The sequence below is a fragment of the Candidatus Acidiferrales bacterium genome, from assembly GCA_035934015.1.
GTDB lineage: Bacteria > Acidobacteriota > Terriglobia > Acidiferrales > UBA7541 > DAHUXN01.
The window spans coordinates 57,672-173,014 of sequence record DASYYH010000003.1; the positions used below are offsets into that span (position 1 = coordinate 57,672).

At 59.5% G+C, this 115,343-nt stretch carries 96 protein-coding genes (2 of these 96 cut by a window edge); 33 read left to right on the top strand and 63 right to left on the bottom strand.

The features are described 5' to 3' along the window. From VGR81_00570 to VGR81_00660, 19 genes are all read right to left on the bottom strand, one after another. Nucleotides 1–1,797, bottom strand: partial view of an ABC transporter permease gene (locus VGR81_00570; GenBank protein ID HEV2287425.1) — the 5' portion only. It extends 1,134 nt beyond the left edge of the window; only the first 1,797 of its 2,931 coding nucleotides appear in the window; it begins with the start codon at nucleotides 1,795–1,797; the stop codon falls past the left edge of the window. A gap of 276 nt (nucleotides 1,798–2,073) precedes the next feature. Further along, nucleotides 2,074–4,584 carry an ABC transporter permease gene (locus tag VGR81_00575; protein HEV2287426.1) on the bottom strand — a complete coding sequence of 837 codons (2,511 nt, stop codon included), beginning with the start codon at nucleotides 4,582–4,584 and terminating at the stop codon, nucleotides 2,074–2,076. A 362-nt stretch (nucleotides 4,585–4,946) separates the two neighbouring features. After that, complete coding sequence (locus VGR81_00580) at nucleotides 4,947–5,786, bottom strand: hypothetical protein (protein ID HEV2287427.1); 840 nt, start codon at nucleotides 5,784–5,786, stop codon at nucleotides 4,947–4,949. Between the two features lie 91 nt (nucleotides 5,787–5,877). Then, nucleotides 5,878–8,358 (bottom strand): M56 family metallopeptidase, encoded by a 2,481-nt coding sequence (locus VGR81_00585; GenBank protein ID HEV2287428.1) that lies wholly within the window; start codon nucleotides 8,356–8,358, stop codon nucleotides 5,878–5,880. Beyond that, the gene (locus tag VGR81_00590) at nucleotides 8,355–8,756 is read right to left on the bottom strand and encodes a BlaI/MecI/CopY family transcriptional regulator (GenBank protein ID HEV2287429.1); all 402 of its coding nucleotides are present in this window, start codon (nucleotides 8,754–8,756) and stop codon (nucleotides 8,355–8,357) included. The genes VGR81_00585 and VGR81_00590 overlap by 4 nt, the downstream gene beginning before the upstream one ends. Nucleotides 8,757–8,815: 59 nt before the next feature. After that, complete coding sequence (locus VGR81_00595) at nucleotides 8,816–9,832, bottom strand: DUF2268 domain-containing putative Zn-dependent protease (protein ID HEV2287430.1); 1,017 nt, start codon at nucleotides 9,830–9,832, stop codon at nucleotides 8,816–8,818. Between the two features lie 102 nt (nucleotides 9,833–9,934). After that, nucleotides 9,935–10,393 (bottom strand): recombinase family protein, encoded by a 459-nt coding sequence (locus VGR81_00600; GenBank protein HEV2287431.1) that lies wholly within the window; start codon nucleotides 10,391–10,393, stop codon nucleotides 9,935–9,937. A 53-nt stretch (nucleotides 10,394–10,446) separates the two neighbouring features. Beyond that, entirely contained in the window at nucleotides 10,447–12,891 is a 2,445-nt protein-coding gene (locus tag VGR81_00605) for an ABC transporter permease (GenBank protein ID HEV2287432.1), read from the bottom strand. Between the two features lie 313 nt (nucleotides 12,892–13,204). After that, the gene (locus VGR81_00610; protein ID HEV2287433.1) at nucleotides 13,205–15,871 is read right to left on the bottom strand and encodes an ABC transporter permease; all 2,667 of its coding nucleotides are present in this window, start codon (nucleotides 15,869–15,871) and stop codon (nucleotides 13,205–13,207) included. Nucleotides 15,872–16,060: 189 nt separating this feature from the next. Next, nucleotides 16,061–18,520, bottom strand: a complete 2,460-nt coding sequence (locus VGR81_00615; GenBank protein HEV2287434.1) for an ABC transporter permease — start codon at nucleotides 18,518–18,520, stop codon at nucleotides 16,061–16,063. Between the two features lie 72 nt (nucleotides 18,521–18,592). Continuing rightward, nucleotides 18,593–21,082: an ABC transporter permease gene (locus VGR81_00620; protein HEV2287435.1), complete on the bottom strand. Its 2,490-nt coding sequence runs from the start codon at nucleotides 21,080–21,082 to the stop codon at nucleotides 18,593–18,595. Between the two features lie 21 nt (nucleotides 21,083–21,103). After that, nucleotides 21,104–23,566, bottom strand: a complete 2,463-nt coding sequence (locus tag VGR81_00625) for an ABC transporter permease (GenBank protein HEV2287436.1) — start codon at nucleotides 23,564–23,566, stop codon at nucleotides 21,104–21,106. A 135-nt stretch (nucleotides 23,567–23,701) separates the two neighbouring features. Then, a complete protein-coding gene (locus VGR81_00630) occupies nucleotides 23,702–26,164 on the bottom strand; it encodes an ABC transporter permease (GenBank protein HEV2287437.1) in 2,463 nt (820 codons plus the stop codon). Between the two features lie 15 nt (nucleotides 26,165–26,179). Next, nucleotides 26,180–28,636, bottom strand: coding sequence for an ABC transporter permease (locus VGR81_00635; protein ID HEV2287438.1), 2,457 nt, complete (start codon nucleotides 28,634–28,636; stop codon nucleotides 26,180–26,182). A gap of 104 nt (nucleotides 28,637–28,740) precedes the next feature. Then, nucleotides 28,741–31,137, bottom strand: coding sequence for a transferrin receptor-like dimerization domain-containing protein (locus tag VGR81_00640; protein ID HEV2287439.1), 2,397 nt, complete (start codon nucleotides 31,135–31,137; stop codon nucleotides 28,741–28,743). 559 nt (nucleotides 31,138–31,696) lie between these two features. Beyond that, nucleotides 31,697–34,330, bottom strand: coding sequence for an ABC transporter permease (locus VGR81_00645; GenBank protein ID HEV2287440.1), 2,634 nt, complete (start codon nucleotides 34,328–34,330; stop codon nucleotides 31,697–31,699). After that, entirely contained in the window at nucleotides 34,327–34,689 is a 363-nt protein-coding gene (locus VGR81_00650) for a PadR family transcriptional regulator (protein ID HEV2287441.1), read from the bottom strand. The genes VGR81_00645 and VGR81_00650 overlap by 4 nt, the downstream gene beginning before the upstream one ends. A 166-nt stretch (nucleotides 34,690–34,855) precedes the next feature. Continuing rightward, nucleotides 34,856–37,486 carry an ABC transporter permease gene (locus tag VGR81_00655; protein HEV2287442.1) on the bottom strand — a complete coding sequence of 877 codons (2,631 nt, stop codon included), beginning with the start codon at nucleotides 37,484–37,486 and terminating at the stop codon, nucleotides 34,856–34,858. 74 nt (nucleotides 37,487–37,560) lie between these two features. Beyond that, complete coding sequence (locus VGR81_00660) at nucleotides 37,561–40,002, bottom strand: ABC transporter permease (protein HEV2287443.1); 2,442 nt, start codon at nucleotides 40,000–40,002, stop codon at nucleotides 37,561–37,563. 174 nt (nucleotides 40,003–40,176) lie between these two features. Between VGR81_00660 and VGR81_00665 the strand changes: the two genes are divergently transcribed. The 3 genes from VGR81_00665 to VGR81_00675 all read left to right on the top strand — a co-directional run bounded on the left by VGR81_00665 (nucleotide 40,177) and on the right by VGR81_00675 (nucleotide 45,612). Continuing rightward, a complete protein-coding gene (locus VGR81_00665) occupies nucleotides 40,177–42,222 on the top strand; it encodes a serine hydrolase domain-containing protein (protein HEV2287444.1) in 2,046 nt (681 codons plus the stop codon). Nucleotides 42,223–42,407: 185 nt separating this feature from the next. After that, entirely contained in the window at nucleotides 42,408–44,810 is a 2,403-nt protein-coding gene (locus VGR81_00670) for an ATP-binding protein (GenBank protein ID HEV2287445.1), read from the top strand. Between the two features lie 106 nt (nucleotides 44,811–44,916). Then, a complete protein-coding gene (locus VGR81_00675) occupies nucleotides 44,917–45,612 on the top strand; it encodes a hypothetical protein (protein HEV2287446.1) in 696 nt (231 codons plus the stop codon). 98 nt (nucleotides 45,613–45,710) lie between these two features. Here the strand turns inward: VGR81_00675 and VGR81_00680 are convergent, their stop codons facing one another. Next, a complete protein-coding gene (locus VGR81_00680) occupies nucleotides 45,711–46,466 on the bottom strand; it encodes an FkbM family methyltransferase (GenBank protein ID HEV2287447.1) in 756 nt (251 codons plus the stop codon). Nucleotides 46,467–46,688: 222 nt separating this feature from the next. On the opposite strand from VGR81_00680, the gene VGR81_00685 reads away from it, so the two are divergent. Next, the gene (locus tag VGR81_00685) at nucleotides 46,689–47,210 is read left to right on the top strand and encodes a DinB family protein (protein ID HEV2287448.1); all 522 of its coding nucleotides are present in this window, start codon (nucleotides 46,689–46,691) and stop codon (nucleotides 47,208–47,210) included. A 31-nt stretch (nucleotides 47,211–47,241) separates the two neighbouring features. On the opposite strand, the gene VGR81_00690 is transcribed toward VGR81_00685, so the two are convergent. Beyond that, nucleotides 47,242–48,570 carry a hypothetical protein gene (locus tag VGR81_00690; GenBank protein HEV2287449.1) on the bottom strand — a complete coding sequence of 443 codons (1,329 nt, stop codon included), beginning with the start codon at nucleotides 48,568–48,570 and terminating at the stop codon, nucleotides 47,242–47,244. 334 nt (nucleotides 48,571–48,904) lie between these two features. Between VGR81_00690 and VGR81_00695 the strand changes: the two genes are divergently transcribed. The 5 genes from VGR81_00695 (at nucleotide 48,905) to VGR81_00715 (ending at nucleotide 52,917) form a co-directional block, all read left to right on the top strand. Continuing rightward, nucleotides 48,905–49,246, top strand: coding sequence for a hypothetical protein (locus VGR81_00695; protein HEV2287450.1), 342 nt, complete (start codon nucleotides 48,905–48,907; stop codon nucleotides 49,244–49,246). A gap of 332 nt (nucleotides 49,247–49,578) precedes the next feature. After that, nucleotides 49,579–49,959, top strand: coding sequence for a hypothetical protein (locus VGR81_00700; GenBank protein HEV2287451.1), 381 nt, complete (start codon nucleotides 49,579–49,581; stop codon nucleotides 49,957–49,959). 232 nt (nucleotides 49,960–50,191) lie between these two features. Next, on the top strand, nucleotides 50,192–50,938 hold the full coding sequence (locus tag VGR81_00705; GenBank protein ID HEV2287452.1) for a toast rack family protein: 747 nt from the start codon (nucleotides 50,192–50,194) through the stop codon (nucleotides 50,936–50,938). A gap of 273 nt (nucleotides 50,939–51,211) precedes the next feature. After that, a complete protein-coding gene (locus tag VGR81_00710) occupies nucleotides 51,212–51,739 on the top strand; it encodes a hypothetical protein (GenBank protein ID HEV2287453.1) in 528 nt (175 codons plus the stop codon). A 242-nt stretch (nucleotides 51,740–51,981) separates the two neighbouring features. Then, complete coding sequence (locus tag VGR81_00715) at nucleotides 51,982–52,917, top strand: prolipoprotein diacylglyceryl transferase (protein ID HEV2287454.1); 936 nt, start codon at nucleotides 51,982–51,984, stop codon at nucleotides 52,915–52,917. Between the two features lie 36 nt (nucleotides 52,918–52,953). Here VGR81_00715 and VGR81_00720 read toward each other — a convergent pair whose 3' ends face one another. After that, nucleotides 52,954–54,687, bottom strand: coding sequence for a VWA domain-containing protein (locus VGR81_00720; protein HEV2287455.1), 1,734 nt, complete (start codon nucleotides 54,685–54,687; stop codon nucleotides 52,954–52,956). 642 nt (nucleotides 54,688–55,329) lie between these two features. Between VGR81_00720 and VGR81_00725 the strand changes: the two genes are divergently transcribed. The 3 genes from VGR81_00725 (at nucleotide 55,330) to VGR81_00735 (ending at nucleotide 60,860) form a co-directional block, all read left to right on the top strand. Next, entirely contained in the window at nucleotides 55,330–55,860 is a 531-nt protein-coding gene (locus VGR81_00725; protein HEV2287456.1) for a DinB family protein, read from the top strand. A 238-nt stretch (nucleotides 55,861–56,098) separates the two neighbouring features. Then, nucleotides 56,099–58,363 (top strand): prolyl oligopeptidase family serine peptidase, encoded by a 2,265-nt coding sequence (locus tag VGR81_00730; GenBank protein HEV2287457.1) that lies wholly within the window; start codon nucleotides 56,099–56,101, stop codon nucleotides 58,361–58,363. A 514-nt stretch (nucleotides 58,364–58,877) separates the two neighbouring features. Beyond that, on the top strand, nucleotides 58,878–60,860 hold the full coding sequence (locus tag VGR81_00735) for a DUF2339 domain-containing protein (protein ID HEV2287458.1): 1,983 nt from the start codon (nucleotides 58,878–58,880) through the stop codon (nucleotides 60,858–60,860). Between the two features lie 22 nt (nucleotides 60,861–60,882). On the opposite strand, the gene VGR81_00740 is transcribed toward VGR81_00735, so the two are convergent. The 6 genes from VGR81_00740 to VGR81_00765 form a co-directional block, all read right to left on the bottom strand. Continuing rightward, nucleotides 60,883–61,410: a TlpA disulfide reductase family protein gene (locus VGR81_00740; protein HEV2287459.1), complete on the bottom strand. Its 528-nt coding sequence runs from the start codon at nucleotides 61,408–61,410 to the stop codon at nucleotides 60,883–60,885. Continuing rightward, nucleotides 61,411–61,812 carry a heavy metal-associated domain-containing protein gene (locus tag VGR81_00745; GenBank protein HEV2287460.1) on the bottom strand — a complete coding sequence of 134 codons (402 nt, stop codon included), beginning with the start codon at nucleotides 61,810–61,812 and terminating at the stop codon, nucleotides 61,411–61,413. Nucleotides 61,813–61,957: 145 nt separating this feature from the next. Further along, the gene (locus tag VGR81_00750) at nucleotides 61,958–62,890 is read right to left on the bottom strand and encodes a hypothetical protein (GenBank protein HEV2287461.1); all 933 of its coding nucleotides are present in this window, start codon (nucleotides 62,888–62,890) and stop codon (nucleotides 61,958–61,960) included. A gap of 71 nt (nucleotides 62,891–62,961) precedes the next feature. Continuing rightward, nucleotides 62,962–63,312: a hypothetical protein gene (locus VGR81_00755; GenBank protein ID HEV2287462.1), complete on the bottom strand. Its 351-nt coding sequence runs from the start codon at nucleotides 63,310–63,312 to the stop codon at nucleotides 62,962–62,964. A 445-nt stretch (nucleotides 63,313–63,757) separates the two neighbouring features. After that, on the bottom strand, nucleotides 63,758–63,955 hold the full coding sequence (locus VGR81_00760; GenBank protein HEV2287463.1) for a hypothetical protein: 198 nt from the start codon (nucleotides 63,953–63,955) through the stop codon (nucleotides 63,758–63,760). A gap of 975 nt (nucleotides 63,956–64,930) precedes the next feature. Next, entirely contained in the window at nucleotides 64,931–65,566 is a 636-nt protein-coding gene (locus VGR81_00765; GenBank protein ID HEV2287464.1) for a PEP-CTERM sorting domain-containing protein, read from the bottom strand. A gap of 471 nt (nucleotides 65,567–66,037) precedes the next feature. On the opposite strand from VGR81_00765, the gene VGR81_00770 reads away from it, so the two are divergent. Both VGR81_00770 and VGR81_00775 read left to right on the top strand, forming a co-directional pair. Beyond that, entirely contained in the window at nucleotides 66,038–66,244 is a 207-nt protein-coding gene (locus tag VGR81_00770; protein ID HEV2287465.1) for a cold shock domain-containing protein, read from the top strand. Nucleotides 66,245–66,474: 230 nt separating this feature from the next. Next, complete coding sequence (locus tag VGR81_00775) at nucleotides 66,475–66,717, top strand: hypothetical protein (protein ID HEV2287466.1); 243 nt, start codon at nucleotides 66,475–66,477, stop codon at nucleotides 66,715–66,717. A gap of 215 nt (nucleotides 66,718–66,932) precedes the next feature. Here the strand turns inward: VGR81_00775 and VGR81_00780 are convergent, their stop codons facing one another. Beyond that, the gene (locus VGR81_00780; protein ID HEV2287467.1) at nucleotides 66,933–67,682 is read right to left on the bottom strand and encodes a PEP-CTERM sorting domain-containing protein; all 750 of its coding nucleotides are present in this window, start codon (nucleotides 67,680–67,682) and stop codon (nucleotides 66,933–66,935) included. Between the two features lie 928 nt (nucleotides 67,683–68,610). On the opposite strand from VGR81_00780, the gene VGR81_00785 reads away from it, so the two are divergent. The 3 genes from VGR81_00785 to VGR81_00795 all read left to right on the top strand — a co-directional run bounded on the left by VGR81_00785 (nucleotide 68,611) and on the right by VGR81_00795 (nucleotide 72,490). Continuing rightward, nucleotides 68,611–69,651 carry a response regulator gene (locus tag VGR81_00785; protein HEV2287468.1) on the top strand — a complete coding sequence of 347 codons (1,041 nt, stop codon included), beginning with the start codon at nucleotides 68,611–68,613 and terminating at the stop codon, nucleotides 69,649–69,651. A 47-nt stretch (nucleotides 69,652–69,698) separates the two neighbouring features. Beyond that, nucleotides 69,699–70,058, top strand: a complete 360-nt coding sequence (locus tag VGR81_00790; protein HEV2287469.1) for a PilZ domain-containing protein — start codon at nucleotides 69,699–69,701, stop codon at nucleotides 70,056–70,058. Nucleotides 70,059–70,396: 338 nt separating this feature from the next. After that, nucleotides 70,397–72,490 carry a hypothetical protein gene (locus VGR81_00795; protein ID HEV2287470.1) on the top strand — a complete coding sequence of 698 codons (2,094 nt, stop codon included), beginning with the start codon at nucleotides 70,397–70,399 and terminating at the stop codon, nucleotides 72,488–72,490. A gap of 294 nt (nucleotides 72,491–72,784) precedes the next feature. Here VGR81_00795 and VGR81_00800 read toward each other — a convergent pair whose 3' ends face one another. Then, nucleotides 72,785–74,077, bottom strand: coding sequence for an MFS transporter (locus tag VGR81_00800; protein ID HEV2287471.1), 1,293 nt, complete (start codon nucleotides 74,075–74,077; stop codon nucleotides 72,785–72,787). A gap of 589 nt (nucleotides 74,078–74,666) precedes the next feature. Between VGR81_00800 and VGR81_00805 the strand changes: the two genes are divergently transcribed. The 4 genes from VGR81_00805 (at nucleotide 74,667) to VGR81_00820 (ending at nucleotide 77,047) form a co-directional block, all read left to right on the top strand. Then, nucleotides 74,667–75,719, top strand: a complete 1,053-nt coding sequence (locus VGR81_00805; GenBank protein HEV2287472.1) for a class I SAM-dependent methyltransferase — start codon at nucleotides 74,667–74,669, stop codon at nucleotides 75,717–75,719. A 60-nt stretch (nucleotides 75,720–75,779) separates the two neighbouring features. After that, nucleotides 75,780–76,067, top strand: coding sequence for a hypothetical protein (locus VGR81_00810; GenBank protein HEV2287473.1), 288 nt, complete (start codon nucleotides 75,780–75,782; stop codon nucleotides 76,065–76,067). Beyond that, on the top strand, nucleotides 76,067–76,420 hold the full coding sequence (locus VGR81_00815) for an STAS domain-containing protein (protein ID HEV2287474.1): 354 nt from the start codon (nucleotides 76,067–76,069) through the stop codon (nucleotides 76,418–76,420). The genes VGR81_00810 and VGR81_00815 overlap by 1 nt, the downstream gene beginning before the upstream one ends. 111 nt (nucleotides 76,421–76,531) lie before the next feature. Continuing rightward, a complete protein-coding gene (locus VGR81_00820) occupies nucleotides 76,532–77,047 on the top strand; it encodes a VOC family protein (protein HEV2287475.1) in 516 nt (171 codons plus the stop codon). Nucleotides 77,048–77,278: 231 nt separating this feature from the next. Here the strand turns inward: VGR81_00820 and VGR81_00825 are convergent, their stop codons facing one another. After that, the gene (locus tag VGR81_00825; GenBank protein ID HEV2287476.1) at nucleotides 77,279–78,004 is read right to left on the bottom strand and encodes a hypothetical protein; all 726 of its coding nucleotides are present in this window, start codon (nucleotides 78,002–78,004) and stop codon (nucleotides 77,279–77,281) included. Next, nucleotides 77,997–78,329, bottom strand: coding sequence for a helix-turn-helix transcriptional regulator (locus tag VGR81_00830; GenBank protein HEV2287477.1), 333 nt, complete (start codon nucleotides 78,327–78,329; stop codon nucleotides 77,997–77,999). Before VGR81_00830 ends, VGR81_00825 begins: the two co-directional genes overlap by 8 nt. A gap of 175 nt (nucleotides 78,330–78,504) precedes the next feature. Between VGR81_00830 and VGR81_00835 the strand changes: the two genes are divergently transcribed. Next, nucleotides 78,505–78,810 carry a zinc ribbon domain-containing protein gene (locus tag VGR81_00835; GenBank protein HEV2287478.1) on the top strand — a complete coding sequence of 102 codons (306 nt, stop codon included), beginning with the start codon at nucleotides 78,505–78,507 and terminating at the stop codon, nucleotides 78,808–78,810. Between the two features lie 108 nt (nucleotides 78,811–78,918). Here VGR81_00835 and VGR81_00840 read toward each other — a convergent pair whose 3' ends face one another. The 10 genes from VGR81_00840 to VGR81_00885 form a co-directional block, all read right to left on the bottom strand. Further along, nucleotides 78,919–81,381, bottom strand: a complete 2,463-nt coding sequence (locus tag VGR81_00840; protein ID HEV2287479.1) for an ADOP family duplicated permease — start codon at nucleotides 81,379–81,381, stop codon at nucleotides 78,919–78,921. 27 nt (nucleotides 81,382–81,408) lie between these two features. Continuing rightward, nucleotides 81,409–81,738 (bottom strand): MoaD/ThiS family protein, encoded by a 330-nt coding sequence (locus VGR81_00845; GenBank protein ID HEV2287480.1) that lies wholly within the window; start codon nucleotides 81,736–81,738, stop codon nucleotides 81,409–81,411. A gap of 4 nt (nucleotides 81,739–81,742) precedes the next feature. Continuing rightward, complete coding sequence (locus VGR81_00850) at nucleotides 81,743–82,165, bottom strand: VOC family protein (protein ID HEV2287481.1); 423 nt, start codon at nucleotides 82,163–82,165, stop codon at nucleotides 81,743–81,745. 37 nt (nucleotides 82,166–82,202) lie between these two features. Beyond that, on the bottom strand, nucleotides 82,203–82,835 hold the full coding sequence (locus VGR81_00855; protein ID HEV2287482.1) for a hypothetical protein: 633 nt from the start codon (nucleotides 82,833–82,835) through the stop codon (nucleotides 82,203–82,205). A gap of 220 nt (nucleotides 82,836–83,055) precedes the next feature. Continuing rightward, entirely contained in the window at nucleotides 83,056–84,243 is a 1,188-nt protein-coding gene (locus VGR81_00860) for a hypothetical protein (protein HEV2287483.1), read from the bottom strand. Between the two features lie 109 nt (nucleotides 84,244–84,352). Next, nucleotides 84,353–85,066 (bottom strand): hypothetical protein, encoded by a 714-nt coding sequence (locus VGR81_00865; GenBank protein ID HEV2287484.1) that lies wholly within the window; start codon nucleotides 85,064–85,066, stop codon nucleotides 84,353–84,355. Next, on the bottom strand, nucleotides 85,063–85,719 hold the full coding sequence (locus VGR81_00870; GenBank protein HEV2287485.1) for a hypothetical protein: 657 nt from the start codon (nucleotides 85,717–85,719) through the stop codon (nucleotides 85,063–85,065). Before VGR81_00870 ends, VGR81_00865 begins: the two co-directional genes overlap by 4 nt. A 177-nt stretch (nucleotides 85,720–85,896) precedes the next feature. Beyond that, nucleotides 85,897–86,310, bottom strand: a complete 414-nt coding sequence (locus VGR81_00875) for a hypothetical protein (GenBank protein HEV2287486.1) — start codon at nucleotides 86,308–86,310, stop codon at nucleotides 85,897–85,899. Between the two features lie 278 nt (nucleotides 86,311–86,588). Further along, nucleotides 86,589–87,245, bottom strand: coding sequence for a helix-turn-helix domain-containing protein (locus VGR81_00880; protein HEV2287487.1), 657 nt, complete (start codon nucleotides 87,243–87,245; stop codon nucleotides 86,589–86,591). A 172-nt stretch (nucleotides 87,246–87,417) separates the two neighbouring features. Continuing rightward, nucleotides 87,418–87,966 (bottom strand): outer membrane beta-barrel protein, encoded by a 549-nt coding sequence (locus tag VGR81_00885; protein ID HEV2287488.1) that lies wholly within the window; start codon nucleotides 87,964–87,966, stop codon nucleotides 87,418–87,420. Nucleotides 87,967–88,291: 325 nt separating this feature from the next. Here VGR81_00885 and VGR81_00890 point away from each other — a divergent pair, with 325 nt between their 5' ends. The 4 genes from VGR81_00890 (at nucleotide 88,292) to VGR81_00905 (ending at nucleotide 90,790) form a co-directional block, all read left to right on the top strand. Further along, nucleotides 88,292–88,831, top strand: a complete 540-nt coding sequence (locus tag VGR81_00890) for a cytochrome c (protein HEV2287489.1) — start codon at nucleotides 88,292–88,294, stop codon at nucleotides 88,829–88,831. A 20-nt stretch (nucleotides 88,832–88,851) separates the two neighbouring features. Further along, nucleotides 88,852–89,085, top strand: coding sequence for a hypothetical protein (locus tag VGR81_00895; GenBank protein HEV2287490.1), 234 nt, complete (start codon nucleotides 88,852–88,854; stop codon nucleotides 89,083–89,085). Between the two features lie 14 nt (nucleotides 89,086–89,099). Then, the gene (locus VGR81_00900) at nucleotides 89,100–89,222 is read left to right on the top strand and encodes a hypothetical protein (GenBank protein HEV2287491.1); all 123 of its coding nucleotides are present in this window, start codon (nucleotides 89,100–89,102) and stop codon (nucleotides 89,220–89,222) included. A 68-nt stretch (nucleotides 89,223–89,290) separates the two neighbouring features. Next, the gene (locus tag VGR81_00905; protein ID HEV2287492.1) at nucleotides 89,291–90,790 is read left to right on the top strand and encodes a M48 family metalloprotease; all 1,500 of its coding nucleotides are present in this window, start codon (nucleotides 89,291–89,293) and stop codon (nucleotides 90,788–90,790) included. Nucleotides 90,791–90,818: 28 nt separating this feature from the next. Here VGR81_00905 and VGR81_00910 read toward each other — a convergent pair whose 3' ends face one another. The 4 genes from VGR81_00910 to VGR81_00925 all read right to left on the bottom strand — a co-directional run bounded on the left by VGR81_00910 (nucleotide 90,819) and on the right by VGR81_00925 (nucleotide 94,724). Beyond that, nucleotides 90,819–92,231 (bottom strand): APC family permease, encoded by a 1,413-nt coding sequence (locus tag VGR81_00910; GenBank protein ID HEV2287493.1) that lies wholly within the window; start codon nucleotides 92,229–92,231, stop codon nucleotides 90,819–90,821. A gap of 177 nt (nucleotides 92,232–92,408) precedes the next feature. Next, a complete protein-coding gene (locus VGR81_00915; GenBank protein HEV2287494.1) occupies nucleotides 92,409–92,600 on the bottom strand; it encodes a DUF1059 domain-containing protein in 192 nt (63 codons plus the stop codon). A 92-nt stretch (nucleotides 92,601–92,692) separates the two neighbouring features. Further along, on the bottom strand, nucleotides 92,693–93,985 hold the full coding sequence (locus VGR81_00920) for a glycosyltransferase family 39 protein (protein HEV2287495.1): 1,293 nt from the start codon (nucleotides 93,983–93,985) through the stop codon (nucleotides 92,693–92,695). A gap of 271 nt (nucleotides 93,986–94,256) precedes the next feature. Continuing rightward, nucleotides 94,257–94,724, bottom strand: coding sequence for a DUF1761 family protein (locus VGR81_00925; protein ID HEV2287496.1), 468 nt, complete (start codon nucleotides 94,722–94,724; stop codon nucleotides 94,257–94,259). 296 nt (nucleotides 94,725–95,020) lie between these two features. Between VGR81_00925 and VGR81_00930 the strand changes: the two genes are divergently transcribed. Further along, a complete protein-coding gene (locus VGR81_00930) occupies nucleotides 95,021–95,470 on the top strand; it encodes a DsrE family protein (protein ID HEV2287497.1) in 450 nt (149 codons plus the stop codon). A gap of 41 nt (nucleotides 95,471–95,511) precedes the next feature. On the opposite strand, the gene VGR81_00935 is transcribed toward VGR81_00930, so the two are convergent. Continuing rightward, the gene (locus VGR81_00935; protein HEV2287498.1) at nucleotides 95,512–96,702 is read right to left on the bottom strand and encodes a potassium channel family protein; all 1,191 of its coding nucleotides are present in this window, start codon (nucleotides 96,700–96,702) and stop codon (nucleotides 95,512–95,514) included. Nucleotides 96,703–96,895: 193 nt separating this feature from the next. Here VGR81_00935 and VGR81_00940 point away from each other — a divergent pair, with 193 nt between their 5' ends. Both VGR81_00940 and VGR81_00945 read left to right on the top strand, forming a co-directional pair. Continuing rightward, nucleotides 96,896–97,612: an outer membrane beta-barrel protein gene (locus VGR81_00940; GenBank protein ID HEV2287499.1), complete on the top strand. Its 717-nt coding sequence runs from the start codon at nucleotides 96,896–96,898 to the stop codon at nucleotides 97,610–97,612. A gap of 228 nt (nucleotides 97,613–97,840) precedes the next feature. Further along, nucleotides 97,841–98,122, top strand: coding sequence for a hypothetical protein (locus tag VGR81_00945; GenBank protein HEV2287500.1), 282 nt, complete (start codon nucleotides 97,841–97,843; stop codon nucleotides 98,120–98,122). Nucleotides 98,123–98,247: 125 nt separating this feature from the next. Here VGR81_00945 and VGR81_00950 read toward each other — a convergent pair whose 3' ends face one another. From VGR81_00950 to VGR81_00960, 3 genes are all read right to left on the bottom strand, one after another. After that, on the bottom strand, nucleotides 98,248–98,640 hold the full coding sequence (locus VGR81_00950; GenBank protein ID HEV2287501.1) for a hypothetical protein: 393 nt from the start codon (nucleotides 98,638–98,640) through the stop codon (nucleotides 98,248–98,250). A gap of 63 nt (nucleotides 98,641–98,703) precedes the next feature. Further along, nucleotides 98,704–99,042, bottom strand: coding sequence for a hypothetical protein (locus VGR81_00955; protein HEV2287502.1), 339 nt, complete (start codon nucleotides 99,040–99,042; stop codon nucleotides 98,704–98,706). 37 nt (nucleotides 99,043–99,079) lie between these two features. After that, nucleotides 99,080–99,841, bottom strand: a complete 762-nt coding sequence (locus VGR81_00960) for a hypothetical protein (protein ID HEV2287503.1) — start codon at nucleotides 99,839–99,841, stop codon at nucleotides 99,080–99,082. Between the two features lie 93 nt (nucleotides 99,842–99,934). Between VGR81_00960 and VGR81_00965 the strand changes: the two genes are divergently transcribed. From VGR81_00965 to VGR81_00975, 3 genes are all read left to right on the top strand, one after another. After that, nucleotides 99,935–100,327, top strand: a complete 393-nt coding sequence (locus VGR81_00965) for a hypothetical protein (GenBank protein HEV2287504.1) — start codon at nucleotides 99,935–99,937, stop codon at nucleotides 100,325–100,327. Between the two features lie 136 nt (nucleotides 100,328–100,463). Continuing rightward, the gene (locus tag VGR81_00970) at nucleotides 100,464–100,910 is read left to right on the top strand and encodes a hypothetical protein (protein ID HEV2287505.1); all 447 of its coding nucleotides are present in this window, start codon (nucleotides 100,464–100,466) and stop codon (nucleotides 100,908–100,910) included. 449 nt (nucleotides 100,911–101,359) lie between these two features. Beyond that, the gene (locus VGR81_00975; protein ID HEV2287506.1) at nucleotides 101,360–102,778 is read left to right on the top strand and encodes an aspartate ammonia-lyase; all 1,419 of its coding nucleotides are present in this window, start codon (nucleotides 101,360–101,362) and stop codon (nucleotides 102,776–102,778) included. 196 nt (nucleotides 102,779–102,974) lie between these two features. On the opposite strand, the gene VGR81_00980 is transcribed toward VGR81_00975, so the two are convergent. Further along, nucleotides 102,975–103,916: a hypothetical protein gene (locus VGR81_00980; GenBank protein HEV2287507.1), complete on the bottom strand. Its 942-nt coding sequence runs from the start codon at nucleotides 103,914–103,916 to the stop codon at nucleotides 102,975–102,977. Between the two features lie 328 nt (nucleotides 103,917–104,244). Here VGR81_00980 and VGR81_00985 point away from each other — a divergent pair, with 328 nt between their 5' ends. Next, complete coding sequence (locus tag VGR81_00985; protein HEV2287508.1) at nucleotides 104,245–104,718, top strand: SgcJ/EcaC family oxidoreductase; 474 nt, start codon at nucleotides 104,245–104,247, stop codon at nucleotides 104,716–104,718. A gap of 54 nt (nucleotides 104,719–104,772) precedes the next feature. On the opposite strand, the gene VGR81_00990 is transcribed toward VGR81_00985, so the two are convergent. The 12 genes from VGR81_00990 to VGR81_01045 all read right to left on the bottom strand — a co-directional run. Continuing rightward, a complete protein-coding gene (locus VGR81_00990; GenBank protein ID HEV2287509.1) occupies nucleotides 104,773–106,227 on the bottom strand; it encodes a CapA family protein in 1,455 nt (484 codons plus the stop codon). A gap of 159 nt (nucleotides 106,228–106,386) precedes the next feature. After that, nucleotides 106,387–107,208, bottom strand: a complete 822-nt coding sequence (locus VGR81_00995; GenBank protein HEV2287510.1) for an isocitrate lyase/phosphoenolpyruvate mutase family protein — start codon at nucleotides 107,206–107,208, stop codon at nucleotides 106,387–106,389. Between the two features lie 129 nt (nucleotides 107,209–107,337). Further along, nucleotides 107,338–107,739: a DUF1801 domain-containing protein gene (locus VGR81_01000; GenBank protein HEV2287511.1), complete on the bottom strand. Its 402-nt coding sequence runs from the start codon at nucleotides 107,737–107,739 to the stop codon at nucleotides 107,338–107,340. A 65-nt stretch (nucleotides 107,740–107,804) separates the two neighbouring features. After that, nucleotides 107,805–109,442 carry an NAD+ synthase gene (locus VGR81_01005; GenBank protein HEV2287512.1) on the bottom strand — a complete coding sequence of 546 codons (1,638 nt, stop codon included), beginning with the start codon at nucleotides 109,440–109,442 and terminating at the stop codon, nucleotides 107,805–107,807. Between the two features lie 243 nt (nucleotides 109,443–109,685). Further along, nucleotides 109,686–109,985 (bottom strand): hypothetical protein, encoded by a 300-nt coding sequence (locus VGR81_01010; GenBank protein HEV2287513.1) that lies wholly within the window; start codon nucleotides 109,983–109,985, stop codon nucleotides 109,686–109,688. A gap of 88 nt (nucleotides 109,986–110,073) precedes the next feature. Further along, nucleotides 110,074–110,400 carry an iron-sulfur cluster assembly accessory protein gene (locus VGR81_01015; protein HEV2287514.1) on the bottom strand — a complete coding sequence of 109 codons (327 nt, stop codon included), beginning with the start codon at nucleotides 110,398–110,400 and terminating at the stop codon, nucleotides 110,074–110,076. Nucleotides 110,401–110,709: 309 nt separating this feature from the next. After that, nucleotides 110,710–111,969, bottom strand: a complete 1,260-nt coding sequence (locus VGR81_01020) for a hypothetical protein (GenBank protein ID HEV2287515.1) — start codon at nucleotides 111,967–111,969, stop codon at nucleotides 110,710–110,712. A 159-nt stretch (nucleotides 111,970–112,128) separates the two neighbouring features. Continuing rightward, a complete protein-coding gene (locus tag VGR81_01025; GenBank protein HEV2287516.1) occupies nucleotides 112,129–113,040 on the bottom strand; it encodes a HEAT repeat domain-containing protein in 912 nt (303 codons plus the stop codon). Between the two features lie 9 nt (nucleotides 113,041–113,049). Beyond that, complete coding sequence (locus VGR81_01030; protein HEV2287517.1) at nucleotides 113,050–113,493, bottom strand: DUF420 domain-containing protein; 444 nt, start codon at nucleotides 113,491–113,493, stop codon at nucleotides 113,050–113,052. A gap of 15 nt (nucleotides 113,494–113,508) precedes the next feature. After that, nucleotides 113,509–113,718 (bottom strand): hypothetical protein, encoded by a 210-nt coding sequence (locus tag VGR81_01035; GenBank protein ID HEV2287518.1) that lies wholly within the window; start codon nucleotides 113,716–113,718, stop codon nucleotides 113,509–113,511. A gap of 213 nt (nucleotides 113,719–113,931) precedes the next feature. Continuing rightward, nucleotides 113,932–114,846, bottom strand: a complete 915-nt coding sequence (gene cyoE / locus VGR81_01040; protein ID HEV2287519.1) for a heme o synthase — start codon at nucleotides 114,844–114,846, stop codon at nucleotides 113,932–113,934. 7 nt (nucleotides 114,847–114,853) lie between these two features. After that, nucleotides 114,854–115,343: the 3' portion of a COX15/CtaA family protein gene (locus VGR81_01045; protein HEV2287520.1), read on the bottom strand. The gene runs 425 nt beyond the window's last position; the window shows 490 of its 915 coding nt (coding positions 426–915); its start codon lies off the right edge, out of view; the stop codon is at nucleotides 114,854–114,856.

Sequence of the window (115,343 nt, forward strand, 5' to 3'; positions counted from 1 at the left end):
TCCCGCGCCCACAAGCACGACAATCGCCAGCGCCACTTGCGCCACCACGAGTCCATTGCCCAGCCTGAAAATGCCGAACCATCTCCCGCCGCCCGCGTGTCCCGCGCCGGCCGAGCCGCCTTCGCCTTCCTTGAGCGCCGGAGTCAAATCCACGCGCGCGCTGCGCAGCGATGGCGCGATGCCAAACAAAATTCCCGTCAGCAGAGATACCGCAATCGTGAATCCAAGCACGCGCGTGTCCACGCCAAGCGCAAACGTGAGCGGCCGCGTCTGATTGCTCGAAACGAAAGACACAATCGCGTGCGCGCCCCAGTACGCGAAACAGATTCCGAGAATTCCGCCGAGCGCCGAAAGCAGTACGCTTTCCGTCAGAAGCTGCCGGATGACGCGCATGCGTCCCGCGCCCAGCGCCAGTCGCACGGCGATTTCTTTTTGCCGCGCCGCCGCGCGCGCCAGCATCAGCCCGGCGACGTTCGCGCACGCGATCAGCAAAATGATTCCCACGGCCAGCATCAACACGTAAAGCGGATCGGAAAATCGGCCGCGATCGCCGGTAAGGCCGCTCTGCGCGGGCACAAGCGCGATTCGCGGATCATCCGAAGGATTCGATAGCGTGTGCGGGCCGTTGTTTGCGGATTGCGCCGCGTTCGCACCTTGCGGGCCGCCCGCGGGAGCTCCTGGCTGCGGTCCGCCGATGATGACCGGTTTATTCCCCGCCGATTTCGGCATCGGCAACGGACCGCCGCCGATTTCGCGATGAAAAAATGGCCCACCACCCTTTCCCGAAGGCATAGCCCCAGCTGGAGGCGCGCCCGCGCCGATGGGCCTGTTGCCGCCGCCCGGAGACGGCCCTCCGCCCATCATGACCACCATTCCTCCGCCACCCGAAGCTGGCCGCCCGCCTGGCCCCCTTCCCATCGCGCCGCCATTGAAAAGCGGCACCGCGCCGTGAATCATTTCGTTGTAGAAAAGATTGCTTACCGCCGTTTGCGTCTGCGCGACAGGAGTGCCCGGTTTCATGCGCCCGATAATCGTCAGCCACCACGAGGCAACGTCGTCCTGCCGCTTGGCCATCCCCAGCCGGTCGATGATCTGCTGGCGCGGATCGATGCGGTCGCCCATGTCGAGCGGCAGCCAGATGTCGTAGTCTGAGCCCGGCGTGATGCCGGTGAACCGCGCCTCGGCCACACCGATAATCGTGAACGGAATGTTGTTCAGCTCAATCGTGCGGCCGACGACGTCGCGCGAGCCGCCAAATGCGCTCTGCCAGTAGCCGTAATTCAGCACGGCGACCGGCGCTGCATCCTGCCGGTCATCGCTCCGTTCAAAAAGGCGGCCCACGGCGGTTTTCACGCCCATCGTCTTGAAAAAATCGCCAGAGACAAGCTGGCCACTGATGACCGTCGCCGGACCGTTGCCGGTCAAATCGAGGCGGCCAGAGTTGGCAAACGCTGCGACGCTCGAAAACGCGCCGGACGTTTCGACCTTGCGAAAAAACGGCTCGGAAAGCGAGCAGCCGGAGGGATTCTTCGCGCCGAACCCCATTTCCGACGCGCAATCCCCGAACGCCATCATCGAATGGATATCCGGCGGATTCCGCGCGCTCCACTGCAGCAACACCAACTGCGAAGGGTTTTCCACCGGCAGCGCGCGCAGCATCACCGCGTCAATCAGGCTGAAAATCGCAGTGTTCGCGCCGATGCCCAGCGCCAGCGTCAAAATCGCCACAACGGCGAAGCCCGGCGACTTCACGAGCATGCGGAATCCGTAGCGAATGTCCTGCAGGAGCTTGTTCATGGCGTGTTGTCCCCCTCTGGCTGAGCCATCTTACGCGGTACAGACGAACGATGCGACAAATGGGAAGCAGGAGCGTGCCGCAGGGTTGCAAGCCCCGCGCGGAAATTTTCGCGCCCCGCCGCAATGCACGATGCCTATTCGGGCCCACTCCTGCGACTTTGTGAAGCGCAGAATTCGGCTCGACTGTAAGGGCAAGAACGATGCCCATTGGATGTGCAGCCGCTTGTCACTCATCACTTGCCACTTATCATTCATCACTTGTCACTCGTCACTGCCTTATTCGTACCGCAGCGCGACCATCGGATCGAGCCGCGACGCGCGTCGCGCCGGAATGAAGCTCGCCGCGAATCCGATCGCCGCAAGCAGAACGACCGCAGCCGCCAGCGTCAGCGGGTCGCGCGCCTTCAGCCCGAAGAGCAGCGAACTCGCCGCCTTGCTGCCCGCCAGCGTCAGCCCCACGCCCACGACGACGCCAATCGCAATCAGCACGCCGACTTCGCCCAAAATCATGCGAATCACGCCTCCGCGCTGCGCGCCGAGCGCCATGCGTATGCCGATTTCGTTTGTCCGCTGCGCGACCGTGTAGGAAATCACGCCGTACAATCCAATCGCCGCCAGCAGCACCGCGAGCACGCCGAAAAATCCGCACAGCGTGGCCATCAGCTCATCCTGCGTGAGCGTGTTGCGAATCTGCGTGGTCAACATCTTGAACTGAATATCAATCACCGGGTTGACTCCCACGATGGCATCCTTGACGGCGTTGGGCAGTCCGGTCATACCGCCGCGCGAACGAATCAGGAAGGTCGCGCCGGAGTCGATAAATGGCGGCTCGAGCTGCGCGAACGGAAAATACATCACCGCGCTGATGGTCTCGTGCATGTCGTCATAGACGGAGTCCTTCACCACGCCGACAACCTGATAGATGCGCGGAGGCTTCCCCGGATCGTTCCACACGCGAAAGGTCTGGCCAATCGGGTTTGGCGCAGCGGTCAGAAACTTTTTCGCAAATGTCTGATTCACGATGGCCACTTTCGGCGAGGTGGCTGTGTCGTCATCGTTGAAATCGCGGCCCGCAACGATGGGAATTTTCAGCGTCGCGAAATAGCCCGGGCTGTCGAAATCTTCATACGAAACCATGCCTTCGTGATGATTCCCGTCTTTGTCGAGAATCCAGTCGTTGCTTTGGTTGCCGCTCATCGGTGAGCGCATCGACGCTCCCGCTGCCGCAACGCCCGGAACGGCGCGGATATGTTCGATCAGATTGCGAACATACTGCGTCCGCTGGGCGTCCGCAATGTTGGCGCGCGTGTAATCAACGTTGGCAACGAGCACGCCGTTTTGCTGAAAGCCCGGATCGCGGGTCATCAGGTTGCGCAAGCTGCGCGCGAAGAGCAGCGCTCCGGCCAGCAGCACGAGCGAGAGCGCCACCTGCGACGCCACCAGCACGCGCTGCAAACGGAAGCGCTCGCGCCCGGCAGTCATCCCGCGCCCGCCCGTCTTCAAGACCGAGCCCGGCAGCACGCGTCCTGCGCGCAAAGCAGGCGCCAGCCCAAAAAGCACGGTCGTCAGAATGGCCAGCCCCGCCGCAAATCCGAGCACGCGCCAATCCGTCGGCATGTCGAGAAAAACCGGATTACCCGGCGTGCTGATGAACGCGATCAGAAAATGACTCAGGCCCGACGCCAGAAATCCTCCGAGAATCGCGCCGGAAAAAGCCAGCACCGCGCTTTCCGAAAGCATCTGCCGAATCAATCGTGAGCGCGACGCTCCCAAAGCCAGCCGCACGGCGACTTCGCGTTCGCGGCCGCTGGCCCGCGCCAGCAGCAGATTCGCCAGATTTGCGCACGCAATCAGCAAAACCAATCCCGATAGCCCAAGAAGCAAAAACAGCGGCTCGGAGGAATCGCGCCGCATCTGCGAAAATCCGTTGGCCGCGGGTTGCGCTTCGATCTTGTAGGCAAGATAGTGCTTCACGCCGTCCGGGTCATATTGCGGCGGAATGGTTTCCTGCAACGATGCCGGCGTAATCACCGCAAGCTGTGCAGCCGCGCGCTTCAAATCCCAGCCCGGCTTGAGCCTGCCGATGATGGAAAGCCACCAGTCCTCGCGCGTCCGCGGGCCCGTGATTCGGCTGAATTCGCTGCGCAGAATCGGCTCGGCGCAAACCGTGAGCGCCACATCGAAGCGGTCGCCAACGGAGACACCATAAAAGCTAGGAGGCGTGACGCCAAGGATGGGAAACGAGTGCCCGTCCAGCGTCAGCATCTTGCCGATGACCGACGCGTCCCCGCCATACCGCTTCTGCCAGAATTCATAGCTGATGTCGGCCGCGCCCGAACATCCCGCAGGATCCTCCGCCGGTGAAATCAGCCGTCCGAGAACGGGCTCGATGCCCAGCACGCGGAAAAACTCACCGGAAACCCAAAGCACATGCGCGTTGTCCACTTCCCCGCCGTTGGCGAGGTTGTCCTGCTCCTGGCTCCACGCGGCGATTGACGAAAACGCTTCTTGTCTCTCCTCGACCTGCTGCCACAACGGATATGTGAAATTGGCATAAGCCCCATTGAAACTCCCCGAACCCCAGTGATTCATATTCAAGTGGACGATGGTGAGTGTATCGGGGTCTTTCACCGGCAGAGTGCGCAGCCGCACGGCGTCGATAAGTTGGAATATGGCAGCGTTCGCGCCGACGCCCAGCGCCAGCGTAAAAATTGCCACCGCCGCAAACGCCGGCGACTTCGCCAGCATGCGCAAGCCGTAGCGGAGATCCTGCAGCAGGTTCCCCATCGGTTCCCCCTTCTTCAGCTAATCTGCTACGCCGTAAACTACGGGAGACTTTCTATTCCAGCTTGAACACACACGCCCCACAATATCCAGACGCGCGAATTGAATTTTGGATAGCAGCCCTGCCGCAAACAATTCAGGAATGCAAAGCGCTTCCCCGCGCAGCGGTTCAGTTGGGCCAGCGACGAAGCTCATGATCAGTTACGAGAATCGCAGCGTTTTTTGTTCGCCGCTTTCCCGTCACTGGTCACCGTCCACTTGCTTGCCGTGAGCCCGTCCGCCGTGGCGGACGCAGGCGAAGGGATACCGTCTTTCGCTTTGCTTGCTCGTCGTTGTCCTCTGTCCACTGACCACTGATCTCTGTTTTATTCCGGCTTGGCCGTTCCATTAGCGACGGCCTGATCGAGCAAGGTTTTCAATTGTTGTGCCACTTGCTCAGAGGCTTGCCCTTCGCGCTCGCCGAGTTCGGACTGCTGATTTCCCAGCTCCGATTGCTGATCGCCCAGTGCGGATTGCTGGTCGCCGATTTTGGATTGGGCATCGCCCGCCTGCGATTGCAGGTCGCCGATGCGGCTCTGCAAATCGCCGAGTTCAGACTGCAAATCGCCCAGTTGATCTTGCGTGCCGCCCTGCGCGCTCAGCCGCTTCGCATCCGCTTCGACCTTGGCGAAATCCGCGCTCATATCCGGAACCGGCACTTTCACGTCGCGCTGGTGCCGCCCAAGGTCCCGCTGTTTTTCGCCTAGCGCGCGTTGCTGGTCGCCGAGGGCCCGCTGCTTTGTCGCCAGATCCTCGACCGGCGCAAAGAGCGCCCGCGCCCGCTTCACCGTGGCCGGATCCCTGATCTCATACGTTTTGCCGTTCTGCCGGAACGTGAGCTTCGTCGGCGAAATTTTCACATACATCGAAGACGGTGTGCTCTCCGACCCGTCCCAGGCTTCGCAGAGATCGTCGCCGACGGCAATGCCGATGCCCATGCCATGTCCCGTTCCCGCGCCGGCGTCAGTGCTCACATTCCGGTCGTTGCTAGTCATCGCATAGCAGCTCTGGCCGCTTCCGGAGACCCTCAGCCGCATCCCGCCTTCGTTGTTCGTAAGGAGCGTGATGGTGTCGTTATCGTAATTTGCCTTCGACTGCGCGCGAACGAATAGCGGTGCAACGTTCGCAACAAAAATCAGCGCGGCGCTCGCCGCAGTCCATCGCATTGCACTTCGCATCGAAATTTGATTCATCGTTTTGCTCCTTCGCTCACCCTGTTTTTTCTGTTCACGGGCCACTCACCGCTGACCACTGTATTCATTCAGGCTTGGCAATTCCCTTCGCAATCGCGTCGCCGAACATGTCGCGCAATTGCCGCGACGCCTTGCGCGCTATTTCCCCTTGCTGCTGTCCAATTTCGCCCTGCTTCCGTCCGAGCTCGCCCTGCTGGCGTCCAAGCTCTCCCTGCTGCCGGCCAATCTCCGATTGCTGCACGCCGGCATCCGACTGGAAGCGGCCAACCTCGCTCTGCAAGCGGCCGAGTTCGGATTGAATGCGGCCCAGGTCGCTTTGCGTCCCGCCATTTGCGCGCAGAGCGTCCAATTCCGCCTTCACGCGCTGCAGCTCCGGCGAAATATCCGGCACTTTGACTTTCACGGCGTCCATTTTTTCGCCCAGCGCGTCTTGTTGCTTGCTCAATGCATCCTGCTGGCGGCTCAATTCGTCTTCCTGCTTCGAAAGCTCATCTTCCGGAGCAAAAAGCGCCTTGGCCTGCGCGATGAACGCCGGATCGGTGATGACATACGATTTCTCGTCGCGCTCGAACCAGATCAGATCCTTGCCGAGCTTTTGGCGCAGCGCGCGCGCATGCTGCAGATCCTCGTCGTCGCCGGACATCTCCACGGCGCTATCCTTGCCGCTCAGAATGACGTAGCGTCCGCCGCCAGAGTTATAATCGCCTCGAATCTTATAATTGCCGCCGTAGCTCTGCTGCCGCTCGGCTTCCGCGATTTCGCGATCCGCCTCGGCCAGCGCTTCTCTGGCCTCCCGCATTTGGGAAGACATCCGCGCGTCAATAATTTTCGCGGCTTTTTCAGCGGCACGCTGCGCCGCGCGGATCTGCGCCGAATTGGAACCGAGCTGCGCTTGCGCCGCTTTCAGCGCTTCTTCTGTGGCGCGCATTTGCTCGGCGATATCCTGATCGCTCGCCTGCGGTGCAAGCGCCGCGAAGGGATCTGCGCTGGGCGCCGGAGGCATAGGCGCGAGAGCAGGGCTTGGCATCGCGCTCATCGCTGGTGGCGCGAGCGGGAACGATGGCTGCGCCATTGGCGCAGGCGCTGCAACTCCCGCAGATGGCGCGGGCGGCATCGGTCCTGGATTTTCAACGCCCTCCTCTGGACCTGGCGTCGCTGGAGCAGGCGCAAGCGCCGGCGCTGCCACTCCGCCATTGGGAGCCTTCGCCAATACCGGCGCAACCGGTGGCGCAACGCTCTTCGGCGGAACGGGCGTTTTGTCCTGCGCATGCGTGATGAACGGATGCGCCGCACCCGCGACAAAAATCAACGGCGCAGCCACCGCCGCGACGAAAACCAGCAGCCATTTTTTCATGGAGTTCGCTCCGTTCCAGGAAAGAATCCGGTCCACGCGCCGGGCCGCACCCAGCCCATTGGCCATGGACACGCCTTGCCAGTAAATGCGCCCGCTTTCGGCTTCCCGTTGCGCGAAAAATTCCAGCAGCGTTTCGGCGTAACTCGCGCGATCCGCGCCGCCCGCCAGCGCCGCTTCGTCGCTCGCTTCTTCGGCCAGTTCCGCGATTTGCCGGTTGATCCACCAGCTCAGCGGGCTGAACCAGAAAATCACGCGATGGACGAGCGCCAGTCGCAGCGTCAGCGCATCGCGCCGCGCCACGTGCGAAACTTCATGCGCCAGCACGGCGTCGAGCTTCGCGTCGTCCCATTCGCGCCAGTCCACGGGCAATAAAATCACCGGGCGCAGCACGCCAATCGTCGCCGGCACGGCCAGAGCTTCCGACTCCGTGAGCCGAGGCGTCTTTTCCAGTCCGCCGAAGCACGCGCGATACCGCAAAATCCGCAGCGCGCGCGAATCGGCAATCGCCGCCGCGCCTCGCGCCAGCCGCCCGCTGAAATAGAGGCCCAGCAGCAATTGCAAAAGCAGAACGAACGCGCCGGTACCGTACGCCGCCAGAAGAATCGTCATCCATGGAATCGTCCTGGGCGGTGCAGGCCCTTTCGCCGCGTGCGCAGATACTGGATGTGAAATGATCGCCACTGCTAAAAATGCCGGCGCGGATTTTTGTGCCGCATTGTTTCCAAATCGCTGCGTCGGCGCAGGCTTGGAAGAGGTCGCCGCGGCATTTTTGAACCAATCCTCGCCGCTTGGCTGCAAGGCATTCGCGCTGCCGCGAATCGCAATTGCCGTGCTGTTCGTCAGCGCGATCAGAGTCGTCGAAGAAGCCGCCGTCACATGCTGCGCCGTTCGCGCAGGTCCGCGGTCGAAGCTCGTCTCGAAGCTCCGCGCGAATTTCTGCGCCGCTTGTTCGGCCCGCGCTGCACCCGGCAGCGTGAACGGCAATCGCGGCAACAGCGCGCCAAGGAACGGCATCGCCAGCGCCACATAGAGCACCAACGTCCACACAAACAGCCGCAGCGAAACGCGCTTCACGCGAAACGCCGCCAGCGCCGCCGCAGCCAGGCATCCAATCCCCAGCGAACGCACCGCCGGCTCCGCGAGGTTCACCAGGAAGCCCGAAGACGCCCCAACCAGCGAATTTGCCATCATGGCTTCCCTTCCTTTCGCGTGGCGATCTTGCGCGCCAGTTGCTCGAGTTGATTGCGGTCGAGCACTTCGTTGTCAACCATTCCGATCACCAGTTGCTCCGCCGAGCCGCCGCAGAATCGGTCAATGATGTTTTTCACCGCGCGCACCGCGACGTTCTGCCGCCCTTCCGCCGCGCGATAAACGAACGTCCGCCCACTGACTTCGTGCTGCACGTAGCCCTTCTGCTCCAGCCGCCGCAGCACCGTGCGAATGGTGGATTCTTTCATCGGCCGCGTCGCCGCCAGCGCTTCGCGGCATTGCTCGGAAGTGCACGGGCCGCTCGTCCAGACGTAATCCATCACTGCTTGTTCGACGTCGCCGAGGTTCTTTGGTTTGGCGAGTTTTTTCGGGGTCGTCACGTTGTGTTAATCCATGTAGCGTTACAACGTGTAACAGACACCCAGTTTTGTGTCAAGCCCTATTTTTTGAGGTTTCGGCTGGCGCTCGCCTGCGCGAATTTGTCCGCGTAGTGCGAGTCGCGCAGCAGCGCGGAAAAATCGCTGACGGTCAGGATGTCGCGCAGGGCTTGGCGCTTGTCCGTGGCGCGATCGTAATACGCCTCGCAGATGCGATAGCCCATGAAATAGCCGAGGTCTGCGGGACGGTCCTTGCTCTTATCGCCCTGATAGAGCCAGTGCGAAAAGTCCGTGCCGTTCATTTCCCCTCTGAATTCCTGCCACAGCTCCCCCTCATGTGCGTTGCCATAGGCGTAGATATTCTGGTTGATGCTCTGCCCCGAAATCATCTTGCCGACAAAATCCGCGCTGCCTTCGATGATGCTGGCAGCGATCAGCGTCTTAGGGTTGTTCGTTGTCTGCTGGTAATGAATCAGTTCGTGCGCGACGATTCCCGGCAACTGGTCCGGCGGGCCAAGCACAGCCTTCAGCCAGTTATCCATCTCACCCATATCCGTAGTCGCCGTCTTGGCGTGCATTTCAAGGCCGATCAGCAAGCCGCTCGCGCCCGTGGTGCCGCCGGAATTCATCCTCCCAACAAGGAAGTACACATCCGGAAAAACCGCGTCGCCGTAAAGTTCCTTAAGCTTGCGGAAGCTCGCGCGCATCGCCGGCTCCATCGGCGCAATCTGCGGAGTCACGTCCTGCAGCCCAGCGTAATACTTCGGATGCATGTCGATGGCACGCACAAGATTGGCCGCCGATTTGATGCGCGCGTCTATAAAGTCCTTCAGCCCCGGGCTGCCCTTGTCGAGATATTCGCGCTGATAAATCGCGGCCTTCTCCTCGTCGGTCGTCGCGTGCGAAGCGAGCGCATAAGCGTGCAAAAAGTTGCCGAGGTCCGACGTGACAAATTTCGCCGCGTCCGGATTCTGGTTCAGCTTCGCGCCTGCACCCGCATCCTGCGCACGGCCCGTCGGGGACACGGCGAAAATTGCCATCGCGAGCGCCGCCACGGCATATTCTCTTAGGGCTTTCATCTTCTCTCCGCGGCGCGCCACAGATTGCATGACGTGGCTCCGAATCCCCTCGTTCCCGGGCGGCTGCCGCTCGCGCTCGTCACTTTTCACTTGTCACTGCCTTCAAGAATTCCATGCCACGCGCCCGAGTTCCCGTCGGCGCTCCAGCCACGCCTCGCCGTTGAAAATCTGCGGCGTCTCTTCGATCAAGCGCGGGAACACATTGAAGATCGTGAGCGGCGTCCACGGCTTCCCTTCCCGTGTCAGCGAGCCCGAGCGATTCAGCTCTTCGGCCATGCGCTGCAAAGAAATATCCTGGACGATCAGCTCCATCATCGTGTTCAGCGCGCGCATCTCGACGGGATCTTCTTCGAGGTGCGCGCAGTCCGGCGCAACGCGAAATCCGAAAGGCACTTCGCGCAGCCCGCGCGGTGCCACGCGCTCGCTCACGGGCTCTTCTTGCGCAGACTCGCGTTCCCATTCGAGCGCCGTCAGCCGCCATCCCGTCGCATACTTCCGCTGCATATCTTCGAGGTCGAGTTTCCCTTGAATCAGTTCCCGCACGCGTTCAATCCTGGCCATCGTCTTCTCCTTTCGTTTCTCTCATCACTTGTCACTCGTCACTTGTCACTGCTTCACTCGTATCTCAGCGCCACCATCGGATCCACTTTCATCGCCCGCCGCGCCGGGATGTAGCACGCCGCGAGCGCCACGCCGCACAGCAGAATCGCCACGCCCGCGAACGTCAGCGGATCCGTCGCGCTCACGCCAAAAAGCATCCGCGACATCAGCCGCGTCAGTGCCAGCGCACCAACGAGGCCGATTCCGACGCCCGCCAGCGCCATGCGCGCGCCGTGGCCCAGAATCAGCCGCAGCACATCGCCGCTTTGCGCACCCAGCGCGACGCGAACGCCGATTTCGTGCGTGCGCTGCCCGACGAGATACGAAATCACGCCATAAATCCCCACGCACGAAAGCGCCAGCGCCAGTGCCGCAAAAATTCCCAGCAGAATCATCGAAAATCGCTGCGCGGCATACGACCGAGCCACAACAGCGTCCATCGTCGAGACGTTGTAAATCACTTCGCGCGGATCCATCTCCTCGACCGCGCTCCGCACCGGCCCCATCGCCTGCCCCGGATCGCCATTCGTGCGCAGCACCACGACCACGCCGGTCGCAACCAGCCGCATGATCTTGTCGGGAAGCTGCATGAAGGGATAGAAAAACTCCGCTTCGAGCGCCGACTTCGGGTCCGCGCCGAGCCCCCACTGCTTCACGTGCCTCACGACGCCGACGATTTCCGCCTGTACGCCAAACGTCGCCATGTTGATGTGCTTGCCGATCGGATTTTCGCCGGGAAAAAATTCACGCGCGAAGACATCGTCAACGACGATGGCAATCGGCGCATGTTCGTCGTCCTGCGCCGTGATGAACCGCCCGCGTTCGAGCGTGATGCCCATGGCTTTCTGGAAGCCGGGCCCAGCCAGAGTGAAGAGCGACTGATGCATGTCGTTGAGTTCTGCTGGCTTCGGCTGGCCCTCGATCCAGAAAAATTCCGAGGAGTCGTGCTGCATCGGCCGCGAACCCAGCGTCGCGGACACAGCTTCCACGCCTGGAATCGCCATCATTTTGTCGTCGAATTGGCGCAATCGCGCGCGCGTTTCGGCGGTTGTCGTCGTGGGCGAAGCAGGCAGCGACAGGCTGAACGTAATCGCGTGGCTCGGATCGAATCCCGGATTGACGTGCCACAGCGCCGCAAGGCTGCGAATCATCAGTCCTGCGCCCACAAGAAGAATCAGCGCCATGGCCAGTTCGCCGACCACAAAAACTCCCTGCAGCCGGTGGCGTGCGCCGCTCGAACCGCGCCCGCTTTCTTTCAAAACTTCCTGCAAATCCGCGCGCGCAGCTTTCAGCGCCGGCGCGAGTCCGAAAAAGATTCCAGCGAAAAGCGACAGCAGCAGCGTGAAGAAGAGCACGCGTGCATCGAGAGAAATCTCGTTCGCGCGCGGCAGCGTTCCCGGCAGCGCGCCCAGCACCGCTCTCGTTCCCCAGTAAGCGATCAAAAGCCCCAGCGCGCCGCCCAGTCCGGCCACCAAGCTGCTCTCTGTCAGGAGCTGGCGAACAATTCGCCCATTGCTCGCGCCCAGCGCCGCGCGAATGGCAAACTCGCGCGACCGTCCCGTCGCCCGCGCCAGCAGCAGATTGGCCACGTTGACGCACGCAATCAGCAGCACGAAGCCCACCGCACCGAGCAGCACCAGCAGAAACGGCCGCACATTCCCGACCATGTCCTGCTTCATCGAAACGACTACCGCGCCGACTCCTTTGTCCGCATCCGGATAAGCCACTTCGAGATTGTGCGCCACGGTCGAGAGGTCGGCTTGCCCTTCGGAAACGGTCACGCCGGCCTTCAATCGGCCAATCATCCCGGAGCTGAAAACGATGCGGCGGTCGCGCAGCATCGGATCGCTCCACTGCCCGACGGGTATGTAGACGTCGCGGTCAGTTCCGTAGAAAGTGAAGCTCGGAGGAATCACGCCGATAATCGTGTACGAAGCGCCGTTCAGCACGATCGATTTGCCGATAATATCTGGCGAAGAGGCGAATCGCCGCTGCCACAGCCCGCCGCCGAGAATCACCACTGGCGCTGCGCCAAGCTGATCATCCTCGGGGCGAAACGCGCGGCCCAGAATCGGATTCACGCCGAGCGTCGAAAAAAAACCGGCAGAAATCTGATAGCCGCTCAGGCGTTCCGCCATCCCTGCGCCGGTGTAGTTGTAATCTTCGTTGTGATAAAACGCGATGGATGAGAACGAATGATTCTCGCGCTGCCAATCCAGAAAATTTGGATAAGCAATGGAAACATGGTCATATCCCGGAGCTTTTCCATAGAGCGTCGCAAGCTCCTCCGAATGCGGATACGGCAGCGGATTGAGGAGCACGCCATTGACCACGGAAAATAGAGCGGTATTCGAGCCGATGCCCAGCGCCAGCGTCAGCACCGCAATCGCCGTGAACCCCGGCGACTTCCCCAGCATGCGCATCGCGTACCGAATATCCTGCAACAGCGTGTTCATCATTCGACCCCAACCAGTTTTGTATTCATCATCGCATTTCGGTATCGCGCATCGCTTGCTCGCCTTGCTTTCGGCGCCTTGGCGAAGCTAGCGAGCGGCCGCTGCCTCCGCCACTCGCAAGGTTTTTGTAGGGGCGAGGCTTGCCTCGCCCGGGCGGGTCTAAAGACCCGCCCCTACAAAATCACTCGCCACGCAAGCATTGGAGCTATTTTCATCCTTCACCGCACCGAACCCGTGATTTTAGCGCAGACAGTTCACCACCATCGCTCTTGCAGTCGCTTGCTGACCACTGGCCACTAACCACTGACCACTTTTTTCACTCGTATCTCAGCGCCACCATCGGATCCACTTTCATCGCCCGTCGCGCCGGAATGTAGCACGCTGCCAGCGCCACAGCCGTCAGCAGCACGGCAACACCAATCATCGTCGCCGGATCGTCGGCGTGAATGTCGTAGAGCATCGTTTGCAAATAGCGCGTCACGCCCAGCGCCACGCCAACTCCCACCGCCGCTCCCACAATCGCCAGCGCGATTCCCTGCCCCACCACGAGTCGCAGCACATCACCCTGCTGCGCGCCCAGCGCCATGCGAATCCCGATTTCGCGCGTGCGCCGCGAAACTTCATACGACAGCAGCCCGTACAATCCGATGCACGCCAACACCAGCGCCAGCACGCCGAAAAACCCCGAGAGCTGCGCAATCATCCGCTCGCTCAGGAGCAGTTGGTCGATCAGTTCCGTCTGTGTGTGCACCTCGAACACCGGCAGGTTGCTGTCCATCTGGCTCACAGCGCCGCGAATCGCCGCAGTCATCGCCGTGGGATTCGTCCGCGTGCGCACCTCGAAACTCACTCCCGATCCGCTCGCCGGAGAATAGACCATTGGCGCGACCGGTGTCCGCAGACTGTCATACTTCGCGCTGTTCACCACGCCGACAATCACGTATCCGGCGCTGGCCCAATCTCCCGTCGCGGGATTGGCTTCGCGCTCGCCGAAGTGCAGTCCTAGCGGATTCGTCTTCGCCAAATATTTTGTGACGAACATCTTGTTCACAATCACCGGCACCGGTGCCTCATGTCCTGCCGCCGCGTTGTTTGCTGCGCCCGGCGAACTCGGGGCTGCTAGTCCCGCTTCCGCCGCCCCTGCCGCTGCAACTCGTACGTCTTCCAGTTCCCGCGCCACTTCCGCCTGAGCGAAATCGGCCGAATTGAAATTACGTCCCGAAAGTAGCCGCATCTGCATCGTCGCGAAAAAATTCAACCCCACCGCGAAGCGATCGACGTCCACTGTCTGTCCCTTGGGCGTTCCGGGAAGATTGACATCCTGACTCCAAGAGTCGCCGCTCAAAAGCGTGCTGCTCGAATAGCTGACTCCTTCGACTCCCGGCAGCGCCGCAATGCGCTCCTGCAAATTGGCGTAGAACGAATCGATTTGCGGCGTTTTGTATCCGATGAGCGTCGGGTTCAGGGCGAACGTCAGCAAATTCTGCGTGTCGAATCCCGGATCCACGCTCTTCAGATTTCGCAGCGTGCGCACCAAAAGTCCTGCGCCAACGAGCACCACCACTGCCAGTGCGACTTGCGTCACGACGAGTCCGTTTCCGAGGCTAAGCCAACGCCCGCCCGCGCGTCCTTCCGCCGCCGAACTTCGCGCGCCTTCTTTCAGCGCCGGCGTCAAATCCACGCGCGTCCCGCGAAATGCAGGCGCAAGCCCAAAGACAATTCCCGTCAGCACTGACGCCGCAATTGTGAACGCCAGCACGCGTCCGTCAATTCCCACGTTGAATCCAAACGCGCGATCCGAACCGCTGGTGAAAAATGAAATCACCGCCTGCGTGCCCCACAGCGCAAATAAAATTCCCAATCCGCCGCCAACCACGGAAAGAAGAATGCTCTCGGTCAGCAACTGGCGAATGATTCTCCCGCGTCCCGCGCCCAGCGCCAGACGCACGGCCATCTCTTTTTGCCGCGCCGTGGCGCGCGAAAGCAGCAATCCTGCCACGTTCGCGCAAGCAATCAGCAGCACGATGCCCACGGCCATCATCAGCACGTACAGGAGCAAAGCAAGATCCGTCGTTCCGCCCGTCAGCGCCTCTTGCGCTGGCAGTGCCGCGACCGTGGGATCATCCGCTGGCTTCGAGAGCGGCTTCGCACCGTGCAGCATTTCATTGCGGAAAAGCGTCGAGACCTGAGCCTGCGCTTGCATGCGCGTGACGCCCGGCTTCAGGCGCCCGATAATCACCAGCCACCAACTGTAAATATCCGTCGGCCGATCCTTTACATACGGCGCCGGACTTAATTGCGGCAGCGTGGAAAACGGAATCCACGCGTCCTTAACATTCCCCGGACTCAGGCTGTCGAATCGCGGGTCGGCCACACCGATAACCGTAAACGGGACGTTGTTCAGCCGAATGGTTTTACCGATCGCCGAAAGCGAGCCGCCGAATTCCGTCTGCCAGTAGCCGTAATTCAGCACCACGACTGGTGGTGCCGAGACCGAATCATCGCCCGGCGCAATCAGCCGACCCGCTGCCGCGCGCACGCCCAGCAACGAAAAATATTCGCCGGAGACAGCTTCCGACCTGAGCACGCTCGCCGTCCCGTTGCCACTGACGTCCAATTGGCCGCCAGCTGCGAAAGCGGCGACGCTCGAAAAGCCGTCCACATGCGCGGCGACGTCGTGAAAAAATGGCTCGGAGAACGAGCAGCTCGACGACGGGCCATTGCTCTCGCGGTGCTGCGTGCAATCGCCGTAACTGCTGCTGCTGTGCATCCCCGGCGAGTTCCGCGCGCTCCATTTCAACACCACGACGTGCTGCGCGTCCTGAATCGGCAGCGACCGCATCAGGATGCCGCTGATCATGCTGAAAATCGCCGTGTTCGCGCCGATGCCCAGCGCCAGCGTGAGCACGGCAATCACCGTAAACGCCGGCGACTTCGCCAGCACGCGTATCCCGTAGCGCAAATCCTGAATCAGCGTGTTCATGTGTCCATCTCCTGTGAAGCTCAATCGAAATAACACGCAAAATGTTGCGATTAGAAATTGGCCCAAGCTTTATTTACAAGCACTTACGAGCAATTCTAATTTCGACCCTGTGGCGATTAGAGATTAGAGATTTCGTTTTTTGTTCGCTCCATCGTGCTCTGACTTACCCTAAGGAGACCGAAACGCGATCTACTCGTGCCGCAGCGCCACCATCGGATCCACCCTCATCGCCCTCCGCGCCGGCAAGTAGCACGCCGTGAGGGTCACCGCTGCCAGCAATGCGGCTACGCCTCCCCAAATCGCGGGATCCACTGCGCTCACTCCCACCAGAAAATTCCCTACCACGCGCGACGCAGCCAGCGAGCCAAGCAGGCCCACTCCCAGGCCGCAAATGACCAAAATAATTCCCTGCCGGAAAATCAGTTTGCGAATTGCTGCCGGCTGCGCTCCCAGCGCCATGCGGATTCCGATCTCATGCGTGCGCTGGCTCGCTGCGTACGACACCACGCCGTAGACTCCCACAAGCACCAGCGCGAGGCCGAGCAGCCCAAGTGCCGCGGCCAGCGCCGCTCCCAAACGGAAAATCAGAAATCCCTGCCCGGACCCCAGCGCATCGTCCATGGTTTGCACGTCGAAGACCGGCAGCGCGGGCGCAAGGCTTTGAATTTCCTTCTGCGCTTCCGCGGCCATGCTCCCCATTCCACTGGCCGTGCGGATTTGCAGCGTTTGAAAGGAATCGTAATTCTGAGCCAGCGGAACGTATATGTAGGGCTCATCGTGTTCAAAGAGCGATGCATAGCGTGCGTCTTTGACGAGTCCAACGATGTGGTATGTCTTCGGCGGCTTATCGGTCGTGGAGAACGTCATGCCGATGGCGTCCTCATGCGGCCAGAAACGCTTGGCCATGGCCTCGTTCACAATGGCCACGCGCTCCGCCTTTTCATCATCCGAGTCTGCAAACGCTCGCCCGCGCACCAAAGGCATGCGCATGGTGGCGAAGTATTCCGGCGAAACGATGTTGTTGCTCACCGCCGGCGCTGGCTGGCCCGCAGGCGGCGTGTAACCGGGCACGTTGATCGTCATTGATGTGTACGTCGCGCCCATCGGCACGGAAAACGCCAGGCTCGCCGATTCGACTCCCGGCAGCGCGCGCGTGCGGTCGAGAAGCTGCTTATAGAACTGCTTCCCTTGCGCTTCGCTGTATCCGACTTCATTCGGGTCCATGGTCAGGTTCAGGACGCCGTGCGGCTCGAATCCCAGGTTCATCTTTTGCTCTTCCTGCAAGCTGCGCGTGAAAAGCCCGGCGACAATCAGCAGCATCAGCGAGCCCGCAATCTCCGCCACCACGAGCACGCTGCGCAATTTCTGGTGCGCGCCCGCGACGCTGCGCCCGCCTTCATGCAGCACTTCATTCAAATCGCTGCGCGCCGCGCGCACCGCCGGCACGATGCCGACGATGACGCCCGTCAACGCCGCCGCGGCAAAGGCAAACGTGAAGACGCGCCAGTCGAATCCGAAATTCAGCAGAATTGGCAGGTCCATGTGAAAATTGATCGAGCTGATCATCGCGCTGCCCCACATGCCCATCACGATTCCCGCGCCGCCGCCGAGAAGCGCCAAGATCAGGCTTTCCGTCAGCAGTTGGCGGATCAACCGCCAGCGCGTCCCGCCGAGCGCCGCGCGAATGGCCATTTCGCGGTGCCGCACCGTGGCGCGCACGAGCAGCAGATTCGCCACGTTGAAGCACGCCAGCAGCAGCACCATCGCCGCCAGCGCCAGAAAGAGCGCCGAAACAGCAATGATGGGATTGTTCGGCAGCGGCGCGGGCCTCGCGAGCAATTCCGGGAACACGCTCAGCTTCAAATCCTTCTCGTCCTGCGGATGTTCCTCCGCAAGCCGCCGCGCAATGACGTTTATCGCTGTTTGCGCCTGCGCCACGCTCACGCCCGCCTTCAGCCGCCCATCTACGAGGAACTCCTTCGCGTTTCGATCCGTCATGAAATCGGTTTTGAGATCGCCCTCAATCGTGGACATGCTGATGGGCAAATATGCCTGCATGTCCGCGATGGAATTCAGTCCATGAAACGATTCCGGCGCGACTCCCACCACCGTGAACGCATGGCCATCCACCGACACGCTTTCTCCCACTACATTCCGGTCGCTCCCGAAGCGGGTTCTCCAGTAGTCGTACCCAAGAACAATCACCGCGTCGGCGCCAACCGTTTGTCCCTCCGAAGGCAAAATGAGCCGGCCGAGAAAGGGCTTTACGCCGAGCACGGTGAAAAAATTCCCGGTCACAAAACTCGTCAGCACATGGTCCGCATGGCCGTTGACGCTCAATCCATCAAGCCCGACTCGATACACCAGCATGTCCGAAAATGTGCTGGCGCCCTGCTGGCGCAGGTCCTGGTATTCCGGATAGGAGAGAAACTGCGACATGATTTCATTCTTCTGCTGGCGCGCGAGAACTGTGATTTGCGCGGGGTCTTTCACCGGCAGCGGCCGGAGCAAAAAGCTATTCACAACGCTGAAAATCGCCGTGTTTGCGCCGATGCCCAGGGACAGCGTGAAAATGGCGATGACCGCAAACGCCGGCGATTTCTTCATCACGCGCAGCGCGTATTTGATGTCCTGAATCAGAGTCGTCATTTGTTCCCTCTCAATCGTAGGGGCGCGGCCTGCCTCGCCCGGGCGGGTCTAAAGAGTCGCCCCTGCAAAAGCTCACTCATAACGCAGCGCCACCATGGGATCGACCCGCATCGCGCGCCGCGCCGGTATATAGCACGCCAGCATCGCCACAAACGTCAGCAGAACAGCCACCGCCGCGTACGTCGCTGGATCCGCAGCCGACACGCCAAAAAGCGTCGCGGCAATCAATTGCGTCAGCCCGAGCGCCGCGATTGCGCCCAGCGCGACGCCCGCCGCAATCAGCTTCGCGCCGTGCCCCATCACCATCCTCAACACGTCGCGCTGCTGCGCGCCCAGCGCCATGCGAATGCCGATTTCATGCGCCCGCTGAGTCACCAGATAAGACATCACGCCGTACAATCCCACCGCCGCGAGCAGCAGCGCCAGCGCCGCAAAACAACCCAGCAAAAACGTTTGCAGCGTATTACTCTGCATATTTTCCGCGATGAGTTCATTCATGGTGCGAATGTGAAAGATCGCTAGCGAGCCGTCCAGTTCATTCACTTGCCGCCGCACCGAACCGAGCACGCTCGCCGGCGCAACCGCTGTCTTCAGCGACACGAAGCCGCCAAAATGCGGAAATTGGAGATCTTCCGCGAGAGGGCTGTATGCCTCTGGCGAAGCCTTCTCGCTGATTGCCCCCTGCTTTTCATCGCCCACGACGCCAATCACGATGGATGGCACTCCGCCCTCAGGATCCGTATACCATTTCCCGATGGGATCCTGTCCTGGCCAGAATGTTTGGGCCATCGTTTCGTTGATTACCACGCGGAAGCTTAAATCCGGCGGGACTTGCACCTTGGTCGTGTCTTTTACGTTTTTGTAAAGCGCATCAACCTTCGCCGCAACCTCGGCTCCGTTCTGTTCGTCCTGCTCCGTGAAGGTGCGGCCTTCGCGGAGCGGAATCCGGAACACACTGAAATAATCCGGCGTGACCCAGTTGTGTTCGACCAACGTCTGCGCCAGCGCCGGATTCGTATTTCCAGCGGCCTTAATGTATCCGTTATCCTGGCCTTGCAGCGCGATTTCATTGGAGATCGCCGCTTCCTTCACGCCGGGAATCTGCTGAACGCGCGTCATCAGCTCCTTGCAAAATGTCGCGCGCGCATCGGGCGTGCTGTATTTGGCGTCCGGCAAATTCAGGCGGAAGGTCAGCACATTTTTGGGATTCACGCCGATATTTGCCGAGCGCATCTTCGCGAAGCTGCGCAGCAGGAGTCCCGCGCCAACCAGCAGCGCCAGCGACACGGCAATCTCCGCGACGATCAGCGTATTGCGCAACGCTCGCCCGCTGCTCGTGGCGCTGACCACGGCGTTGGCGCTGGATTTCAGCTCCTCGCTCAAATTCAAGCCGGAATTCTGCAGCGCCGGCGCCAGGCCGAACAAAATCCCCACGAGCAGGCTCACGCCAATCGTGAAGAGCAGCACAGTCACGTCCAACTGTACTGGATTGACGCGCGGGATCGGCAGCGTCTCCGCCGATTGCAAAAACGCGACGCCCCACGACGCGCCAAGAAGACCGACCACGGCTCCAAACAGAGAGAGCAGCACACTCTCGGTCAGCATTTGTTGCGCCAGACGCCAGCGGCTCGCGCCCATCGCCGCACGCACAGCCATTTCTCGCTGCCGGCTCGTCGAACGCGCCAGTAAAAGATTTGCCACGTTTGCGCACGCCACAAGCAGCACCAGGGCCACGGCGCCAAGCAGGATCAGCAATTCGCTGCGCGAGTTGCCGACCAGCCGCTCCTTCAGCGGCAAGACGATCGAATGCTCGATGTCGTCGGCAGTTCTGTATTGCTTGCTGATGCGCGTGGAAACGGCCAGCAATTCGGCGCGAGCCTGCTCAATGCTTACGTCCGGTTTGATTCGTGCAATGGCGCTGGCCCAGTGTGAGCCGCGTCTGTGCATCAGTTGTGAGTTCATGTCCGTCGGCGTCCAAATGTCCGTCGCCGCGGGATAATTGAACCACTGTGGCATCACGCCAATCACCGTATAGGGCTGATCGTTCAGATTGATCGTCTTGCCTACCGCCGCGAGCTGCCCGCCGAAGTGCCGCTGCCAGAAGCCATAGCTCAAAATGGCGACATTGTTTTTACCCGCCGCATCTTCGCCCGCGGCAAAAGTTCGTCCCATCAGCGGCGAAACGCCGAGAGTCGCAAAGAAATTAGCCTGCGTCGCACACACTGTCGCCGATTCCGGCGTGCCTTCCCCGCTGGCGCTCAAACCCTGCGGATAACCGAAGAGACTCATCGAAGCGAAGCTCTTGCTCTGCGCCTGCCAGTCGAGATAATCCGGCCCGTCGAGCGGAAAGTTGCCGGGTGCGTTTTCCGTTTCGCGCAGCGCTACGAGCTGCGCCGGATTCTTGAATGGCAGCGGCTCGAGCAGCACGGAATTGATCACCGAAAAAATCGCCGTGTTCGCGCCGATGCCCAGCGCCAGCGTCAGCACGGCAATCGTCGTGAATCCCGGCGATTTCGCCAGCATGCGCATCGCGTAACGAATATCTTGCAGTAGCATGTTCATCTCTCGGCTCCCTTCACTGCCTTACTCGTACCGCAGCGCAATCATGGGATCCACATTCATGGCCCGACGCGCCGGGATGTAACACGCCGCGAGGGCCACGAACGTCAGCACGACGGCGACGGCCGCAAACGTGAGCGGGTCCGTCGCGCTAACGCCATAAAGGATTCTGGCCATCAGCCGCGTCAGCGCCGCAGACGCCGCAAGGCCAAAGGCCACGCCGATCACCGCCAGTAACGCCGCCTGCCCCATCACGATCTTCAGCACGTCGCCTCGCTGCGCGCCGAGCGCCACGCGAATTCCGATTTCATGCGTTCGCTGGCCGACGATGTAGGAAATCACGCCGTAAATTCCAATGCTCGAGAGCACCAGCGCCAGCGCGGCAAACACGGCGAGCAGAATCATCGCGAACCGCCGCGAGGCCAGCGACCGCGAAATGATGTTGTCCATCGTGTCAGGCTGGTAAAAAACAGCTTTGCTGTTGAAGTCATGCACCGCACTGCGCACCGCGCCAGTGAAACCCTCGGGCGCGCCGGCGGTGCGCACCAGGAATCCACTCGAGGTGAAGAATGCCTGCATCAACTGGTCGGGAAGCTGCAGCGTCGAGGTGTACATCTGCGCTTGAACGGGCGCGCCTGCGTTTTCGTCGAGGCCGAATTGCTTGGCGTGCGCGACGACGCCGACGATTTCCAGTTGCTTGTAAACCAGGTCGAAGTCCAGCCGCTTGCCGATGGGGTCCTGATTGCCGAAATACTTGCGCGCGAGATTCTCGTCGATGACGCAAACGCCGGGGGAATTCCCCGTGTCCTGAGGGCCGATGAAGCGGCCCCGCAGCAGCGGGATTTTCATCACTTTCAAATAGTCCGGGCCGACGCTGTACCACAGCGCATCCGGCATGCTGTTTTCGTTGACGGGCTTGGGTGTGCCGTCAACCCAAAACGGCAAATCGTTTTCCGCGGACATGGGAACCGCGCCGTTCATCAGAGAAACCGCCTCGACGCCGGGGATCGCGGCAATTTTGTCCGTGACCTGAAGGAGACCGGCGCGAAGCTCGGCGGCGCTGGCTCCGGCGAGCGTAGAAGGAAAGCCGACGTCGAAGCTCAGCACGTTGTGCGGATCAAATCCGGGATTGACGCTCCAGAGGCCCTCCAGCGTGCGAATCGTCAGTCCCGCGCCAACCAGCAGCACAACCGCCAGCGCCATTTCCACCACAACAAAAATTCCCTGCGTGCGGTAGCGCGCACCGCTTCCGCCGCGGCCACCTTCCTTCAGCGTTTCGTGCAAATCGGGACGCGAAGTCTTCAGCGCGGGCGCAAGTCCAAAGAGGATCCCTGCGAGCAGCGACACGGCGAGCGTAAACAGAAGCACGCGCGGATCGATGCGCACATCATTCGCACGCGGCAGCGTGCTCGGCAGAATCGAAAGGCCGGCGCTGGTTCCCCACGCAGCCAGCAGCAGGCCGAGCGCGCCGCCGCAGAGCGCGATGAGCATGCTCTCCGTGAGCAGTTGCCGGACGATGCGTCCTTGGTTCGCTCCCAGCGCCGCGCGAATCGCAAACTCCCGCGCGCGCCCCGTCGAGCGCGCCAGCAGCAGATTCGCCACGTTCACGCACGCAATCAGCAGCACAAATCCCACCGCCGCCAGCAGCACCAGCAGAAACGGCTGTATGTCCTGAACCATTTTCTGCTTCACGGGCGTGACGCCGATGCCGCGATCTTTGTCCGCATCCGGATACGTTGCCGCCAGACTGCTGGCCACTCCGGCCATGTCCGAGCGCGCTTGCGTGAGAGTGACTCCGTCCTTAATCCGGCCCACGGCGTAAATTCCGGGATGGATTTTGCGGTTGGCGAAGAGCGGATTCTTGACCGCGCTGAGCGGCACGTATACGTCGCCAGGGCTGAAATTTATATTCCGGCAGCAGAAATAGAAATTCGAGGGGAGGACGCCGACGATGGTGTAGTCAGTGCTGTCGAGATTCATGGTTTTGCCGATGACGTCGCGCGAAGAAGCGAACTTGGATTTCCAGAATGGCGCGCTGAGAATCACGACGGGCGCGGCGCCAGCCTGGTCTTCCGCTGGAGTGAAATCGCGGCCGAGGGCCGGAGCAACGCCGAGGGTTGAAAAAAAGTTGTAAGCCACTTGCGTGGCCGAGACGCGCTCCGCGTCGCTCTGCCGCGTCCAGTTCAAGCTCTGAAAAGACTTGTAGCCGGCGAGCGAAGAGAAAGAGTGATTGTCGTGGATCCAGTCGGACAAGTCAGGATAGGAAATGGAGCCCTCGCCAAAGTCGGGAGCGGTGCTATCGACCGTGACAATCTGGTCGGGATGCGGATACGGCAGCGGATTCAGCAGCACGCCATTCACCACGCTGAAGAGCGCGGTGTTCGCGCCAATCCCCAGCGCCAGCGTCAGAATCGCAATCGCCGCGAATCCGCGCGATTTCGTCAAAATCCGCACCGCGTAACGAATGTCTTGAAGCAAAGTGTTCATCGTTTATCTCCAGTGATTGCTCAATTCATCCGCGTCTTTTCCCGCCACTCGCCACTTTTTTTCCTCACTGCCGACGCAGTCGTAGGGGCGAGGCTTGCCTCGCCCGGGCGACCCAAGGGTCGCCCCTACAGAAACTCACTCATAGCGCAACGCCACCATCGGATCCACGCGCATCGCCCGCCGCGCCGGAATGTAACACGCCAAAAGCGCGACGACCACGAGCAGAAGCGCGACGCCGATGAACGTCACAGCATCCGTTGCGCTGACGCCAAAGAGCAAGCTCGACATCAGCCGCGTCAAAAACAGCGACGCGACGATGCCGACCGCGACGCCGATCGCCGCGAGGCGCAATCCCTGCGCGAGCACCAGCCGCAGCACCTGACGCGGCTCGGCGCCGAGCGCCATACGAATGCCGATTTCATGCGTCCGCTGCGTGACGGAATACGAAATCACGCCGTAAATTCCCACCATAGCGAGCAGCAATCCGAGCGCGCCGAATGCAGCCAGAAGGAAACTTTGGAAGCGCGGCGACGCGACAGAAGTCGCCACGCGGTGCTGCATCGTCTCCACACTCGAGATCGGCTGGTCTTTGTCGAACGACCAGATTTCCCTTTGCGCGGCGGAAATGACGGCGGCGGGATTGGCCTTCGTCCGCAGAAACAAGTCGATTTGAAAACCAGACTTGAGCGCGTCAGAAAAATCGGATTGAAAGAAAGAGGCGTAGATTTCAGGCCTGGGCGCGGCGCGCGGATTCCAGTCGCGCGCGTTGCCCGCCACGCCGACAATCTCATTCCAGATTCTATTGTGCTTCGCGTCCTCGTCGCCCATCCAGATGCGTTTGCCGATGGGACTCTGCGCGCCGAAAAACTTCTGCGCCAACGACTCGTTCACAATCACCGCACGCGCGGAATTGAGCTGATCGGCTTCCGTGAATTCGCGCCCTTGCAACAGTGGAATCCCCATCGTGTGGAAGTAGCCGGGCGCGGCGCTCGCCCAATCCGCGGTCAGTTTCGCGCTCGGATTTTCCGCAGCTCCTTCGATGGCGAATTCAGCTTCGCCGTGGCTGCCGGAAAGCGGGCCGCCGTTGGTTGTTGCGCAAGCCGATTCGACTGCGGAATTGCTTCGGAATCGGTCCGTGAGCGTGCGCACATAGGAAAACAGGTCTTGCTCTGTCTTGAATTTCGCCGCGGGCATATCCAGTTCGATGGCGAGAACGTTTCGCGTGTCGAAACCAAGATTCACGCGCAACAGACGAGAGAGGCTGCGCAGAGCGAGCGTGGCGCCGATAACCAGCACGAGCGCGAGGGCGATTTCCGTGACGACGAGAATCTGGCGCAGCGGATTGTGGCCGGAGCTTGATGCGCCGGTTTGCGCGCCGGCGGCGCTCTCTTTCATCGCGATGGTCAGATTGTTGCGCGAGGAAAGAAATGCAGGCGCAAGGCCGAAGAGCAGCCCGGCGAGAATCGAGACGCCGAGCGTGAAGAGCAGAACGCGCGTGTCAATAGTGACTCTGTCTCCGCCGAACATCATCACGCCGACGAGCGGCTTGAGCGCGACGACACTCCACTCCGCGAGCAGCAATCCGCACGCACCGCCAGCAAGCGCCAGCATCAGGCTTTCGACAATCAACTGGCGCACGAGCCGCGCGCGCGTCGCGCCAAGCGTCGAGCGAATGGCCAGCTCGCGCCGCCGCGCCCAGCCGCGCGACAAAAACAAGTTGCCGACATTGGCGCAGGCGATCAGCAGGACGAAGCCGACCGCGCCGAGCAAAATGAAAAGCGGCGTGCGCGAATCGCGCGTCATATCCTGGCGCAGAGAATCGGCGCGGAAGCTCCATTCCTTGTCTTCTTTGGGATACGCCTTGGCAAGACGCGCGGCGATGCCGTCCAGTTCTGCTTGCGCCTGCGCAATCGAGACGCCCGGCTTCAAGCGCGCCATCACCGGAATCCCGTGATTCCCGCGCTGCGACAGTTCCTCCTGCGATGGTGCGAAAGGCGTCCAGATATCGACCATAGCGGGAGAAAACATGATTTTCGGAAGCGGCGGCATGACACCGACGACTTGATACGGTTTGCCGTCGAGCATGATGCTTGTCCCGACGATATGCGGATCGGAGCCGAATTGCGTGCGCCAGAGCGCGCCGCTCAGAATCGCTTCGCGATCCGCGCCGGGCTGCATTTCGGCCGGCAAAAACGCGCGGCCATAGAGCGGCTTGATTCCCAGCATGGAGAAAAAGTCGGAGGTGACTGTCGCGCCGTCGAGCTGCCGCGGCGTGCCGCGGCCGGTGAGATCCACGTTCGAATATTGGAACGGGACGACGGCGGAAAAGGATTTGCTTTGCGAACGGACGTCGATGATGTCCGGAAGCGAAAGACCGAGATTCCAGAAATCGAAAAATGTGGCGTGCGCGTGGATATTCACGAGTGTCGAGGGATCGTTGAACGGCAGCGGCGCGAGCATGGTGGTATTCACGACGGAGAAAATCGCGGTATTGGCGCCGATGCCGAGGGCGAGCGTGAGCACGGCGACGGCAGCAAAGCCGCGCGATTTCGCGAGAGTGCGGATGGCGTAGCGAATATCCTGCAGCAATGAACTCACGTTCTCCTCCCTGCGTTACTCATAGCGCAGCGCGATCATGGGATCCACCCTTGTCGCCCGGCGCGCGGGAATGTAGCAAGCGAGCAGCGCGACGAAAACCAGGACGATTGCAGCGCCGCCGAAAGAAACCGGATCCGCGGCGCTGACGCCATAGAGCACGCTTTGCATCGCGCGCATGAGCAGCAGGCCCGCGACGATGCCGGCGGCGGCCCCTGCAAAAGCGAGCTTCGAGCCCTGCCGCAGCACCAGACGCAGCACATCCCCGCGCTGCGCGCCGAGAGCCATGCGAATGCCAAATTCATTGGTGCGTTCGGTGACGCTATAGCTGATCAACCCATAAAGGCCGACGGCTGCGAGGACGATCGCCAGCACGGCGAAGACCGCGAGCAAATTCGTGGCGAAACGCTGCGGGCCAAGCGAATCGGCGATGCGCGCGTCCATGGTTTCCATGTTGGAGACGGGCAGTTTCGCATCCACATCATGGACCGCCTGACGGATGGCTGCGTCGCCCGCTGCCGTGCTGCCGCTGGTTTTTGCGATCAAATATCCAAAGGACGCCTGGCTTTGATAGACCGGGTAATAATACGAGCCTTTTCCCGCAGACATCGAGATGCCCACGGATTGCTCTTCTCCAGCAAGCGTGGTGAAGCGAATGTTACCGACGATGCCGACGATCGTGGCCCAGGGCGAGTTATTGCCGTTCCTGATTTGTTTGCCGATGGGATCTTCGTTGGGCCAGTAAGTTTTCGCGAGATTTTCGTCAATGATGGCGACGGCCTGCGAGCCTTTGCGGTCATCATCGGTGAAATAGCGGCCCTTGAAAAGAGGAATGCCAAGGGCTTTGAAATAGCCCGCCGTCACGATGCGAATCGCGCCATGCGGGCCGGGATCACCGGGAGATGTGGGCCGGCCCTGAATATTGAAAGATGATGTGCCGTCGTTTCCCGTGAAAGGAAGCGGAAATCCCCCGCCGGCAGCGACAACGCCTGGGGATTGAGAGAGACGGTCGAGTACCGTCTGGAAAAATGCTTCTTGCTTGTCCTGTGTGTTGTACTGCGCGTTGGGCAAAGAGACGCCGGCCGCGGTCACATTCTGCGGGCTGAAGCCGGGATTCACGTCGCTGATGCGCGAGAGGCTCTTGAGCAGGAGCGCGGTTCCGGCGAGAAGCACGAGGCCGAGAGCAAGTTCTCCGGCGACAAGCACGGCGCGAAAACGCTGGCGACCACGGCTGCCGGTCGAGGAGCGGCCGGATTCGCGCAGGGCGTTATAAGGATCGGCGTGCGACATGTGCCAGGCCGGGACCGTGCCGAAAATCAGGACGGCGACGAGACCGGCAATGACGGTGAAGGCCAGCACGTAGCCATCGAGCGAAAACGTCAGGCCGCTGGACATTTCCTTGGGCGCGGCGAAAAGAAGCGCTTGGAGGCCGAATTGCGCGACAAAAAGCCCGGCGAGAATTCCCAGTACGCCGAGGCCAAGATTTTCGCAGAGGGCTTGCGTCATCAGGCGCGCACGCGATGCGCCCAGCGCGGCGCGGACGGCAAGTTCCTTCGAGCGCCCGGCGGCCTTGGAAAGCAGAAGTCCGGCGATATTGGCGCAGGCGATGAGCAGAACGAAGGCGACGGCGGCGGTGAGAATTACGATGGGCGTGGTCAGGTTGCCGAAGACGTAACTTGTGAGCGGCATGAGGAACATGCCCCACTCCGCGGTTTTTGCGAAATTTGTCGCGGGATTATCGAAGACGCGCTGCATGAGCACACGCATGTAGGCATTGGCTTGCGAAAAGGAAACGCCGGGCTGCAGGCGCGCGACGGAGAGAAAGTTTTCGTTGAAGGTGTTGTCAACGGCGAACGCTTTGGGATCGAGGCCCATCGGCGCCCACAGATCGGTCTGCGGATTCGGCCAATGAAAATTGGCGGGCATAACGCCGATGATGCGATAGGGCTGCTGATCGAGCTGAATCGCGCGGCCAACGGCGCCGCGATCGCCGCCGAACCAGCGTTGCCACGCGCCATACGAGAGAATAATTTCGCGATTGGCGTTCGGCTGATCTTCCTCTTTGGTGAACGTGCGTCCGGCAATGGGCCTGGCGCCGAAGACGTCGAACCATTGCCAGGTGACCAGCGCGCCGCGCAGCCGCTCGGGATAATCGCCGCCGGTGTAGTTGAAGCTCGCGCCTGTTTCCAGAGCGGCGACGGCGAAGATGTTCTTGCTGTCGCGCACTTGCGCGTAGTCGGGAACGGAGACGACGATATTCTTCAGGCCGAGCTTGTTGTAATACGCGCGCTGCACGACGACGCGATCCGGCTGCACGACGCCCGGCGGATGCAGGAAAAGCGTGTTGACGACGGAGAAAATCGCCGTGTTCGCGCCGATGCCGAGTGCCAGCGTGAGGATGGCGACGGCGGCGAAGGCGGGAGATTTGACCAGCGCGCGAAGCCCGTAGCGAATGTCTTGCAGCAGCGTATTCATCGTTCACCTCCGCAGGCCATTTCAAGCTGGGCTCGACTTCTTCGCTCAGTCGCCATGCCGGTATCAGTAGCAACCCTCTGCACGCTCCACTCTGCGCCGACCTCTTATCGCATCAGAGCAGCCGCGCGTTGAACCAATTGCGCTTCAGTCTGCAACACACCAGCAACCTTGACAATGTTTTGCTGTGCCTCGAGCCATTGTTTTTGCTCAATGGCCTCGCGCACAGCCGGCATCGTCTTTGCCACGTATCCGGTATAAAAACCAGGCGCGTAAAGCTGGTGTTTGTACCAGGGACGATTGGGCAAGCCGGAATCAAGCAGGAGCTTGCGCTCGCTCTGGATCAATAGCGCGTTCACCTGCTCGAGAACGTTCGCGTTTACGGTGTTTCCGCGCACAGCGACGGCCAGATCGTAATGCTGCGCGGCCCGCGTCAGTTGCTCGACGGCATTATCGAGCGCGGAAAAATCCAACGCCTGACCTGGCGGCAAAATCTGCAGTTTGGGCGCAATGGTCGGATGCAGTGGATCGTTGACATTCCGATAGACGCCTTCCTGCAGTTCCCTGTTCGTCTCTTCCATCTGCTCACGCGTGCTGCGGTCGAGTTCTTTGAGTTGCGTGACGTAGAGCTTCACCGTATCGGCCAAGCTCGTGAAGTTGAAGGGCAAAAGGTCGGCATCGGCCATGCGCATTACCGCTGTTCCGACGGTCTGCGCCAGGGTGCGTTCATACTTAAAACCGGGATCTCCGAAATGTGAGAAATGGTAGAAATCATCGTAAATCGAGTGATACACCCCATACTCATCCTCTCCTGCGTAACCCATGTTCAGTGAAGCAATGCCAAGATGGTCCAGAAAAGGAGTGAAATCAGACCCTGAACCGGACGCGCCAATTCGCAAATCAGGCCGTGTGCGCGCTTCGCGGCGATACTCAGCGAGCGGTTGATTGACATCCTCGTCATCACCGTCATACGCAAAACCTTTGCCCGTCACAATCTGAGACGCCTGCGCGCGTTGCCACACACTCACATTGACCTCTGGGTCTTGAACGTCGCGCGCGACGCCATTGATGAATGGCTCGAGCGTGTGCGAACCATCGACAACCAGGAATCCGCGTCCGTTCCCATCGGTGTTAACATACATGACGGCTTTTTGTTGCAACTCCGCGGCATGCGTCTCGGCATATTCGGTTGAACCGAACAAACCCCACTCTTCGCCGTCCCATGAGCCATAAATGATCGTGCGTTTCGGTCTCCAGCCTTGCTTCAGGAGTTCGCTATATGCGCGCAGCTCCTCCATTTCCGCAACTTGCCCGGCGAGTGGATCGTCGGCGCCGTTGACCCAGCCGTCGTAATGATTGCCACGGAGAATCCACTCATCCGGATACTGCGAACCCGGAATGCGCGTGATGACATCGCGCACGGGTCTCAGTTTCCAGTCAAAAGTCACCTTCAGATGAACCTTCGCAGGCCCTGGGCCGAGGTGATAGGTTATCGCCAAACCGCCACGCATGTGTTCTGGCGCCAGCGGCCCGCCCAGAGCGCGCAAGAGCGGTTCAGCATCGGCATAACTGATGGGCAGCGTTGGGATTTTTGTGATTACCGAGATCGTCTTAAGATCAGGAATCGGGCGGTTCGGATCGGTAGCGCCGACGCCTGGAGTAAGCGGATCACCGGAGTAAAGCGTTAAATCCATCAAAGACCCGCGTTGCACGGCATCTGGCGGCCGATACCCGCCCTTGGGAAAAACGTCCCCTTGGAAATAGCCATCATCGCGTGGGTCCGAATAGATGATGCAGCCTACCGCGCCATGCTCCGCCGCAACTTTCGGCTTCATACCGCGCATTGAGTCACCGTAACGTGCAATCACAATTGCACCTTTCACAGAGACTCCGAGCCGCTCCAATTCCTCATAATCAGCGGGGACGCCGTAGTTCACATAAACGAGCGGCGCGGTCACGTCGCCATCAATGGAGAAGGCGTTAAATGTAGGCAACTGCTCGTCCTGCTGACTTGACGTCGGATCCTGCGCCACAGCGGGTTCACGCAGCTTCGCGGTGAACCGCATCGGCTCTTCAAGTTCGAGCACGCGCTCCTTCGGCCAGGGTGCCAGAGCGTAATAGGTCTCTATGTGTGAATCCAGTCCCCAAGATTTGAACTGATTCATCAGCCACTTGGCATTACTTTCGTCCCAGGGCTGTCCAACGGCGTTTGGGTGCGCTGAGAGCCGCTCTAGGTAACCGCCCGCCTTTTCGGCGCTCGGAATGCTCTGAAACTTTGCTTCCCATTGGCGCTCACTGTCCGCATTTTTGAAATTGTAGCCGGCTATTGACGGCTGCTGGCTGGAGTCTCTATGCGGCGCAAGGAGGCTCGAATTGACTGCCGAGAAAAGGGCAGTATTCGGGTCGATGCCGAGTGCCAGCGTGAGGATGGCGACGGCGGCGAAGGCCGGAGATTTGACCAGCGCGCGAAGCCCGTAGCGAATGTCCTGCAGCAGCGTATTCATCGTTCACCTCTCAAGTACAGTGACGAGTGACCCGCCTACGCCAAACAGTCTAACCGCACATGCCGCAAAAGCCTCGTGTCAGCCCGCAAATTGCGCGGCCTGGACGTGAGCTACAAATTCGCACAGCTCGCAGGCGAGTTTACATCGCGAACGAACATGACCGAGCACCCCATCAAAGAATAGAGATGCTCCGCAGGACGTATGCCGAAGACATTTTGCGTATTACGCTGATAAAACAGATGTTAGAGGGACAAGACGGCGAGCTTGCGCGTTCGGTATGTCCATTTGCGGGAGAGCGTGTCGCGAAAACGAACAATGGTTCCGGAGGCTGGAAGCTTGAAGCTAGAGGTTGGAAAAAGCGGATTTCGAGGGTATAGCCTCGCCCGCCACAACGGGCAAGCCTGGGCGGGTCTCCCACCCAAACGCTTAAAGACCCGCGTTTCCCGGCCCCCGCCCAAAAACCTCGCTCCTAGGAAGGCACGTTCGCCTCTTCGCGCCAGTCGCCACTACTTTTACGGTTGCTTGCTAACCACTGGCCGCTGATCACTGACCACTCTCTTCATTCATAGCGCAGGGCGACCATCGGATCGATGCGCATGGCGCGGCGCGCGGGAATGTAGCAGGCGGCGAGGGCCACGAGCATGAGCAGCACGACGACGGCGATGAACGTGAGCGGGTCTTTGTCCCGCACGCCGTATAGAAATTGGGCGAGCAGGCGTGACACGGCGAGCGCGGCGGCTATTCCAATGGCTGTGCCGATGAGGACGGCGCGCATGCCTTGGCCGATGACGAGACGAAGAACGTCGCGCGGTTGCGCGCCGAGGGCCATGCGGATGCCGATTTCGTGAGTGCGCTGTGCAACCACGTAGGCGAGCACGCTGTAAATGCCAACGGATGCGAGCACCAGCGCGAGAATACCGAAGAGTCCGAGGAGGATGGAGCGGAAGCGTGCGTCACCTTCGGAGTCGGAGACGAAAGACGTCATCGGGCGAACGTCCTGCACGGGAAGAGACGAATCCATATCGTGGATTTGCGCTTGTAGAGCGCTGGCAAGCGAAGAGGGGTTGCCGCGAGTACGCAGCACGAACACCATGACCCACCACTTCTCTTGCGTGTAGGGGAAGTACATCATCGGAGTAGGCGCGTCGGCCATGGTCTGGTCCTTTACGTCGCCGACGACACCCACGATTCGCGCGTTGTAAGGCATACGGAGGCCACTGATTTGAAGGCTCTGCCCAATCGGATCCTGGTGCGCAAAATAGCGGCGCGCGAGCTCCTGGTCGATGATGACGATCGCTGGGGCGTTCGGCGCGGTGTCGGCTTCTTCGAATTCGCGCCCGCGAAGAAGCGCCATGTGCATCACGCGAAAATAATCCGGCGTGATGTCGTGTGCTTGCGCAATCGGCGACTGGCCGGGCGGAAGAGGCGGAGCGCCAACGACGCTGAAACCGTAGCCGAACGCCGATCCGGTGAAAGGGACGGGCAGTGCGGCCGCAGCATCTTCAACGCCGGGAAGATTTTTCATACGGCCGACGGCCTGGCGGAAAAATGCGTTCCACTGTTCGGGCATGCTGTATTGCGCTTTCGGAAGCTCGACGGTGGCGACGAGGACATTCAGCGGATCGAAACCCGGACTCGAATGTGTGAGCAGATAAAAACTTTTGAGCAGCAAACCGGAGCCGATCAGCAAAATCATGGCAAGAGCGACTTCCACGACGACGAGCGCGTTGCGCGTCCAGCGGCGCCTCGCGGAGCCCGTTGAGCCGCGGCCGTTTTCGCGGAGAACTTCGTTGAGGTCGATTTCGGAGGATTGCCAAGCGGGCGCAAGGCCGAAGAGAACTCCAGCAAAAATGGAAAGTGCAAAAGTGAACGCCAGCACCCAGCCATCGACACTAATGTCGCGCAGGTGCGGGAGATCGGCGGCGGCGAATGACTTAATCGACGCTACTCCGCCATAGGCGAGAAGCAAGCCGGCAATGCCGGCGCAAATTCCGAGGAGCACGCTTTCGGTGAGAAGCTGGCGAAAGATGCGCGCGCGTCCAGCGCCGAGAGCAACACGCACAGCGATTTCCTTGGCGCGGCCCGTGGCGCGCGCGAGAAGAAGATTGGCGATATTCGCGCAGGCGATGAGCACGACGAGGCCCACGGCGCCGAGCAGGATAAGCAGGACGGGCTGAGCGTCGCCGACAACCAGACGCTTGAGGTTCGAAACATGGAGGACTTCGGTGGGATCGAGCAAATTGCCGTATTGCTTGAGCATACCCTTATATAGGGAGTTCAGCTCGGCTTCGGCCTGCGCGTCCGTGACGCCGGATTTCAGGCGTCCGATGAAAGAAAGAAAACGCCCCTTGCGGATTCCGATGATGGATGCATAGTCGGGACTCTGCATGGCGGGAATCCAGAATTCGCTGGGCGGGCTCTGGTCGGGATAACGAAAATCCGCCGGCATGACGCCGACGACGGTGAAGGGTTCGGAATCGAGCTGGATGGATTTGCCGATGATGTTGGGGTCTGCGCCGAGCTGATCGCGCCAAAATCCTTCGCCGATGACCACGACAAGACCCGCGCCTTTGACGTCGTCCTGAGATTCGAGCGTGCGGCCAAGGAGGGGCGGGGTACCCAGCGTCGTGAAGAGTCCTGAACTGGTGATTGCGCCGTAAACGATCGTGGGAGCGCCGTGGCCGGTGAGCGTCATCTGGTTGGAGGCATAACCGGCCACAGCGGAGAAGGATTTCGCGTCACGCTGGTAATCAAGGATATTCACGTAGGATTCGCTGCTTTGAATCGAAGAGCTAAGCGGGACGCGCGAAGAGGTTTGGCTGACGACCACGAGCTGATTCGCGTTGGAGTAGGGCAGCGGCTGCAAGACGACGGAGTTCACGATGGAAAAAATCGCAGTGTTCGCGCCGATGCCAAGAGCGAGAGTAAGAATTGCGACGGCAGCGAAGCCGGGAGATTTGCGCAGCATGCGCAGACCATTGCGAATGTCCTGCACAAGCTGTTCGAGCCAGAGCGTAGTCCACACGCCACGCGTGTCTTCCTTCACTTGTGTGACGTTGCCGAACTTGCGCACCGCGGCGAAGCGCGCCTCTTCCGGAGACATTCCACGATCGATGTTGTCTTGCGTCTCGCGGGCAATGTGCTCGCGAATGTCGTCATCGAAGTCCTGCATCATTTCCTTGCGGCGATTCATGGTTCGCCCTCCTGTCGCGCGGGCCGGAGAATCTGCGCAATCGCGCCGCTGAGTTTCTGCCACTTGCCGGTTTCGACCGCCAGTTGGCGGCGGCCCAGTGGAGTCAGCTTGTAGAATTTTGCGCGCCGGTTGTTTTCCGAAGTTCCCTTCTCGACGGAGATCCATCCTCGCCTGATCAGCCGGTGCAGCGCGGGATAGAGCGAGCCTTGCTCGACCTGCAGCACTTCATCGGAGTTGAATTCGATGGCTTTGGCGATGGCGTGGCCGTGAGCCGGGCCGAGAAGCAAGGTCCGCAGGATGAGCATATCCAGCGTGCCCTGCAGGAGTTCGACGCGGTCGTTCTGTTCTTTAGTAGACATTCTAGGTGACAATACGCGCTTCCGGTAGAATGTCAAGGGGAAGATCATTGCCGCTCCGGTTCTCGCTAGGAAGCCTGTCGCGTCATTCGTAGCGCAGGGCGATCATGGGATCTACCTGCCTGCGGCAGGCAGGCGCGCATGGCGCGGTGATCAGTTCCCGTGTGGTCTATTCATAGCGAAGAGCAACCATCGGGTCCACTTTTGTGGCGCGGCGCGCGGGAATGTAGCACGCGAACATGGCCACGAGAATCAGCAGGAGTGCCACGCCGATGAACGTGAGCGGATCGTGCGCTGTGACGCCGAAAAGCATTTGCGCCATCAAGCGCGTTAGCGCCAGCGCGGCAACGAGCCCGATGCCCACCCCAGCCAGCGCCAGTTTCCCGCCCTGATTCAACACCATTTGGAGCACGTCTCCGCGCTGCGCTCCCAGCGCCATGCGGATGCCGATTTCGTGTGTGCGCTGTCCGACAAGATAGGAAATCACGCCGTAGATTCCGATGCAGGAAAGCACCAGCGCCAAAACCGCAAAAACGCCGAGCAGAATCATTGAAAAACGCCGATCGGCCAGAGAATTCGCGATGGTTTCGTCCATGGATTCAGCGCCAAAAAATACGAGCTGGCTATTGAAGCGTTGCGCGGCGCGGCGAATCGGATCGGCAAAACTATCCGGCGGGCCGAGAGTTCGCGCGACCATGTCCACGCCTTTGGACATCAGCGGCATGAATTGATCGGGAACCTGCAGCACCGGAAAATAAAATTGCGCCTGGATTTTCGCGGTGGCATCGCTGTCGAGTCCCCAGTGCTTCACGTGGCCGACGACGCCCACGACTTGCGCCTGCACATTCAGAATCGAGAGGTTGACGAGCTTTCCAATCGGATCCACGCCGGGGAAGAATTTCCTGGCGAACTGTTCGTCAATGACGATCACCGTCGGAGAATGAATCGTGTCCTGCGCGGTGATGAAGCGGCCGCGCACGAGCGGAATCTGCATGGCATTTAAATAGTTCGGGCCGACCAGATAGAAAAGCGCCCAGTTCATTTCGTTGTCGCTCTGCGGCTTGGGATGGCCTTCGAGCCAGAACGGCAATTCGGAATCGCCCTGCATAGGCAATGAGCCGCCGACCGCGTCTACATCTTTGACACCCGGAATTGAACTCAGCGACGACACAAGCTGCAGCGCTTCATTGCGCATCTGATCGGGCGGCAGATTGCCCATGTCCGGAGGGTACGAGAGGCTGAACGTGAGCACATTGTGCGGATTGAATCCCGGATTGACGGCCCAGAGGCTCACGAGGCTGCGAATCATTAGTCCCGCGCCAACCAGCAGCACCAGCGCCAGCGCCATTTCGACGACAACAAAAATTCCCTGCATCTTGTGACGCGCGCCGCTCGACCCGCGTCCGCCTTCCTTCAGCGTGTCATGCAAATTCGTTCGACCGACTTTCAGCGCCGGTGCAAGGCCGAAAAGAATTCCGGCGAGGAGAGAAATGCCCAGCGTATAGACGAGAACACTGGCATCGAGGCCAATCGTCGCTGCGCGCGGCAAGGCGCTCGGCAAAACGCGAATCGCTGCTTTGGTTCCCCACGCAGCAATCGCCAGTCCCAGCGCGCCGCCAGCAACCGCGAGCATCACGCTTTCGGTGAGCAACTGCCGCACGATGCGATTGCGTCCCGCGCCGAGCGCCGCACGAATGGCAAATTCGCGCGTCCGGCCCGTGGAGCGCGCCAGAAGCAGGTTGGCGATATTCACGCAGGCGATCAGCAGCACAAACGCCACGGCGCCAAGCAAAATGTAAAGCAACGGCGCGACGTTGCCGACGATATCCTGCTTGAGCGGAACAATCGTGATGCCGTTGTTTTTGTCCGCGTCGGGATAGACGCGCGCAAGGCTATTCGCGACGCCGTCCATATCCGCGCGGGCCTGTTCGAACGTGACGCCCGGTTTCAGGCGAGCGACGGCGTCCATGCCCATGCTGACGCGCCGGTCCAGAAAAGTTTTGTCCGTCCACTGGCCGATGGGTACGTACACATCGCTCAGGCGAAAATTGTTTCCGCGGAAATAAAACCCTGCGGGAATGATGCCGACGACGGTGTATGGCGTGCCGTTAAGGTTGAGCGCCTGGCCAATCATGTTCGGCGAGCTGCCGAATCTGCGCCGCCAGAAGCCTTCGCTGAGCAGGACGACAGGCGAGCCGCCCGGGTGGTCATCTTGTGCGGTGAACAGGCGGCCTGCGACAGGCTTGACGCCGAGTATGCTGAAGAAATCCGCGGAGATCATTTCGCCGCGCAGGCGCTCCGGCTCGTCTGAACCAGTCATGTTGTAATTTTCGCTGCGGTAGGCGGCCATCGTTTCAAACGAGCGATTATCGCGCTGCCAGTCGAGAAAATTCGGATAGGAGATGGAAGACTGCTCGAAATTTGCGACGCGCGAATAGAGTGCGTAGAGGCGATCCGCTTGCGGATACGGCAGCGGGCTCAGCACTACGCCATTGACGACGGAAAAAAGCGCCGTGTTTGCTCCGATGCCCAGCGCTAGCGTAAGAATGGCAATCGCCGTGAACCCCGGCGACTTCACCAGCATGCGCAGTCCGTAACGCAAGTCCTGAAGAAACGTTTCCATGTCGCCTCCGCATTCGATCTGTTCGACGACGGCCGGGCCGCGACGTAAGCGCGCAATCTGCCCCGCTCGCACAATGATACGCAGCGGCGCGTGGAAAAGTTCGACGGGAAACGCGAAAAATGCGCGATGCGCTAAACCCGTTGCAGTAGCGAAGCATGCTCGCCTGAAGACCGCCACTGTAAAATCATTCGTAGCGCAGGGCGATCCTGCCTGCGGCAGGCTGGCATGGGATCAGCGCGGCCGGAGCAAACTTACTCGTAGCGCAGAGCAATCATCGGGTCCACTCTCGCGGCGCGGCGCGCGGGAACGTAGCTGGCGAAAAACGCGGCGGCGAGAAACAGGATCGCGCTCGCGGCGATGGTCACGGGATCGGCGGGGCTGACTTTGTAGAGCAGGCTCGACATCAAGCGCGTGAGCGTGAAGGGCGCGACGAGGCCAATCAGAATGCCCACGCCCGCAAGCTTCAATCCGTGGCCAACGACGAGGCGGAAAATGTCTTTTCGATCCGCGCCGAGTGCCATGCGAATGCCGATCTCCTGCGTGCGCTGCGTCGCCGCGTAGGAAATCACGCCGTAAATTCCGACAATCGCCAGCGCCAGCGCAACGGCAGAAAAAATTCCGAAAAGCACCACTGTGAAACGCGACTGCGCGCGCGCATCCGCGACCATTTCGCCGAAAGTTTGCGCGTGTGTGATGGGCTGGTCGCTGTCAATATTTTGCAGGCCTTTTTGTACTTCGGGAATGAGCGCCATCGGATCGCCGCCCGCGCTGCGCACGCTCAAATGCAAATCGGTCCACGGCAGGCTCGGGAATGGGAGCATCACTTCCGGAGCGGCTTCGGCGGCGATGCCGTTGTTTCGAATGTCGCCGAAAACGCCGACGACTTCCGTTTGCGCCGTGTTTCGGCCAATCAAAATGTGCCTGCCAATGGGATTTCCGCTGGGCCAGAAGCGCCGCACGAACGCCTGATTCACAATCGCGACGATCGGCGTGGCTTCATTGTCCTCGGGCGTGAATTCCCTGCCGCTCACAAGCGGCACGCGCATCACTTTTGCGTAATCGGGACTAATCGTTTCGATGATTACCAAAGGCCGCTGCGGCATGGGGACGGCGGTCTGGCCCTCCGGCAGCATCGGCGTCAGCCGCGACGGAGTCAGCGGCAGCGCAGACGAAATCGATACGGCGGCGACTCCCGGAAGCGTCTGCGCCTCGCGCAGCAGATTGTTGTAGAACGTTACAATCTGCTCCGGCGTCGCGTACTTCGATGATGGCAAATTGATCCCCATGGTCACCGCATGATTTGGATCGAATCCCGGAGACACGGTCATTAACCGGAGGAAGCTGCGAATCAGCAATCCTGAGCCAATCAGCAGAATCATCGACAGCGCAACTTGCACGACGACGAGCGCATTCTGCGAACTTACCATGTTGCGTCCGCCGGTTGCGCTGCGGCCTTCATCGCGGAGGACCATATTTAAATCCGTCTTCGAAAACTGCAATGCCGGCGCGAGTCCAAACAGCACGCCGCTCGCGAGCGAAATCGCCAGCGTGAAGACCAGCACGGACCAGTTCATCGCCACGCCACCGCTCAATTGCGCAACGGTATTCTGGCTCATCGCCAGCAGCGCGCGCGTGCCCGCGTATCCGGCAAACGCGCCTAAAACGCCGCCAATCATAGCCAGCAGAACGCTCTCCGTTAATAATTGGCGCACAATCGTCCAGCGACTCGCTCCCAGCGCTGTGCGCACGGCGATTTCTTTTCTGCGCTTCAGCGCGCGCGAAAGCATCAGGCTGGCCACATTCGCGCACGCGATCAGCAACACAACTCCCACCGCGCTCATCAGAACCAAGAGCAGCGCGCGAACATCGGCCACAATTTGCGATTGCAGCGGCGCAACCATCATCGCGCGCCGCGGGTCGGCGTCCGGCATTGTAGGATTGTCGCGGCGATACTGCGCGTCAATCACATTCATTTCCGCCTGCGCCTGCGCGAGGCTGAGTCCGGGTGAGAGCCGTGCCACGGAAGACAGATATCCCGTGCCGCGTTGAATGTGCTCTTGCGTCGTGATGTTCAATTCGAATTCGCGCGGAATCCAGATGGAAGTATCCGCGGCGAGCAGCGGAAAACGAAACTCCGCGGGAAGCACACCCACGATGGTGTACGGCACCGAATTCAGCTCCAGCGTCTGGCCGATGACGTCTTTCGCGCCGCCCAATTTGCTCTGCCAGAATTTATGTGTGACCATCACCACATGATTGCCGCCGATCTGGCCTTCAACGGCGAGGAATCTCCGGCCAAGCTCCGGCCGCACGCCGAGCACATCGAAGAAATTCCACGTCACGCGCGCGGCGGTGAGCTGGCGCGGGTCGCCGCGGCCGGTCAGATTGAAATTGTCGAATGTGTAGGCGGCGAGGCCGGAAAAAGAATGCTGTTGGGCGCGCAGCATCGTAAATCGCGGATAGGAAAAAACGCCGCCGACGCTGCGACTCTGCTCAATGCTCTGATAAACAAGGACGAGCTGCGAAGAATCGGCAAATGGCAAAGGCTTCAGCAGCAGCGCATCGACGACGGTAAAGATTGCCGTGTTCGCGCCGATGCCCAGCGCAAGCGTCAGCACGGCGACGGCGGTGAAACCGGGCGACTTGCGCAGGCCGCGCAGCCCGTGGCGAATGTCGTGCAGCAACGCGATCATGCTCACTCCGAGCGTCAGCTTACACCAAAAGCGTGTCCTTCGCCGCGTTCGCTCGCGCCGAGTTTTCTGAAACTTAAGGATAGCTGGCAATTCTTCTGGTTGACGCCGCACACCGCGCGTGTATAGAGTCGCGCCAATTGTGGTGGAGCGAAAAGGCTTTAAGGAGGAGCGCAGATGCACAATCCTTTGCCGGTCGAACGGGATTTCGAAGTGAAAAAACGGCGCGCGCGTTTTTTCTTTCTGTTCGTTGCGCTGGCGATGATTCCGATCCTCGTCCACGGCGCGGCGCAGAAATCCGCAGCGAAAAAACAAGCTGCCGCCAAATCAGGCGCAGCGGCAACCGGCGCCGTAACGCTTCCGCCCGCGCTTCCTCCCCCGCAATTGACGCAGGAAGACCTGACCGCTTTTTTCGACGGCCTTGTCCCGCTGCAAATCGCGCGCGACGACATCGCCGGCATGGTCGTCGCCGTAGTAAAAGACGGGAAAGTGATTTTTGCCAAGGGCTATGGCTACGCGGATCTGAAAAATAAAAAGCCCGTGTCCGCCGAAGACACGCTTTTCCGCGTCGGCTCGATTTCCAAGCTTTTCACATGGACCGCTGTGATGCAGCTCGTGCAGCAAGGAAAAATCAATCTCGATGCGGACGTCAATCGCTATCTCGACTTCACTGTTCTCGAGCCTTTCGGCAAGCCCATCACCATGCGCGATCTGATGACGCACACGCCGGGCTTCGAAGAAACGATTCAGGACCTGATTCAGCTCGACGGACCCAATGCGAATCTCCTGACCACGCGCCAATTCCTCGTGATGCATCCGCCGAAGGAGATTTTTCCGCCCGGAACGACAGGCGCGTATTCGAACTATGGCGCGAATCTCGCGGGTTACATCGTGCAGCGCGTCTCCGGGGAGAATTTCGACGACTACGTCGAGCAGCACATCTTCGCGCCGCTGGGGATGACGCACGCATCGTTTCGCCAGCCGCTGCCCGCAAATCTCGCGCCGCTGATGTCCGATGGCTATCAGCTCGCTTCCGGCGGCAAGAAGCCTTTTGAACTGGTCAACACGCCGCCCGCCGGCGCTCTCTCCGTTTCCGCGATGGATATCACGCATTTCATGATCGCGCATTTGCAAGACGGCACGTACAACGGCGCTTCCATTCTCAGCCCCGAAACCGTAAAGCTTATGCACACGCGCCAGTATGCGCCCGACCCGCAGGTCAACGGCTTCTGCCTCGGCTTCTACGAGGATTCGCGCAACGGCCACCGCGTCATCGGCCATGGCGGCGATACGCTTTATTTCCACAGCGATTTGAAGCTGATTCTCGACGCCGATACGGGAATCTTCGTCTCCTACAACAGCGCCGGGCGCGGCGACGTCGAGCCGCGCGGCCCGCTCTATGAAGAATTCATGGACCGCTATTTCCCGTATACGCCGCCCGCGGTGAAGGCCCTTCCAACCGCTGCAGCGGACGCGCGCGCGGTCAGCGGCGCATACATTGCCAGCCGCCGCAGCCAGACCAATATTTTTTATCTTTTCTCTTTGCTCGGCGAATCCAACGTCGGTCCGGGCAAAGACGGCGCGCTTATTCTCGGCGGCTCAAAGGGCATCGACGGCCAGCCGGTTCAGTACATCGAGACTGCGCCGATGGTTTGGGAAGATCGCTCCGACCCGCAGAACAAGATCGTTTTCAAACACGCCGACGACGGCCGCTATGAAATCGCCATGGAGTTTCCCGCGGAAATATTGCAGCAAGTTCCCGGCTACGAGTCCAAAAATTTCATCACGCTCTGCCTCGTGTTTTTCTTTGTTGTTTTTTCGCTGACGCTGCTTCTGTGGCCCATCGCTGCCCTGGTGCGCTGCCATTACGGACGCAAGGTACAGGACGGCGATCGCCAGCGCCGCGCGCGTGCCTGGGCGCGCGTCGTTTGCGCTTTGAATTTGCTTTTCTGGTGCGCATTCCTCGGCACCATTGTTTACGGCAGTTCGCACCTCGAGGTGCTCAGCCATCGCGCCAATCCGTGGTTTCGCACAATTCAGATCTTCGGCTGGCTGGGCGTCTTTGGGACGCTGCTGGCGATTTGGAATTTCTTTGTATCCGTTGGCACGGCGGGCCGCTGGTGGTGGGCAAGGCTGCACGACACGCTCATCCTGCTGGCGTGCTTCGTGAGTGTGTGGCTGATCTGGTTCGCGCATTTGCTGCGCTTCAACCTGAATTACTAGCGCGCAAAGAGCGGAATCGCGCTGGCTAGGCCGGCGTTGCAGACACCGTAGTGTGGCTACAAGCCGGATAAAGTATGTAGTTTCAGTTCGTTACAGCGCCTTCCACGTCAAAAACGACACTTTCCGCCCTCCTTCCTTTCTCGCACAAAATAGTACCTTTGCGCCATTCCCACGCTCCATTCCAAATGGCAAATTCATTTGCGGACATTCTCGTGCCCGAAGACATGCCTCCGGCTCATACTGCGAAAAAGCCCCGGCCCCGCGCCGCGTCGTTTCTGCGTGGCGGCGCTTCAGGGGCGCATTGGGATACGCGCTGGCTCGCTTCCGCGCGCGACCAAATTTATAATTTCGCTTCCGGCTTTCGCCTGCGCACCAAATTCCTTCTGTCGCTCATTCTCGTCACTTCGGGGCTGACCTGCGCAACACTTTTGGTCGTCGGCCACGAAGCCGGAGTTCAGATCAATCGCCAAATCCGTGAGGAATCGGCGAACGCGATTCTCACGTTCCAGGTGATGGAGCATCAGAACGAAATCGCGCTCGAGCACAAGGCCGATCTGCTCGCCACGCTGGCGCTGATGCGCGACGACGATCCCACAACCATTCAGGATGCGAGCGAGGACCCCTGGCAATCCGAGGATTGCAATCTTTTTCTGCTCGCCGATCCGCAGGGCAAAGTGATCGCTCTGCACACCACGCTCGGCAACTTCACCGCCGGCGCGGCCGAACCACTGTTGCGCCGCTCGCTTGCGCGCCATAAAACCTCCGCGTGGTGGTTCAGCGGCACGTCGCTCTATCAAGTAGTTCTGCGGCCCGTGGACGGCGCGAACGGAAGCTCCAACCGGCACATCGGCACGGTCGTCGTTGGGCGGGAAATCGATTTTGTGGCGGCCAATGAACTGCATCGCATTTCTTCGAGCCAAGTCGTATTCCTTCGCGGCTCGGACCCCATTGTCAGCACGCTTTCGCCCTTCGATGAGCGCGACCTCGCGCAGCATCTCGGCGATGCGGCCTTGCCGCAGCAAGTGCTCGTCGGCAATCATCGCTACGTCGCCGCGTCGCTCGATTTGTCGCCGGCCGGCGCGGGCTCCGGCCCGGCAATTCGACTCATGGTGCTGAAGTCATACGACGAGGGCGTGGCCTTTCTTGGCCGGCTGAATCGTCTTCTTCTCGGATTGCTGGTCATCGCTGTGCTGGCGGGCGCGGCGCTCGTCTTCCTTATTTCCGATATGTTCATGCGCCCGCTTGCGTCGCTGGTAGGCGGTGTTCACGCGCTGGAAGAGGGCAATTTCGACTATCCACTTGGCGCGCAGGGCAATGACGAAGTCGCCCAAGTGACGCGCGCGTTCGACCGCATGCGCCGCACGCTGCTGAAAAATCAAACGCAGCGCGAAGAGCTCGAGCAGCGCTTGCGCCAATCGCAGCGCATGGAAGCGATGGGACGCCTCGCCGGAGGCGTGGCGCACGATTTCAATAATTTGCTCACCGTGATCAAGGGCCACAGCGACATTCTGCTCGAAAAAATCAGTCCCAATGATCCTCTGCACTCCAGCAGCCAGCAAATCGCACGCACCGCCGACCGCGCCGCTTCGCTCACGCGCCAATTGCTGATTTTTTCGCGCAAACAGGTGCTGCGTCCCAATGTTCTCGACCTCAACGCTGTGATTGCGGACATGGATAAGCTGCTCCGCCGCCTGATTCGCGAAGATATCGAAATGACTTTCCGCCCCGGCGGCGCTCTCGCGTCCATCAAGGCCGATCCTTCGCAGATCGAGCAGATGATCATGAATCTCGTCGTCAACGCGCGGGACGCCATGCCCCGCGGCGGCAAGCTCCTGCTCGAAACCTGCAACATCACCGTAGGCGAAGAACTCGCGCGCTGCCGTGCGCCGCTCGAGCCCGGCTCCTACGTCCTTTTCACCGTCAGCGACACCGGCTGCGGCATCAGCGCGGAAACGCAGGCGCACATCTTCGAGCCATTTTTCACCACGAAAGATGAAGGGCAAGGAACGGGCCTCGGCCTCGCAACCGTTTATGGCGTTGTCAAGCAAAGCGGTGGTTTTATATGGCTCGATTCCGAACCGGGCAGAGGCGCGCACTTCGAAATTTACTTGCCCGCAAGCGCCGCGCCCGCCGACGTGGTTTATACCAAGCCCCAAACCACGCCCGCGTGCGTGCGATCCGAATGCATTTTGATCGCCGAAGATGAAGACACCGTCCGCGATATGACTGCGGAATTCCTCGCCGCTGCGGGCTATCGCGTCTTTGCCGCGCGGGATGGAAAGCAAGCACTCGAAATCGCCGCGAAACTCGGCAAAGAACTAAATGTGCTGCTCACGGATATGGTCCTGCCGCAGATTCGTGGGCTTGATCTGGCGCAACAGGTTCTGGCGCTGCATCCGTGCGTAAAAATTATTTATGCCTCCGGCTACATCGAATGTCAGAAGGACGCTGCGGAACTCGTCAATTCTGGCGCGTTCCTCTCCAAACCATTCACGCGTACGGAGCTACTGAAGATTGTCGAGACCGTCCTGCAAGGCGCTCCCGCGAAAAATCGCGAAAGCGATCGCGTCGCCGTAACGGTTCTCTAAACCGTTTGCAGGAATTCCCTTCCCGAATGGCTCGCGAATAAAAGCACCCGCGTCTGCCGGGCGCTTGACTCTCCTGCCCGCTTCGACGAGAATTTCCGGGACTTCCATGTTTCGGGGCTCCCCGCTTTTCGTTACTGCGCCATCGCTGGCCGCCGCGCCGGCATCTTCTTCTGGCGATTACATCACGCCAATGCTAAACCACGGCCTGCGCATCTGGTGGGCGTATTACTGGCCGACGATGCTCGCGTCCAACATCCTCGTCTTCTGCACCGCATACTGGCTGCGCGTTTTCGCCGCCAGTCGGATCATATCGGCCGCCGCGTATCTCTGGACGGCGCGCCTGCAAGGATATGTGCTCACCGCGCTCCTCGGCATTTTTGCCATCTACTACGTTCTCCGCCGAAGCTTCCTGCATTTCCGCATCGAGCTGCGCCCGCGCAACGCGCCCGATTCCTCCGCTAAGCTGCCCGTCACGATGGCTCGCAGCCTGCGCGTTTGGTGGACATTTACTTGGCGAACGCTGGGGTACCTCGCGGTCGCGTTCGTCATTGTTCTGATGCCCGTTTCGTGGTTTGTGAATTTGTTCGCGCCCGGACCGGTTTTTTCTTCGTATTTCGGATTGCTTTTGGGATTGATCGTCAACGGAGCCATTTCGCTTTTCGTGATTTATTCCAATGTGCTCGATGAGGAGTTCGGCGATTTCACTGTACGCCTCGTTCCGCGCGAACCCGCCGCCGCGATTCCTTCCGCCACTCCTGCGTCGCCTGCCGCGCCCGGTCCTGCGGCCCCAGCAGCTTCGTAGCTCGCACGGGCGGGGGCGCATACGCATTCGGCCGCACCCCGTAGGAGCGATCCCGCGGACGTACTTGGGGCCGCAGGTCCTCGGATTTCTCTGAAACATTATCGACTGCGGTGAGCCAGCGCTCTGAATGGTAACCTTGAACGACTTCCAAGTATCTGGATTTGTGCGCTCTGTCCTTCCATGAAGCTGCGGAATTCATCCCACTCCTGATTGTGGTGAATTTCACAAATTACCGGGATAAACTTCTCTCGGAAGCTCGCTGCAGAACCCCGCAAAACATTCCCAGCGAACCCCTCCACATCAATAAGCATAAAATCGGGAATGGGGTTCGTTTCGCAAAACTTATCCATCGTCGTGGTTTCAACTTCAATCGCACCAGAGCTTAGTTTGCACATACTGCCGTCGTCCGAAATCGTCGCTATTCCCTGCGTATCCGAAACTGCTAAAGGAATAATATACACATTCGATATAGAATTGATTTGCAGATTTTCTAGAAGCCAATTTCGATTCTCCGGAGACGGCTCAAACGCGAAAACCATTCCACTTGAACCGCATATTCGGGCAAGCCCAAGGGCCCAGTATCCGAAATGTGCACCTACGTCGGCTACGACTGACCCGGGGCTCACAAATCTCTTCAAGGGAGAAATCAGGTCGCTTTCGTATTCTTCCCTAACAAAGAAATACCTATGCGACGAGAGGCACGAAAAAAGCATACCGTCAGCAAGCCCTCCTCGCATGCGAAATGAGACTTTACGCGGACCACGAAGGATCTTTTGTGCAACCTTTTGGAGCGGATTGGCTAGGGGTGATTGGCCGAACAGAGCCGCGTCGGCAAATAATCTCAGGAATCGCATCTTAGCGAATCCTATTACCCGCCTGTGTATGTAGTCAAGCCAGCATCTATCTAGCTTCTTTATTACGGGGGGAGTATAAGCGCAGGATATATCCTACCTTTTTCGAATGCTTTGCGCCTTAATTATTCCCTCGAGTTAACCCCAGTCGACACTTTCATCCCCGCCGCTTTGTAACTCGCACTAGCAAGGCGTGCGCGTGCTTTCTTGTAGTAGAATCTCCCCATGAACACCGCGATAGGACGTCCTGAAGCCGGCGAAGCTGCTGCTTATTATTTCGGCTACATCAACCAGGTTGAAGGCGATGACGCTCTCGCCGAAATCGAAGCGCAGCTCGACCCGGCGCTGAAATTCTTCTCCGGCATTTCCGCGGAAAAATCGCTGCATCGCTACGCGCCCGAAAAATGGAGCATTCGCGAGACGCTCAATCATATCTCCGACGTCGAGCGCGTTTTCACCATGCGCGCTTTGTGGTTTGCGCGCGGCCTCACGACGCCCATGCCCAGCTTCGACCAGAACGTCGGCGTCACAGGAGCAATGGCGGATTCCTTCGCCTGGCCCGCGCACATCGAGGAGTTCCATCGCGTGCGCATGGCGACGACTTCGTTTTACCGCAATCTTCCTGTGGAGGCGTGGTCGCGCCGCGGCATCGCCAGCGGCAATCCCTTCTCTGTGCGCGCCACGGCGTACGTCATCGCCGGACATCTCACGCACCACATCAAAATCGTCCGCGAGCGTTATTTGTAGGATTGTTTCTCGCCGTTTTTTTCTTGCGCCGCTACTGCTGCGGATTGTCCTGTGGCTCTTCCTGCGATTGCGGCGGCTGCGGGGTCAGCGTAAACGTCACTCCGCGCTTGTAATTCATATCCACCGTCTTTTGCAGATCGAGATCGCTCAGCGGAATGCTGGTTTTGATGTTGTACGTAGTGATGTAGTAGAGCTTGTTGTCCTGCAGCCAGTAGCTCTTCACCGGGAAAACGGTCTGATCCGTCAGCACAAGTTCCACAAGCGGCCCATTCAGCGCTTGCGCTTCGGCGTTCTCCGGCGCGGGCGGCAAGAATGGCGGAAGCAAATCGTAGTATTCCGCCGTGAAATCCGGCACGCTCGGATAAGTCTCCTCCACGCCCGGCTGGGTCGCTTCCTCTTGGTTGTACTCCGGGTAGAACCAGCCATTTCCGTAGCCGCCGAACATTCCATAGCCGTAACCCAATCCATAACCAAAGCCGTCGTCAAAATCGAAGTCGTTGTCAAAACCGAAGCCGCAAGGATTAATTATGAAGCACGGCCGCAGCCCGAATCCAAATCCAACGCCGAATCCGAAGGCATGATGAAAATGTCCGAACGGAGGGAACGGCGGCAAAATCATTCCGCCATAGGGTCCATGCGGACCCATCGTCACCACGCCCGGCGCTTGCGGCGCAAACTGCACAGGACGCGGACTTACCGGATGCGCAATCACCGGCATCGGCCTCACTGCGCCCATAACAGGATGAAACACCGGCTGCGCTCCAACGCGAATTCCGCCAGTCAGCGGCGCGCGAAAAATCGGGCTCGGCATCGCCACCGGATGCGCGATCGGCATGGCAACGGGCCGCGCGACAGGCGTCGCCACAGGACGCGCCGCTTGCTGCGGCATCCCCACATGCGTTTCCTGATCTGGCTCCGCCCAGAGCCTGTTATCCGCCGCATACGCGCGCGAGCCTACGACCGTATAATTGCGCCCATCGATTCGCGTCTGGCCGACGAATGTGTTGCTCCCGTAGCGTTCTTCCGCGCTCGGATATTCCGGCGCAGCAAACCGGCTCCCTGAAAATCCCGCTCCGCCGCGCGCGCTACGAGCAGACGAACCTCCAGAGTAACCGCGCCCCACCGAAACTTGCCTCCCTGCTCCGCCGCTCGCATGCGTGGAAACAGCTCCGCCGCCATGGAACGATCCGCCTCCGCGCGAGCCAACATGCCCGCCTCCGCCGCGCGCTCCACCGCCGCCGTGAGCTCCGCCCCCTCCGCGCTGCGCCAGCGCTGCCGGCGCGAACACAGCCAGGCACACGGACGCGCAAAAAATCAAAATCGTTCTCGCTGTGCTTCCTGGGACGGCGTGGATCTGCATTGCCGTTACCCCTTTCGTCCTGCGCCTTGCTTGCATCGCGCGTCGGCGGCAGCAGGTGCCGCTTCCGCGCCCTCAGGACTGAAAACTTCTCCGGCTCATGGGCAGCCGGTCCGCATCACGCAGCTACATACATTAGAACACTTTTTCGCCCAAAAGGTTTCACTAATTTTGCCCGCTCCCTGCCTCTCAAAAGCCGTTCGCGCGCCGCGCTCTTCGCCCCTGGGTTCTCTCATTTTGATGTGCTTCGCAGAACTTTTGGGCATCGCAGAAACGCGTGTATACTTTGCGCGCGGGATCGCGCAAGAAAGCATACGCCGACTGACAGGAGAATGCGATGAAAGAGATCTGTCTCGATGGGCGGGTGATGTTCGTAAGTGCGACGGATGATCGCGGTGTCGTGGGCGCGGACACACGTTTGTATTTCAGGCAAAAAGGATTGCGCGTGTTCGCACGTTATCATGGAGGATATGTGCGCCGCGGCAGCCTCGTGGGAGGGATTTCCGGCTCCGAGCTTGCGTTCCGCTACACGCAGGTAGAGACCTCAGGACAGGTTCATGGAGGAAGTTCCGTCTGCGAACTTCAGCAAGGAGAGGATGGACGCGTCCGTGTGCTGGAGCACTTCACGTGGCGCACGCGGAACGGTTCCGGCACCAACGTTTTCGATGAACTTCGATGAGCAAGGTGGTCCATTCTTGCCGCCGTTCACGACGGCTGTGTGCGGTTCGTCGCTTACTCTAACTTCGCGCCTTTAGGCTCTGTAAGCGCAGGGCTGTGCGCTTTTTCCCCTGCCACTCATCCTCACGACACTAGGAAGTTTGGTACCAGCGCGAGTAAAAAATCTCCGGAGCGATTGCCCTACTTCTGCCGCGCCGCAAATGCGCCCATCCCGCGTAAGTTGCCGATATATTTGAGTTTCGCGGATTTTTTCCAAATCCGTTCTCGCTCTGGCACGCTTCCTGCACACAAATCTTACGAATCTCGCCCAAGCCCACCAAGGAGACCTGACCAATGAAATTTGCCCCCAAAATGTTTTTGTGTGCGGCGAGCAGTCTGATCCTGACGGCGGCGCTGTGGGCCGTCCCGGGAAGCGTCAATCACAAGACCTCGCTTTCCTCCGCATCGCTGATCCAGAATCCGCCGCAAACGCAGTCCGCATCCGGCACCATCGCTTCTTTTGACAAATCCTCGCTCACGCTCAATGTCGCCAGCGCCTCCGCGAAACAGCAAGTCGAAGCTCTGCGAGCGCAGAGCGCGAAGACCATGACGTTTGCCATAGATCAAAACACAGCCGTGGATGGCGCTCTGAAGGTCGGCGCCAACGCCGATGTCAGCTATCGCACGGACACGAGCGGGAACAACGTGGCCGTCAGCGTTCGCGTTTCGCAATAAACGTCAACAGGCTTCTGTATTTTATCCCGCCACCTCCACCCTCCTCGCGCTTCGCTTCACCCGGCGAAGCGCGCCCGGTCACGCCTCGCGCGGAAAAACAATTCGCTTTGCCTCGCGCACGAAACATTTTAGAGTCTCTTTTCGTTCCTTAATTCAGGCTGCCGCGATTCACTCGAAGTTCCGCGGCGGCGCTTGCATTTCATTTTTGCTTTGCGCATTTGCGAGGAGCGCCATGAGATTACGCAACTTCATCCTGTTTTTTCCCGCGGCCGTCGCGCTGGCCGGGCTTTCCGGCTGCTTCATTGACAGTGGCTCGTTCGCGCATACCGGCGAATTGCAGACCCAAAACATCAGCGTGCCGCCCGGCGCTGCCAAATCCGTCCGCGCGCATCTGCAAATGGGCGCCGGCGAACTGGCCATCTCCGGCGGCTCATCGCGATTGCTCGACGGCACCATCGAATACAACGTGCCCGAATGGAAGCCGGATATGACTTACAGCGTCAGCGACGGCGAAGGCTCGCTCCGATTAGCGCAGCCCGAATCCAGCCATTCCGCCATGGGCGGCGTGAAATACAATTGGAATCTGCATTTCAATAACGCCATTCCCCTCGACCTCACCATCGAAATGGGCGCGGGCGATTCCAATCTGAATTTCAGCGGAATGATCTTGCGCAGTCTCGACGTGAAAATGGGCGCGGGCGAATCGCGAATTGATTTCACCGGCAACTGGAAGCAGAATCTCAACGCCACGCTGCAAGCCGGCGTCGGCGAAGCGCATCTCAAGCTGCCGCGCGAAGTCGGCGTGCGCGTCTCCGTGCAGGGCGGACTCGGCGAAGTTGACGCGCCCGATTTCAAGCGCGACGGCAGCGACTACGTTAACGACGCCTACGGCAAATCGCCCGTCACGCTCGACATTCGCATCGCCGGCGGTATCGGCGAAGTTCATCTTGAACTCGCCGGCTCCCGCGGCATCGTTTAGCAAAATCCGCCGCGCCGAATCTCGATTCTGGCGCGCGCGAGTCTTGGCGAATCGTAACCGGCCGGCGCAAATTCATCTGCGCTTTCCGGTTTCGCTTGGTTCGTTGGCCAAATCTGCTCACAGCCGTCCGGACTTGCTCGACAACCAGTCCATTTTGGCTTTATCTTCGCCGCCGCTATGATTGCCCCGCTCTATGCTCGGTTGACAGCGGGAAATACACTGGCATCAAACTAGGCGCAGTCTTTACACCGCCAAAGAGAGACGAGGCATCTGATGAGATCACTGAGGAATACAAAACCGGTTCTTTTATCGCTTTTCGTGCTCGCGTTCGCCGCAGCCATTTTGGTTCCGGCACACGCCGGCGCTGCGCCCAGCAAAGCCGCAGCCGCGTTTCAAAAATTGAAAACTTTGACCGGCCATTGGGAAGGCAAGGACGCTGACGGCAACGCCGTGAAATCCAGCTTCCAACTCATCGCCGGCAACACGGCCGTGATGGAGACGCTCGATATGCCCGGCATGGACGAAATGGTCACGCTCTATAGCATCGATGGCGACTCGATTTCGCTCATGCATTACTGCCCCACGGGGAATCAGCCGCACATGCGCGCGCATCCGGCGCCGGGCGAAGTGAAATCGCTCGTCTTCGCTTTCGAAGGCGCGGGCAATTTGCCGAATCTCGCCGTGGGACATGAGCAGCGCCTCGTCATGCAATTCCTCGGCGCGAATCACATCATCGAGCGCTGGACTTGGCGCAAAAACGGCAAAGATACGCTGATGGTCTACGATTTGACGCGCAAGTGATGCATTGAATTCGCCTCTCGCGCGAAGGCAGCGCCCGCGCTCCCCTGTCCTTCCGAAGCGCTGAGCGTCACTGCCCGTGGGATCGGGTCTTGTTCCGGGGTCCCCAAACGCAGATTTTCTGCGGTTGGGGTGAAGCCCAGACCGGGCTTGCCCGCCGCCTGTCCGCCGTGGCGGATGCCGGGCGAGCCGGAAGTCTCCACCCTGCGCACTAACGCTGAGAACGGCGCCCCGCCTGCGCCTTCATGTATACTTCCAAATTCGATTCGATGATGCCGTTCCTCCATATCGGCCCGTTCACGCTGGCGAGCTTCGGCCTCCTCGTCGGCATCGCCATGTTTGTTTCGTATTATGTCCTCGCGCGCGACGTTGTCCGCCGCGGCATCCGCGCTCCCGCCGATTTGCTCGTCGCCGTGCCCTGCATCGCCGGACTTATCGGCGCGAAGCTCTATCACGTCTTCGAAGATCCGCGCCTTCTCTTCGCCAATCCTCGCGAACTCATCAGCCAGTATGGCTTCGCCTGGTTCGGCGGACTCATTGGCGGACTCGCCGCATTTATATGGCTCGCGCATCACTATCGCGTCCCGCTGCTCGAGATTTTCGATGCCGCTTCGCCCGCCGCCGCGCTCGGCTACGGCATCGGACGCATCGGCTGCCTCGTTTCCGGCGACGGCGATTACGGCAAGCCGACTTCTCTCCCTTGGGGCATGAGCTTTCCCCACGGCCTCGTCCCCACGACGCAGCGCGTTCATCCCACGCCGATCTACGAACTCATCGTCGCCATTTTTATTTTTTGGTATTTGTGGAAGCTCGGCGGAAGGCAGATTCGCGCCTTTGCCGAACGCAGCGCGGCGAACGCGAAAAAATCCGCCGCGAAAATGAACGCGAAGCTGAGCGAAAAGAATGCTGCGGCAAAAAATATCAGCGCGTCAGAACCGTCCGGCAGCGGAGGCGTTTTGAAATTCCTTCCTCATGGCGAAATTTTCGCGCACTATCTGATCCTCACCGGCCTCGCGCGTTTTCTCGTCGAATTCATCCGCATCAATCCGCGCCACTTCTTCGGACTCAATTCGGCTTGGTTTCCGGGCCTCAGCAATGCGCAAGCCGCCAGCCTCGCCTCCATCGTTCTCGGCGCCGCCCTCCTCTGGCGTCTCCCTCGGTCCTCCGCGAGCGCGAAATAGCGTTAGCTTCCTTCTTTGAATTTTCTAGGTTGGATTCTACTGAACTTGGACGTTCCGACTCATGGCGCTCATCTCGCCGCGCAGCGCTTCCTCGACCACCACGCGCAGACGATACGCTCCCGGCGGCGCTTCCAATGACATCCCGCCGTCAATTCCGCTCTTCGAGAAGCGCTCGAAGGTCTCCGGCTTCAGCGCCAACTCCATCTGCGCTTCCTTGCCCGTGACCATCCTTCCCTGCGCATCGAATAAAGCCGCGACAAACGTCAGCATGTCCACGCGCCGGTTCTGCTGCCGCGCAAACGGCATCGCGTGAATGTCCACGCGCGTCTGCACACTCAGTTCATGCACACCGTTGTTCGCGATTCGAGCCTGTTCTGCAATGCTCAGCGGAAAATCGCTCTTCTCACCCGAACCACGCACCTCGGCGTCAATCTTCTCCTCGGCGCTTGGCTGGTTCGCCTCCTCCGTTTCCTTCGTCGGCGCGAAATACCCCGGCCGCGCCTGCACATCGAACTTCCCCGGCAGATTCACTTCCACCTTCAATTTGTGGTACGCGCCGTTCGATTTTTCGCTTTCCGGCGCGAAGCCCAGCAAATATTCCGTCTCTGGCGCGGCCGCCAGGGAATAAAACCCTGCATCCAGGTCATTCCGGTCGTGAAAAAACCTGCCTCCCGTTCCGACGGCAAAATCCGCCATCGCCGCCGTCATGCTCATCAAGTCCGGTCGGAAACTCTCCGCTTCGTGCACGGCTTCCTGATTTGCCGCGCCCCCGTGGAGCTCATTCTGTATCCTTCCATGGCTCGGGTCCTCCATGTAGAGGCCCTTGGCGTCGAGCGCATTGACGACAATTCCCGAGCGCAGCGCGTTATCCATCACTTCGTCCACTTTCACCTCTAGAGTGCCGGTCAGGAACCCCGACGACGCCAGCACGAGCACGCGCTCGCCCGGTTTCTTCGCCAGATAATCCACCACTCCCTGTATGGTTTCGAGCGTGTTCTCCGAAAGCTCTTTCATCGGCTCCCAGATCTGCTTTGCCTGTATGAGGACAAGCCGCTCCTGTTGTTCATAACAAGTGGGCCCATCGTTTGCCTGGTCCTCGCAATTGCATTGATCGGCGGCTGCCAGCGCAACCCTGTAGGCGTCGGAGTTCGGGAAATTTGCAATCATGTACGCGTCATGCGGAGTGATTCGCGGGCACGTGCCGCTGTCGAAAACCCGCGCGCGGGATCGCAAGTTGGCGAGCGCGTCGAGCACCTGGGAAGCATCCGCAGTGAAATCCACCGTCACCGAGGACGCCGCCGTAAATAGCGCAATCTGATCGCCCGCGCTGAGTCCCGTGCGTATGAAATTCTCCGCCGCGAGTTGCACATGCCTCATATCGCCTGATTTCGTGTGCAGGTCGTCGAAATAGAGCGCCACGTACCTCGGCCGCGGATGGGGCGTGCCATTCGCTGTGGGCTGTGTCGCTGGCCTCTGTCCACCGGCGGCCGGCAAGGGCGTGGCCGCATTTGCTTGGAGAACTGCCAGCGGCGTATGCGTTTGCACCTCGAACGTCGCGACTGTCTGCTTCTTGCCGTCGTCGAAAATCGTGAAATTTTCCGGCTTCAATCCCGAAACGATGCGTCCCTTGTTGTCCCGCACCACCGCGTCAATTCTCACCAGTCGAGCCTCGGCGTGAAGAATCTGCGATTGCGGTAGATACGGCCGGCTGCTGACGCGCACCTCATCCGGACCAATGCTCTGAGCCACAATTGGGAGAGTCAGCAGCAACAACCCCGCCCACGCCGCGCCTACGCCGAGGCAGGGTCTCCCTCTGCGCAATAAATCACGAACATTGTGCTGCCTGAAACACACATGTAGCCTTCCTTGCCTTGTCCTGTAAATGACCGCCGGATTTTCGATCCGTTGAGTGCAATGCCCTCCAACGCATCAATCCTGGTGCCTACTCTGGGTACCAACTCTGGAGGGGCAACCAATTCCTGCTTTAGTTTCCGATTCTGAAGAATTAATGCAATATTGAGGCAGATCAAAGCAAGAACGCTCACCCACAGGAAAAGCGCAACTGATTTTCTGAGCGCGAATGCTGACGCGCTTGTCATCTCAGCTGTCGCCGTGCTGCCGCCCTAGCCTCCCCGCAACCTACCCCTCCATTATTCTGATGTCAAGTACTATGGCAATATATAAGAAATCTAACCCCGCAAATATAGACTTCGGTCGCCGGTTCTATGCCATCGTCTCCACGCGACGACACCACCGCACAGCCACATAATTCCCTCTCCTGCGGCGCCCCTCTTGCGCTCTTTTCGCGCCCATCGCACAACGCGCCCGACGCCTTGCGCATCAGAGCACACGACGTGTATCGTGCCCGGACGAAAACCCACGTCACAAATCCACATTCGAAAGGAACCGCGCATGCGACGCCTCATCATCTTCCTGTTGTTTATATTGGCCATTCCCGCCGTGGCGCAGCCGCAAAAGCCTCCGACGCTGCGCAGCATCTTGCTCGCGCAATTGCACAGCACGCACGACAAAAGCGAATGGTTCGTGTGCGCGGACGTCGCCGTCGCCAATATGACGCCCGAACAGGCCAGCTGGACCGATGGCAAAGGCAATCACTCCGTCGGGCAGCTTACGAATCATCTCGTCTTCTGGAACGAGCGCACGCTCGCGAGCCTGACCGGCGAGAAACTCGCAGCCTATAACGGCAACAACGACGAAACCTTCAACAGCTTCGACGCCAAGTCCTGGACCGCGACCGTCGCGCGCCTCGACGCCGTTCTCACGAAGCTCGAGAATCTTGTCGCCACCGCCGACGAGGCCAAGCTCGAAGCCATCGCTCCCACCATCGCGCACATCAATGCGCACAACGCCTATCACATCGGCCAAATCGTCTTCGTGCGCAAAGAGCAAGGCTCCTGGGACGCCAGCAAAGGCGTAAAGTAACCGCCTCGGGCGTCAGAAACTTTGTCGCCACCTTTTCGCGAGCATGCACGCTTAACGTTGTCATTCCGAGCGAGGATGCGGTTAGCATCCGACGAGGAATCTGCCTTTTCGCTTTTCGGCTCGGTGGGCCATGCTTTGCGCCTTCCGCAAAGGCTGGGTTGAACCTCATCATAAGCAGCCATTGTTGACTTGCCGCGCGGCTCGGCGTACTCTCCGCAAATCTGCCGAGGTGCTAGCCATGAAAACGAAACATTTTCCGGGGCCCGTGCTTGCTCTATTGTCTCTGCTTGCCATCGTCGGCCTGGCGCGCGTCTGGTCGCAATCGGCAAATTCCAGTCTCCAATCGGCCTCCATGAAGCCCGCCTCCTCCGCGCTGCCCGCGCCGCCTGTTGCGCCCGTTCGTCCTGTCACAGATGATTACTACGGCACAAAAATCGTGGACCCCTATCGCTACATGGAAAACCTGAAAGACCCGGAAGTGCAGTCGTGGATGAAAGCGCAGGACGACTACACGCGCGCCGCGCTGGCGGGAATTCCGGGCCGCGAGAAACTTCTCTCGCGGATCCGAAAACTCGACCAGACAGTCCCGCAGGTTTTACCCCTCCGACTGCCCGGCAACCTCTACCTTATCCAGAAGCGCCTGCCTACCGAGAACGTTTCCAAACTCTACCTGCGCCACGGTATGAGCGGTGAGGACAAGCTCCTCGTCAATCCCGAGCAGATCAAACTCGCCGCAGCGGCAAATCAAAAGAAGGGCACCAACGCGATAATGGGCACATTGCCCTCGAATAACGATCAATATGTTGGTGTCGGCATCGCCCCGGGCGGCTCGGAACGCGACACGGAGATACACGTGTTCGAGACGGCTTCGGGGAAGGAAACCGGAGACGTGATCTTCCGTGCCGAGGGTGGTATAGAGGGCTGGCTTCCCGATGATCGGTCGTTTGTGTACGCGCGGCTGCAGACGCTGCCTGCCGGCGCGCCGGTGACGGAAGTGGAGCAGAAGGTTCGCACGTATCTGCACGTCCTGGGAACAGATTCCGCAAAGGACCCGGCGGTATTTGGCTATGGCGCCGTACCGACGATTCACGTTGATCCGACGTACTTCGCCAGTGTGGAGACGCCACCGGATTCCGATTACGCGATCGGAGGAATCAACAGCGGCGTTTCGCCGAACAGCGCTTTTTATATCGAGCCCGACGAGGACATCGGTAAAACGAACGCGGCATGGCGTAAGGTCGCGGATTTTTCCGACGAGGTAAGCGACGTCGAAGTGCATGGCGATGATCTCTACGTACTCACGTTCAAGAATGCGCTGCGCTACAAAGTGCTCCGCACCAGCGCCCTCCATCCTGACCTGGCCACGGCGGAAGTCATCGTTCCGCCAAGCCAAGCCGTGGTCACGAGCATCAGCACCGCCGAGGACGCCCTCTATGTGCGATTGCGCGATGGCGGCATCGGTCGCTTACTGCGCGTGCCTTACGGCCCGAAGCCTCAAGCGCAAGAAGTTGCCCTTCCTTTCAAGGGCACGATTGGCGTCGAGACCGATCCGCGCCTTCGCGGCGCTTTAGTGTTTATGACTTCCTGGACGAAGGCGTTCACGATTTACTCTTATGATCCGCGTACGAACAGCCTGACCGACACTAAACTCCAGCCCGCCGGCCCTTACGACGCACCGACGAACATCGAGTCCGTCGAGGTCAAAGTCCGCAGCTACGACGGCACGATGGTGCCGCTCTCCATCGTTTATCCCAAGGACACAAAGCGCGACGGCTCGAATCCTACTTTGCTTGATGGCTACGGCTCATATGGGACCTCCTCGGCTCCTTTCTTTGTGCAGTATTTCCAGGCTTGGTATGAACAAGGCGGAATTTACGCCGAGTGCCATGTCCGCGGCGGCGGAGAGTACGGTGAGGAATGGCATCTGGCGGGCAAGGGTCCAACCAAGCCGAATACCTGGCGCGACTTCATCGCCTGCGCACAGTACTTGATCGAAAACAAATACACTTCGCCAGCTCGCCTCGCAGGATCAGGCACCAGTGCGGGCGGCATCCTGATCGGCCGTGCAATCACCTCTCGTCCCGATCTTTTCGCCGCGGCCATAGACTGGGTTGGGGTTTCGGACATGCTGCGTTTTGAGACCACCGCGAACGGCGTGCCCAATATTCCGGAGTTTGGAAGCGTGAAGACCAAAGCAGGATTCGACGCGCTTTACGCCATGAGCGCCTACGCGCACATCAAGGCCGGGACGAAGTATCCGGCAGTTCTGTTGATGACCGGCGCCAACGATCCGCGCGTGGACCCCTGGCAAATGGACAAGATGGCGGCTCGCCTGCAGGCCGCGACTTCCAGCGGCAAACCGGTGCTTCTGCGCGTCAACTACGCTGGCGGCCACCAGATCATCGGCGGCACGGAGGCGCAGACTCAGCGAGTCTTCGCCGACCAATGGAGCTTCTTGCTATGGCAGTTCGGCATGCCGGGCTTCCAGCAGCAGAAACCGTAGCCGAGCGTTAAGCCAGCCTCGTTCACGCGCATTTCGCTCGCGGTCGTGACGCAACCGAAACTCGACGCCGCTTTGCTGCATGCGTTTTACTCGTAGGGGCGCCGCTTGCCTGTCCTGAAGAATGAAGGGCTGCGCCCGCGCGACTCCCCGAGTCGCGTTTCCTTTGCCGCGCCCGCCCGGCCATCCGATGATTCTGTAGCTCAGGTCCCGCCCCGATGTTTTTTCGCGTCGGGGCCCGACCTGAGGCTTTTGCTTCTCGCCCATCCAGCGCCGCCACTGCGCAAACTTCCCTTTTCCGCTCTCCGCACCGCCGCCTAAATCGCGCTCCGTCGAGCCGACGTGAACTCCCCTCCTCTGGCGCGCGTCCAGAGCGCGAAGGCTCCGCCTTCGTATCTCTGCGCGCCACTCTCGCCGTGTAACAAATCACCCTCCTCGCGTATCTCGAATCTTTTCCCCCCAAGCAATTGAGTAACAATCCTTGCTGTGCTAACGTACGCGGCGTCGGGCGGTTCCCATGGCGGCTTTGACCTTGCTCGTTGTTTTGCTCGTGCTCGCTTTGGTCGGCGGGCCGGTACTCGCCATCGTCGCGTTCGCGCGCGTACGCCGGCTTGAACAAAAATCCCACGCTTCCTCGCTCGGCTTTGATAGCAACGCAACCTCCAGCCAGCTTCGCGCGCTTGAACAGCGCGTCTCCGGAATCGAAAAGGCTCTCGGCCTGCTCATCGCGCGCGTTGACGTCTTTTCTCAATCGCCCGCCGCCAACCGCGCAGCCATTCCGCCACCGATTCCTGCCGCTCCGCTCGTTTCACGGCCAGAACCTCCGCAAGTTTCGCCACCAGCGCAGCCTCCTCCGCGCGCGCCTCAGCCCGCAGCTCAACCTGCGCCGCTCGCTGCTCCCATTTCGCAGCCCGCCGCGCAAACTCGCCCCTTGCGAGAAACGCTCCCGCCCGACTTTGAGAATGTCGTCGCCGGCAAATGGCTCAACTATGTCGGCATCCTCGCCATTCTTTTCGCGGCGACGTTCTTCCTGAAGTACGCCTTCGACAACAACTGGGTCGGCCCAGCCGCGCGCGTGGGCATCGGTCTCGCCAGCGGTGCCCTACTCATCCTCTGGAGCGAGTGGCTGCTGCGCCGCGGCTATCGCTACTTTTCCGAAGGCATCGTCGCGCTCGGCGGCGCGGTTCTGTATTTGTCGCTCTGGGCTGCATCGCATTACTACGATCTTTTTTCTCCCGGCGGTTCCTTCGTTGGAATGGTCGCCGTCACGGCGGCGCTTGTCGCCATTTCGCTGCGCCGTGATTCCCAGCGTCTCGCGCTGCTCGCGCTGATCGGCGGCTTCCTCACGCCGGCATTGCTCAGCACCGGCGGCAACCACGAAATCGTTCTTTTCTCCTATATTGCGCTTCTCTCCGCCGCCATGCTCGTCCTCGAACGCGTCCGCAGTTGGTCGTGGCTTCCGCCGCTCGCCTTTTTCGCTACGCAACTCTATTTCTGGGGCTGGTACAGCAGTTTTTTTGTCTCCGGCGTCCTCTATCTCACGCTCGCCTTCGCGCTCTTGTTCTTCCTGATTTTTTCCGCGCTTCCGCTGCTGAGCGCGCATCGGGAAGGCCGCATCACTGCTCCGGAATGTTTCATCGCCGTGGCCAACACCGCATACTTCCTTGTGGCTCTCGAGCAGATGCTCTGGCCGGAAAGTCGCTGGGCGCTCACTCTCTGGCTCCTGGTGCTCGCCGCCGCGCATCTTCTTGCCGCGCACATTCCCACTCCCGAGCAACGAGTGCGCACGCCGCTCGCTTCCCTTTCCTGGCTCTATACTGGTCTTTCGCTGCTGTGCCTTTCGCTGGCGATTCCCGCGCGGCTGGAAAATCAATGGCTTACCATCACCTGGGCTGTCGAAGGGGTCGTTCTCGTTTGGCTCGGAGTCCGCTTTGCCTCCGTGTGGCTCCGCGCTGCGGGCCTTGCCTTTCTGGCCATCACCGCCCTTCGCCTGATCATTTTCCGGCTGCCCGGCGGCGCGTTTCTCTGGAATCAGCGCTTCCTCACGTTTGCCGCCGGCGTAGCCAGCTTCGCGCTCGCCTGCTTTTTCGTGCGCAAAATAGCCGACAGCATGGCCGTGGAAGAGCGCGCCGCTTTTGCTTTCGCCGCCGTCGCCATCAACGTCTATGCGCTCATCGCGCTCTCCATGGAGCTCTGGGATTTTCTGGGGAACTTACACTCCTACACGAATCAGGGCTGGTCCGCTCAAGAGCTGGGTCTTTCCATCCTCTGGACCATCTACGCCACGGGACTCATTCTCTTCGGCATGATGCGGCGCTCGCCGTTGCTGCGCTGGCAGGCGCTGGCGCTATTTGCCATCGTCGTCGTAAGAGTTTTCTTCTTCGATCTTGCTTCGCTCAGCCGTTTCTATCGCATCATCTCGTTCTTCGTTCTCGGAATCCTGCTCCTCGCCGTTTCTTTCCTCTATCAACGTCGCGCGCAGCGCAACAAATCCTCCTGACGCCGCATGCCCTACGCGCGGCTCACAGAAGTGCTTTCAGCTTCAGTTCGATTGCATCCGTGTATTCGAACCCGACGATCTTGTCGCGAAGGATTCCTTGTCGGTCGTAGAGCATCGTTGTTGGTAATCCCTCGATGCCTCCGAATTCCCGAACCAGGTCACCCGTTGCCACGGCCAGCGGATAACGGGCTCCGATTCGGCTCGCAAACTTCAGCGGGTCTTCCGTGTCTTTCATCATGGCGGATTTGAATCCGATGACCACAAATCCGCGAGCGCCATACAGATCAACCAGCTTCTGATAACCCGGCATCTCTTTCTCGCACGGTTGGCACCACGTCGCCCAAAAGTCGATGAGCACGACTTTCCCGCGCAGCTCAGACGAGGAAATCTTGTGCCCGTGCAAGTCTGCCACCGTAAAATCGGGGAGCCGTGAGCCAATCTCCCCCGCCGCGATGACGGTTTTTTTCGACTGAGGCGGACTCGCAGGACTCCTACTGTATCCCGCGAGTCCTCCGGCAAGAATCAGCAGCACTGCAACTTTGCTTGTCATCTATTCCTTCTTCTGCACTTCGAGAATCAGAACCTTGAACGGAACCGACGTATCCAATTTTTTCTTCTTGCCCGCGGGTTTTTTGTACAACTGCCCGCGAACGGTCACGGTCGTCCCAGTGCCCGCGAGGCCCTGAAGCCCATTGGACAGTTCATTCGGTGCAAGCTCAAACATCCGGTTCGGCTCGACTTGCAACGCAAAATTGCCCGCCGCATCCTTCACGATTTTTCCCTGTGCGGTCATATCCATTTCCGCGACAGTCACGCCGCTGTCATACGTCACCTTCAGAAGCTGAGCCGGATCAATCTGCCCATCCTCTTTCGGCGTCACATCGGCCGTTCCGTTCAACAAGCTGACCTCCACGCTTTGAACGCCAGACTGGCGTCCGAGGGATTGTTTCACCCCGTAGGCTCAAAAGTTTCAGGTCATGCCTTCCACGCGCATCTCGATATGCTTGATTTGCGCCTGTGACACCGGCGCAAGCGCGCAGCCGAGAAGCAGCAGTAGCGCGATTCGTTTGAAATTCATGGCTCCTCCTTTCACTCTTTCATTTGAAGAAATGCAGTCGAAACTGTCGCGTGACGCCAAAACTGATGTGGCGCCGCACCGGCATAAACGACGCTCCCATTGAGTGCGCCGCGTCCCAGTCCATGCCGAACCACACATGCAGTCCGGGCCGCACTCCGACGTAGGTCGTGATTCCAGTCAAAAGCGCGTCGCCTCCGCTGCCGTTTTGCGTCACGCCCGCGATGCGGTCGTCCTGCGAATGCAGCCACGTCACGACGGAGCCGATGAACCACTCACGCGCGCCATCCTTCGATTCATACGGCCGGTACGACAGCCAAAATCGTGATTCAACATCATCGCCAATGCGCGTCGCTTGCGTTCCCTGCGAGCGCACAAAGGCATGAAAATCCTCATCGGCAACGAGGCGCTTGTAATGGAATAGTCCGGTATACGTCCAATTTGCCGCCACAAACAAATCCGTCGAGCCTGATCCCGGCTGCAAAGTTGCCGGCAACAAGCTTCCATTCGCGCTCGAAATATCTGTGCGTCCGGTGGGAAGCTTGGGACCTACCGTCACCGATGCTTGTGTCGTCCCGCGCTCTGAATCCCGGCGGTAGAAGCGGTACTTGACGAGCACCATCGCATCGCCAAGCCCGGTTCCGCCGACTGTTGGCGTGCCAGCCGTTTGAAAATCGTTCGTGACAATCGGCACGACGACAGTCACATCCAAATCTCGATAGAAGCCCCATGTAAAGTTGAAGTCACCTTCGTGCGAGAACGTCGGGCGCGCAGTCGCCGGCACGCTCGCGGTGTCCGGCATCCCGCGCGTGGTGAAGATCGAGTTGTAGGAAACAAGTCCGCCGCCCGGAAACAGCGGTGGGGCCGTCTCAGGCGCGGGGCCTTGACCGTAAACTGGCCCACAAAGCAGCAGGCCCAGCCCGCAGATTCCGCTTACAAAACACAGAAATCGCACACTTTTCCTCCAGCGATGAAAATTTGCTCCCGAAGACACAAATCCACGAGTCGGGAGAACTGGAGGTTTGCCTAGATTCTCAGCGGGCTAAGCGAGAGCGATTGCGCTAAAGGCGGGGAATGATATCGCGCGGCGATGCCGCCGATCACCGGCTGCCGAACAATAGATGCCGTTGACGCCGGGAATGAGACAGCAGCCACGGACGGTCCCGCGGCGGGCAATGACGACGACAGCACGAAAGGCGCGTGCATCGCCTCCATGGTCTTGCAGCAATTCTTGCCCTGATGTCCATGCGACGAGCAAGGCATTGATTTGCAGCACTGCATCGCCTGCTCCGGCGTTGTCATGCCATTGCAGTCAACGGAATACACGGCGAGAGCCGCCGCCATTGCTGTCAGAAGAATTGCCCTGCTAAATCGCATCTCTAGCAGCCTAGACCTGCTCACAAAGAGAGTCAAGCAGGCTTCTCGATGCGTGGGGATCAGTTTGAATTTTCTCGATCGTCACACAAGAAAGGGGCCTCCCAGGTCGACGGTTAGTCGAGCCTGGGGGATGGATGCCAAAATTCGCACTGACCCATTACTTCTTATATGCTTCGCGCTGTTCGCTTCCGCTCAATGGTTCGCACTGTTCGCTTCCGCGAACTTCCAGGTCACTTGTCAGCCGCCGTGCGCAATAGCTGTGATTTCAAATGGCTCAGGAGGAGTGCTCCGCGGAGGTAATGGAATCTGCTTTTGCCGTTTTCCCTTGAGACGAAATCAGGGGTGAGCGTTTTACTCGTAGGGGCGCTGCTTGCCTGTCCTGAAGAATGAAGGGCTGCGCCCGCGCGATGCCCCGCATCGCCTTGCCTTCACGATTTAACGTTAGTCATCCCGAAGTCTGACCGCCGCTGGAATTCGTCACCATCCGATTCGACAACTGATCCTGATGATAGTAGAACGTCCCCGAGGAGTTGACCTTCGCCACCAGCGCTCCTCCCGCGTAGACGTACTCCGTCGTCGGTGCGCTCGGCGCGGCTCCGTTCTGATACTCGGCAATCACCTTCGATCCCGAGAAAATGTACACCGTCGTCGTGCTCCCCGCCAACTCCAAATCTTGGGAATTATGTATTTAACTCCCTTAGACAAAATTTGAGGGCTGACGTAATCCCCGCCAGCCCCTTAACGCCGGGGTTCGATTCAGCGGGCCACCTCGTCAGATGAGCCGCGCACCGTCCCGACGACAACGAATGCCAGAGGGTCGCAGCATTCAACAACAGTCCGTTGCCGAATGCTGAGATGCGTATTCTTCGAAGTAAAAGCTACCTACGGCAGAACAACAGTTGTCCTAACGTTGTCAGGATTAAAAATCCCGTCGTTGTCCGCACAACTGGCTCCGGGACTCTATCAAGAGTGCCTTCACGGCAACACCTCCTAACCGGAGTTCCGGTTTCGCCAGTTGTTATACACCTTAGATTTCCTGTGCGATAGGGTCTAGGCCGCTCGATGCAGTCAAAGTTTCGTAACTGATTCGCCGCCCTGAAATTTCAATCGGGCGCGGGCCTGCGCCAACAGTTTCAAGGACTGCTATGCTGCCTATTGCACCATATCCCCGTGCGGGATACTACTCTCGCTCGTATCACTGGTGCAATAGGTGCATAATCATCAGTTTCTAGCAAGCCTTGCTGTTTCAATGCGATAAAGTAAGGGAGTTAAATATATAATTCCCCAAATCTTCTCTTGACAATTACTGTACTACATGATAAGTATGTACCCGCAAGCCGCATTGGCGGCTTGCGGAGAACTCGGGAGTAAGGAGACAAGGCGGGCCGCGGCGACGCGGCCTTTCGCTTTTTATACGCTTTTTGTGATTCTAATCGCTAGAGATATGAAGAATTAGAACTCGATGCAACTGATAGAAAACAAACAACGGGAAGTCGTTCTAATCGCTGATTCTTTCGGTTTTTTGAAAAACTTTGCGATTTCGGACACTCGCCTCCGCGCTTCCACTTGCAGCTTCCAGATCCAAAGCGCGAGCCTTCCCAGCCGCGCCTGGATGGCCTTAGAGAAGCTTCCGCCGCACGAACGCGCCCAGCCCGATCAGCCCCGTCGCCATCGTCAGCAGCGATGCTGGCTCCGGCGTCGTACCCTGCGCCGGCCCGAGTGGAAATGGCCCTTGGTTGTTGATGTAATAGCCGCTCAGCATGCTATCAATCGCCGCGCTCCCGGAAGTGAACGCGAGCGAAGAAGGATTCGAAACCGTGCCGTTGAAAAGCTGCGATCCGCCGATGATCCATTCATTGGCGCAGGAGTTATCGGTGCAAAACGCAAGCCCGCCATCATTGCCATTCAGCGTGTCGTAGAACGCCATTTGCACGCCGAGGAACGCCACGCTCGGCAGGCCTGTCACGGAAATGGCAAGGTCCGTGTTCACGGCGAAAGCATCGCTTCCGCCAGCCACGAACGAGCCGAGCGAGCCGGGGTCGGTCTGAATCGTGAACGAGATCGTGTAGTTCTGGCCCGGCGAGCTGATGGATGTCGAGGGGACACCCGAAGCGTACGTTCCCGACAGCACAAATGTGGTCGTCGAAGGGGTCGTGTTCTGCACAGTGAGCGTCAGGCTGTCGGCCAGCGCGGCTGGCGCGGCAGCAATTCCGGCGCAAAACAAAGCGGCAATGAGAATCGCATTTTTGCGCATCGTCGAATCCCCCGTGCGGATCACTTCTCAAAACCCGTTCTGGCAGCGAAAGTTGCGCTGGCCCAGATGGAATGCCCCACCTTGAACCGCAGCAATCTGGAGTCCGCTATCATCGCTGAAAACAAAGGACTTACATTAACCAGGCCTCCGCTAAATGCAATGGATTGCACATCTTACGCGGCATTCGCGCAGCTCGTCCGGCGCATTCCAGAGGAGCTTCCAGCAGCCTGCGAGAGTGTTCCGAACCCGCCCACGATGCGCCGTCCCTTTTGGATTGGAACCCACTTTCTCCGCAAATTTTATGTGGCATAGGCCAAAGATATGATATACTGCAATTGCGTTTGTTGCTCTTGTGACTGCTTTTTGAGATATCGGCGAGGCTGCTGGGGTCTATGCCCTTAGCGGCCTTTTTTTTTCGACTCGGGAGGCGACGACGAGCGCAAATAGCTTTACCTTACGAGGAGTAAGAAGTTGAGTAGAGAACAAGGAACGGTCAAGTGGTTTAACGCAAGCAAGGGCTATGGGTTCATTCAACGGCAAAGTGGCGAAGATGTTTTCGTTCACTACAGCGCCATTCAGTCTGAGGGCTACAAAACTCTCAATGAAGGCCAGGCTGTGGAATTCGAAGTCAAGAAGGGACCCAAGGGCCTGCAGGCGGAAGCCGTCGTCGGCCTCTAGTTCGTCATTGGGCGGAGCGGTTGCTTTTTGGCAGGCGTTCCGCCCTTCTCCACCGCGGTTTTAGCGAGCATTGATACCGGGGAGGATGCACCCCGCAGCGTTATTCTGGCATCTAATTGATTGGTACTTTTGGACTTCACACATTTATTCTTTGCGTTTGCAACCGCCGGCTGAATTTGTCGCCCCAGCAGGATTGTGGCTTCGAGCCAGCAACCCAATGAGGAGGGTTCATGCAAGTACTTGACGCGGGACAGACCGTCCGCCATTCGCAATACGGCGTGGGAACCGTGACGGAATCGGATGTGGAACGCACCACGGTGGAATTCGACGATCACGGAATGAAAAAGTTCGTTACGAGCATTTGGTCCGCGGAAGTTGTCGGTGAAATCGCCGGACGCCCGACGCGGCCGAAGCGCCGTCGCCGCAGCACGAAAGCGACAAAAGCCGCCGCTGCAAAAGCAGCGAAAAACTAAGTCCGCAGAAAATCAGCATTCGCAAGACGGAAGTTTCGCTGCGGTGCAAGCAAAGCGCGCCGTGGTTTTCGTACATCAGCGCGAAGCAAATTAAAAAAAACGCCTCGCTTTGGCACCTCTCGATGAAGAGAAGGCCGCCGCGAGGCGTTTTTTTCGCGCGAGCCACAGTCAGTCCCCGCTGACGCCAGGCCTGCGCGCAAAGGCCGCGTTATCGTTCAGGATTGAGCAAAGCGCCGACGAACGAACGGCGCGAGACCCAGCAAGCCGGTGCCAAGAAGCAGCAACGAAGACGGCTCAGGCGTGGCGCCATTCGGCGGGATGGTTGCACCGAACGAGCCCGAGCCCACAGAGCTGAACGCGCCCGGCGGATCGCCAGGCTCGCCGGAAATGTTGGCGAGCGTGCACGGGCCAGTGACGGATGAATTGCATGACAGCGGCGCGAGCAAAATGCTAAAGCCCGCCGTTCCCGAGCCTATGTAAGAAGAGAGGGCGCCGGAACTGGTATACGCCGCGTTCCCGACCAGCGAAACCCCTGAAGCGCCTTCAACGACGTCGAGCCAACTAATCGTGCCGGAGACGCTGCCAGTGAACCCGGTTATGCCCCCACTGAAGCCATCGGCGGCTCCAGAGAGGCTCCAGGTATCCACCATGCTCGGAGACTCGCTCAAAAAAGACGCGGTCAATGAATCGGCGCTGAGAGAATAGCTGCCACCAAAACCCAAAGCGCTCACTGAGCCGGTAACGGCACCCGGGGCTGTGCAAGTCACGCTGGTGCTAAACGGGCATCCGCCGATGTCCACGGAAAGACCGCCCGTGCCACCGGTGCTGGTGAAGACAATGCCATTCGGGCTGGTGCTTGCACCCAAGCTTACCGATGTGATCAGGCCCTGCGCGTTTGCCGAAAGAGCGAACAAAGCCACCGCTGCAATAAGTGTCGCAAAAAATGTGCCTGTTTTGTGTGCCATCTCGAGCCCCTTTGCCTTTTTTGGCTACGTCTTTTTTCTTCCGCGGAAACTTAGGCACACCGCAATGCGCCTGTTTCCGAGCGGAGAGCGGAACTTGCCTCTCCTCAAAATCCCGTGTTTTGAGCTTCAGGCAGGAGGAATCCCCACCGCTGCCCCTAGTCCAGCAAACCCAAGGAAGATCGCACAATGCATGTCAGCAATAGGGCGATCTCAAAAACTTAAGCAATATTCGGGAAGAAGTGTCTCGAAAGAAGCGTCCCACACACCCCCAACTGCACGACGCGCGCAACGCCTCTTTCGGCACAACTCTCAATATGCCGACGCCGGAAGTACACGGCGATGCACCTTTTTTGAGCATGCGCCGTGCCGGGAATGGCCTAATTGACGAGCATAAAGCCGAACTATTGCTCAATTATCACCGGACTGCCGCTGAACAATTAAATGGTTATGCGTTAGTACAATACGGAGATATATGGACGTGCTGGATGCATTGCTGGAGATGGTAAACATTGCAAATGCACGACAATCTCGCGTGGCGCACTAGCACAAACCAGACTGCCTCATGACATATGCAAATACATTCACATCCAGACAATAGAGTTGCGCATTGGCCTCGCAGACGCCCTCTACGCGCTTTGCGCGTAGGCCTGGATGGTACTTTTGGCGTCAATCCGGCTGGCAACTCCACGACCTAACGTGCAGAAGGCAAAGAAAATGATGGCTATCGGGGCAAAGTCCCGGAGGTCAAGCAGGTACCTCGGTACTAAAGAAAATGAGCCCGTTAGCCCAGTGCCTACCCCGGGGCGGCGGCCTATGCTTACGGGCGTGCGAAGTTGCCTCTGGGCAGAGTGTAACCCGCAGGCAACTGGGCATTTGAGTCGGCGCTGGCGACCGACGCTTGAACAAAAATGCAATTAAGGAACGATCCATGAACACGCGGATGGTGCGGCTCTTCCAATTTACTAGCGCGCAGGCTGAAACGGCGAGGCCCAAGGTGAACGCTGCGCACACGCCGGCGTCCAAAAAGGTGGAAGCGAAAGCGGCCAGCGATTTTCACGCGAAGTCGGGGGTGGCAACGCTGGTTGAGGAAATGCCTCCCCAGCAACCCACGCGGGTGCGCACTGCGGAACAAACATCGAATTCGAGCGGCACGATTTCCAGAACGCCAGCCGCAAAAACGGAACGGCGGCACCGCAGGCGCGTTAAAATTTCGGCGCCCGTGCGCGTGCGGCAAGTGAACTGCGCGCACGGATCGGATTGCGACGTGACGATGACGATTGACGTCTCGCGCGAGGGCGTGCTCTTTGAAAGCGCGCGCGCTTCGTACACGCGCGGACAGGAAGTCGCGGTGGTCTTCCCCTACCGCCCGGTGCCGGGGGAAAAGCCTGTCGAGCAGCGCGGGCAGGTGGTGCGTGTGGCGCGGGCAAGCGAAAAACGCTATAGCGTGGCCGTGGCGTTTATTGAGGGCGAGCCAACGTATGAGCTTGTGGATTCACTCGGAAGGCCCTTCGCAAACGAGGCGGTGCGGCTGAAAACGCCGCAGGCACATGCGAACACGCAGCACGAAAAACAACTGATCGTGCTGGTGGACGCGGACGAACGCCAGCGGCGAATGCTGCGCGCGGAATTGGAAATGCAGGAGTATGCGGTGGCGGATATGGAAGAGCCAAATTCGGCAATGTCCGTTTTGCGGCACCGCACACCGGCAGCGATTATCTGCGAGTCGGAAAATTTTCCGGGAACGCACCACGTCCACGGAGAGATGTCCGGCTACGATTTCTGCGTGGTGGTACGGCGCAACGCGCGATTCGTGCGCGTGCCCATTATTCTGACGACGCGGACTGGGCAACCCAGCGATTTTTCGACGGCGCACGCGCTGGGCGCGACGGTGTGCGTGGCGAAACCCTATGAAATGGAGCGTTTTGTAAATCTCCTGCGCATGCTAGCGCCGGCGCATGCGGTCAGCTAAACGATCTTGAGCAGCCTGGGGATTTATTTTACTTGGGAGAAATGAACATGGCTCTCTCATTCGTAAGGAAAAGGAAAAAACGGCGGCATCCCCGCGCCTTGTTCCGGCAGTCGCTTCTGGTGGCGTGGCAAGGCGCCGGGCGGCGGGACGCTAACCGCGTGCGCAATATTTGCCTCGGCGGAATTTATATCTCGACGCGCGATCCGGCGGAAGTGGGAACGAGTCTGCAATTGTTTTTCGATACGCCGGAGGGCGAAGTGCAGGCGCGGGCTGTGGTGCGCAGCATGCATCTGGGCCGCGGAATGGGAGTCGAATTTCTCGGCATGAATTTGCACGCGCGACGGCGGCTTTATCAACTGATGAAAAGGCTCTTGGAAACGGACCATCAAGAGGCCCTGGCCAGCTAGCGCGGAAAAAGAAAACAGGGCCGCAATGGAGACTCACGAGCGGCGCAAGGCTCTATCGGGCCGAGCGCCGCCTTTTTGGGCCTGAACGCTTCAGGTCGCGACTCCGCCGTGCAACCCGCGGCGCAAAACGCAGCATCGCAGCCCACATTTAGCACGGGATGGGATTTTCGCGGATCTCAGGGCGCTGCAATTTGCGTGTTTCGCTCCTTGCCGCCGCGCCGCGCATACGTATAATGCTAAAGCCAATTCAGTGCGAGCCGTTTCCGTCTGAATCGGGGCAGAAGCGAATCCGAAAGAGCCGCAGCGATCGCGCGGCGCAGGACCCGGAGGAACACGGAATGGGGGAAAGCGTGGTCAAAAAAGGCATCGTGCGCGGAGCGATTCTGGCGCTGTGCCTGGTCCTATGGGGCTGCGGCGGGAACCCCAATCCGGTGCCGACGATTGTGCAGATGTCTCCGGCGTCCGTGCCGGCCGGATACGGGCAATTCACGCTTTCGATTTCCGGCACAAATGTGAACGGCGGAACGAACGTTGATTTCGGCGCGGACGTGCTGACGCCGACCGGCGTGCTGGTGGAACCATGCCCATCCGGCACGAATTGCCTGGTGACGCTGCTGGTTACGGTCCCCCCTGGGGACGTGAACACGGCAGGCCCGGTGCAGGTGAACGTTTCGACGAATTCCGTGAATTCGCAGAACGCGACGTTCGGTGTGACCTCGCCGCAAATCCTGACGGCGGCGCCGCTGGCGGTGACAGCGGGCGCGGCGAGCTTTCCACTGACGCTGACGGTGATGAACGTGGCGCCCAGCGTCGTTGTGCAAATGGGCGCGGCGAGCAAGACGAATCCGCCGATCGTGCCCAACGGACCTGTGACGTGCAACATCGTGACCGCCTGCTCGATTACGGTGAGCATTCCGGCGTCCATGGTGGCGACGGCGGGAACGGTTCCCGTGACGGTGGAGAATCCGCTGGCACTCGGCGGAGGAACGGCGACAACGAGTTTGCTCGTTACTCCGGCGGGAAGCTCAGGACAATATCCCATTGCGCAATCGGCGAGCGGCGGCACGCCGGGAAATGCGCCGAGCACGCATTCATCCGTGTCGGACGGCGGCGTGTTTGTGGCGTTTGATTCGACGGCAACGAATCTGGTGAGCGGCGCGACGAATGGGCTTTCGCAAGTTTATTTGCAGCAGAATTGTGCGGGGGCTGGCGCCGGATGCAAGCCGCAACTGACGCTGATTTCGGCGGGGGCGGGCGGGCCGGGAGCCGGAGGACTTGTTGGCAGCGACCGGCCGGCGATTTCGCCGGATGGGCGGTTTGTCGTTTTCGAAAGCGACGATACGAACCTGGTCTCCGGCGCGACGCAGCCGGTGGAACAAATCTATCTCTACGACACGTGCAACAACATTTTCGGCGCGGTACAGGGCTGCAAGCCGGTGCTGACGCTGGTCAGCGCGGCGAGCGGCGGCGCGGCGGGAAATGCGCCGAGCACGAATCCTTCGATCAGCTCGTTTGGATTTTTTATCGCGTTTCAATCGTCGGCGACGAATCTGATTTCGAGTTCCGTGCCGGGCACGCCGCAGATTTATCTCTACCAGAGCTGCAATGGAGCAAATGGTGCGGTGAGCGGCTGCACGGCGGGGCTGCAATTATTTTCGACGGATGCAACAGGCGCGGCGGGCGACAACAATTCGACGGCGCCTTCGATTGATCCGCTGGGAATCGCCGTGGCGTTCGATTCGCTGGCCGACCACATCACGCCGGGAGTTCTGGCGAATGGCGCGCAGCAGGTGTATGTGCGCTCGACGTGCATCGAAGGCGAACCGTTTATGCAAGCGCCGTGCGTTCCGATGACCGTTCTTGTCTCGGGCGACGCAGGCAATAAGCCGGGCACGAGCGACAGCGTGACGCCCGCGGCCACGGACGAAACAGGAATCTTCGTAGCGTATGCGACAAGCGCGGGGAATTTGCTGCCGAAGCCCTCGGCGAATCAGCAGATTCTCGGCGTGAATGTGTGCCTGAATCTGCCAGCGACGATTGGGTGCGCGCCTTCGGGGAATTTTCTGCTTTCCGTGGACGCGAATGGAAATCCGGGGAACGGCAACAGCTCGAATCCGGCGGTGTCGGAAACGGAGACGGTGTTTACGTCGCTCGCGCCGCTGCTCACGGGCGTCGCGGGACAGCAAGTTTACGCCTTGAATATTTGCCTGCCGCCAGCATCGTGCCCAGCGACGACCACGCTGATTTCCGCGGATGCGAATGGCAATGCCCTCACGGGCGATTTCGGCGTGGCGGGCGGCGGAGGGTATGCGACATTTTCGACGACGGGAAGCGCCTCTGCGCCGGGCACGGGCGAAATTTTCCTGGCTGCGCCGCCGTCATTCAATCTGGCCGGAGGCGTAGCGGCGAAAGGCAACCTGCCGCACTACTAGCGCCGCAATGTGACGCCGCGCAGAAAGCCTCGCGCGGCGAGCAATTCCCTGCCCTTGGCTGCGCACGTTGGTGTGCGGACCAAGCTCCTGTGACAGGCTTCGCGATGTGGCGGATCGCCCGCCCGGGCGGGGCAAGCCCCGCCCCTACGAGAAAAGCGATATACGCAAGGAGCAAAGGATGGGCCGTGCGCGGAACGCAAAAAACGCGCGAAATGTGGCGATTAGAAATGGCGCGAGGGTTTGTTTTCTATGAGTTACGGGCGATTCTAATTTCATGCCTCTGGCGATTAGAGTTCACAAAGTTTGCGCGGGCGCGGATTTGGGGACGCGCAGAATCAGCAGGACGCAAAGGACTGCGGCGGCAGCGATGCAAACCATTCCGGAGGCGAACGAGCCAGTGCGCGTGCTCAGATAGCCGAGCAAATACGGAGCGGCGAAGCCGGCGACGGACGCGACGGCGTTGATGAGTCCGACGGAAGCGGCCGCGGCGGAACGGCTGAGCAGAGACGTCGGCAAGGCCCAGAACGTGGGAAGAAACGCGTTGCTGCAAGCGATGAGAGTGAAGAAGAAAACGATCACGGGCAGCGGGCGAAAATTGGCGACGATGCCCAGCGCTCCCACCGCAGCGATGAGCATCGGAATGGCGCAGTGCCAGCGGCGCTCCATGCGCCTGTCGGAATGCCCGCCATTCAGGACCATGGCCGCGAACATCGCGAGATACGGAATCATGCCGACGAGGCCGACGCCGACGTCGGAGAGCGACGATTGGCGCTTCAGCATGGTGGGAAACCAGAAATAAAATCCGTAGGCGACAAAATAGTTGAGAAACGCGCCGGCCGCCAAAAGCAAAACGACGGAAGAGCGCAGCGCTTGCATGACGGGCATGGCGTGGTGAGTCTCGAGGCGCTCAGTTTCGAGTTTTTGTTCGATCCACTGCCGGCCGACGGGAGCGAGCCAGTGGGCTTCGTGCGGGCGGTCGTGGAGATAAAAATATGCGACGGCGCCGAGAATGACCGCGGGCGCTCCTTCGAGAATGAAAAGCCAGCGCCATCCCTGCAAACCGAAAAATGAATGGCCGACAATCCAGCCCGCGAGCGGCGAAGCCAGCGCCTGAGAGATCGGAATCGCGGACATGAAATAGCCGGTGGCTTTGCCACGGTCTTCGCGGCTGAACCAATGGCTGAAGTAGACAATGACGCCGGGGAAAAAGGCGGCTTCGGCGGCGCCGAGCAGCAGACGCGCGGCGTAAAGCTGCGGCGCGTTGTGCACCAGTCCCGTGAGCGCAGTGAGCGAACCCCAGGAGATCATCACCGCGGCGATGAGGCGACGGGCGCTCCAATGTTCGACGAGCATGGCGCCGGGGATTTGCAGCGCGACGTAGCTAAGGAAGAAAATGCCGGCGCCGAGGCCGAAGACGCGGTCGCTGAAGCCGAGGTCGCTGGTCATGCCGAGGGCGGCGTAGGCGACGCTGGTGCGGTCCACGTAATTGACGATGTAGAGAGCGAATAGGAATGGCAGCAGATGCGCGGCAATCTGGCGGCGAGTGCGGCTGGCGATGCCTGCGGAAGATGAGTTGGCTATGTGCAAAGAAAAAGTCCCTCGCGAAGCCAGTTAACAGCCAAAGCAAAAGCAGGTCCCCGCCGCGGCGGGCAAGCTCGCCCAGGCGAGCAGGCCTCACCACCATTCGCGCCTTTTTCACGTTTGCCGCTTGCCGCGGCCACGCGACCGGGTTCGGGATGACAACCAAACGGCACTGGAGCGCGCGGCGGAGTGTAGCGGAAGGCGCTGACGTGTGACAAGTGATGAGTGGTGAGGAGGCGAAAACAGCGGTCAATGGCAGCCGCTAAACGGAGAAAGGCAACGCTTTGACTGCCCTCAGGGCAAGGCGGGACGAACACGAAATTCCTGAAGCAGAACGCACGGCGAAACGAACGTTTCGCGAACTCTTCTGTCGTTTGACAGTCGCGCTTGCTACCAGTACACTGCGACAATCCTGGGAGCGCTTTCTCACAGACCATTCCAAGTTGTGGATCGGGGTTAGCCGGTTTTTTTCAAAACAAAATGGCAACTCGGCGGCGAATTGCAGCGCCAAGAGATGCGACAACGCTGCCTCGCGGCCTGCCCAGGGGATGAAACAAGATTTTCACGGGGACAAATCTTTATGACGGAGGGGCGCATGAATCCGAAGAAAGCAGAAGAAATGGCGTTTCGCGTTGTGGGCGACATGGGCGGCGCGTTCACAATGGCGATGGGATATGTGGGCGACCGACTGGGGCTGTTCAAGGCCATGGCGGGCGCCGGCCCGATGCGCAGCGCGAACCTCGCGGCGCGGACGCAACTGAACGAACGCTATGTCCGCGAATGGCTGCGAGCCATGGTGGCGTCGGAATATATCGAATACGACGACACGACGGACATGTACCGAATGAGCGAAGAGCAAGCCTTCGTGCTGGCCAACGAAGACAGCCCGCTTTTCGTCGGCGGCGCATTTCATTTCACGACACCTTCGATTTGCAACATTGCGAAGATCGTCGAGGCGTTTCAAAAAGGCGGGGGAATTCCCTACTCGGAAATCGGCGAAGAAATTCCGCACGCCATCGAGCGCTTTTTCCGTCCGGGGTACGTCAATTTTCTGACTTCGATGTGGCTGCCGACGGTGCCCGGGCTGGTGGCGAAGCTCGAACGCGGCGCGACGATTGCAGATGTGGGCTGCGGCGCGGGGCAATCCACGATTGCCATGGCCAAGGCGTATCCAAAATCGCGCGTGCTGGGAATTGATTATCATGCGCCGAGCATCGAGCGCGCCAAAACGCTGGCCAAAAACGCGAAGCTTGAAAATGCCGAGTTTCTGCGCGCGGGAGCGCATGAAATTCCGGCAGGAAAGAAATTCGATTTGATCTGCAGCTTCGATTGCATTCACGACATGGTGGACCCCAAGGCCACTCTGAAAGCGATCTATGGGGCGCTTGCCGACGACGGCGTGTATGTGTGGTCGGAACCGAATGCCTCGGCAAACGCGCATGAGAATCGCAATCCGGTGGGCAAGGTGTTCCACTCGATCAGCCCGATGCACTGCATGACCGTCTCACTGGCGTATAATGGCGCCGGATTGGGCACGGTGATCGGAGAACAAGGCGCGCGGGCGCTGGCGCGCGAAGCCGGCTTCCGGCAGTTCGATCGGCTGGAGATTCAGAATCCGTTCAATCAGTTTTTCGCGTTGAGAAAATAGCTTCCGCGCAAGAGCGATGAGAGCCAGCGGCGCAAGCGGGAATCTGCCAAAGGAGAGCACGTGAGCGACTGGCACTATGCACAGGAAAACCGCGCGGAGGAATTGAGCGAGCAGCGCGTCTTCACCATGAAAAAACGGCAAGGCAGCGCAGAGGTCCTTTTTCGCATTACGCTGCGCGAATTTGCTGTGCCTCCTCCGGGACAGGCGGCGCGTTTTTTTGCGCAGGCGGATAAGGCGGTCAATCAAAAGACCGCCGCGGTGATTCCTTCCGGTTGGGGCGATACGGTTCTCGCAGCGCTGGGCGATTGCCTGCGAATGATCCGCCAATTCCCATACGAGGGCGACTGATGGAAAGCGTGCGCATTATTTGCAAGAACAGACAGATTGCACCGGGCGTAGTGGCCATCGAAATCTCCGGACGGCTGCTGATGGGCGCGGACTGCGTGCTGATTGACAGGCATGTTGAGGCGCTGATCGCGCAAGGACAAAAGCGCGTCATTCTGGACCTCAGCGAAGTTCGCTTAATTGACAGCGCCGGAGTGGGACAGGTGGTGAAGTCCTTTACAAGGCTCAAGAAATCCGGCGGCGATTTGCGCGTTGCGGGCGCGAGCGGCATGCTCGATGGCGTGTTCAAGCTGACGCAGGTGCATAAGGTCATCGGGATGTACCCCAATGTGCAGGAAGCTTCGCAGGATTTTTGAGCGGACGCCGCAGAAGTGAAAGACAGGGGCCGGTGTTCAGTGATCAGCAAACCACTGCGCCGAGAAGCTAAGGCTTCGAGGGGCTGTGCCCGCGCGATCTAAGGAGAGACAATGGAGCAAATTATTTCGCGAATGGTCGAGGATTATACGTGCGGGAAAACATCGCGGCGCGAACTGATTCGCGGCCTCGCTGTGCTGTGCGCTGCAGCTACGACGAGCACGACGATTGGCGCGACAAGCGTTGGCGCGGCACCAGCGGCCGCGAGTGGCACCGGCTTCAAGGCCGCCTCCGTGAATCATATTTCGTACCAATGCGACGATTATGCGAAGACGCGCGACTTCTACGCCGATTTGCTCGGAATGGAGCCCCACAACGATGATGGGACGCAGTGCTACATGCGCTTTGGAGAATCGGTGCTGATTCCGCGAAACATGAAGGATCGCGTGTCGCATACGGCGGGGATCGATCACATCGCATACACGATCGAGAACTGGAATCGCGAGGCTGTCGAAGCCGAGCTGAAACGCCGCGGGCTGAATCCGCGTCCGGACACGCAGGATAGTTTTCACGTGCGCGACATCAACGATTACGATCTGCAGATCTGCGGCCCGGGAATGAAGTTGTAGACAAGCGCAGTGGCCGGTTGTCCGTGACCGGTGGTCAGCGAGCCGACGCCGAGTGAACGGAAGGCTCGCGAAGGGCCCCAGGTCAGCTCTCGCAAACTCGCCACCGCACGAAACTGCAGATTCCTCACCGACGTTCGCCAACAGTGGGCGACCAGGTTCGGAATGACAACGAAAATCAAAGGCCGCGCAACTCCGCGAGACGGCCGCGCGCGGAAAAGTTCGCGCCACTCCTTAAGCGGCCTCGCGCTGAGCATTGCCGCGCAAAAACGGCAGAACTCCGACGAGCAGCGCAAGCCCCGGAATGACCACCCAGCTCAAGATCACGCCAGCGCCGTCGGGAATGAGCGTCTTGCCCAACGGGACTCCGCCGTTCATGCCACCGAGCACGTTTGCGAACTGTAAGACGATCATGAAAACAGCGAGAAAAACGAAAGTCGAGAAGAACCGTCCGGCGGCTTGTACTGCGCTGCTGCCTCCCACGCGGCGCGACCAATAGCCGCCCGCTGCGCCCAGAAATGGAAGAATGCAGAGCCACGGATAATAGAAGATCAACGGCCAATAGACGGCGCGAGCATCGGTTGGGCCTCCGTAAATTGAGATCGTGGTGAGGTGCGGACGAAGGCCGGCGATTTGAAACATGCCCAGCAGGGCGGCGCTGGCAAAGAGCATGGCCATTCCGGGGAGCCAAAAACGTTTCGTGTCGTCATTGAGGTTCATGGGGTTCTCCTTGCGGGCGCGGCGGAGATGCAAGCCGAGCCTCGCGTCTTCGTGCAGTTCAGCCAAAGCGCGATCGCCCGCGGCGGAGTCATCGAAACCGTCGCGGCGTGAAGATTCGTACAAATCCTCGAGATGGTCGCCGAGCTCGCGGGAAATTTCCTCGCGCTCGGCGGCGGAGAATCTCGTGTCCGAGAGCAAGCGCGTTGTTTCTTCGTGCCAATCGCAGCGCGAATCAGGCATGGTGAGCCTCCGCGAGACGGCCGAGAGCACGGAAAAGTTCGCGCCATTCTTTGCGCAGCGGCGCGAGTTTCCGGCGTCCACTGGCCGCGAGACGGTAATAACGGCGCGCGCGTCCCGCGGGCGTTTCTTCCCAGGCAGCCTTGAGCCAGCCGCGCGATTCCATGCGATAGAGCAGCGGATAGAGCGAAGCCAAAGTGAAACGCAATGCGCCATGCGTCTGGCGCTCGATGCGGCGCGCGATTTCGTAGCCGTGCAGCGGGCGCTCGGCGAGAACGGAAAGAATCGCCAGCTCGGCGCTGCCGCGTTTGATGTTTGCGCTGATCATGAGGCGAGTATATAGGAACACTATATAGAGACGTCCTGCTATTTCAGGCGCGATGCTCTATCGGTAACGCCGGCGGGCGTCGATGGAACGCCTGACCGGAAGGACAGTTCGCGCAAGCGGCACACGGCGCGATGGGAAGAGCAAAGCGGCGCGGCGGGCGCGGTAGAATCGGAACATGGAATGCCCCAAATGCAAGGCGCAGAATCCGGATACGGAGCAGTTCTGCCGCCGCTGCCACATGACGCTGCGCTATAAATGCCCGGCCTGCGGCGTTTCGCAACGGCACGGCGGGACATGCGACGCCTGCGGCGTGGACTTCGCCAAGTACGCCCTGATGATGGTGGCCAACGAAAAATCGCGCTCGGAGCGCGTGCACGAACAAAGCCGCGAGCGCGGGTCGCTCTGGAGACAGGTGTTTCTTTTGCCGGTCACCGGCGGATTTTCGCTGATCCGGTATTTCCTTGGCCGCGGACGCGCGTAGGTGCCGCGCAGCGCGTTGCAAAATCCTCAGAAACGATACGCCAAGCCAACTGACGGGACGGAATTGTGCGTCAGGCCGCCGGGCGTAGCGCGAGAAGCAGCGCGGCGATTATTCGGAGCGCAAGGCTTGCACGGGATCCACGGCGGCGGCGCGCATGGCCGGAACCGCGCAGGCCAGCGCCGCAGCGGCCAGAATCACGGCGGAGGAAAGAATGAGAGGCACGGCGCCAGGCGATTCCAATTGGGCGACGGCATTGCCGAGGATGCGCTCGAGGCCGAAGCCCAGCAGAAACCCCGCCGCAACACCGAGGCAGGCGATGACCACGCCTTCCCACAGGACGTTCGTCAAAATCCTGCGCGGATGCGCGCCCAAGGCGATGCGGATGCCGAATTCGCGCGTGCGTCCGCTGACCGAGAAAGCCAGAACGCCGGCGACGCCAACGATGGAAATCAAAAGCGCGAGACCGGCGAAGCCTCCGAAGACAAGGGCGTTCAAGCGATCCGGCGACATCACCTGGGTGCGAATATCCTGCAGCGTGCTGGCCTGCTCGACGGGCTGGTTGTAGGACATCTGATGAATCATCTGCGTGAGCGTGGGAACGAGGGCGTAAGGATCGCCCTTGGTGCGCACGAAGAGGCGGCCCGCCCAGCCTTCCTGATCGGCGGGCTGATAGACGGTCATCGAAGGCATGGGAATGATGTTTTCATCGTCGAAATCCGGAACGACGCCGATGATGCGGCGCGGCGCGTAGGCGATGCCGATGAATTTCATCACGCCGTCAGTCCAGCGCAGTTGATGATTGAGCGCGTCTTCGCCGGGAAATAACTGATCGGCGATGCTTTTGCTGACGATGACCACAGGCTCGGCGCCTTCGCGATCGCTGGCATTGAAATCGCGGCCTTCGATGATGGGCACGCCGAGAGTCTGAAAATAGCCGGGCGCGATGGAGCGGAAGTTCGCGCGCAAATCTTCCTGGCCGTTTTCGCGCGTGGCGCCTTCGACGGCAAATTGAAATTTGATTTGCAGGGCGTTGGTGTCACGCCACGGAACGCCGAAGCCCTGGGAGGCGCTGACGACGCCGGGAAGCTCGCTGACCTGAGTCTGCACGCGGCGATAAAAATCGCGCACCTGATCCGGCGTGCGGCCCTCGGTCATCACCGGCAAATCCACGGCGAGGACGTGCGCGGTCTCGAAGGGAGGCTGCGTTTTTTCGAGTTTCAGGAGAGTGCGCAGCAGCGCGCCGGCTCCGGCGAGCAAGAGAAACGAGGCGGCGATCTGCGTCACAGCAAAAATGCGCAGGCGGCGCTTGCTTCCGCCGGTGACGCGCGTGCCATTCGTCGAGAGGCTGAAGCCGCGCGAGGAATCGCCAGACGGAAGGCGCGGAACAAATGCGAGAAAAACGGCAGCAATCAGCGCGAGGCCGACTCCCATCCACACGAGGCTGAAATCAATGGGCATGTCGATCGCCCGCACGGAAAAACGCGCCGCATAGCGCGCGAGGATCCTGGCCATCGGCGCGGCGATAATCACACCCAGAAGCGCTCCGCTGCCGCACAGGAGCAGGCTTTCCGCCAGCAGCGAACGGCGCAGCGCAGCTGTGGACGCGCCGAGCGCGGAGCGGATGGCGATTTCGGATTCGCGGCGCACGGTGCGCGCGAGAATCAGATTGGCGACGTTGGAGCCAGCGATGATAAAGAGCAGACCGGAAGCCGCGAACAAAATCCACAGGATGGTCTCCGCGCGCGAGTTGATCTGGTCGTGCATGAGCGTGGCGCCGATTTGCCACTGGTCTTGCGACTTGTACACCTCAGGATGCGCGGACAGCATGGCGCCATAGACGACGCGAAGTTCGACGCGCGCGGCATCGAGCGTGGAGCCCGGGGCGAGGCGGCCAAAGACTTCCGTCATGCGATGCTCGCGGCCCTGAACCATGGTGGCCGAAAGATGATGCGGGCTGGTGACGATGTTGGCGATGAGCTGCGTTTCCACCGGGTACGGCACGGAAGGCTGGAGGACGCCGATGATGGTCGCCGAGCGCGTTCCCTGGATGCTGCCGAGGCGGACGGTCTTGCCGAGCACGGAAGGATCGGAATGCAGATCCGTGGTCCAGAAACGATACGTCAGCACAACGGCGCCGGCGGCGTTGGGGCCATCATCGCCGGGACCAAGCAGGCGACCGAGAACAGGATGCAGGCCCATGACGTCGAAATAATTGCCGTCGACGACGCCGGCGTGAACCTCGCGCGCTTCGCCAAGACCGAGGACGGTGAAGTCGATCTCAGAGAAAGTACCAAACTCCTTGATGGTCTTGAGGCGCGCACCGATATCCTGAATTTCGGGAATGGAGAAGGTGGCGTTCTCGACGCCCATGCCGGGAGCGCTCTGGCGAATGTAGAGCAGATGGTCTTCGTCGCGATTGGCCAGCGGCCGGAGGAGGACGCCGCGAACCACCGTGAAGATGGCGGAGTTCGCGCCGATGCCGAGGGCCAGAGTGACGGCTACGGTGAGCCATAACGCGCGAGCGCGAGACAGCGACCGCGTCGCGACTTTCAGATCGTAGAGAATTGACATGCCCTTACTCCTATCTGCACTATCCTGCTAGCCGCCGGCGATGGCGCCGATGACAAGAAACGGTTCCGCGCCAGATGCGACGGCTTCTGGCAGCGGCGTATCCTGAGACACGTGCGAATAATCCTGGGCGCAAGCGAAAAAGCGGACGTAGGCACGGCGCTCGTGCGTGGCGTGGTCGCGAATCGTGCCTTGCAGCATGGGATAGCGCGCCTCGATGGCGTCGAGGACAGAGCGCAGCGTGACCGGGCCTTGAACTTCGAGCTTCAGATCGCCATTGACGTGCGCGAGCGTGCGCAGATGCGCGGGAAGCGCGACGGTGACCGTCGAACGAGCCGTTGCGTGCGGCTGCGAACTCATCGCATCACGCGGATTGCTGCGCGACCTGCCGGCAATTCACCATCCAGGGAATGCCGAAGCGATCCGTGAACATGCCGAAGCGCGGGGACCAGAACGTCTCCTGCAGCGGCATGCTGATCTTCGCGCCTTCGGTGAGGGCATTGTAGATGCGCTCGGTGGCGGCAATGTCGTTGAGTTGAATCGTGACAATAATTCCGGCGGGCGTGTGGTAATGCGACGGAGGCGCGTCGCAGCCCATAAGCGTCTGATCGCCGGCGACGAGCATGACGTGCATGACCTTGCTCCCCCACTCCGGCGGGACATCCTGCCGGCCGGGCGCGTCGGAATAGCGACTGATGGACTGGATTTTGCCGCCGAGGGCCTGCGCGTAGAGATTGAATGCCTCTTCGCAATTACCGTTGAAATTCACGTGCGCGATGAGTTGCATCGTTTGCTCCTTCTCTGCTTCGATTCTGTTGCCCCAATTATCCCTTAGGAATTGCGAATGTTCCGTCCGACCACCTTCGCGTGCTGATAGGGAAAACATTAATCACGGGCAGCTCCTTGAGCCGAGGATACGCGTGATCGGATAAATCCCAGAAGGAAATGCTTCCAATCGGGGAGCCGGCCGCATTTGCGCCCCAAGAAGCGTCGTCTGACGCGGTGTAAAACATCAGATGGGGAGCGTTGTGTTTCCCCTTATCCGTAAGGTACGAGCCTTTGCCCATCATGTAGCTCAGCGCGCCTGGCTCCAAGGCGGGAAATTCCTTCTTGGCGAAGGAGGCGCTGAGCGCGGCGACGACTTCTGCTCTTGATTTGCCGGCCATGAGCAATTCGGTTTTTTCGCGGATGATGGGCAGAACAGAACGCACCGCAGGCGGATTGATGCAGTTGGCGCCGTGAACTTTCGGACTCCAAAATTCCGGCAAATCGAACGGCGCTCCAAAACCACGTTCGACGAAACAGACGAAGCCATTCGTGCCTGTGATGGCGGTTTCGTAGCCGTGGCGGCCGAGAACGAGGATCGTCGCATCGCGCGAAATCGATTCCGGCGCGCCGCTGCGCGCCAAAGCAATCTCCGCGTCACGGTTCATCAAATATTCGGAAACGGGAGCCATGCGGGGATATTGCGGCTGGGAATTTTGCGCTTGCGCCGCCCGCGGAGCCAGCGCGAAAAGCAAACCCGTGATTCCACAAATGGCGATTGCGAATATCCTGCTGCACTTCGATTTGCATTGCACCATTTTACTTTTTCTCTTTCTCTACCCCATTTCCCTACTGAATCCCTGTTCTGCTTTGCATACCGCCCCAGCCGAAGTGTGCGCTGCTTCCGGCGCGCTACGCCAGAGTTTGCACCTCCACTGAAAGCACGGCGGGAAGATCGTGGGCGATGGCGCTCCAGTTATCGCCGCCATCGGGAGAAACGTACACCTGCCCGCCGGTGGTGCCGAAGTAGATGCCGCATTTATCGAGCGTGTCCACGGCCATGGCGTCGCGGAGCACGTTGACGTAGCAATCGCGCTGCGGGAGACCCTTCGTCAACTCTTCCCATTCGTTTCCGCCAGTCCGGCTGCGGTAAACGCGCAGCTTGCCATCAAGCGGGAAATGCTCGCCATCGCTCTTGATGGGCACGACATAAATCGTCTCCGGTTCGTGCGCGTGGACGTCAATGACGAAGCCGAAATCCGTGGGCAAATTGCCGCTGACTTCGGTCCAGTTGTCGCCGGCGTCGTTTGAGCGCATCACGTCCCAGTGTTTCTGCATGAACAGCATTCCCGGGCGCTTGGGATGCATAGCGATATGATGAACGCAGTGGCCGATCTCCGCGCCGGGATCGGGAAGATAATTCGAGCGCAAGCCCTTGTTGATCGGCTTCCAGGTTTTGCCGCCATCATCGGTCCGAAACGCGCCCGCAGCGGAAATGGCGATAACAATGCGCTTGGGATTGCTGGGATCGAGAATCACCGTGTGCAGGCACATGCCGCCAGCGCCGGGCTGCCATTTCGGGCCTGTACCGTGGCCGCGCAAGCCGGAAAGTTCCTGCCAAGATTTTCCCGCATCGCCGGACCGGAATAGCGCGGCGTCTTCGATGCCGGCGTAAACCACGTCGCGCTCGGTGAGCGAAGGCTCGAGATGCCAGACGCGCTTGAATTCCCAGGGATGCTGCGTGCCGTCGTACCACTGATGCGTGGTGAGCGGCTTGCCGGTTTCGGCGGAAGTGTCGTAGACGAATTTGTTGCTCTCGCCTTTCGCGAAGCCGTGCTCGTCGACATTCTTCTGGCCGGGAGGAGTGCCGGGCTGAATCCAGGTCTTGCCGCCATCATCGGAGCGCTCAATGATCTGGCCGAACCAATCGCTGACCTGCGACGCGAAGATACGATTCGGGTCCACGGGCGAACCTTTCATGTGAAAGACCGGCCAGCCGGCAAAGAACGGGCCGCTGATTTCCCACTTGTCGCGTTTGCCATCCGCCAAGCAGACGAATGCGCCCTTGCGCGTCCCCACCAGAACTCGAACTTTGCTCATCACTCGCTCCTTCGCAATTTTTTGACTGCGCTCTTGCAGCTACACTAATCACTTCGGCCGTTACTTCCAAATTCCGTCACGGAGAAAAGCTATTCCAGCACTTCCAGCGTTACTCTGAGACTGCCGACGTTCCGTCCGACCACACTGGCGTAGCAATGATGTATAAGCTTACGGGGATGGGAGCGCCCGGAACATCTGGTCGAAGCATCTGAACCGGCGATCCAGCCAGACTTTCGCCCCAAGCGGTGCCTTTCGGAACGAAAAACATCAAGTGGGCCAGGTTGTGGTTGCCCTGATCGGTCAGATACGCTTCCTTAGACATCATGTAGCACATGGCTCCCGGCTCGAGAGCGGGCACTCCTTTGGTGCCGAAGGCCTTTTCTCCCGCCATGATTTGTTCTTTTGAATCGCCAGCCAAAACCAGCTCGGTCCTCTTCAGAAGCAGCGGAAGCATGGACCGCGCGGCCGGCGGATTGTAGCAGTCTGGGCTGCGATTCTTGGGATTCCAAAACTCGGCGCTGGCATAGCCGGCCCCCCAAGATCGTTCCACCAGGCATACGAAACCATTCGTGCCTTTAACGGCAGTTTCATAGCCATGCGCACCGAGAACCAAAATCTCGGCGTCGCGGGAGATGGACTCCGGCGCGGCGGTGCGCGCCAGAGCGATTTCGGCGTCGCGATCCGCCATCATGTACTGGCTGATCGGCGCCATCTTTGGATACGGACCATTGTTGTCTTGTCCCTGCGTTCCCTGAGGTGTCGCGAACGCAAGGACCAAAGCCAAAATCAGGAGAACCGTTGCGGTAAATTGCTTTCGACTCATTGGTTGCCCTCCGCAGGTGTTCCGTCCGACCACTTAGCCACGGGAACGATAAACTCCGTCATCGGCTCGGGGGCACCTTGAGATACATCTTGCCACCCTTGTATGACCGGGGAGTCAGGTAGACCGGCGCCCCAGGTCGCGCCGTCCATGGGCGGAACTTCAAACATCAGATGGGATAGCGGGCGCTTGTGATCGCCGTCGTACGCTTCTTTCGACATCATATAGCACATCGAAGCAGTTTCCGGAGTGGACAGTTCTTTCTTGTCGAACGCGGCTTCGATGCGCCGGATCACCTGGTTCTTGGACAGCCCAGCCAAGAGCATCTCTTGCCTCTTCTCCATGGCAGGTAGAATGGATCGCGCGGCGGGCGGGTTGTAGCAGATCGGAGCGCGAATTTTTGGATTCCAGAACTCCGGGTCGCCAAACGGTCCCCTCCATGATCGCTCTACCACACACACGAAACCATTCGTGCCTTTGACGGCAGTCTCGTAACCATGCGCACCGAGGACCAAAATCTCTGCGTCGCGGGAGATGGACTCCGGCGCGGCGGTGCGCGCCAGAGCGATTTCGGCGTTGCGGTCCGCCATCATGTACTGGCTGATCGGAGCCATGTTCGGATACGGCGTTTTGGAATTCTGGGCGCGAACCGGCATCGCCGCGCCCAGACCCGCCAATAACGAAAAACATGCAATCGCCCTGATTATACTGGGGGTCAATGTGTTTCTCCTTTGAGATGTGGTTTTGGGCCCCACAAAAAGCAGACCCTTCTCGCATCCCTGCCCCCAGCAAGGCGCGCAGACTTCAGTTGCAGCTTACGTTGATGCGCAAAGCTAAGCTTTCGCTGCTCCAGCTTGCTGCGGTTGCATCATCTTCATCATCTGACGCATCGCAGCCATCTGCCCCGGCGTGCGCTTCTCGCTCCAAGCTTCGAAGCGTTCCGCCGCTTTCTCCAAATGCGCGACAAACTGCTTGTTCGCAAAACGCTGACGCGCCTCCGGAATGGTGGGCTTGATGCGTTCCCACACGCCGACAAATTCGCCGGTGGTTTCAAAAAACAGATCTTCGTTGAGCAGACCGTGGTTCAGCATCGCGCAGGCCTGGTCCCAATAGCTGACCACCATCATGAAAAACGCGCCCTGTTCAGAACCCATCGGGGCGATTTTCATGGCATCGTCAAGCGTCTCTGCGAAGAAATTCTTGAAGAACCAGTCGCGCGCCTTGCGCAACCGCTCTTCGCGGCGCAAATCGTAAAGTTTCAATTGAAGTTGCGCCTGCTCGTGCGTCGGTTTCGTTTCCATGGTCTCTTCTCCTTATTCGTTTTTTTTCTCAAGATCTTCCGGAATGCCCGGCGATCAGCTTCACTTCGAAAGCCGGAGCCGCCAGTCCTCCATACGGGAATCTCGCGGTTACGCGCGGGAGCGTGCGCTGGATTCTATCACCGCAGTTCCCTTCGGAAAACTTCAACCTAGATTCCCTTCTCGTGTTGCATTTCGATTACAGAATTCTTTCGATTCCGTAAAAATCATGCGTGTCCGTATTGCGGGGTCGCCGCGCCTCCCTCGTATGGATTTCGCACGAGCCACAGAGGAAAACCCTGCTGGGAACGATCGGCTTGCACATTCAATCCCCATGGCCACCGGATGGTGCGGGGCTTCGCATCGCGGCTCTCAAACTGCAAGGTCCCGGCGGCGGCAGCCACGAAGCTCGGCAAAAATCCTACGGGATCGCGCGCGCGCCAGCGGCGGCGAACTTCGGCGATGACCGCGCTGCGATTTTCGGCCATTTTCGTCACCAATTCCGAGGCCGCGCCGGTATGTTCGTGATTTGTGGCCCAAACGAGGAGATCCAGGATGACGGGCGCGAGGTCGATTCCCTTCTCCGTGAGGTAATAACCGACGCGGCGGCCATCGGCCGGATCAGGCTCGGCAACGAGGATGCCACCCGCCTGAAGCTTGCGGAGGCGATCGGTCAAAATATTCGTGGCGATGCCTTCGCCGGATTGCTGGAATTGCTTGAAGCTGTGATAGGCGCGAACCATGACGTCACGAACGATGAGCAGCGACCAGCGGTCGCCGACAAGTTCGAGGGAGATGTTCACCGGGCAGCCCGAACGATGCTCCGAATAAGAATACGCTGAAGCCGGAGGCTTGGATTTCGGGCTGGATTGGTTCGTTGGCACGGGCGAGACTCTAGCAATGTCACTTGCATAATGCAAGTGATATTTTCGGGTATTTTAGAACGCCATTTTTCGCACATTGGGGCATGGCGAAGCGGGTGGGTGTCCGGGCCGGCTGACTGCGCCGGCCCGAATTCCCTGCCCTAAGTTTTGCTATGAACTGAAGCGGAAGGTCTTACTTCTGGCCGAGGTTGAAAACGATGCTAATGGTGACGCGTTCGGTCTTGGTTTGGGAGCCGCTCGTATTGACACCAACATAATCAAACTGCGGTCGTAGCGCGATTTTGCCGTCTTTGGCGATGCCTATGTCTGTACCGCCACCAAAGCTATAGGCAAAGTTGCTGCTTCCCGGGACGGTGACGCCTCCGGAAGTGATGGAGTTTTGATGGGCGCCGCCGAACAACGCCTGAACGAACGGCACGAACCTATCACTCGAGCGGAACGAAACGCGAGGTCCAAACATATACGACTCGAACGTCAGGCCGACTCCGCTTTCCGTCCCGTGATAGACGCCGAAATCGCCAACGACGCCGAACATGCTGGTAATGTTGTAGGCTGCCGAACCGCTAAACCCGTTTGTGTTCAGGCCAGACGCGCCGTTTGAGCCATTGACGTGCAGGTACGAATAACCGAAGGCTACGTCCGCCTTGGGCACATCCTGCGCATGCGAAGTCATGGCCACCAGGCAGAAGGCAAGGGCTATCCAAATGAGCTTCTTCATCATGTATCTCCCCTATATTCTTTGAGTTGCACCTATGCTTAAGGTGCTGGCCGGTCAGGCTCACCCCAGGTTCCGGCCACATCGTCCTGGCATGGACTTCGCCAGGAAATTCGCCTGCCAATAGCGTAAGACAAGAAAGGGGACATTCAAACGCGGTTTCGAGTCCTGGTATCCAAAAGCAAACTGTCCTTGCGTACAATAGACCATCCCTTAACCGCTCGGGACGTCTGCTGTTTTGTCTTGATGTATGATGGGCGGGGATTTGCGCAAGCAACGGAATCAAATCGCAGGGAAAAGCCGTCCCAGCAGACATTGATCGGAGGGTGCGATGAAGGGTTTTATGCTCGGAGTGCTGGTGACACTTTTCGTCGCAATTGGCGCGGGACTTTACGTTGCCGAGACGGGGCGTATGGACATGCGCGCGGATCAGCAACCTTCCGCTACGGAGACGCGGCTGGCGATGCATGCACTGGATGAAAGCGTGGATCGCAGCGCGCCGCACTTGACGAATCCCCGCCCGCCGACAGAAGCGAATCTGGTGCACGGCGCCACGATTTATCTGGAGCATTGCGCGATGTGCCATGGCGATCCGGTGCATACGCGCTCGCCGCTGGCGGATACGCTCAATCCCCCGGCGCCGCAGTTCGCCGAGGATGCGCCGGACATGCCGGCTTATCAGAACTACTACATCACGGCGCATGGAATCCGCTGGACAGGCATGCCGGGATGGAAAAATGTGCTGCGCGACGACGAGATTTGGGACGCAGTGACATTTCTTTCGCACATGGGAAACCTGCCTCCGGCAGCGAAATCCATTTTCGCGCTGAATGGACAAACGACGGCTGCTCCGGGAAAGCGCACAAAGTGAAAGGCTGGCGCAGAGAACCGGTGAAGCGAATTCGCACGGGTAAATCGTTTTCGCTGCTCGTATATTTATTTTTGTTTGTCGTTGGCGGCGGCTGCGCGGGCGGTGCGCTCAGCCTGCTGCTTCTGAAGCTGAAATTGCTCGGCGACCCCGGCGGACAGAAAGTGATGTTTCTGCTCGTCTCCGTAATCGGCCCCCTTGCCGGGCTGATTGCGTTCGTTCTGCGCTATGGCAAGCGGCTCAAAGAAGGAAGCTGAAATGAGGAGGAATTGTGGCAAAAGAGGCGAGCCGGAAGCGCGTGGGAGCGAGCGGCGTTGGCGAGTACATCGGAAAAACGCCGAAAGAGGCCACGATCCACAAAACAGATAATCAGCTCCATCACAACTGCCTGTGATATGAGTCACTGATGTGCGTACGCACAGAAGAATAGACTTTCGAAAGCCGACTGGGGGGAGGCATGCGATGAATCGCGCGAATGGCTGGGCGAGAAAATCCCTCGTATCGATTCTTTCCGGGCTGCTGATTCTAATGCCGGCACTTTCACAGGCTGCGTATTGCAAGCAGCAAGCGCCAAGCACGGCTCCGGCAAAACTTCCGCTGCGAAGCTACCTCGACAAATCGTATCTCGACATTTTCACTGTCGCGCCGGAGCTGCATTTCACGGCAGCGGAGATCAAAAACCAGCGCATGGCGCTCACCAACGGCAAAGCGGCGTGCGTGAAGCGCTTCAAAAGCCACGCCAAGAATTACGACAACCAGATCAACGATGCACAGAAGCAATTGAAGCAGACCACGGCGAAGATCAGCGAAGCCGAGCGAAAAGATATGCATTGCCGGATTCAGAATCTCGATTTATTGAAGAGCGAAGCGCAGGTTCTCTCGCAACAGGCCATCCCCACTGCGTATGACAATCTCGCCGCGAAACTGGACATCATCGAAAACTGGCCCGCGGCACACGCGCTCATCGAGCAGCAGCTTGCGAGCGGCGCCTATAACGAGCGGCGCTGGGGAGACATCAAAGACATCGGTTTCCGCACAATCGCTGTCAATCCGCAGGACGATATCCGCGTCGGCGAGGATGCTGTACGCGAACTGCATCAAAAGGGACTCCTGCCACCGGAGCTGCCCGACAAAGCGATACAAGATTATGTGAATGGAGTTGCGCAGGATATCGCGCGCCATTCCGACTGGAAGCTGCCGCTGCACGTGACCGTGCTGCAATCGCGCGAAGTGAATGCCTTCGCACTGCCGGGCGGATACCTTTTCGTCGAGCGCGGCCTGCTGGAAGAAGCCGACGACGAGTCGGAACTGGCGGGCGTGCTGGCGCATGAAGTCTCACATGATGTGGCGCGGCACAGCAATAAATTGATGAAGCGCGCCACGGTTGCCGGCATTTTTTATCAGGTTGCGCAAATCGGAGCGATTGTACTGACGGGCGGCGCCGCGGGAATCGGCCTGGCGTATGCATTGCAGTATGGATTTTACGGACTCGGAATGATGATCGACCTGAAGCTGCTGGGCGTCAGCCGGGATTACGAACTCGAAGCGGATCAGCTCGGCGTGCAGTACGCGTGGAATGCCGGATACGATCCCACAGGGTTTACGCGCTTTTTTGACAAAATGGCCACGCACGCGGGCTACGTGAATAGCGCCAGCTGGTTCCGCACTCATCCTCCGTTTTATCGCCGGATGGTGGATGCGCAGCGAGAGATTCTGTTTCTGCCGAAGAAGGAAAACCTCGTCGTTCAGACGGCTGCGTTTGAAAAAATGAAAACGGAATTGGCGCCTATCGCCGCGCAAGCGGACATTGAAGAAGTCGGCAAACCCAGTCTGCTGACGCGCGAAAAAGGCTGCGCGCCGCCAAAAAAGTTGGAATACAAGCCCGGCCAGCCCATCGAGGATCTCTGTGCGACCGGACTGGTGATTTCTCCGGCGCCCAAGGCTGCGCCCAAAAAACAATAAACTCTGCCGTGCAAGGCATCGGCGAGATTCATATCTTTTCGCTTTCGACCTTTGTCTCGGCGTCGAGGGGTGCGGACTTTGCGCGCGGGCGGGCGAGGAAATAGAGCGCCGGGCCGAGAGCGATGAGGACGAGAGCGACGGTGAGCGAGCTCGAACGGCCGATGGCTTCGGTGCGATTGCGCACGAACGCGGCGACCATCAGCGCGAGCGGCGGAATGCCGATGACAATCGTGCCGAGCAGACCGCCGGGGACGCGATAAGGCCGCGGCAAATCCGGTTCGCGAAGGCGAAGACCCGCGAGCGCCCAAAATTCGAGCAGAATGCTCAGGCCGGTCAAAAGCACGTCAATGATGACGAGGCGCTCGAAATTCAGAAACAAACACGCGGCCCAGCCGACGGAGCAAACCACGATCGCCACCCACGGCAAACCGGATTTCGCGGACGTGCGCGCGAAGATGCGCGGCAAGTAACCATCCTGCGCCATCACGAGCGGCAGACGCGAAAAAGAAAGCGTCAGCGCGTTAAACGTTCCGATGGCGCCAATAGCGCCGCCAACAGCGATGGCGATGGAAAGCGATTCGCCGCCGAGGATACGGCCAATGTCCACCCAGCCGCCGGTGGTCCAGCCCGTGGCGGCGATGCCGGAGCGCGCGACGGCGCTGACGGGGATGATGTAGCTCGCAGTGATGAAAATCACAGTGATGAGCATGACGAGAGGATACGTGCGCTGGGGCTGCGTGACTTCTTCCGCGATGGTCGAAGTATTATCCCAGCCCATGTAATTCCACATGGCGATGAGGATGCCGCCGAGGATGTCGCGCTGCATGACGCCCGGCGATGCGTCGGCCGAAGCGTGCGCGGGAGAAAATGTGCCGGCGTGCGCGAAAGCAATGGCCGCCAGAATGGCGAACGGGCCAAGGAGCAGCGCGGCCATCCAGATCGAACCATCGCCGACGGCGCGCGCACCGAGCAGGTTCCACGCCGTGCACACAACGATGAGTGCGAGTTCGATGACGATGGCGCGATGCCCCGAGACGAGCGCGGGCGCGAAATGGCCCATGTAGTCGACGAAGAGCGTCGGATACAGCGCCATTTCGAAGATGCTTCCGGCGAGCGTGAGCCACACTTCCTGAAATCCCCAGAAGCGTCCCATGCCGCGCTGCACCCAGATGTAGAAGCCGCCTTCTTCGGGAATGGCGCTGGAAAGCTCGCTGACCATCATCGCTGTGGGAACGCTCCAGAGCAGCGGCGTGAGCAGCAGAATCGCGATCGCGCCGGCGTAGCCCGCCATGCGCACGACGTCTTCGAGGCCGTACGGCCCGCCGGAGACCATAAAAAAAGTGGCGGCGGCAAGCGGAAGCACGCTGAGTTTGCTGCGAGAGAAAAGGCGACCGCTACGGCGATTCGAGGGCGCCGCAGCCGCGGGGATGGAAGCGCTCATTCGATTGAGTTCGTTTTCTCCTGAACGCAGCGTTATATCACTCGCGTGCGGGAATGCAATGGCGGAACAGCAACGAAGGGCAAAATTTCAATGCACTTAATTTGTGCAGCGCGCAGAATTGGCAAAGCACACGTTCCCGGTGCGCTCGTGGCGAGAACCGCGGCGACGCCAGAGACGTCACGCGGCGCTGGCTTTTTCGTCGTACACGGACGCGCGCATCTGCTTCAAGATTTCCGGCGTGATGGCGCGGAGGCGATGCTTCGTGCGGACGTGCTCGGCAATGCGCGCAACGACTTCGTCTTCGGATTCGCCGCGCGCGACGAAATCACAGCCGGGAATGAGATCCGTGCAGCGGAGGGTCTTCGGCATGTCAGGCTCCTTTGCGGCGATGCGCCAGTGTTTGGAGGACTCAAACGGCTGAGGAGCAAAGCAATTCTACGTCCGCGGAGCGGAGACGTCAATCACGCAGCGGAAACGCTGGACGACGAGGAATTGCGGGTGCGGCGAGCGCGCCAGGAGGCGATGGCTCCCGCCGTGAGAGCGACCATGAGGCTATCGAGCGGGCGGCGGTAATAATCTTCCGGATGGGTGAGGTAATAGACGAGAGGGAAAAAAATGAAAGCGATAGTGTACGGCATAGCAGCCGCAGCGCCAGCTGAACGCCAGAGAACGCGCAGACCCCAAAACGCGAAAATCGAAAACAGGGTGCAGAAGAAAATGTTCGGCGGATCGAATGGTTCCTCGGCGAGATAGCGCGCGCTGAAACTCCAGAAGCCGGTCCAGATGTAGACAACGCGGCGCAAGGTTTGCATCGCGTAGAGCGCTTTGTGGTTCGCAATGAACGCGCGGGCCTCGCGTCCCTTGAGCGCCATGTAATTTACTTCGCCGAGTTGCTGATACTCCTGCCAGTCCGTTTGGTTATCGGAAGGATGATAGCCGGGCGGATCCCAGTGCCAACTGTCTTTGTTATTGCCGCAATAAAATTCAAAGGCCAGGCCGGAGCGCAGCGGAATGAATTTATGGAATGTGCGGTAGTTGCGCACGAACCACGGCGAAACAGCGATGAGCACGGCAAGGAGCGCCGCGGCGCCGGGCACGAACCAGCTTTGATTTTTGCGATACAGGCGCCAGAGAATCCACAGCGCGAGGAACGGCATGGGCGCAAGCGTGACGGGATTCGTGAGCGCCGTGACTCCAGCGAGCAAGCCAAAGCCGAACCACGGCCACCAGCGCGGCACGGATTCGAGCTTCAAAACGACAAGAAACAAAATGGCCATCAGCAGAACGGAAAGCGTCGTATCCCAGATAAAATCGGCGGAAAAGCGGATCGAGTAGGGAAAGAAAACCCAAATCCAGCCGGCCCACGGAGCGGCGCGTTCGCCGAACGTGTGCAGAGCGATGAAAAACACGGGAATGCACGTCAGCGCCGCGAACAGGCAATCGAGCGAAAGGATGACCAGCGCCGAAGCCTTCGTATAGATGCCGAAAATCTTGAAAACGCCGGCGAGCAGATAAGGAAAAACGGGCGTGAGCCACGCGGTCGGGCCAGTGTCGGCGAAATACGGACTGGCGTAGCCCTTCCCTTCCGCGATGGAGCGCGCGATGCGGCCGGTTTCGCCCGCGAATTTCCAGTGGTCGCGCGCGGGATTCAAGTGTCCGGGGTAAAGGAAGGACATCACGACGAGGCGAATTGCCAGCGCGGCAACGACCATCAGCAGTAGTTTCCGGTGACGGCGCGCTGGTTGGTTCAGCATCGAGGTGCCAGCAAATGCGAAGCGGCGGTCCAATCGAAGATGGAAATCACCGATATGCCGATGCTGTGGCCTTTCGTGGCGTTGCCAAGATTACGAAAGCGTGCCTTGCAGTTTCGCAGCGTGATGCGAACTCCCTCTGCGGATTGTGACATTTCTCCGCGATGGGCCGTACAAATGCCGCGCATTGTAAACCCAACGTCAAGGGAATCGAAGTCTTATGTGGGTTAGGTTATTCCGAGATACGTAGCGATTGTGCTATCAGGCGGACACGTCAGGAAAGCAGCCAGCCAACGGCGGCGCCGGAGATCACCAGACGCGCGAGCCAGCCGAGGGAATGCGCGACGACGGTGAGCGGATGCATCTTGATGAAAAGCGCGTTGGTGATGAGCAGCGGCAAGGGGACGGCGAGCCAAATCAGCGCGGCGAACTCGAGAGCGTGCGCATAACCGGAGATGGCAAAGGCGAGGCAGGCGCAGACGAAGGCGGCGGACGTCAGCAGGCCGAGAATCATCGCCCACGCGACGGCGGCGTTTTCGGCGGCGCGGTCGCCGGGCTTCTGGCGCCAAATTTCCGGATAGGCCATGTATTTGCTATGAAAAAGCGTGCCGCCGAAAAACCAATCCGTGAAGGAAGCAACAAATGCGGAAAGAACAATCGCGAGCGCGATGCGGCCGGTGCTGAAGGCGACGAGCGCCAAGCTACCGCTTACGGCGGGAACGGGGTACGCGAGGAAGGTCATGTCCTGACTCCTTTGCGCGCAAGCAAGCGGTTCAACTGGCGCGCGTTATGTGCGACCCTGGCCTAGGGAGTTCCGTGGCGCGAATCTTAGCGCAGTTGGTCAAGCGAATTCCAGTCAGCGCATGACCGGGATCAGAGCTATCGAAAACCGAACGCAATTGCTTCGTGGTTTCGCGCTGGCTCGCAGGAGTTTTCCACGCGGGCGTTTTTTTCAACGCAAGCGAGCGCGGCTGGACATCGCGACGGAACGAGCGTATTCTCCGCGAAATATTTTACCTATCACCTAAGGAGAAAATCATGTTCCGACGACGCTTCCTGTCACAGTTGCTTGCTCTACCCTTTCTGGCCGCAGGCGCCGCAGCGGCGCAGACGACGGAAAAGAAGAAACTGAAAATTATGATGAAAAGCGCGTGGGGCTCGGACGATCCCACGAAGGCTGCGTTTCCGTTCCTTCACGGGCTGGCGCTTTCCGAAGCGGGACACGACGTACAGATTTTTCTGCTGGGCGAGGCGGTCGGATTGATGAGGAAATCCGAAGTCTCGGCCGTGGTGCCGGTGGGCTGGCCGCCGCTGAGCGAAACGCTCGAAAAAGTAGTGGCACAACATATTCAGATTTACGCGTGCGGCGCCTGCTCACGCGCGCGAAGCGTGATGCAGTCGGATCTGGACCAGTGGGGAGCGAAGTTCGGCAGCCCAGCGATTCTTGTGAGACTCGTAGAATGGGCGGACCATGTGATCACGGAATAGAGGCGGACCCTCTCCTCGCGAACGTGAAGTTGAAAGGCGCGCTAGAAATGCTCTTCTTCGTCGGGGTCGAGCGAGGCGGCGCGATGCGCGGAATGCGCGGCGTGAGGACGCGAGGAAGCCGCAGCGTCGGCGGAGATGCGCGCCCAGGCGGAAGTTCGCCAGTTGTCGCGAATGGCTTTTTCCGGCGCCCAGCCGCCCACGGGCATGAGCAGGCGGTCGGAGAGCGCGAGGATGTAAGGCTCGTACATCTGACGCAACTGATTCAGGCGCGCGTCCTCTTCGTGGCTGCACTTTGAAAGTCCTGCGGCGATGAGCAGTTCGCGCAATTTCTGCAATTCTTCTGCGGGGAGGCGTTCGTGCGCGCCGGGCCGCGGCGGCGCATTGAGCACCTGCGAAAGATCCACGATGGCGTGGCGCGAAATGGCAAATGTCAGCTTGGCCTGCCAGCGCACGGGGCCCTGTCCGTAGGCGACCAGCAGCGCGGACGTGTCGAGAATCGTCGCCAGCGCGGCGAGCCAGGATTGATTATTGTGCTGCGAACGGAAATAGCAGAGCACAGGGTACGAGAGATGGCTTTCCATCAGCTCGGCGGCCCAGATTTCCCAGTCGTGCAAATACTCTTGGAGTGCCGCCACGCTGTGCGGTTCGGAATGGCGGCGAAGAAGTTCGGAAGCGGCGGGCGGCGAACCAGCGCGCGCATCGAGGAGCGAGATATTCACTTCGCGGCTGGAAAACGCGCCGTAGAGCACAGGCAGATAAGAAATCACGATGGCCAGAAATCCGAAGCCGAGGCCCGCTTCGAGAACCGTGATGAGGCGCGAGAGTTCCGTGCGCGGCGTGACGTCGCCGAGGCCGAGAGTGAAAAACGTCGTGCCGCTCAGATACAGATCGGCGCGGAAACCGCTGTGTTCATTGGGAGCGAGATTGATCGCCGAGCCGGCAGAATAGTGAATCAGCGCAAAACCGAGAATCAGCGCCACGGCCCAAACGACAAAAAGTCCGAGGAGCGAAAGCGGTCCGAAGTAACTGAGAAACGTCTCGCGGCGGCTGCCGGGAGCCATCCAGCGCACGATTTGCCGCCAGGCGAGCCAGCTTCCGCGATAGTAGTAGCGCGCGAAACGAATCATGCGCGTCACGCGCCGCGGGAGAATAATCGTCTCGAAGACTTCCCACAAAACGAAGATCAGGATCAGCGCGCCGACGACAAGCGCGGCCAGGCGAGCGGCAGTCATGCGCGGCGCTCCGCGCGCGAGGATGCACTACGGACGATTTGTATCCGGGCGACCCGTGGCATGCCGATATTCTAACGTGAATTTGGCATTTCTCCTTGCGCGGAAGTGAGGCGAGCGCGATAATGGCGGCGCCTGCCGACAGGCAGCAAGCTTGCGGCGCCGGGACCCACTGACGAAAGTTGGGAGAGCCTCCATGCGCAAGTCAGCCACGATTTTGCAGCGCCCGCTTTTTTTGCCGGCGTTTGCCGCACTTCTGCTGCTTTTGGCCGCCGCGCCCTCTGCGCGCGCGCAAAATTTCGCCGACAACTCCAAATGGGAACTGGGCGCGCACTATGCGACGCTCAATCTGCCTACGCTCTGCAGCAGCGGCGCGACCTGCATGACCACCAACAACGGCCTGGGCGCGAATCTGACCTACAATTTTTCGAGCTGGGTGAGTTTTGATTCCACGATGGATTTTTTCGGCGACAACGGCAGCGCGCCGACGGCGATTTCCGGCGGGCGCGTCACGGAAGGACTCTTCGGCCTGCGCTTTGGGCCGACGACGCGCAAATGGGGATTTTACAGCGTGGTCCGGCCGGGCTTCGTCAATTTCAGCCGCGTGCTGGACAATTCGGGCAGCGTGATTCCGTCTTCCCTGCCGGCATTTTCGCCTGCGGTCGCGCCATTTTTCTCCACGAGGCTGGCGTATCAGACCAGTTCGAATAACCCCGTCGGCCTGCTTGGTTTTTCGAACGCCACGGATTTCGCGTTCAACTACGGCGAAGTCATCGAATATCGCGCGACGAAACACGCCGCACTGCGCTTCGACATTGGCGACACCATCGTCACGTATCCCGGCGCGACGCTCGGCACGCCCTTCCATCAGCACAATTTCCAGATCTCCGAAGCGCTGATTATTCGATTTTAGCTCTCTTTTTGCATCCGCACCGCCCGGCAGCGCGTTTGCGGCAAGCAGACTTTCTGCGATAAAGCCGCGTGGCGGCGAAACTTTTCCCCGCGCGCGGTGTTTGCAAGAATGCAGGCAGCGTGACGGGGCATCCTCCCAGCGCGTGCGTTTCTCCCCGAAACACATCCTGCGAATTTTCCCGGCAGCCACGGGACAGTGGATGACAAACTCATGAGGAGGATGAAGCACATGCGCAAAATCTACAGCAACGTTTCCCGATGGCTTAGTTCCCTGCTGCTGATCGGCGGCTTTGCGGCGCTCGTGGCCATGGGCGGATGCGCGGCGCACGGATATTACCGCGTCTACGATCCCGACTATCACGATTACCACGTTTGGGATCATGACGAAGCGGTCTATTACGAGCAATGGGAACACGAAACCCACCGCCGACACGAAAATTTCAAGTACCGCAGCCGCGAAGACCAGGACGAATACTGGCAGTGGCGCCACCATCACGGCGATCGGCACTAATTTACGCAAAGGAGCAAACGCAGGCCGCGCGTTCGCATTTTGTCAGTGCCGCGATTGGGATGTGGTCAATCCGTGAACTGTGCGACTTTTTACTTTCAGCGTAGCAGACACGTTCGCGCATGGATTTACTCTCCGTGCATCTGAAAATACCGGCGCGGAGGATAGAGGCCGGCGCGGCTGAATTCGCGGCCGCAGGCTTTTTTCACTTCTTTTGTCCAATAATCGAAAGTGTTTGGCGAAACGCCGACGAGCGTGATGGCGCGGCCGTAGTCGGCGTCGCGCAGGAAATAAATGCGAAAGAGCTTCAAACGGCCTTTCCATTCCGGACGCCGCAGCGCACGTTCCGCGATCATCTCGAAATCGGCGACGTATTCTTCCGCGCGCGCTCGCTCGGGCCGCCACAGATAGCCCGAGGAAGGCGTATCCAGATCTATCGCGGACATCTGGCCTTTCAAATACGCGCGAAGCCCGCGATAGCGTGCGTGGCACGAGTCGAAAATTTCCTGTGGCTTCATCATCCCCCCCTTGCACGAGCGGCTGAGCTGGCGACTTCTCCGCTGCGCCCGCTGCTGGTGGCCGGTTCAATTGCTCCACGGATCTTCGTCTGCGGACTCGAGCGTCTCGATGCACTCGGCGAGGCATTCGTGCCATCCCTGGAGGTAGCCGCGCGCGTATTCCGCTGCGAGTTTCTGGCGTTCGTGCTGCACGCGATGCAGATCGAAAACGTCTTGCTGCTCACGTGTCGGCGCACGCCGCGCCAGGCCTATGCGCCAAACGAATTCGCGGATTGCGCGCGCCAGCCAGTGGAGCGGCACGGGGAAAAATACGCCGATGCGCCGGCGCGGTTCATACCACGCCATCCGCCACCCGCGACGCGGCGTCGCTCCGTGTCCTAGCTCGCAGCGCAGCAAGCCTCTCATCGTATGCTCGTTCTTATGCCGACATTTCGCTTCATGCTCATTCCCGATCCAGCTGCGGCCCTGCCCCGGCGCGCAATTCGCGCCGCAGAGCTTCCTCGCGCTGGTCGCGCCGGAAACGCCACTCGCGCCGTTGCATTTCGGCTTTCAGCACGCCGATCGTCGTGTCGCTGCCGATGCGCTCAAATCCGTGCGCTTCTTCGCGTTTTTCCGAACAGGGATTTTTGTTTTGCGTTTTCTTTTCCTGTGGGCTGTGGAAATAGGAGCTGGTCGTACAGATCCTATTGGTTTTTTCCGTTATTTCTCCACTACCTATCCTCGGCGCATGTGCACGCGCATCAGTCTGTTGCGCTCCACACCTCCCTCGATTTTGCGGTGGCTCTTCGCAAGTTTGAGGAGCGCAGGCGTCGAAATTGCGGCTCTCCGTCCTCAAATTTGAGGATTGTGCAAATCGGTTTTCCACAGGGCTGTGGAAAACTTTGCCGCTTGCCGCTCTGAAGAATTTCTTCGCTTTTGTGATTCGGACCACAACGCCAGCAGACGCAGCGGACGTCTCGATATAGCCGGCGCGGCGCAGCGTATGCATCCAGCGTTCAAGCGTCTTGCGACAGAAGCCCGTCTCGGATTCGATCTCACGATAGCTGACCGGGTGTCCACCGAGCACCAACCCTACGCCGTCGCACTCCCGCGTCTGCCGCAGAACGAACCACCCGTAGAGCCAGATCGCGGGACCCATTCGCGCATAGTGCTTGGCGTCAAAAAGCCCGCCGCGCAAACCCGTGTTGAAGTTTGCTTGCCGCAACTCCTCTCCTCATTTGGCGAAATTCGCGGTCAAGGACCGCCAAATACGACAAATTGTGCTTTTCTGTCGCGTTCTGCCGCGACATGCCGTTCGTTGTCGCTTATTGCCGCGTTCTACGGCATATCGGAACAGCTCCTGTCGCTTGTCGCGACACGCCTCACAGCTCTAACACTGACCGCAATACGGCACCACCACTACGCGGAACGCGTTGCCTTTGACAACCAGGCGCTCTACATGCTCTATGGCCAGCCGCGCATGGCAAAAGGCACAGACCTTGCGCAAGGAAAACTCCCGCCGTTGCTGCCGCCGAAAAGCGTTATTTCGCATGCGCCTCTCGATCTCCTTAAGCCGGTTTTCGGGATTCGCCCGCCATCGCTGCATGTATTCCCGGTTGCGTTGCCGTTGGGCTTTGCGCAGGAATGCTTCGCGCGATACAATTTCACCGGCACTGGTCATAATTCCCTCCCTGACCCTTCTGCCCCTTGAATATGGCTGCGGCATCATAAGAGGCCGCCGCCGAGCCCCACGTAATAGACTATTGACACAGCAGTACTGTTAATGCATTGTGTATACTCTTTTGCTCGCTGAACCATTTGTTTCATTACTTACCGGGGGATAAGGAATGAAAACAACCAAGCCTATGCTGGAATACCTGGCCACTTGCTCGAATAGAACGCTCGAGGCATTTGAACTGGCGCGCCTAAACGAACGGGCCAATTTGCGAAAACAAATGATCGAGATTCTCGACGAATGGGTCGAGCTCCACGTACAGACCCGCATCGCCAATTGGATTCTTGCGCGGCAGCGAGAGCGTGCTTCTGGCCGGACGTCTTTGCGTTGGAAGGATTCTCTGCTGCTTGGGATGTCGGCGCTTGTTCCCGACTCTCGCGCGATAGAGAACGCCCTTGCCATTGCCCAAAGCACGGCTCCACCGCTACTCAAAGAGAGCTCTGTATGCGAACGCTCGACTGGGGCTCGCCGCGCATTTCCTCCGAAATCCATGCCAAAGGCTCGCGGGAAGGCGGCCGCCAAATCGGAGCTGGTCGAGACGGTCGTTCGAGTGGCGTGAACTCTCGCGTTGTCAGTTGTGCGTCTCACTGAATTTGAATCCTTTCGCGCGTCTGCATCGCGCTCGCAAGCATGGGAACCGATGCCTTTCCTGCCATGAGTTCCTGTCCTTTGGTTTTTTTTGCGTTTTTTGCGTTCATTGCCTTTGTGCTTACCTTTTCAAATTGCCTAATGCGGTTGTTGCGCGCCCCCGCTATGTTGGCCTGCCCTTTCGCGTTTCACCGCCTGGCCTTTCCGCACCCTTCGCTGCCCGCTCATTTCGCGACGTCGCACATTTAGGTCGCGGCTTCCTCCACCAGTCATTTTCATTCCAGTCTACGGATTAGATGAAATATGGCCTGTGGGACATGCTGCAAAGCCGCATGAGAGCGATAAAGAAGTGGAGAGATACAATGGAGGCAAAATACTGCTAAAGTAGCTCGTCATTATCCTGGGATTGGAGCGAAAAGAATGGAATCGCGAATCGAAAAGGACTCGCTGGGAGAAAAACAGGTTCCGGCGGATGCTTACTATGGCAGCCAGACGCAGCGCGCCGTGGAGAATTATCCGATCAGCGGATATCGCGCGCACCCAAAACTAATTCAAGCGATCGCATACGTAAAAAAAGCTGCGGCGCTGGCAAACCGCAAATTGAAGCTCGTCCCCGGCAAGATTGCCGACGCGATCCTTCGCGCTGCCGATGAAGTGATCGCCGGAAAACTCAATGACCAATTTGTCGTCGATGTTTATCAGGCTGGCGCAGGCGTTTCGTTTCACATGAACGCAAACGAAGTCATCGCCAATCTCGCGATCGAATTTCTGGGCGGCGCGCGCGGCGACTATTCCGTCGTAAACCCCAATGATCACGTGAATTTCGGGCAATCCACGAATGACGTCTTCCCGACTTCCATGCGCCTCGCTTCCCTGCTTTTGTTCGACGAAGTCGTCGCATCCTGCGAAAAACTCGAAGCGTCGCTCGCGCGCAAAGGAAAACAGTTCGATCACATTCTGAAATCCGGCCGCACGCACATGATGGACGCGGTGCCGGTGCGGCTCGGCCAGGAATTTCGCGGCTATTCGACGGCAATCAACCGCGCCATTCGTGCGCTGCGCAGCGCACAGGATTTTCTACGCGAAGTCGGCCTCGGCGGCAGCGCCGTCGGCACGGGCGTCAACACGCATCCGAAATTCCAAAAGCTCGTCGTCGCCGAACTGAGCAAAGTTTCCGGCCAAAAACTCATCGCCACCGACGACCTGCGCTACGCGATGCAATCGAATCTCGCGATGTCCATGGCGTCCTCGGCGCTGCGCAATCTCGCGCTGGAGCTGATCCGCATCGCCAACGATTTGCGCTTGCTCTCGAGCGGGCCTAACACCGGTCTCGCCGAGATTATGTTGCCTACGCTCCAGCCCGGCTCGTCCATCATGCCGGGAAAGGTGAACCCGGTGATGGCCGAGCTGACCGCCATGGTCGGCTTCCAGGCCATCGGCGCGGACGCCGCCACGGCCATTGCCGTGCAGGCCGGCCAGCTCGAATTGAACGTCATGATGCCGGCGATGGCCTGGAACGTCCTGCACGCCGCCGAAATCCTCAAGAACACCATGCGCCAACTGGCCGAGAGATGCATCGACGGCATTCAGGCCAACGAGGCGCGCTGCCGCTTCTACGCCAACGCCACGATTTCCGTCGCCGCCGCGCTCAATCCATATATCGGCTATCTGGCCGCGGCAGAGATCGCCAAGGAAAGCGTCAAGACCGGCCGCACGGTCACGGAAATCGCCCTCGAACGCAAGCTCCTCGACGACAAGCTCATGAAAGAAATCCTCGACCCCATCCGCATGACCGAACCAGAAGCCCCCATCGAAGCCGCCCGCCGGAAAAAAAAGTGACGAGTGACTAGTGACGAGTGACTGGCAAAGACGAGCCTTGCCCGCGTCGTCGCGTTGAGCCGAATGCCGGTGGCTGGTCGAGTTGAGCCGCGGGCGATTCCCTTCTTCATGTTTACCTCGTTGCCCGCGTTTGGCTTCCATTTCATGGATTCGGCAAGTGTCCGAAATCGCAAAGTTTTTCAAAAAGTCGAAAGAATCAGCGATTAGAACGACCTCCCCCCTTTTGTTTTGTGTGAGTTAGGTCAACTTCTAATTCTTCATAGGACAAGCGATTAGAATTCAGTGGCGAGTGATTAGCGACGAGTGACGAGCCTTCTTTTCCCCGCCCCTCAGACGGCAGAGGATTGGGAGGAGGCGCCGATTCGGGTGTTGAGGCCGGCGAGGCGGTAGAACTGATCACTGATTGCTGTGGGCCTGAATTCGCCGAGGGAGCGGCGGGCTGAGTCACAGATGGGGCGATGAGGGCGTCGGCAGGCTTTAGGGTGAGCGGAGGGCCGGTGATGGAGGCGACGCCCTGGCAGGACAGGTCCTTGGCCCTCAGAATGATGTGCTTCGCGGGAGGGTCGGTCCAGCGGCCTTTGCCGTCGATGAGAGAAAGAGCGCGGACGGCGCGAATGACGGTTGAGCCGGTGACGGTGACATGGTCAACGTCCTCGATGAGCTTTTCGATGGCGAAACGAGAGTTTTCGCGGCGCTGGACATCGAGGCCAACGGTGCGGGCATGGCGGTAGATGGTGTCCTGACATGCGATATCGAACTGCTCGAGGATGAAGGCGGCGCTGGTCCAGTTAAAGTACGCCTCTTCAATGTCTTCCATGTAGTCGTGATTGCATATCTGGCATTTGCGGCGGTGACGGTCGAAGCCGGGGATGGTCTCGCGGCGATGCTTGAGGATGGGGCGGGCGCTGCTGCGAGCGGCGCGGGCGTTTCTCTCCTCTTCGACCTCTTCTTCGGCGGCGCGGCGGCGGAGCTCGTCGAGAGCCTTTTGTTCGCGCTCGTCGGCATCGTCCGCGGGGGCTGAAGCGAAGGGCGAACTATCGCCGAGCGGCGGAAGGCCCTGAGATGTACGGCGAGCAGAGATGGTCTTATAGAATTTGGGATCGAGAAGGATTTTGTGAGGAGGGTCGTTCGGGGACATTTCCGGTTTTCTCCTTTAGATTGAATAGATTTGAGGCGACTTGCGAGGATTGGTGCGTCGAATTGTGGTTTGACAGCTCCATAAACGAAAAACGCCACCGACAGGTGGCGTTGCACTTCTCCTGCGCGAATTGTCTGGCTGGCTCTCCAGCCTAGGGCAATTTATATACTAGATCGTTAGATTAGAGTCAAGGAAAAAGATAGGTATAGTACGAAGAAATCGGTGATTTCATGGCTCATTGCACGGGCGGGCTGTGATACTTTCGACGGCGAGGCGATGGCGGTGCGATTGGTTTGCGCCGAGACGATCACAAAACTGAGGTGATGACGTGCGACGAATTCTGCTAACTGTAGTTTTTCTTATTTCTGTTCTGCTGAGTGCGACGGCGGGCTTTGGGCAATCGAAATCGATCGGCGCGGCGGCGCGGAAAGACATTGACGCGGGAAATCAGGCGTGGATTGACGCAATGAAGGGCGGAGACATGGCGCCCGTCGCGGATGCCTTTGCGGAAGATGCGCTTTCGTGCGGGCCGAGCGGCGCATGCGAAAAAGGACGCGCGGCGATCGAAGCGTCGCTCAAGGCGCGCGTGGCGAAGACGGGCAAGGCGGTGTCGGCGACGGTGACGAGCGTGGGATCGGTGCAGCGCGGGAATTTTGTGTATGAATGGGGCGAATCGTGGGCGACGTATCCGGACGGGCACAAAGCCGGCGGGAATTATCTGACGGTGTGGGAGCGCGAAGCCGATGGCCGATGGAGGATTTATCGGAATTTGGGAATGCCGGCCACGAGCGGGAAGAAATAAACCGATACGTGTTTCTCCATCAATTTAGCGCGACGCCTTTGCCGATTGCCGGGGCTACTGCGCCAGGCGGATGATGCCGACGTCGTGATCGATTTGGATTTCGGTGTGGAACGGCTGCGAGAGTTTTTGCAGCCTTGCGAGGATGGCCTGCGCCGCCGCCGGCGAGGCGATGCGCGGGACACCGCGATCCGCACCGCGCATCGTGAATCCGAGTTCCACCGGATACAAGCGGATTTCAGAGACTTCTCCGTGCTCATACTTGCTCACAGCGATTACGCTCTGATACCAGATTTCGCTGTTGAAATACTTTTTGAGATCGATCTGGTTCAGCTCGTAGTCGGTGACCTTTGACGGATCCATTTCGAATGCTTCGTACTGATCGCGGCCTGCCGGGGTTTGCTGATCCAGCTCAAAAAAATAATTGCCCAGACTGTAGAAGATCGGCTTGCCTTTGTAGATTTCGATGCCACGCAGTTGATGCGGCCCGTGGCCGATGAATTCGTCGGCGCCGGCATCGATGGCGTCATGCGCGAGCGTCACGAGAAAATCGGGAGGCGTGTCGCTCCAGTTGTCGGGCTCATGCGTGTGAGTGGTCGCGATCATGAAGTCGGAATCTTCCTTGCCCTGGCGGATGCTGGCAAGAATTTCGGAAAGATCGAGCGGATTCATGTCGTATGAAAATCCAACACTGGGAGCGGAGCGGTAAGAAACGCCGAACAGTTGCAATTCGTTTGGCTTTAGCGGCTTGATCGGCGCATTAAATTCACGGAAGGCTTGCGGCTCGGCATCGAAGATCTTGCGAAGGTTTTCGAGCATCTCCGGCGTCACAAGCTCCCATTCTGTGGTCCGCAGGGCATTGAGGCCGGGACGCCCGGGCGCTTCGCCGAGGGGCATCGTCGAGACCGACATCGGCGTGAAGGTTGAAGCCATGGATACGATGCCGACGCGGCCTTTCGGCGTGTCGAGGAAGTGTGGCGCGCGAGCAAGGTCGCGATTCTCTCCCGTTCCCGCATGAACGATGCCCGCTTCATCGAGCGCTTTGTCCGTCTCGCGCATGCCTTCAAGGCCCCAGTCGGTGGTGTGATTATTCGCCCGCGAAACCAGCCGTATCCCCATGGCGCGCAAATCCTGCGCGACCTCTGGGACGTCGATCAGCGGCCCGCCGCCGTTTTCAGCTCCTGGGTAGCCTTTGAAGTGACGAATATCAACGAGTGTGCCTTCCATGTTGCCGAAGGCCACGTCGGCGTCGCGCAGAATTTGCGAAGTTGCGAGGAAACCCTCGTCCTGAATCCCCGAGATCGGGCGCGCAACGATCATGTCGCCAACGGCTGCCAGAGTGAATCCGTCCGTTACATTGCAGCGGAGGACATTTTGCGAATTCGCGGGCGCGGCTTTTGAGGCCGTCTGGCCGCACACGCGCATCGAAAAAAGCCCCAGCGCGAGCAAAACAAAAAGTGCAGCGCGCGCAGGCTTTCTCCATACGGACAAGTTCACGCTCCGAATCTGCATGGTGAAACTCCCTCCTCAATTCTTCTCGCGGAAAAATACCGCTCGCGCAACCTGCTTTCGATACGGCCAGAGCATATCACTTACTGGAGGGGGCTTTCCCACCCTTTGCTGTGCGCGAGTGCGGCGCACATAAGGCAAAGGATGGGGCACCCGCGCGGCTCAGGCGCTGAAGATGGCGGTCATGTCGCGGGGATTCACAGCGTCCTTTGCAAAAGTGAACGTGCCCTGCTCACGCATTTCGCGTGCGGCGCGAAAGAAAGCACCGAGAGCGGTGCGCATGAGCGCACTGCCGACGCTAATGCGGCGAACACCGAGCGCGGAGAGCTCGGCGAGGCTAAGCTGAACGCCGCGCAGACCCATGACGACATTGAGAGGGCGATCGACGGATTTGACGACGGCGGCGATGTCTTCCTTTGTGGCAAGCCCCGGGGCGTAAAGGACGTCGGCGCCAGCTTCCTGATATGCCTGAAGGCGAGCGATTGTGTCTTTCAGATCGGGACGGCCGTGCAGATAGTTTTCGGCGCGGCCGGTGAGAGTGAAAGTAAACGGCAGAGAGCGCGCAGCTTCCACGGCAGCACGGACGCGTTCGGCGGCGAATTCCTTTTCGTAGATCGGATTCGCGGGATCGTTGGTCGTATCTTCGATGGAGCCACCGACAACGCCGGCATCGGCCGCGAGCTTGATGGTTGCGGCGGCGATTTCCGGAGCGTCTCCGTAACCGTTTTCGAGGTCGGCATTCACAGGGAGATTTGTGGCGGCGACGAGCGCGGAAATGTGCTCAAGCATGCGGTCGCGTCCGATGGTGCTGTCGGGCTGGCCACTGGAAAATGCGTATCCCATGCTCGTGGTGGCGAGGGCTTCGAAACCAAGATGCGCAAGCAAGCGCGCGGTACCGGCATCCCAGGGATTGGGGATGATGAAAGTTTGATTGCGTTCGTGAAGCGAACGAAAGATGCGGCCTTTCACGGCTTGCTCCGGCATGAAGCGTCTCCTGAGATGAATATAGATTCTAGCGAATGTGGCAGCGTAGGAGTATGAATTCCTGAGGACGAAAAAAGTTGTACCGTTGCGAGGATGGGGCAGCGGATGTTGGGAGGCGCTGGGCCTGAGCTAGCCGTGTTCGACGCGGGATTTTATGTCCGAGTAGGCGGCGTCGATGAGCTTGGATAACGCTGCGGCGTTTGTCGGCGTTCGCGGCGTCAGCTTCACGTGGCGCATGGCCTTGCCGGCGCCCTGCAACAGGCGGGCTGGATCGGGCAGGGCCGCGCCGTGGAAGAAGCCCACGTTTACGTGCGAAGTGAAGACGTTGACGTAAGCGAAGGGCGCGTCGCCTAGACATGCAACCGGACAGCCGTCATGCAAAAGCTCGCGGACTTCGTCGCCGCATTTGCGCATGACGTGGAACCAGCGCTGCGCGATAGCTCCCAATTCACCTGGATGCTTTTTCATCCAGGCAGCGATGGCGGGACTGCGCTCGACAGCGCCGTCAAATCGCAGCAATTCGTCTTTCATTGTTGTTTCACTTTCTGTTTTCGGGATCCGACGTCGGAGAATTCGCGCGCGCATTGGGTAGCTCGCTATGGGATGAATTTGTTGGCGAGGGGGAAGCGACGGCCGACGGAAAAGGCCTTCGATGTGATTTTGAGGCCCGGCGGGGCTTGTTTGCGCTTGTATTCGCTGCGGTCCACCATGAGCGCGACGCTGCGAACGAGTTCGATCGGAAAGCCGTGAAGGCTGGAGATTTCCTCGGGGCTGCGCATGTCTTCGACGTAGGCCTTCAAGATGCGGTCGAGGACGTCGTAGGGCGGAAGAGAATCCTGATCGGTCTGGCCCGGGCGAAGCTCGGCAGAGGGAGGCTTGGTGAGAGTCGCCTGCGGAATGATTTCTCGGCTGCGATTCACGAGGCGCGCGAGTTCGTAGACCATGACTTTGGGCACATCGGAGATGACGGCGAGGCCGCCGGCCATGTCGCCATAAAGCGTGGAATAGCCGACGGCGTATTCGGATTTGTTGCCGGTGCTCAAGACGAGAGAGCCGAATTTATTCGAGAGAGCCATGAGGAAATTGCCGCGAATGCGGGCCTGGATGTTCTCTTCCGTAGAGTCTTCCGGACGGTCGGCAAACGCTTCTGTAAAAGCGCGGCGATAGCTTTCGAATGTCTCCGTGATCGGCAGCACAATGTATTGAATGTCGAGGTTTTGCGCGAGCTGCGCGGAGTCGACGACACTGCCCTTGGAGGAATACGGCCCGGGCATGGTGACACCGAGAACGTTTGCTGCGCCGAGAGCATCGACGGCAATCGCGGCGACAAGAGCGGAATCCACTCCGCCGCTGAGGCCGATGACAGCCTTCGAGAATCCGCATTTGCGGACGTAGTCGCGCGTGCCGCAGACGAGCGCTTGATACGCGGCGGCGAGTTCGTCATCCGGCTGCGGACGAATGTCGCCGGTGCCCGAGGAAACGTCGAAGAAAACCAGATCTTCCTGAAATGAGTGAGCCAGCGCGGTGAGTTTGCCATCGGCGGTGACGGCGAGGCTCGAACCATCGAAGACGAGACTGTCATTGCCGCCGACCTGATTGACATAAACGACGGGGACTTTGTGATGGCGAGCGATGGCTTGCACCATGTCGATGCGCAAGCTGCGCTTATCGAGATTGTAAGGAGAAGAGGAGATGTTCAGAAGAACCGTAGTTCCCTTCCCGACGAGTTCGGCGACGGGATCGCGTTCGTAGAGACGTTGAATCCAGAATTGCTTGTCGTTCCAGCAATCTTCGCAAATGGTGATGCCGAGCTGCTCGCCTTGAAAGACGAAATTGGATTGGGAACGCGCGGGCTGAAAATAACGGGACTCGTCGAAGACATCGTAGGTCGGGAGCAACATTTTGCGCTGCTTGAATTGAATTTCACCATTGGCAAGAAGCGCAGCGCAGTTTGCGGCGGGCTTGCCGGTGTTGTCCTGCGCCTTGCCCACGTAGCCGACGACGGCAGGCATGGGCATTTTTTCGGCGAGGCAGGCGAGCTCCTTTTGATTGCGTTTGAGGAATTCAGGGCGTTCGACGAGATCCTGCGGAGGATAGCCGCAGAGGCAGAGTTCGGAGAAGACGACGAGATCGGCGGCGCGATGTTTGGCGTCGGCGGCCATTTTGAGCATGCGCGCGGAATTACCGGCGAAATCGCCGACGGTGGGATTGAATTGGGCGAGGGCTATTTTCATCGAGAAGAATCAGCATACATAAAAGCAGTGGCGAGTGGCTAGTGGCGAGTGGCTAGAAAAGGCAGTGACGAGTGGCCCTTCGCTGCGCTCAGGGCAAGCGAGTGGCTAGTGGCGAGTGGAAGGCGAGAACGAACAGCAGGTCCCTCACCGCCATCCCGCGACATTTTTCAGGTGGGCCTCTTATCGCAGCCACGCGGGCTGGGTTCGGGATGACAGGCTATTCGCCGCAAGTTGGGAAACGGCTCACTTCACGCGCGTTTTCCCCTTGCGTTCTAGCTGTTTAATAAGTCTGTCGACCCTTTTCTCTAGCGCGGCACTTGTTTTGCAATGCCGATTGGTTTCCTTCGAGAGATATCGTTTTGCCGCGGCCCGCAAATGGATATTGCTGTTAAGCAACGCGTTCAAGTCCCGCTGGAATCGTTTGCGCCGGCGTGGGGTGGAATCCGGATCGAGACGCTTCCTGAATGCCTTCAGGCTGACCAGCAACTTAACTGACGCAGTTGGGCGGAGCTCCTTATCGACTCCGTTCAGGAGTTTTTTCATAGCGCTCTTCCAAATGTTCTGTGGACGAGCGCGCTGAAGCAGAAGATGAACAGCACGTACTCGCGCATTCGAGATCCCTGACAAGCGGTTAGACGCTGAAGGAGGAGCCGCAGCCGCAGGTGCTTTTGACGTTGGGATTATTGAACTTGAAGCCGGAGCCCTCGAGGGATTCGATGTAGTCGATGGAGACGCCGTCGAGGTACATCTCGCTCATCTGGTCGACCATGACCTTGAGACCATCGAATTCGTAAATGTTGTCGCTCGACTCGTTGGGTTGATTTTCGAAGGCCATGTGATAGCTAAAGCCGGAGCAGCCTCCACCGACGACGGCGACGCGCAGACCGGCCGGCACAGGAGTTTGCTGTGCGATGATCTCCTTAACTTTGGTAACCGCAACCGGCGTAAGAGCAATCATTTCGAATGTCCTCCCGAAAATGGGAAAGGGTAAATTGTCAATTCACAAGCACAGCCATTATATCAGATTCCGCAAGGATGATGCTGGATGCAAGGTGTTTGAGACGCAAACTGCAATTATTCCAGCAACATGGCCAGAAGTTGTCTGGCACCGCGAGTGCACAAGCAGCGCAGGAGCGGAAAGCAAACGGGAGGGTCTGAAGGCAAACCCTACGACTGGAACCGCTTACGAGATCGCTTCTATTGTGGCGATGGAGCGGTTGCGGAGGAAGAGGCCGCGGATTCGCCGCCGGGTACGCGACCATCAATTTCACTTGGCCGCCGGGAGGCCGAAAACGGCACCGTGCGGGATCGCGGGGCCGTGCCAGCCGTCGGGCCAAGCGCGGTCGAAGCTGAATCCGGGCTTATCCGAGCCCTCCTCACGGAAGTTGTCGTCAAGGCTCAATTTGCCGCTGGCCAAATCGATTCTCGCGAGGAGGAGACGGTAGAAGAGGTCTCCATAGCCGGTGATGACAATGCGATTGCCTTGAGGCTCACGGGCGAGCCAGTGGGGCAGATCGTTGTCTCCGAGAACAATTCGCCCCACTTCTCTCGGATGTGAAGGATCGGAGACGTCCAGGCTGACGATGCAATGGGTGCTTTCGAGGGCTTCAACCCAATAATGGCCAGCGACAACCGGGACGGAGCATTTTCTGCCACCGAAATCGTAAACCGGCGCTGCAGAAGGATTCGCGCCTTCCAGCCCGTCGAGACGATAAAGACCACAGGTGAAGGTCGGAACGAAGACGGTGCGCCTGTCGGCAAGGACGCGGGGCTCCGATGAATTCTCGGCAATCATGGGAGACAAGACACCATGCGGGAGCGCGATGGTCTTCAGCAACTTGAGGTCGGAAAGGCGCCAAACTTGGATGACGTGGCTGTCGTCTTTCTTGTACATGTCTGCGCTGCTGGAGATGACGCGATCGAGCGACGGAACGACTTCCAGGCTATAGGGACGAATGAAACTGTCGACTTGCGGATCGGCCGCGGAAGCGGAGCGAATGGCGCGACCCTGCGGGTCGAGCTCGACAAGCCCACCGGCCGCGGTATTGTCGTTTCCCTGCTGCTGAAAAGTCGAGAGAGTGTTGCCATTTTCCAATAGCACAAAGCTATGGGGATGGGTGAAGCTGCCGGCAGCGCCGAATGAGGATTTCAGCTTCGGATGGACGGCGTCCGCCAAGTCGAAAATGAATGTGTTGGCCGCATCGAAGTCGTTGGCGAAAAGGACATTGTCGGCAGGCATCGCGTAGTTAGTGTGGTGCGGCATATCGGCGGAATTTCCGACGGGCAAAGTCACGACCAGGCGACCGTAGCGGCCCGCCTTCGGCGTCACGTCGAATACGGCAAGGAAATCGCGGCCGCGACGAGCGTCTTCTGCTTGGTGCATCATGGCAGCGACATTCATTTCCCCGGCCCATACAAAGAGATAGGAGCTGGAAGATGGGGCGGCGCGATCCGCGAGAACAATTGCTCCGCTAGCAAGCACTGCGAGAAGCGCGAGAATTAGCGCAACCGAGAATTTGTCTTTCATGCGCTATGTCCTCCAAAAAATGTGAGCAAGCAAGGGCACTGCCTGCAATTTCTGAAGAATCTATATAGTGATGGGCCCTGCTCCCGACCGAGATGGACGAACTATAGCCTTGCGTTCCTTCGAATGCAACGACCTAGGTGCCTGGATAAAAAATGGCTTCTATTGCGGCGACGGAGACGGGGCGGAAGATGCCGCGCGCGTGCGGATTTGCTGCATGGTGAGGCGCGCTTGCTCGGCGACTTGCGGCGGCGCGCCGGTTCCGCCGCGGGCGTAAGGCGAGATGGCGTCAAGATCGGCGGGCTGGCCAATGAGGTAAAGAGCGCGAAGAGACTCCCACACCGCGTCGTCGCTGGGCCAAACGACGGCGATATCCTGACCCGCGGTGACACTCGAACCATCCGACAAAAGCCAGCGATCGAGAGTGCCGGATATTTGCGACCGCACTTCCCTTTCGCTGCCGGACGTCTGGATGCGGGCGAGGAGCGTTCCGGGATTCATGGTCTGGCCGGGCTTGAGGCGCGTCTGGAGCGTGCCGGCTGCCGGAGAGGCGACGGGCGCGGCTTTGAGCATGGAGACGATGATGTCGTGGCCGCTCGTATCGTCGAAGCGGACAAGCGCCAGCGCGGCGTTGCGCGCGACGGTGAGATCGGGATCTTTCAACATGGGGAGAAGCGCGGCGTGAAAATCGGGCGAAGTGTTGTCCTGACCCATGGTCCATGCCGCCATTGCGCGAATGGGAGCATCGGAATCAGAAGAGAGGGCGATGACCTGCGGATAAAACTTCCTGACGGTCGGGTCGCTCCGGACGATGCGATCGGCGACCTGGGAAAGGCCGTGCTGGATATCGTGAGGATTGGATTTGGGATTGAGATAGTCGGCAAGCTGCACATCGGTGAGCGGCCGGCCGAACCACGTGGCGCGCCAGAAAAGAAACGGCATGAGGACGAAAGCCAGAGTGAGTACGACGATGGCGAGAGTCCAGCGCTTGCTGAGAGACTGGCGGGGCGGAGCGGCTGGACTCGGACTGCCAGCGGAGCCAGGGACAGAATTGGGTTCTGCGGCCGAGTGCATAGTTCGATGCTAAGACGGCGACGCCGGCGCGTACAACACAAATAAAAGCCAGTAGACGATGACGCCGGTGAGGGAGACATAGAGCCAGAGCGGGAGCGTCCAACGGGCGATTTTTTTGTGGCGCTGGAACTGCGCGCGGAGAGCGAAGGTGAGCGTGGTCAAGACCAGAGGCACGATGACGATGGCGAGAATCGTGTGCGTGGTCAAAATTGTGAAATAGACGGGACGGATGATTCCGTGACCTGTGAAACGGACAATTCCGGCGCGCAAATGGAAATAGACGTAAAAGAAGAGGAACGCGGCGGAGCAAACCACGGCGGACAACATGCAGGCTTTATGCGCGAGGATTTTGCCGCGGCGAACCATGAGATAGCCCGTGGTAGCGAGGATGGCACTCAAGCCATTGAGGCAGGCGTTTAGAGCGGGAAGAAACGAAAGCGCGGCAGAAGACATGCGGGCGGAGGCGAGCTACTTCCCGCCGCCTGCGGCGGAGTCCTTGCGATGGCACCAGAGCGTATAGAGAATCTGGAGCGAGAAAATTCCGCCCATCATCAGGCAGACGAGCGCGAGGAGAATGCCGTCAACGCCGGAAGTGATGAGACCACTGGCGACGTCCCAAACCAAGCCGAGCAAGGAGAGAAGCACGAGGATCACGGAGAATGCAAGAACTTCCATCATAATTCGCCTCGAATACCTTTCTTTTCGAATCTAACGATGTGCTGCAAAACTCGAAGGATGACAGCGCGCAACACACCTCGCTAAAGCAATCATTCTGGAAAGCCCAAAAAGCAGATCCTTCGCTCCGCTCGCCATCCACCACGGCGGGCAGGCTCAGGATGACAGCTCATCACAAACGATTCCTCAAGACAAATGGTCCGAGAAGATGAGCTGTCACTTCACCACTTTATCGAACATTAGCAAGCCCAGCAGCAACGGAATGTGCGCGACGGTGGCGTGCATAAGCCATTTGGCGCGAACGTTGGTGCGATTGCGCGAAGCCCAAAGGCAGGCCTCGACAAGCAACATGCCGATGACCAGAGCGCCAAAGAAATAACGAATCCCCGCGAGGCCGATTACCGAAGGCAGTAGACTAACGGGAACCAAGACCGCGGCGGTGAAAATGATCTGGCCGAACGTGGCCGAACCAGTCGCATCAACGACAGGCAGCATTTGAATTCCGGCGCGCGAATAATCTTCGCGGTACATCCAGGCGATGGAATAGAAATGCGGGAACTGCCACAGGAAAAGTATGCCGAAGAGCAGCCACGCGCCTTCGTTCAACCCGCCACGCGCAGCAGCCCAGCCGACGAGCGGCGGAATGGCGCCGGGAAATGCGCCAACGGCAGTGGCCCACGTGGTGCGCTTCTTCAACGGCGTATAGGCGCCGAGATAGAGCAGCGTGGTCAAAAGAGCGAGCGCGCAGGCCAGCCAATTCGCGAGCAAAGCAAGATAGAGACCGCCAGCGAAGATCAAACCAGCGCCGAAGGCGAAAGCTTCGGCGGGACGCAGGGCTCCGATGGGCAAAGGACGCGCACAGGTGCGGCGCATTTTGGCATCGCTCGCGCGCTCGGTCCAGTGATTGAGCGCAGCGGTGCCGGCAGCGACCAGCGACGTGCCAAAGACGACGTTGAACATGCCAATGGAGCTGAACGAGCCGGTGGAACCGAGATAGTAGCCGGCCATGGTGGTGAGGACGACGAGAAAAGTGACATCGGGCTTCGTCAAGAGCAAATACGCATAGGAGCGCGCCATGGCGGGCGCGGCGGCTGCACGAGCGCTGGTTGCTGGAGTCGCGGGAGTCATCATGCGAGCCTCATGAAGGCACCCGCTGGGTGGAAGCTTCCGCGTGCGCTTCGTGCGAAGGCTTCAGAATGCGATAGCAACGAAGAGTGAGAAAGACACTCGCAGCGAACGTCAGCGCGCCCACGGCGACATGCGCGACGGTGATGATGACGTACAGCGGAGTGGGCTGGACGGCGTCGCGCGCGGCGAGCACAGCCCAATAGGCTGCGCCGCCGAGGAGAATCTGAAGGCCGAGAAGGATTTCGAGATAGCGGGCGGCCGCGCGCAGGTCGCGCACCTTGCGGAAACGCGTGGCCGCAGCAAGGACGGTCCAAAAAACCATTCCCGTGACGACGACGGCGCCAATGAGATGCGGAATAATGCCGAAAGCATTGTGGCGAAACGCAGCACCGAGAACAATCTGCACAAGAATGGCGCAGGAGGTGGCCAAGGCGAGCGCGAACAGCCGGGGAGATTCTTCGTCGTGGAGCTGCGGGACATCACTGACCCACCACTTGCCG

Excerpts from the sequence above, each read along its gene's own strand:
- VGR81_00575 (HEV2287426.1), bottom strand. The coding sequence starts at position 4,584 with ATGGGGAACCTGCTGCAGGATCTCCGCTACGGCTTGCGCATGCTGGCG.
- VGR81_00580 (HEV2287427.1), bottom strand. The coding sequence starts at position 5,786 with ATGCGATGGACTGCGGCGAGCGCCGCGCTGATTTTTGTTGCGAACGTT.
- VGR81_00585 (HEV2287428.1), bottom strand. The coding sequence starts at position 8,358 with ATGATGGCAAATTCGCTGGTTGGGGCGTCTTCGGGCTTCCTGGTGAAC.
- VGR81_00595 (HEV2287430.1), bottom strand. The coding sequence starts at position 9,832 with ATGAAAGCCCTAAGAGAATATGCCGTGGCGGCGCTCGCGATGGCAATT.
- VGR81_00600 (HEV2287431.1), bottom strand. The coding sequence starts at position 10,393 with ATGGCCAGGATTGAACGCGTGCGGGAACTGATTCAAGGGAAACTCGAC.
- VGR81_00605 (HEV2287432.1), bottom strand. The coding sequence starts at position 12,891 with ATGATGAACACGCTGTTGCAGGATATTCGGTACGCGATGCGCATGCTG.
- VGR81_00610 (HEV2287433.1), bottom strand. The coding sequence starts at position 15,871 with ATGAACACGCTGATTCAGGATTTGCGCTACGGGATACGCGTGCTGGCG.
- VGR81_00615 (HEV2287434.1), bottom strand. The coding sequence starts at position 18,520 with ATGACGACTCTGATTCAGGACATCAAATACGCGCTGCGCGTGATGAAG.
- VGR81_00620 (HEV2287435.1), bottom strand. The coding sequence starts at position 21,082 with ATGAACATGCTACTGCAAGATATTCGTTACGCGATGCGCATGCTGGCG.
- VGR81_00625 (HEV2287436.1), bottom strand. The coding sequence starts at position 23,566 with ATGAACACTTTGCTTCAAGACATTCGTTACGCGGTGCGGATTTTGACG.
- VGR81_00635 (HEV2287438.1), bottom strand. The coding sequence starts at position 28,636 with ATGAATACGCTGCTGCAAGACATTCGCTACGGGCTTCGCGCGCTGGTC.
- VGR81_00640 (HEV2287439.1), bottom strand. The coding sequence starts at position 31,137 with ATGAATACGCTGCTGCAGGACATTCGCTACGGGCTTCGCGCGCTGGTC.
- VGR81_00645 (HEV2287440.1), bottom strand. The coding sequence starts at position 34,330 with ATGAATCGCCGCAAGGAAATGATGCAGGACTTCGATGACGACATTCGC.
- VGR81_00650 (HEV2287441.1), bottom strand. The coding sequence starts at position 34,689 with ATGTCTACTAAAGAACAGAACGACCGCGTCGAACTCCTGCAGGGCACG.
- VGR81_00660 (HEV2287443.1), bottom strand. The coding sequence starts at position 40,002 with ATGATCGCGTTGCTGCACGACATTCGCCACGGGCTGCGCGGCCTGCGC.
- VGR81_00665 (HEV2287444.1), top strand. The coding sequence starts at position 40,177 with ATGCACAATCCTTTGCCGGTCGAACGGGATTTCGAAGTGAAAAAACGG.
- VGR81_00670 (HEV2287445.1), top strand. The coding sequence starts at position 42,408 with ATGGCAAATTCATTTGCGGACATTCTCGTGCCCGAAGACATGCCTCCG.
- VGR81_00675 (HEV2287446.1), top strand. The coding sequence starts at position 44,917 with ATGTTTCGGGGCTCCCCGCTTTTCGTTACTGCGCCATCGCTGGCCGCC.
- VGR81_00680 (HEV2287447.1), bottom strand. The coding sequence starts at position 46,466 with ATGCGATTCCTGAGATTATTTGCCGACGCGGCTCTGTTCGGCCAATCA.
- VGR81_00685 (HEV2287448.1), top strand. The coding sequence starts at position 46,689 with ATGAACACCGCGATAGGACGTCCTGAAGCCGGCGAAGCTGCTGCTTAT.
- VGR81_00690 (HEV2287449.1), bottom strand. The coding sequence starts at position 48,570 with ATGCAGATCCACGCCGTCCCAGGAAGCACAGCGAGAACGATTTTGATT.
- VGR81_00695 (HEV2287450.1), top strand. The coding sequence starts at position 48,905 with ATGAAAGAGATCTGTCTCGATGGGCGGGTGATGTTCGTAAGTGCGACG.
- VGR81_00700 (HEV2287451.1), top strand. The coding sequence starts at position 49,579 with ATGAAATTTGCCCCCAAAATGTTTTTGTGTGCGGCGAGCAGTCTGATC.
- VGR81_00705 (HEV2287452.1), top strand. The coding sequence starts at position 50,192 with ATGAGATTACGCAACTTCATCCTGTTTTTTCCCGCGGCCGTCGCGCTG.
- VGR81_00710 (HEV2287453.1), top strand. The coding sequence starts at position 51,212 with ATGAGATCACTGAGGAATACAAAACCGGTTCTTTTATCGCTTTTCGTG.
- VGR81_00715 (HEV2287454.1), top strand. The coding sequence starts at position 51,982 with ATGTATACTTCCAAATTCGATTCGATGATGCCGTTCCTCCATATCGGC.
- VGR81_00725 (HEV2287456.1), top strand. The coding sequence starts at position 55,330 with ATGCGACGCCTCATCATCTTCCTGTTGTTTATATTGGCCATTCCCGCC.
- VGR81_00730 (HEV2287457.1), top strand. The coding sequence starts at position 56,099 with ATGAAAACGAAACATTTTCCGGGGCCCGTGCTTGCTCTATTGTCTCTG.
- VGR81_00735 (HEV2287458.1), top strand. The coding sequence starts at position 58,878 with ATGGCGGCTTTGACCTTGCTCGTTGTTTTGCTCGTGCTCGCTTTGGTC.
- VGR81_00740 (HEV2287459.1), bottom strand. The coding sequence starts at position 61,410 with ATGACAAGCAAAGTTGCAGTGCTGCTGATTCTTGCCGGAGGACTCGCG.
- VGR81_00755 (HEV2287462.1), bottom strand. The coding sequence starts at position 63,312 with ATGCGATTTAGCAGGGCAATTCTTCTGACAGCAATGGCGGCGGCTCTC.
- VGR81_00765 (HEV2287464.1), bottom strand. The coding sequence starts at position 65,566 with ATGCGCAAAAATGCGATTCTCATTGCCGCTTTGTTTTGCGCCGGAATT.
- VGR81_00775 (HEV2287466.1), top strand. The coding sequence starts at position 66,475 with ATGCAAGTACTTGACGCGGGACAGACCGTCCGCCATTCGCAATACGGC.
- VGR81_00780 (HEV2287467.1), bottom strand. The coding sequence starts at position 67,682 with ATGGCACACAAAACAGGCACATTTTTTGCGACACTTATTGCAGCGGTG.
- VGR81_00785 (HEV2287468.1), top strand. The coding sequence starts at position 68,611 with ATGAACACGCGGATGGTGCGGCTCTTCCAATTTACTAGCGCGCAGGCT.
- VGR81_00790 (HEV2287469.1), top strand. The coding sequence starts at position 69,699 with ATGGCTCTCTCATTCGTAAGGAAAAGGAAAAAACGGCGGCATCCCCGC.
- VGR81_00795 (HEV2287470.1), top strand. The coding sequence starts at position 70,397 with ATGGGGGAAAGCGTGGTCAAAAAAGGCATCGTGCGCGGAGCGATTCTG.
- VGR81_00805 (HEV2287472.1), top strand. The coding sequence starts at position 74,667 with ATGAATCCGAAGAAAGCAGAAGAAATGGCGTTTCGCGTTGTGGGCGAC.
- VGR81_00815 (HEV2287474.1), top strand. The coding sequence starts at position 76,067 with ATGGAAAGCGTGCGCATTATTTGCAAGAACAGACAGATTGCACCGGGC.
- VGR81_00820 (HEV2287475.1), top strand. The coding sequence starts at position 76,532 with ATGGAGCAAATTATTTCGCGAATGGTCGAGGATTATACGTGCGGGAAA.
- VGR81_00825 (HEV2287476.1), bottom strand. The coding sequence starts at position 78,004 with ATGCCTGATTCGCGCTGCGATTGGCACGAAGAAACAACGCGCTTGCTC.
- VGR81_00830 (HEV2287477.1), bottom strand. The coding sequence starts at position 78,329 with ATGATCAGCGCAAACATCAAACGCGGCAGCGCCGAGCTGGCGATTCTT.
- VGR81_00835 (HEV2287478.1), top strand. The coding sequence starts at position 78,505 with ATGGAATGCCCCAAATGCAAGGCGCAGAATCCGGATACGGAGCAGTTC.
- VGR81_00840 (HEV2287479.1), bottom strand. The coding sequence starts at position 81,381 with ATGTCAATTCTCTACGATCTGAAAGTCGCGACGCGGTCGCTGTCTCGC.
- VGR81_00845 (HEV2287480.1), bottom strand. The coding sequence starts at position 81,738 with ATGAGTTCGCAGCCGCACGCAACGGCTCGTTCGACGGTCACCGTCGCG.
- VGR81_00850 (HEV2287481.1), bottom strand. The coding sequence starts at position 82,165 with ATGCAACTCATCGCGCACGTGAATTTCAACGGTAATTGCGAAGAGGCA.
- VGR81_00855 (HEV2287482.1), bottom strand. The coding sequence starts at position 82,835 with ATGGCTCCCGTTTCCGAATATTTGATGAACCGTGACGCGGAGATTGCT.
- VGR81_00860 (HEV2287483.1), bottom strand. The coding sequence starts at position 84,243 with ATGAGCAAAGTTCGAGTTCTGGTGGGGACGCGCAAGGGCGCATTCGTC.
- VGR81_00865 (HEV2287484.1), bottom strand. The coding sequence starts at position 85,066 with ATGAGTCGAAAGCAATTTACCGCAACGGTTCTCCTGATTTTGGCTTTG.
- VGR81_00870 (HEV2287485.1), bottom strand. The coding sequence starts at position 85,719 with ATGCCGGTTCGCGCCCAGAATTCCAAAACGCCGTATCCGAACATGGCT.
- VGR81_00885 (HEV2287488.1), bottom strand. The coding sequence starts at position 87,966 with ATGATGAAGAAGCTCATTTGGATAGCCCTTGCCTTCTGCCTGGTGGCC.
- VGR81_00890 (HEV2287489.1), top strand. The coding sequence starts at position 88,292 with ATGAAGGGTTTTATGCTCGGAGTGCTGGTGACACTTTTCGTCGCAATT.
- VGR81_00905 (HEV2287492.1), top strand. The coding sequence starts at position 89,291 with ATGAATCGCGCGAATGGCTGGGCGAGAAAATCCCTCGTATCGATTCTT.
- VGR81_00910 (HEV2287493.1), bottom strand. The coding sequence starts at position 92,231 with ATGAGCGCTTCCATCCCCGCGGCTGCGGCGCCCTCGAATCGCCGTAGC.
- VGR81_00915 (HEV2287494.1), bottom strand. The coding sequence starts at position 92,600 with ATGCCGAAGACCCTCCGCTGCACGGATCTCATTCCCGGCTGTGATTTC.
- VGR81_00920 (HEV2287495.1), bottom strand. The coding sequence starts at position 93,985 with ATGCTGAACCAACCAGCGCGCCGTCACCGGAAACTACTGCTGATGGTC.
- VGR81_00925 (HEV2287496.1), bottom strand. The coding sequence starts at position 94,724 with ATGACCTTCCTCGCGTACCCCGTTCCCGCCGTAAGCGGTAGCTTGGCG.
- VGR81_00930 (HEV2287497.1), top strand. The coding sequence starts at position 95,021 with ATGTTCCGACGACGCTTCCTGTCACAGTTGCTTGCTCTACCCTTTCTG.
- VGR81_00935 (HEV2287498.1), bottom strand. The coding sequence starts at position 96,702 with ATGACTGCCGCTCGCCTGGCCGCGCTTGTCGTCGGCGCGCTGATCCTG.
- VGR81_00940 (HEV2287499.1), top strand. The coding sequence starts at position 96,896 with ATGCGCAAGTCAGCCACGATTTTGCAGCGCCCGCTTTTTTTGCCGGCG.
- VGR81_00945 (HEV2287500.1), top strand. The coding sequence starts at position 97,841 with ATGCGCAAAATCTACAGCAACGTTTCCCGATGGCTTAGTTCCCTGCTG.
- VGR81_00950 (HEV2287501.1), bottom strand. The coding sequence starts at position 98,640 with ATGATGAAGCCACAGGAAATTTTCGACTCGTGCCACGCACGCTATCGC.
- VGR81_00955 (HEV2287502.1), bottom strand. The coding sequence starts at position 99,042 with ATGAGAGGCTTGCTGCGCTGCGAGCTAGGACACGGAGCGACGCCGCGT.
- VGR81_00970 (HEV2287505.1), top strand. The coding sequence starts at position 100,464 with ATGAAAACAACCAAGCCTATGCTGGAATACCTGGCCACTTGCTCGAAT.
- VGR81_00975 (HEV2287506.1), top strand. The coding sequence starts at position 101,360 with ATGGAATCGCGAATCGAAAAGGACTCGCTGGGAGAAAAACAGGTTCCG.
- VGR81_00980 (HEV2287507.1), bottom strand. The coding sequence starts at position 103,916 with ATGTCCCCGAACGACCCTCCTCACAAAATCCTTCTCGATCCCAAATTC.
- VGR81_00990 (HEV2287509.1), bottom strand. The coding sequence starts at position 106,227 with ATGCAGATTCGGAGCGTGAACTTGTCCGTATGGAGAAAGCCTGCGCGC.
- VGR81_00995 (HEV2287510.1), bottom strand. The coding sequence starts at position 107,208 with ATGCCGGAGCAAGCCGTGAAAGGCCGCATCTTTCGTTCGCTTCACGAA.
- VGR81_01000 (HEV2287511.1), bottom strand. The coding sequence starts at position 107,739 with ATGAAAGACGAATTGCTGCGATTTGACGGCGCTGTCGAGCGCAGTCCC.
- VGR81_01005 (HEV2287512.1), bottom strand. The coding sequence starts at position 109,442 with ATGAAAATAGCCCTCGCCCAATTCAATCCCACCGTCGGCGATTTCGCC.
- VGR81_01010 (HEV2287513.1), bottom strand. The coding sequence starts at position 109,985 with ATGAAAAAACTCCTGAACGGAGTCGATAAGGAGCTCCGCCCAACTGCG.
- VGR81_01015 (HEV2287514.1), bottom strand. The coding sequence starts at position 110,400 with ATGATTGCTCTTACGCCGGTTGCGGTTACCAAAGTTAAGGAGATCATC.
- VGR81_01020 (HEV2287515.1), bottom strand. The coding sequence starts at position 111,969 with ATGAAAGACAAATTCTCGGTTGCGCTAATTCTCGCGCTTCTCGCAGTG.
- VGR81_01025 (HEV2287516.1), bottom strand. The coding sequence starts at position 113,040 with ATGCACTCGGCCGCAGAACCCAATTCTGTCCCTGGCTCCGCTGGCAGT.
- VGR81_01030 (HEV2287517.1), bottom strand. The coding sequence starts at position 113,493 with ATGTCTTCTGCCGCGCTTTCGTTTCTTCCCGCTCTAAACGCCTGCCTC.
- VGR81_01035 (HEV2287518.1), bottom strand. The coding sequence starts at position 113,718 with ATGATGGAAGTTCTTGCATTCTCCGTGATCCTCGTGCTTCTCTCCTTG.
- cyoE (HEV2287519.1), bottom strand. The coding sequence starts at position 114,846 with ATGATGACTCCCGCGACTCCAGCAACCAGCGCTCGTGCAGCCGCCGCG.